The 115,343-nt window shown below is 31.9% G+C and carries 92 protein-coding genes and 1 tRNA gene (1 of these 93 running past the window's edge); 54 read left to right on the top strand and 39 right to left on the bottom strand.

Annotated elements, in window-relative coordinates; all coding sequences use genetic code 11:
- A protein-coding gene (locus C8N27_RS04015) for a TonB-dependent receptor domain-containing protein (protein ID WP_121146376.1) crosses the window boundary here: on the bottom strand, positions 1 to 2,181 show its 5' portion. It extends 168 nt beyond the left edge of the window; the window shows 2,181 of its 2,349 coding nt (coding positions 1-2,181); it begins with the start codon at positions 2,179 to 2,181; the stop codon falls past the left edge of the window.
- A gap of 368 nt (positions 2,182 to 2,549) precedes the next feature.
- Here C8N27_RS04015 and C8N27_RS04010 point away from each other — a divergent pair, with 368 nt between their 5' ends.
- From C8N27_RS04010 to C8N27_RS03965, 10 genes are all read left to right on the top strand, one after another.
- Positions 2,550 to 3,707 (top strand): homogentisate 1,2-dioxygenase, encoded by a 1,158-nt coding sequence (locus C8N27_RS04010; protein WP_121146375.1) that lies wholly within the window; start codon positions 2,550 to 2,552, stop codon positions 3,705 to 3,707.
- Between the two features lie 86 nt (positions 3,708 to 3,793).
- Positions 3,794 to 4,954 carry a 4-hydroxyphenylpyruvate dioxygenase gene (gene hppD / locus C8N27_RS04005; protein ID WP_121146374.1) on the top strand — a complete coding sequence of 387 codons (1,161 nt, stop codon included), beginning with the start codon at positions 3,794 to 3,796 and terminating at the stop codon, positions 4,952 to 4,954.
- Positions 4,955 to 5,144: 190 nt separating this feature from the next.
- Positions 5,145 to 6,062, top strand: a complete 918-nt coding sequence (locus tag C8N27_RS04000) for a tryptophan 2,3-dioxygenase family protein (protein WP_099214810.1) — start codon at positions 5,145 to 5,147, stop codon at positions 6,060 to 6,062.
- Between the two features lie 103 nt (positions 6,063 to 6,165).
- On the top strand, positions 6,166 to 6,942 hold the full coding sequence (locus C8N27_RS03995) for a DUF3108 domain-containing protein (RefSeq protein ID WP_121146373.1): 777 nt from the start codon (positions 6,166 to 6,168) through the stop codon (positions 6,940 to 6,942).
- Positions 6,943 to 7,039: 97 nt separating this feature from the next.
- Positions 7,040 to 8,320, top strand: a complete 1,281-nt coding sequence (locus C8N27_RS03990) for a peptidoglycan DD-metalloendopeptidase family protein (RefSeq protein WP_121146372.1) — start codon at positions 7,040 to 7,042, stop codon at positions 8,318 to 8,320.
- 2 nt (positions 8,321 to 8,322) lie between these two features.
- Positions 8,323 to 9,894: a glucose-6-phosphate isomerase gene (gene pgi, locus C8N27_RS03985; RefSeq protein ID WP_121146371.1), complete on the top strand. Its 1,572-nt coding sequence runs from the start codon at positions 8,323 to 8,325 to the stop codon at positions 9,892 to 9,894.
- Between the two features lie 217 nt (positions 9,895 to 10,111).
- Positions 10,112 to 12,886 carry a TonB-dependent receptor gene (locus C8N27_RS03980; RefSeq protein WP_121146370.1) on the top strand — a complete coding sequence of 925 codons (2,775 nt, stop codon included), beginning with the start codon at positions 10,112 to 10,114 and terminating at the stop codon, positions 12,884 to 12,886.
- 100 nt (positions 12,887 to 12,986) lie between these two features.
- Positions 12,987 to 13,409, top strand: coding sequence for a hypothetical protein (locus C8N27_RS03975; RefSeq protein ID WP_121146369.1), 423 nt, complete (start codon positions 12,987 to 12,989; stop codon positions 13,407 to 13,409).
- Between the two features lie 127 nt (positions 13,410 to 13,536).
- The gene (locus tag C8N27_RS03970) at positions 13,537 to 14,265 is read left to right on the top strand and encodes a lysophospholipid acyltransferase family protein (RefSeq protein ID WP_121146368.1); all 729 of its coding nucleotides are present in this window, start codon (positions 13,537 to 13,539) and stop codon (positions 14,263 to 14,265) included.
- 38 nt (positions 14,266 to 14,303) lie between these two features.
- Positions 14,304 to 15,284 carry an acyl-ACP desaturase gene (locus tag C8N27_RS03965; RefSeq protein WP_121146367.1) on the top strand — a complete coding sequence of 327 codons (981 nt, stop codon included), beginning with the start codon at positions 14,304 to 14,306 and terminating at the stop codon, positions 15,282 to 15,284.
- Between the two features lie 30 nt (positions 15,285 to 15,314).
- Here the strand turns inward: C8N27_RS03965 and C8N27_RS03960 are convergent, their stop codons facing one another.
- Entirely contained in the window at positions 15,315 to 16,100 is a 786-nt protein-coding gene (locus tag C8N27_RS03960; protein WP_121146366.1) for an amidohydrolase, read from the bottom strand.
- Positions 16,101 to 16,177: 77 nt separating this feature from the next.
- Between C8N27_RS03960 and C8N27_RS03955 the strand changes: the two genes are divergently transcribed.
- The gene (locus tag C8N27_RS03955) at positions 16,178 to 18,934 is read left to right on the top strand and encodes a PD-(D/E)XK nuclease family protein (RefSeq protein ID WP_121146365.1); all 2,757 of its coding nucleotides are present in this window, start codon (positions 16,178 to 16,180) and stop codon (positions 18,932 to 18,934) included.
- Here C8N27_RS03955 and C8N27_RS03950 read toward each other — a convergent pair.
- The 3 genes from C8N27_RS03950 to C8N27_RS03940 all read right to left on the bottom strand — a co-directional run bounded on the left by C8N27_RS03950 (position 18,931) and on the right by C8N27_RS03940 (position 20,038).
- Positions 18,931 to 19,464, bottom strand: a complete 534-nt coding sequence (locus C8N27_RS03950; protein ID WP_121146364.1) for a GNAT family N-acetyltransferase — start codon at positions 19,462 to 19,464, stop codon at positions 18,931 to 18,933. The two genes, C8N27_RS03955 and C8N27_RS03950, sit on opposite strands and share 4 nt — an antisense overlap.
- A 14-nt stretch (positions 19,465 to 19,478) precedes the next feature.
- Positions 19,479 to 19,552, bottom strand: a tRNA-Ala gene (locus C8N27_RS03945).
- Positions 19,553 to 19,615: 63 nt separating this feature from the next.
- Complete coding sequence (locus tag C8N27_RS03940; RefSeq protein WP_121146363.1) at positions 19,616 to 20,038, bottom strand: molybdenum cofactor biosynthesis protein MoaE; 423 nt, start codon at positions 20,036 to 20,038, stop codon at positions 19,616 to 19,618.
- Positions 20,039 to 20,114: 76 nt separating this feature from the next.
- Between C8N27_RS03940 and C8N27_RS03935 the strand changes: the two genes are divergently transcribed.
- The 4 genes from C8N27_RS03935 to C8N27_RS03920 all read left to right on the top strand — a co-directional run bounded on the left by C8N27_RS03935 (position 20,115) and on the right by C8N27_RS03920 (position 24,636).
- Positions 20,115 to 21,659 (top strand): hypothetical protein, encoded by a 1,545-nt coding sequence (locus tag C8N27_RS03935; RefSeq protein WP_121146362.1) that lies wholly within the window; start codon positions 20,115 to 20,117, stop codon positions 21,657 to 21,659.
- A gap of 9 nt (positions 21,660 to 21,668) precedes the next feature.
- On the top strand, positions 21,669 to 22,856 hold the full coding sequence (locus C8N27_RS03930; protein ID WP_121146361.1) for a phosphoglycerate kinase: 1,188 nt from the start codon (positions 21,669 to 21,671) through the stop codon (positions 22,854 to 22,856).
- 29 nt (positions 22,857 to 22,885) lie between these two features.
- Positions 22,886 to 23,476, top strand: a complete 591-nt coding sequence (locus C8N27_RS03925) for a hypothetical protein (RefSeq protein ID WP_121146360.1) — start codon at positions 22,886 to 22,888, stop codon at positions 23,474 to 23,476.
- Between the two features lie 119 nt (positions 23,477 to 23,595).
- On the top strand, positions 23,596 to 24,636 hold the full coding sequence (locus C8N27_RS03920; protein ID WP_121146359.1) for an NADP(H)-dependent aldo-keto reductase: 1,041 nt from the start codon (positions 23,596 to 23,598) through the stop codon (positions 24,634 to 24,636).
- A 72-nt stretch (positions 24,637 to 24,708) separates the two neighbouring features.
- Here the strand turns inward: C8N27_RS03920 and C8N27_RS03915 are convergent, their stop codons facing one another.
- From C8N27_RS03915 to trpS, 4 genes are all read right to left on the bottom strand, one after another.
- Positions 24,709 to 24,891, bottom strand: coding sequence for a hypothetical protein (locus C8N27_RS03915; RefSeq protein ID WP_099214795.1), 183 nt, complete (start codon positions 24,889 to 24,891; stop codon positions 24,709 to 24,711).
- Between the two features lie 290 nt (positions 24,892 to 25,181).
- Positions 25,182 to 25,487, bottom strand: coding sequence for a DUF6370 family protein (locus tag C8N27_RS03910; protein WP_121146358.1), 306 nt, complete (start codon positions 25,485 to 25,487; stop codon positions 25,182 to 25,184).
- An 80-nt stretch (positions 25,488 to 25,567) separates the two neighbouring features.
- Positions 25,568 to 25,822 carry a hypothetical protein gene (locus C8N27_RS03905; RefSeq protein WP_115899774.1) on the bottom strand — a complete coding sequence of 85 codons (255 nt, stop codon included), beginning with the start codon at positions 25,820 to 25,822 and terminating at the stop codon, positions 25,568 to 25,570.
- A 142-nt stretch (positions 25,823 to 25,964) separates the two neighbouring features.
- Entirely contained in the window at positions 25,965 to 26,933 is a 969-nt protein-coding gene (gene trpS, locus C8N27_RS03900) for a tryptophan--tRNA ligase (RefSeq protein WP_099214792.1), read from the bottom strand.
- A 249-nt stretch (positions 26,934 to 27,182) separates the two neighbouring features.
- Between trpS and C8N27_RS03895 the strand changes: the two genes are divergently transcribed.
- The 3 genes from C8N27_RS03895 (at position 27,183) to C8N27_RS03885 (ending at position 31,799) form a co-directional block, all read left to right on the top strand.
- Positions 27,183 to 27,896, top strand: a complete 714-nt coding sequence (locus C8N27_RS03895; RefSeq protein ID WP_121146357.1) for a lysophospholipid acyltransferase family protein — start codon at positions 27,183 to 27,185, stop codon at positions 27,894 to 27,896.
- On the top strand, positions 27,868 to 28,509 hold the full coding sequence (trhA, locus tag C8N27_RS03890; protein ID WP_121146356.1) for a PAQR family membrane homeostasis protein TrhA: 642 nt from the start codon (positions 27,868 to 27,870) through the stop codon (positions 28,507 to 28,509). The genes C8N27_RS03895 and trhA overlap by 29 nt, the downstream gene beginning before the upstream one ends.
- 155 nt (positions 28,510 to 28,664) lie before the next feature.
- The gene (locus C8N27_RS03885; protein ID WP_121146355.1) at positions 28,665 to 31,799 is read left to right on the top strand and encodes a M43 family zinc metalloprotease; all 3,135 of its coding nucleotides are present in this window, start codon (positions 28,665 to 28,667) and stop codon (positions 31,797 to 31,799) included.
- A 56-nt stretch (positions 31,800 to 31,855) separates the two neighbouring features.
- Here the strand turns inward: C8N27_RS03885 and C8N27_RS03880 are convergent, their stop codons facing one another.
- Entirely contained in the window at positions 31,856 to 32,326 is a 471-nt protein-coding gene (locus C8N27_RS03880) for a CYTH domain-containing protein (protein ID WP_099214788.1), read from the bottom strand.
- A gap of 92 nt (positions 32,327 to 32,418) precedes the next feature.
- Between C8N27_RS03880 and recO the strand changes: the two genes are divergently transcribed.
- From recO to C8N27_RS03865, 3 genes are read left to right on the top strand one after another with little or no spacing between them, the layout of a single operon-like run.
- Complete coding sequence (gene recO, locus C8N27_RS03875) at positions 32,419 to 33,141, top strand: DNA repair protein RecO (protein WP_121146354.1); 723 nt, start codon at positions 32,419 to 32,421, stop codon at positions 33,139 to 33,141.
- 1 nt (position 33,142) lies between these two features.
- Positions 33,143 to 35,608: a TonB-dependent receptor gene (locus C8N27_RS03870; RefSeq protein ID WP_121146353.1), complete on the top strand. Its 2,466-nt coding sequence runs from the start codon at positions 33,143 to 33,145 to the stop codon at positions 35,606 to 35,608.
- Between the two features lie 11 nt (positions 35,609 to 35,619).
- Positions 35,620 to 35,901, top strand: coding sequence for a DUF3817 domain-containing protein (locus C8N27_RS03865; protein ID WP_121146352.1), 282 nt, complete (start codon positions 35,620 to 35,622; stop codon positions 35,899 to 35,901).
- Between the two features lie 20 nt (positions 35,902 to 35,921).
- On the opposite strand, the gene moaD is transcribed toward C8N27_RS03865, so the two are convergent.
- From moaD to C8N27_RS03850, 3 genes are all read right to left on the bottom strand, one after another.
- Entirely contained in the window at positions 35,922 to 36,164 is a 243-nt protein-coding gene (gene moaD / locus C8N27_RS03860; protein WP_121146351.1) for a molybdopterin converting factor subunit 1, read from the bottom strand.
- Between the two features lie 9 nt (positions 36,165 to 36,173).
- Positions 36,174 to 38,639, bottom strand: a complete 2,466-nt coding sequence (locus tag C8N27_RS03855; protein ID WP_121146350.1) for a DUF5686 family protein — start codon at positions 38,637 to 38,639, stop codon at positions 36,174 to 36,176.
- Positions 38,640 to 38,768: 129 nt separating this feature from the next.
- Positions 38,769 to 41,369, bottom strand: coding sequence for an AsmA family protein (locus C8N27_RS03850; RefSeq protein WP_121146349.1), 2,601 nt, complete (start codon positions 41,367 to 41,369; stop codon positions 38,769 to 38,771).
- A gap of 119 nt (positions 41,370 to 41,488) precedes the next feature.
- Between C8N27_RS03850 and queG the strand changes: the two genes are divergently transcribed.
- Positions 41,489 to 42,415 carry a tRNA epoxyqueuosine(34) reductase QueG gene (gene queG, locus C8N27_RS03845; RefSeq protein ID WP_121146348.1) on the top strand — a complete coding sequence of 309 codons (927 nt, stop codon included), beginning with the start codon at positions 41,489 to 41,491 and terminating at the stop codon, positions 42,413 to 42,415.
- A 40-nt stretch (positions 42,416 to 42,455) separates the two neighbouring features.
- Here queG and C8N27_RS03840 read toward each other — a convergent pair whose 3' ends face one another.
- Together C8N27_RS03840 and C8N27_RS03835 are read right to left on the bottom strand one after the other, a co-directional pair.
- Positions 42,456 to 43,094, bottom strand: a complete 639-nt coding sequence (locus tag C8N27_RS03840) for a PAS domain-containing protein (protein ID WP_121146347.1) — start codon at positions 43,092 to 43,094, stop codon at positions 42,456 to 42,458.
- A 323-nt stretch (positions 43,095 to 43,417) separates the two neighbouring features.
- Positions 43,418 to 44,035 (bottom strand): PAS domain-containing protein, encoded by a 618-nt coding sequence (locus C8N27_RS03835; protein WP_099214779.1) that lies wholly within the window; start codon positions 44,033 to 44,035, stop codon positions 43,418 to 43,420.
- Between the two features lie 135 nt (positions 44,036 to 44,170).
- Between C8N27_RS03835 and C8N27_RS03830 the strand changes: the two genes are divergently transcribed.
- From C8N27_RS03830 to C8N27_RS03795, 8 genes are all read left to right on the top strand, one after another.
- On the top strand, positions 44,171 to 46,465 hold the full coding sequence (locus C8N27_RS03830; RefSeq protein ID WP_121146346.1) for an NADP-dependent malic enzyme: 2,295 nt from the start codon (positions 44,171 to 44,173) through the stop codon (positions 46,463 to 46,465).
- 63 nt (positions 46,466 to 46,528) lie between these two features.
- Positions 46,529 to 47,110: a Holliday junction branch migration protein RuvA gene (ruvA, locus tag C8N27_RS03825; protein WP_099214777.1), complete on the top strand. Its 582-nt coding sequence runs from the start codon at positions 46,529 to 46,531 to the stop codon at positions 47,108 to 47,110.
- A 21-nt stretch (positions 47,111 to 47,131) separates the two neighbouring features.
- The gene (gene sov / locus C8N27_RS03820) at positions 47,132 to 54,232 is read left to right on the top strand and encodes a T9SS outer membrane translocon Sov/SprA (RefSeq protein WP_121146345.1); all 7,101 of its coding nucleotides are present in this window, start codon (positions 47,132 to 47,134) and stop codon (positions 54,230 to 54,232) included.
- Between the two features lie 26 nt (positions 54,233 to 54,258).
- Positions 54,259 to 54,639, top strand: a complete 381-nt coding sequence (gcvH, locus tag C8N27_RS03815; RefSeq protein ID WP_047787900.1) for a glycine cleavage system protein GcvH — start codon at positions 54,259 to 54,261, stop codon at positions 54,637 to 54,639.
- The gene (locus tag C8N27_RS16135) at positions 54,605 to 54,982 is read left to right on the top strand and encodes a VanZ family protein (protein ID WP_262607241.1); all 378 of its coding nucleotides are present in this window, start codon (positions 54,605 to 54,607) and stop codon (positions 54,980 to 54,982) included. Before gcvH ends, C8N27_RS16135 begins: the two co-directional genes overlap by 35 nt.
- Before the next feature lie 63 nt (positions 54,983 to 55,045).
- Positions 55,046 to 55,768 carry an energy transducer TonB gene (locus C8N27_RS03805; RefSeq protein ID WP_121146344.1) on the top strand — a complete coding sequence of 241 codons (723 nt, stop codon included), beginning with the start codon at positions 55,046 to 55,048 and terminating at the stop codon, positions 55,766 to 55,768.
- A 104-nt stretch (positions 55,769 to 55,872) separates the two neighbouring features.
- On the top strand, positions 55,873 to 56,616 hold the full coding sequence (locus tag C8N27_RS03800; protein WP_121146343.1) for an energy transducer TonB: 744 nt from the start codon (positions 55,873 to 55,875) through the stop codon (positions 56,614 to 56,616).
- A gap of 48 nt (positions 56,617 to 56,664) precedes the next feature.
- The gene (locus C8N27_RS03795) at positions 56,665 to 57,246 is read left to right on the top strand and encodes an acyltransferase (protein WP_121146342.1); all 582 of its coding nucleotides are present in this window, start codon (positions 56,665 to 56,667) and stop codon (positions 57,244 to 57,246) included.
- Positions 57,247 to 57,360: 114 nt separating this feature from the next.
- Here the strand turns inward: C8N27_RS03795 and C8N27_RS03790 are convergent, their stop codons facing one another.
- From C8N27_RS03790 to C8N27_RS03765, 6 genes are read right to left on the bottom strand one after another with little or no spacing between them, the layout of a single operon-like run.
- Entirely contained in the window at positions 57,361 to 58,683 is a 1,323-nt protein-coding gene (locus tag C8N27_RS03790) for an MptA/MptB family glycosyltransferase (RefSeq protein ID WP_394342558.1), read from the bottom strand.
- Positions 58,684 to 58,713: 30 nt separating this feature from the next.
- A complete protein-coding gene (locus C8N27_RS03785) occupies positions 58,714 to 60,204 on the bottom strand; it encodes a cellulose synthase family protein (RefSeq protein WP_121146340.1) in 1,491 nt (496 codons plus the stop codon).
- Positions 60,204 to 60,911 carry a glycosyltransferase family 2 protein gene (locus C8N27_RS03780; protein WP_121146339.1) on the bottom strand — a complete coding sequence of 236 codons (708 nt, stop codon included), beginning with the start codon at positions 60,909 to 60,911 and terminating at the stop codon, positions 60,204 to 60,206. Before C8N27_RS03780 ends, C8N27_RS03785 begins: the two co-directional genes overlap by 1 nt.
- Positions 60,912 to 60,914: 3 nt before the next feature.
- The gene (locus tag C8N27_RS03775; protein WP_121146338.1) at positions 60,915 to 61,391 is read right to left on the bottom strand and encodes a toxin-antitoxin system YwqK family antitoxin; all 477 of its coding nucleotides are present in this window, start codon (positions 61,389 to 61,391) and stop codon (positions 60,915 to 60,917) included.
- On the bottom strand, positions 61,381 to 63,003 hold the full coding sequence (locus tag C8N27_RS03770) for a 4Fe-4S binding protein (RefSeq protein WP_121146337.1): 1,623 nt from the start codon (positions 63,001 to 63,003) through the stop codon (positions 61,381 to 61,383). Before C8N27_RS03770 ends, C8N27_RS03775 begins: the two co-directional genes overlap by 11 nt.
- 1 nt (position 63,004) lies before the next feature.
- Entirely contained in the window at positions 63,005 to 64,348 is a 1,344-nt protein-coding gene (locus C8N27_RS03765) for an NAD(P)/FAD-dependent oxidoreductase (RefSeq protein WP_121146336.1), read from the bottom strand.
- Between the two features lie 138 nt (positions 64,349 to 64,486).
- On the opposite strand from C8N27_RS03765, the gene C8N27_RS03760 reads away from it, so the two are divergent.
- From C8N27_RS03760 to C8N27_RS03750, 3 genes are read left to right on the top strand one after another with little or no spacing between them, the layout of a single operon-like run.
- Positions 64,487 to 65,356 (top strand): transporter, encoded by an 870-nt coding sequence (locus C8N27_RS03760; RefSeq protein ID WP_121146335.1) that lies wholly within the window; start codon positions 64,487 to 64,489, stop codon positions 65,354 to 65,356.
- A gap of 21 nt (positions 65,357 to 65,377) precedes the next feature.
- Positions 65,378 to 66,385 (top strand): glycoside hydrolase family 113, encoded by a 1,008-nt coding sequence (locus tag C8N27_RS03755; protein ID WP_121146334.1) that lies wholly within the window; start codon positions 65,378 to 65,380, stop codon positions 66,383 to 66,385.
- The gene (locus C8N27_RS03750; protein ID WP_121146333.1) at positions 66,369 to 67,667 is read left to right on the top strand and encodes a POTRA domain-containing protein; all 1,299 of its coding nucleotides are present in this window, start codon (positions 66,369 to 66,371) and stop codon (positions 67,665 to 67,667) included. The genes C8N27_RS03755 and C8N27_RS03750 overlap by 17 nt, the downstream gene beginning before the upstream one ends.
- A 112-nt stretch (positions 67,668 to 67,779) precedes the next feature.
- Here C8N27_RS03750 and C8N27_RS03745 read toward each other — a convergent pair whose 3' ends face one another.
- From C8N27_RS03745 to C8N27_RS03725, 5 genes are all read right to left on the bottom strand, one after another.
- The gene (locus tag C8N27_RS03745) at positions 67,780 to 69,873 is read right to left on the bottom strand and encodes a S46 family peptidase (protein ID WP_121146332.1); all 2,094 of its coding nucleotides are present in this window, start codon (positions 69,871 to 69,873) and stop codon (positions 67,780 to 67,782) included.
- Positions 69,874 to 69,963: 90 nt separating this feature from the next.
- The gene (locus tag C8N27_RS03740) at positions 69,964 to 70,848 is read right to left on the bottom strand and encodes a sterol desaturase family protein (RefSeq protein ID WP_121146331.1); all 885 of its coding nucleotides are present in this window, start codon (positions 70,846 to 70,848) and stop codon (positions 69,964 to 69,966) included.
- Positions 70,849 to 70,886: 38 nt separating this feature from the next.
- Positions 70,887 to 71,879, bottom strand: coding sequence for an inorganic phosphate transporter (locus C8N27_RS03735; protein ID WP_121146330.1), 993 nt, complete (start codon positions 71,877 to 71,879; stop codon positions 70,887 to 70,889).
- A gap of 117 nt (positions 71,880 to 71,996) precedes the next feature.
- Positions 71,997 to 72,743, bottom strand: coding sequence for a uroporphyrinogen-III synthase (locus tag C8N27_RS03730; protein WP_099214760.1), 747 nt, complete (start codon positions 72,741 to 72,743; stop codon positions 71,997 to 71,999).
- 14 nt (positions 72,744 to 72,757) lie between these two features.
- Positions 72,758 to 73,396, bottom strand: coding sequence for a DUF4271 domain-containing protein (locus C8N27_RS03725; protein WP_099214759.1), 639 nt, complete (start codon positions 73,394 to 73,396; stop codon positions 72,758 to 72,760).
- 78 nt (positions 73,397 to 73,474) lie between these two features.
- Here C8N27_RS03725 and C8N27_RS03720 point away from each other — a divergent pair, with 78 nt between their 5' ends.
- Genes C8N27_RS03720 through C8N27_RS03710 form a run of 3 tightly spaced genes read left to right on the top strand, consistent with a single transcriptional unit; the run spans position 73,475 to position 76,031 of the window.
- Positions 73,475 to 74,197, top strand: a complete 723-nt coding sequence (locus C8N27_RS03720; RefSeq protein WP_099214758.1) for a polyprenol monophosphomannose synthase — start codon at positions 73,475 to 73,477, stop codon at positions 74,195 to 74,197.
- Between the two features lie 4 nt (positions 74,198 to 74,201).
- Positions 74,202 to 75,539 carry a dihydroorotase gene (locus C8N27_RS03715; protein ID WP_121146329.1) on the top strand — a complete coding sequence of 446 codons (1,338 nt, stop codon included), beginning with the start codon at positions 74,202 to 74,204 and terminating at the stop codon, positions 75,537 to 75,539.
- Positions 75,540 to 76,031, top strand: a complete 492-nt coding sequence (locus C8N27_RS03710) for a DUF4296 domain-containing protein (protein ID WP_121146328.1) — start codon at positions 75,540 to 75,542, stop codon at positions 76,029 to 76,031.
- A gap of 1 nt (position 76,032) precedes the next feature.
- Here the strand turns inward: C8N27_RS03710 and C8N27_RS03705 are convergent, their stop codons facing one another.
- Positions 76,033 to 77,034 (bottom strand): SDR family oxidoreductase, encoded by a 1,002-nt coding sequence (locus C8N27_RS03705; protein ID WP_121146327.1) that lies wholly within the window; start codon positions 77,032 to 77,034, stop codon positions 76,033 to 76,035.
- A gap of 62 nt (positions 77,035 to 77,096) precedes the next feature.
- Between C8N27_RS03705 and tyrS the strand changes: the two genes are divergently transcribed.
- The 6 genes from tyrS to C8N27_RS03675 all read left to right on the top strand — a co-directional run bounded on the left by tyrS (position 77,097) and on the right by C8N27_RS03675 (position 82,899).
- Complete coding sequence (tyrS, locus tag C8N27_RS03700; protein WP_121146326.1) at positions 77,097 to 78,401, top strand: tyrosine--tRNA ligase; 1,305 nt, start codon at positions 77,097 to 77,099, stop codon at positions 78,399 to 78,401.
- 430 nt (positions 78,402 to 78,831) lie between these two features.
- Positions 78,832 to 79,197 (top strand): hypothetical protein, encoded by a 366-nt coding sequence (locus C8N27_RS03695; protein WP_147431701.1) that lies wholly within the window; start codon positions 78,832 to 78,834, stop codon positions 79,195 to 79,197.
- Positions 79,198 to 79,361: 164 nt separating this feature from the next.
- Positions 79,362 to 80,150 carry an MbnP family protein gene (locus tag C8N27_RS03690; protein ID WP_121146325.1) on the top strand — a complete coding sequence of 263 codons (789 nt, stop codon included), beginning with the start codon at positions 79,362 to 79,364 and terminating at the stop codon, positions 80,148 to 80,150.
- 100 nt (positions 80,151 to 80,250) lie between these two features.
- Entirely contained in the window at positions 80,251 to 81,282 is a 1,032-nt protein-coding gene (locus C8N27_RS03685; RefSeq protein ID WP_121146324.1) for a cytochrome-c peroxidase, read from the top strand.
- Entirely contained in the window at positions 81,245 to 82,234 is a 990-nt protein-coding gene (locus C8N27_RS03680; protein WP_121146323.1) for a transporter, read from the top strand. Before C8N27_RS03685 ends, C8N27_RS03680 begins: the two co-directional genes overlap by 38 nt.
- A 122-nt stretch (positions 82,235 to 82,356) precedes the next feature.
- Positions 82,357 to 82,899: a DUF2911 domain-containing protein gene (locus tag C8N27_RS03675; protein WP_121146667.1), complete on the top strand. Its 543-nt coding sequence runs from the start codon at positions 82,357 to 82,359 to the stop codon at positions 82,897 to 82,899.
- Positions 82,900 to 82,965: 66 nt separating this feature from the next.
- Here the strand turns inward: C8N27_RS03675 and C8N27_RS03670 are convergent, their stop codons facing one another.
- Positions 82,966 to 83,964, bottom strand: a complete 999-nt coding sequence (locus C8N27_RS03670) for an SAM-dependent methyltransferase (RefSeq protein WP_121146322.1) — start codon at positions 83,962 to 83,964, stop codon at positions 82,966 to 82,968.
- A gap of 226 nt (positions 83,965 to 84,190) precedes the next feature.
- Between C8N27_RS03670 and C8N27_RS03665 the strand changes: the two genes are divergently transcribed.
- The 6 genes from C8N27_RS03665 to C8N27_RS03640 all read left to right on the top strand — a co-directional run bounded on the left by C8N27_RS03665 (position 84,191) and on the right by C8N27_RS03640 (position 91,599).
- A complete protein-coding gene (locus tag C8N27_RS03665) occupies positions 84,191 to 84,841 on the top strand; it encodes a hypothetical protein (protein ID WP_147431700.1) in 651 nt (216 codons plus the stop codon).
- Positions 84,842 to 85,007: 166 nt separating this feature from the next.
- Positions 85,008 to 87,827 (top strand): leucine--tRNA ligase, encoded by a 2,820-nt coding sequence (gene leuS, locus C8N27_RS03660; protein WP_121146320.1) that lies wholly within the window; start codon positions 85,008 to 85,010, stop codon positions 87,825 to 87,827.
- A 105-nt stretch (positions 87,828 to 87,932) separates the two neighbouring features.
- Positions 87,933 to 88,385 (top strand): hypothetical protein, encoded by a 453-nt coding sequence (locus C8N27_RS03655; protein WP_099276567.1) that lies wholly within the window; start codon positions 87,933 to 87,935, stop codon positions 88,383 to 88,385.
- A gap of 106 nt (positions 88,386 to 88,491) precedes the next feature.
- Positions 88,492 to 89,448 carry a hypothetical protein gene (locus C8N27_RS03650; RefSeq protein WP_121146319.1) on the top strand — a complete coding sequence of 319 codons (957 nt, stop codon included), beginning with the start codon at positions 88,492 to 88,494 and terminating at the stop codon, positions 89,446 to 89,448.
- A 165-nt stretch (positions 89,449 to 89,613) separates the two neighbouring features.
- Positions 89,614 to 90,699, top strand: coding sequence for a GNAT family N-acetyltransferase (locus C8N27_RS03645; RefSeq protein WP_121146318.1), 1,086 nt, complete (start codon positions 89,614 to 89,616; stop codon positions 90,697 to 90,699).
- A 30-nt stretch (positions 90,700 to 90,729) separates the two neighbouring features.
- The gene (locus C8N27_RS03640; protein ID WP_121146317.1) at positions 90,730 to 91,599 is read left to right on the top strand and encodes an acyl-CoA thioesterase; all 870 of its coding nucleotides are present in this window, start codon (positions 90,730 to 90,732) and stop codon (positions 91,597 to 91,599) included.
- A 61-nt stretch (positions 91,600 to 91,660) separates the two neighbouring features.
- Here C8N27_RS03640 and C8N27_RS03635 read toward each other — a convergent pair whose 3' ends face one another.
- From C8N27_RS03635 to C8N27_RS03625, 3 genes are all read right to left on the bottom strand, one after another.
- The gene (locus tag C8N27_RS03635) at positions 91,661 to 93,922 is read right to left on the bottom strand and encodes an inorganic phosphate transporter (protein WP_121146316.1); all 2,262 of its coding nucleotides are present in this window, start codon (positions 93,920 to 93,922) and stop codon (positions 91,661 to 91,663) included.
- A gap of 72 nt (positions 93,923 to 93,994) precedes the next feature.
- On the bottom strand, positions 93,995 to 95,197 hold the full coding sequence (locus C8N27_RS03630) for a porin (RefSeq protein ID WP_121146315.1): 1,203 nt from the start codon (positions 95,195 to 95,197) through the stop codon (positions 93,995 to 93,997).
- Between the two features lie 265 nt (positions 95,198 to 95,462).
- Positions 95,463 to 96,347, bottom strand: coding sequence for a metallophosphoesterase (locus C8N27_RS03625; protein WP_121146314.1), 885 nt, complete (start codon positions 96,345 to 96,347; stop codon positions 95,463 to 95,465).
- A 195-nt stretch (positions 96,348 to 96,542) separates the two neighbouring features.
- Here C8N27_RS03625 and C8N27_RS03620 point away from each other — a divergent pair, with 195 nt between their 5' ends.
- Entirely contained in the window at positions 96,543 to 98,624 is a 2,082-nt protein-coding gene (locus C8N27_RS03620; protein ID WP_121146313.1) for a M20/M25/M40 family metallo-hydrolase, read from the top strand.
- Positions 98,625 to 98,705: 81 nt separating this feature from the next.
- Here the strand turns inward: C8N27_RS03620 and C8N27_RS03615 are convergent, their stop codons facing one another.
- Together C8N27_RS03615 and C8N27_RS03610 are read right to left on the bottom strand one after the other, a co-directional pair.
- Positions 98,706 to 100,118, bottom strand: a complete 1,413-nt coding sequence (locus tag C8N27_RS03615; protein WP_121146312.1) for a DUF5689 domain-containing protein — start codon at positions 100,116 to 100,118, stop codon at positions 98,706 to 98,708.
- A 19-nt stretch (positions 100,119 to 100,137) separates the two neighbouring features.
- Positions 100,138 to 102,954 (bottom strand): carboxypeptidase-like regulatory domain-containing protein, encoded by a 2,817-nt coding sequence (locus tag C8N27_RS03610; RefSeq protein ID WP_121146311.1) that lies wholly within the window; start codon positions 102,952 to 102,954, stop codon positions 100,138 to 100,140.
- A gap of 186 nt (positions 102,955 to 103,140) precedes the next feature.
- On the opposite strand from C8N27_RS03610, the gene C8N27_RS03605 reads away from it, so the two are divergent.
- Positions 103,141 to 104,193, top strand: coding sequence for an endonuclease/exonuclease/phosphatase family protein (locus C8N27_RS03605; protein ID WP_121146310.1), 1,053 nt, complete (start codon positions 103,141 to 103,143; stop codon positions 104,191 to 104,193).
- Between the two features lie 31 nt (positions 104,194 to 104,224).
- On the opposite strand, the gene C8N27_RS03600 is transcribed toward C8N27_RS03605, so the two are convergent.
- The 3 genes from C8N27_RS03600 to C8N27_RS03590 all read right to left on the bottom strand — a co-directional run bounded on the left by C8N27_RS03600 (position 104,225) and on the right by C8N27_RS03590 (position 106,778).
- The gene (locus C8N27_RS03600) at positions 104,225 to 104,569 is read right to left on the bottom strand and encodes a hypothetical protein (protein WP_099214735.1); all 345 of its coding nucleotides are present in this window, start codon (positions 104,567 to 104,569) and stop codon (positions 104,225 to 104,227) included.
- A gap of 76 nt (positions 104,570 to 104,645) precedes the next feature.
- Positions 104,646 to 106,331 carry a single-stranded-DNA-specific exonuclease RecJ gene (gene recJ / locus C8N27_RS03595; protein WP_121146309.1) on the bottom strand — a complete coding sequence of 562 codons (1,686 nt, stop codon included), beginning with the start codon at positions 106,329 to 106,331 and terminating at the stop codon, positions 104,646 to 104,648.
- Positions 106,332 to 106,352: 21 nt separating this feature from the next.
- Complete coding sequence (locus tag C8N27_RS03590; protein ID WP_028891787.1) at positions 106,353 to 106,778, bottom strand: OsmC family protein; 426 nt, start codon at positions 106,776 to 106,778, stop codon at positions 106,353 to 106,355.
- Positions 106,779 to 106,898: 120 nt separating this feature from the next.
- On the opposite strand from C8N27_RS03590, the gene C8N27_RS03585 reads away from it, so the two are divergent.
- Positions 106,899 to 107,489, top strand: a complete 591-nt coding sequence (locus C8N27_RS03585) for a carboxymuconolactone decarboxylase family protein (RefSeq protein ID WP_121146308.1) — start codon at positions 106,899 to 106,901, stop codon at positions 107,487 to 107,489.
- Between the two features lie 62 nt (positions 107,490 to 107,551).
- Here the strand turns inward: C8N27_RS03585 and mscL are convergent, their stop codons facing one another.
- Genes mscL through C8N27_RS03570 form a run of 3 tightly spaced genes read right to left on the bottom strand, consistent with a single transcriptional unit; the run spans position 107,552 to position 109,716 of the window.
- Positions 107,552 to 107,953 (bottom strand): large-conductance mechanosensitive channel protein MscL, encoded by a 402-nt coding sequence (gene mscL, locus C8N27_RS03580; RefSeq protein ID WP_201796520.1) that lies wholly within the window; start codon positions 107,951 to 107,953, stop codon positions 107,552 to 107,554.
- Between the two features lie 52 nt (positions 107,954 to 108,005).
- Entirely contained in the window at positions 108,006 to 109,109 is a 1,104-nt protein-coding gene (gene alr / locus C8N27_RS03575) for an alanine racemase (protein WP_121146307.1), read from the bottom strand.
- Positions 109,099 to 109,716, bottom strand: a complete 618-nt coding sequence (locus C8N27_RS03570; protein WP_099214731.1) for a thymidine kinase — start codon at positions 109,714 to 109,716, stop codon at positions 109,099 to 109,101. Before C8N27_RS03570 ends, alr begins: the two co-directional genes overlap by 11 nt.
- Before the next feature lie 101 nt (positions 109,717 to 109,817).
- Here C8N27_RS03570 and C8N27_RS03565 point away from each other — a divergent pair, with 101 nt between their 5' ends.
- The 3 genes from C8N27_RS03565 to C8N27_RS03555 all read left to right on the top strand — a co-directional run.
- Positions 109,818 to 110,750, top strand: a complete 933-nt coding sequence (locus tag C8N27_RS03565; protein ID WP_121146306.1) for a DUF8457 domain-containing protein — start codon at positions 109,818 to 109,820, stop codon at positions 110,748 to 110,750.
- A complete protein-coding gene (locus C8N27_RS03560) occupies positions 110,751 to 111,758 on the top strand; it encodes a glycosyltransferase family 4 protein (RefSeq protein ID WP_121146305.1) in 1,008 nt (335 codons plus the stop codon).
- Positions 111,759 to 112,247: 489 nt separating this feature from the next.
- Positions 112,248 to 115,343: hypothetical protein (locus C8N27_RS03555; protein WP_208639303.1), on the top strand; the 3,096-nt coding region annotated here is incomplete at its 3' end.

Raw genomic sequence — 115,343 nt, 5'->3', positions numbered from 1 at the left:
TCTAAAATAGTCAGGTAATTCAGTATTATTGTTTGCATTCCAAGTCCAAGAAGATCTATCTACTAAATATTGATATCCTAGAGAAAGACCAAAACCTTTAAGTGCAGAGTTCTTATTAAAGTTGTAGTTTAACCATCCGTTGGTAATATGCTTTGCATGTCCAGCAATTCTTGTTCCTACTGTATTTGGAATATCTGATTTGGCAATTTCAACATTTGTATTTGCGTAATTCAATAATAAGTCTAATTCACTTGTAATGTGCGCTTGCATATCAAACTCAAAACCTTTTGATTCTACTTCTCCAAGCAAAATGCTAAACTGACGAGTAGGATCGGTAGGATCACTAGTAGTCATATTATTTTTATTGATAATGTATGCACTTAAAGAAGCATTTATTTTCCCGTTTAACCAATTGGTTTTTAAACCAGCTTCGTAGATAGTTCCTTCAATAGGATCAAATCTTTTCCCTGTATTATCAATAGCATCATTTGCTAAGAATGATTGGTCATATAAACCATAAGCAGTAATCTGTGGAGTAATATCAGCACTTAAACCAATTCTAGGAGTGAATTTTTTAGTTGTAATGTCACCTTTAGGAGTTAATTGAGTATATCTACCTGCTAATGTCAAACGTATTTTGTTTTCTAAAAAACTTAATTCATCTTGAGCATACAAAGAGTTGATTTTTGTTCCGTAGGTATACAAACTAGCACGTTCTTTTAAAGGAGTACTTCTATCAAATACTGGAAAAACTCTATCTCCATAAGTCGGGTTATAAATATTGAATGGATTTGCAGGAGTATCTACTGCACCAGCCTGACTAAAATCAGCAAAATACTCTTTGTCAGTATAATCAAAACCTCCCATAATTTTATGGCTAACAGCACCTGTATTGAACTTTCCGTTAGCATATAATTGGAAGTATTCGCTTTCAGAAATAGCATCCCAAATGCTTACACTTCTAATAGCATCACCATTATTTTGTATACTACCTAACCATGCAGAAGCCCCTTCTTGTGTGTAAAGCATTGTTACATATTTTGCTTCTACAGACCAGTTTTCGTTAAAGTTATGAGTTATTTGGTTTAATAAACTAACTTCCTTGATGTCGGTATCAGGGAAATTACTATCAATCATAGTAAAATCCTTTGGTAGGCTACCAAATCCTTTATCTACAGGGCCAAATATATAAGCTGCACCAACAAGAGTGTTTAGTTTTTGAAAAGAGAATTCGGTTAATAAATTTGTTTTATCTGTTATTTTATAAGATAAAGATGGAGCAATACCAATTCGTTCGGTATCTTCAAATTTTCTATGACTTCCTGTGTTTTGATATAAAATATTTAAACGAGCTAGCAGACGTTTGTCGCTTGTTAAAGCACCTCCAAAGTCAGCCGCAGCTCTGTATGTGTCAAAACTTCCAGCCATTAAGTTTACAGATCCTATTCTTTCTTCTGTAGGTTTTTTAGTTACCACGTTGTAAAAACCACCAGGTTCACCAGCAGCCATCATAAAACCAGAAGGTCCTTTAACAAATTCAATACGATCTACCATAAAAGTATCTTCGGATAATGGCCCCCATGAATCTTGGATGTTTACTCCATTCCTAAAAGCAGGTAATCTGAATCCGCGCATGTTAACACGAGCAAAATGTCCCCAATGCTCTATATTGCTAACGCCACTAACATTTCTAAAAGCACCTTCTAACATATTTGTTACAAGTTGGTCTTGTAATATTTCAGAACCTACTACTTGAACATTTTGTGGTAACTGTTTTATAGGAGTTTTCAAACGTAATGAGTTTGATACTTTGTTTTTAGAATATTTGTTTTTTACTCCGTTAATTGTAATTTCATCTAATTGATCAATAGCCTCTTTAAGAACGATTTTGCCTAGATTTTTAGATTCGTTGTCTTTAAGTCTTATGGTAATTGATTTTTTTTCAAATCCAACCATTGATAGATTAACTACATATTTACCTTTTTTTAAGTTTTCAAACTTAAACTCTCCTTTTTCGTTGCTGGTAAGTCCTTTATTAGTTGGGCTAAGAGTTATGTTTACTGAAGTAAGGAAATCATTATTATCAGTTACGATGATCCCTTTAATAGAATTGTTTTGGGCAACTAATGTTGTCGTAATAAATAAAAACAATACCAACGATACAGGTATAATTTTCTTCATTTTGTTTGTTTATTTAGATTTAATAAAAATTATTTAATATCGCAAATGTATCTCAGGGAAGTTGAGTATCAAAATTTATTTAGATTAATTTTAAATAAAAAAATCTAAAATTTTGAAATTTAATGAGATATCAACATCTTTTTAAATTTGGTATATTTGTAAAACGCAACTAAAAACCTATTAAAATGCATTGGAAAGATCTTTTAGCGCATTTAAAATTCATGATAAAACGGAATCCAGAGTAGCTATTATTGATTGATTTTTGGAGTTAGTCACTACTAATAACAATGAGTAGAATAAACTGACTAATAAAGAAAGAGAGTTAATTGAAAGATTAACACATTGTTGAATTATCAAATTAAGAAAAGATGCCTTTTTATCATAAATTAGGAAAAATTCCACACAAGCGACATATTCAGTTTCGTAAAGAAGACGGAAGTTTATATTACGAACAATTATTTGGTACGATTGGTTTTGACGGAATGTCTACCAATAGTTACCATGAATATAGACCAACAATGGTCAAAGAAATCCGTAAGCAATATTCGATAGCGCCTAAGGTAGCAAAAGAAAACAATATTCAATCGTATCGTTTTAGAGGGTTTCAAGTAGCACCAGAAAATGATTATTTACAAAGTAGAAAAGTAGTACTTACCAATTCTGATTGTAATATCATTTTAGCGGCTCCAAAAGAGTCTACCAAAGAATACTTTTATAAAAACACCGATGCAGATGAGGTAATTTTCATCCATAAAGGGACTGGTAAATTACGCACTATGTTAGGTAACTTAGATTTTAAATACGGTGATTACTTAGTAATTCCTCGTGGAGTAATTTATAAATTGGATTTTGATACAGAAGATAACAGGTTATTTATCGTTGAATCTTATCGTCCAGTATACACTCCAAAAAGATATCGTAACTGGTTTGGTCAATTATTAGAACACTCTCCATTTTGTGAGCGTGATATTCGTAGACCAAAAGAGTTAGAAACACATAACGAAAAAGGAGATTTCGTTATTAATGTGAAAAAACAAAATGAAATTATTGAAATGGTATACGCAACACACCCTTTTGATGTTGTTGGGTATGATGGATATAACTATCCATATGCTTTTTCAATTCACGATTTTGAACCAATAACAGGACGTATACATCAACCGCCTCCAGTACACCAAACATTTGAGACAGATGCATTCGTAATCTGTAGTTTTGTGCCTCGTTTGTATGATTATCACCCAGAAGCAATACCAGCTCCATACAATCATAGTAATATTGATTCTGACGAAGTATTGTATTATGTAGATGGAGACTTTATGAGTAGAAATGATATTGATGCAGGACATATTTCTTTACATCCAGCGGGAATTCCTCACGGACCACACCCAGGAGCAGCAGAAAGAAGTATTGGAGAAACAGTAACCGAAGAATTGGCGGTAATGGTAGATACTTTTAAACCATTAAAAGTAACTGAAGAAGCTATGAAAATAGCAGATGAAGATTATTACAAATCTTGGTTAGAGTAATTTATTATATGAATGTGATAATTTGAAAAGGTATTAAATCAATTTTCAAATTAGTTTAATTATCAAATTTTTCAAAACAGAAAGAAATGTCAAAAGAAATAAAATCAGTAAACTACGGTTTAGAAAAAATATTTGAAGGAGCACAAGACTTCTTACCACTTTTAGGAACAGATTATGTAGAGTTTTATGTAGGAAATGCAAAGCAAGCAGCACACTTTTATAAAACTGCATTCGGTTTCCAATCATATGCATACAAAGGATTAGAAACAGGATCTAAAGAAGAAGTAAGTTATGTGTTAAAACAAGATAAAATCAAATTAGTTTTAACAACTCCATTAAACAGTAAATCTCCAATTAATGATCATATTGTAAAACATGGAGATGGAGTTAAAGTAGTAGCACTTTGGGTTGAAGATGCAAGAAAAGCATATGAAGAAACAACTTCACGTGGAGCAAAATCATACATGGAGCCAACAGTTGAAACAGACGAACACGGAGAAGTTGTAAGAGCAGGGATTTATACTTATGGGGAAACTGTTCATATGTTTGTAGAGCGTAAAAATTATAACGGAACGTTTTTACCAGGTTTCAAAAAATGGGAATCAGATTATAACCCACCAGTAGCAGGTTTAAAATATATCGATCATATGGTAGGTAATGTTGGTTGGAACCAAATGGACGTTTGGGTGAAGTGGTATGAAGATGTGATGGGATTTGAAAACTTCTTATCATTTGATGATAAACAAATTCATACAGAATACTCGGCTTTAATGAGTAAGGTAATGTCTAATGGAAACGGAAGGATTAAATTCCCAATTAATGAACCAGCAGAGGGGAAAAAACGTTCTCAAATTGAAGAATATTTAGATTTTTATGAAGGTGCAGGAGTACAACATATAGCTGTGGCTACTGATGATATTATAAAAACAGTAAGTCAATTAAAATCTCAAGGAGTAGAGTTTTTGTCAACTCCACCAGAAGCATATTATCAAGCAGTTCCAGGAAGATTAGAAGAGTTTAGTCACGAGTTAAGAGAAGATATTGAAAGGCTAAAATCATTAGGAATCATGATTGATGCAGATGAAGAAGGGTACTTATTACAAATCTTTACAAAACCTGTAGAAGACCGACCAACCTTATTCTTTGAAATTATTCAACGTATGGGAGCTCGTGGATTTGGAGCAGGAAACTTTAAGGCCTTGTTTGAGTCAATTGAAAGAGAGCAAGAATTAAGAGGAACTCTGTAAAAAAAATATTTTATAAGATAAAGCAAATTAAAAATCAAGATTCAAGACAGTAAAAATTGCCTTGTTTCTTGGTTTTTATAATTTATATAATGAATCAAAATAGGTATTTAAATATAAAATCTCCTTTCTCATAAAACTTACTTAACCTAAAAAGAGTAAGAATGTAGAACAATTATAAAAGAACAAACAAATGAGTAAAGAAGAAATATTAAAAGCAATAGAAGAAAAATACGATAAATTAGGTGTTCCTGTTGAAGCAATGTTAGAAGGGTTGCTTTGGAGTGAACCTATAACCTATTGGGATTATATACAAACAGATGCGCTACTAGGACTACAAATTCCTAGAACTACGTTGCCAGATGAAATGGTTTTTATCATGTATCATCAAGTAAATGAATTGTTGTTTAAAATGATTTTGTGGGAAATTGACCAAGTAGCAAAAGCAGAAGAAATTACAGCAGATAAGTTCTCAAAACACTTAATGCGTATCAGTCGTTATTTTGATATGTTATGTAGTTCTTTTACAGTTATGGGTGATGGTATGGATGTAGAACAATACTTAAAATTTCGTAATACATTAACACCAGCGAGTGGATTTCAAAGTGCACAATACCGTAAAATTGAATTTGCCTCTACAGACCTTATTAATTTGATAGATGCACGTTATAGAGATACAATTGATAGAAATTCATCATTTAAAAATGCCTATGATCACTTATACTGGCAAGCAGCAGGGAAAAATTATACCACAGGTCAAAAAACAACTTTATTAAATTTGTTTGAGAAAAAGTATATGGGTGAATTCATAGATTTTATGGAAGATTATAATGACTGTAACCTTTCAAAAAAATTCAAGCAATTACCTGAAGAAGTTCAAGAAAATGAAGAACTAATAAAGGCAATGCGTCATTACGATTATACTGTAAATGTTAAATGGGTAATGGCACATTACAATGCAGCTGGGAAATATTTAGGAGGAAGCGATGGAGATTTAGAAGCCACTGGAGGTAGTAATTGGCGTAAATATTTGCACCCAAAATATCAAAGAAGAATTTTCTTTCCATACCTATGGAGCCAAGAAGAATTAGAAAACTGGGGAACGTTTTAAATTCTAGTAACTATAAGATAAAAGCTGTTTAATATTCTGTTAAACAGCTTTTTTTAATTTTTGGAACGGTAATTGTCTATCAATTTTCATAAGTTTGAACATTATGAGAAAAAGAATATTGTTTTTTACACTTTTAGTAGTTGCACAAAGTTTTTTTGCACAAAGTAAACCAACAGCTTATAAGAGCGGAGAATGGCTTCGTTTTGATATGAGCTATAGCGGGTTTTTAAAAGCAGGAACAGCAGTTTTACAGTTAAAAGAAAAGAATTTAAATAACCAAAAAGTACTACATGCTATAGGAACTGGTAAAACAACGGGTGTTATTAGTTGGTTTTTTAAGGTTGAAGACAGGTATGAAAGTTACTTTGGAATTGATAAAGTACAGCCTTATTTATTCAAAAGAAAAATAGATGAAGGAGGTCATAAAAAGAATCGTCATATAACCTTTAACCATAAAAAAAATACAGCGTACGTTCAAGATTTCCGTAAGCAAAAAGATACATTAATTTCTGTTAGGTCACCTCAAGACATGATTTCTACCTTCTATTTTTTAAGAAGTCAGAATACCAAAAATTTAAGAAAAGGAGATGAAATCAAGCTTGATATGTTTTTCGATAATAAAAGTTACCCGTTTAAATTACGATTTTTGGGGCACGAAACATTAAAAACAAAGTTTGGTAAGGTTAAAACGCAAAAATTTAGACCATTGGTTCAAGCCGGTAGAGTTTTTAAAGCAAAAGAAAGTGTTACTATTTGGATTTCAGCAGATGACAATAAAATACCAATAAAAATGAAAGCTTCTTTAGCCGTTGGATCATTACGTGCAGAATTAGATGCTTATAAAGGATTAGCAAATCCTTTTGAAATAGTTGTTGATTAAAAAAACTATATAAGCTGTTTAAGAATTGTTAAAGTGGGAGGAAAAATAGTATTTATTTGTACTTTTGCGCATAAACTCAAATTTAAAGCAGCTTTTTTTGAAAAAATTCATTCTTACATTCATTATTTTATGTCTTTTCTTTTCATGTAAAAAAGAAAAGAAAATAGTCGTACAAGAACCTGTCAAAATAGAAAAACCAAAGCCTGTTATAGCTTACGGTTTTAATTTAGATAATTTTAAGGTTATTAACGATACTATAAAGAATGGAGAAAGTTTTGGGGTTATTATGGATAGACATCATGTAATGTATCCTAAAATTAATGAAATAGCAACTAGAATTAAAGACACTTTTGATGTAAGAAGGATACGATCAGGAAAAGCGTACACAATTTTAGCTTCAAAAGACAGTTTAGATCAAGCACAGGTTTTTATTTATAAACACAACAAAGTAGAAGCTACTATTATCGATTTTAAAGATTCAATTATATCTGCATACAAACATAGAAAAAAGATAAAGACTGTTGAAAAAGAAATAGCAGGTAAGATTTACTCTAATTTATCTATGACGATGGATAGTTTACAGTTAAAACCAACACTTACCAATACGGTAGCAGATATTTATGCTTGGACGCTAGATTTTTATCGTTTACAAAAAGGAGACACATTTAAATTGATTTTTGAAGAAAAGTTTATAAACGATACAACCTTTGTCGGGTACGGTAAAGTAAAAGCAGCTATTTTTAAACATAATGGAGAAGATTTGTATGCATACAGATACGTAGCCGATTCAATTAAAAAAATTCCTGAATATTATGATCAAGAAGGAAACATGCTACGAAGAGCATTTTTAAAATCACCAATTAAATTTCAATACAGAATATCATCACGTTATAATTTAAGAAGGCGAATAAAACTTTACGGTAACAGGGTGAGAGCTCATAAAGGTACTGATTTTGCTGCTAGGTATGGAACTCCTATTATGACCACAGCTAGTGGTACTGTTGTAGAATCTGCGAGAAGAGGAGGTAATGGAAACTATGTAAAAGTAAAGCACAATAGTACTTATACAACTCAGTATTTACATATGAAAAGGAGGAAAGTAAGAGTTGGTGAATATGTAAAACAAGGAGATATTATTGGTTGGGTAGGTATGACAGGAAACACTAGTGGACCACATGTTTGCTATCGTTTCTGGAAAAATGGACGACAAGTAGATCCGTTCCGTGAAAAATTACCATCAGCAGAGCCTTTAGACCCTAAAATAAAACCCACATATTTAGAATATATAAAACCATTAAAAAGACAATTAGACAGTATAAAATTACCACAACTAGAACCACTTTCATTTAAAGAAAAAGAAATTTTAGCTACATATTAATTATGCCATTACAGAATATAAACCCTACAGAAACTAATGCTTGGGAGAGGTTAACAAAACATTTTAATGAGGCGAAAGGTTATGAGTTAAAGGAACTGTTTCGTAAGAATAAAAGTAGAAAAGATGAATTTTCTATTTGTTTAGACGAGTTGTTTGTAGATTATTCTAAAAACAGAATAACCCAAGAAACAATTGATTTATTAGTTTCTTTAGCTGAAGAAGTTGAGTTAAAAGATGCTATTGAAAAATATTTTTCAGGAGATAAAATTAATGTTACAGAAAATAGAGCAGTATTACATACAGCTTTAAGAAGCAGTACAGACGCACCCATTTTTGTAGATGGTAAAGATGTAAAGCCTAAGATTAAAACAGCTTTACGAAAGATGAAAGCTTTTAGTAATAAAGTTATTTCAGGGAAGTGGAAAGGGTACACAGGAAAATCAATCACAGATGTCGTTAACATCGGTGTAGGTGGATCGGATTTAGGACCTAAAATGGTGGTAGAAGCATTACAATTCTACAAAAATAAACTCAACACACATTTTGTGTCAAATATTGACGGAGACCATGTTTTTGAAGTTTTAAAAAAGATAAATCTAGAGACGACACTTTTTATTATAGTTTCTAAAAGTTTTACAACCCAAGAAACAATTAATAATGCTAATACAATAAGAGATTGGTTCTTAAAATCAGCTACTGTTTTTGATGTTTCTAAACACTTTGTTGCGGTATCATGTAATACTAAAGCAGTTGATAATTTTGGAGTTGATAAAAAAAACATATTCCCCATGTGGGACTGGGTTGGTGGTCGATTTTCTCTATGGTCAACTGTAGGTTTGTCAATTTCTTTATCATTAGGGTTTGATAATTTCGAAAAGTTGTTAAGAGGAGCTGAAAAAATTGATGAACATTTTAAGACTACAAGCTTTGATAAAAACATACCAGTTATACTAGCGCTTTTGAGTATTTGGTATAATAATTTCTTTGGTTCAGAAACAGAAATGGTGTTACCTTACAGTGAGTATTTAGAGAAGTTGCCAGTATACTTACAACAAGCTGTAATGGAAAGCAATGGTAAAGATGTTGATAGAAATGGAAATAGAGTTGATTACCAAACAGGAACTATTGTTTGGGGAGGAACGGGAGTGAATTCACAACATGCTTTTATGCAGCTATTGCATCATGGAACAAAATTAATACCGGTTGATTTTATTGGTTTTAAAGAGTCTTTATATAGTTTAGAAGAACATCACGAAAAGTTACTTGCAAATTGTTTTGCTCAACAAGAGGCTTTAGCTTTTGGAAGAACTAAAGAAGAAGCCCATTTAGAATTAAAGGTTAATAATCAACTAAACCAAATAAATACACTTTTACCTTATAAAGTGTTTAAGGGTAATCACCCTAGTAATTCAATAACTTTTAAAAAATTAACACCTTATTCTTTAGGAATGCTCTTAGCTATATATGAACATAAAATTTTTACTCAAGGAGTTTTATGGAATATATTTTCATACGATCAATTTGGTGTTGAATTAGGAAAAGAACTAGCTCAAAAAAAACTTATAAGCGATTAAATTATATCCAATCGTATCTCTTTTACATTTTTTAACTTAAATATAGATTTTGTTAACGATTAAATTAGAGTGTAAATCATTGTATCATAGTGTTAAAAACTTTTTTTTAGATGTTGTAAGGTCTTAATTTATTGTTAAAACTTAACATTAAGTTAATATTAGCACTAATGAAAAGCAGGATATTTGCACCTGCATTTAATAACAATTAGATTAAAAAATGAAAACATTTAAAAATGTATTACTTGTAGCTTTGTTCTTTGTAACGGCTACGGTTTTAGGTCAAACAAAAATTACTGGTACAGTAGTTGACGAAATGGGGGAACCATTACCAGGAGCTAACGTTGTAGTAAAAGGAACTACAAACGGTTCAGCAACTGACTTTGATGGAAAATTTATACTAAACGCTAGCTCAAATACAGGAGTAGTAGTAGTATCATTTGTTGGGTATACTAACAAAGAAGTATCTTTTACTGGAGTTTCTGATTTAGGAACTATCGCTTTACAGCCATCTAATACTTTAGATGAAATTGTAATTGTTGGTAAAGGAGTTATTGATTTAGTTCAAGAAAGAAAAACGCCTGTAGCTGCATCCACTATTAGAGCTTCAGAAATTCAAGCAAAATTAGGAAATCAAGAATTTCCAGAAATTTTAAATACTACACCTTCTGTTTATGCGACAAAAACTGGAGGAGGTTATGGAGATGGAACATTAAGAGTACGAGGTTTTGGTCAAGTAAATACAGCAGTAATAATTAATGGTCAGCCAGTAAACGATATGGAAAATGGTAGTGTTTATTGGTCAAATTGGCAAGGTTTATCAGATGTAGCTTCAGGGATTCAAATTCAAAGAGGTTTAGGAGCTTCTAAATTAGCTGTTCCTTCTGTTGGAGGTACTATGACAATTGTAACAAAATCAACAGATAATAAAGAAGGAGGAGCTTTAGCTTCTAGCTTTGGAAATGACGGATATTATAAAACAACTTTATCATACAACACAGGTGTTAATGAAAAAGGTTGGGCTGCTAGCGTTTTAATAGGAAGATGGCAAGGAGACGGATATGTTGATGGAACAGAAGGAGAAGGATATACATATTTATTTTCTTTAGGTTACAAGCCATCTGAACAACATGCTTTTAATTTTACTTTTACAGGGGCTGCTCAATGGCATAATCAAAGATCAACAAGATTATCCATAAGAGACTTCATGAATTATGGAGGAAAAGACTTTAGAAGATTTAATGCAGATTGGGGAACTTTGAATGGTGATGAGTATTCTTTTAGAAGGAATTTTTATAACAAACCAATAGCTACTTTAAACTGGGATTGGAACATTAATGATAACTTATCGTTATCAACTTCTGTTTACGGTTCTTGGGGTCGAGGAGGAGGAACTGGATCAAGAGGTTCAAACTTTGGAATTAACCCATTTAGAAAAGATTTAACAGAAGCAATTGCTGATGGTAACTTACCATATAGAAAAACTGACGGAACTATTGATTTTGATGCTGTTGTTGCTAATAACAGAGCAGGCACTCCATTTACAGGTGATACAGGAAGAGGAGCGTACCAAGGATTAATTATAGGTTCAAATGGTTATAGTGAGGATGGAGTAAATAGTAATGTTGCTGTTAGAAGAGCTTCGATGAATTCTCACAACTGGTACGGAGCAATATCTAATTTAAAATACGAATTGAATGACTGGACTTTTGGTCTAGGTGTTGATGTTAGATCGTATGAAGGATTCCATTATAGAGTGTTGAATGACTTATTAGGATTAGACGGTTACTATAGTACAGGAAATAAAAATTTAGATACTGGGGTTATTCAAACAGAAACTATTAAAGCTTCACCATTTAATGACACTGGTTTAGGAGGTGCTAAAATTGATTATTATAACGTAGGAGAAGTGGATTGGTATGGAGCTAATGGTTTAGTAGAATATGATAATGATGATAATTTATCTGCGGTAGTACAATTTGGTTTATCAAAACAAACTTACACACGAATTGATTATTTTGATCAAATTAACAACGTAGTGAGTGATACAGAATCTAAAACGGGAGGATATGTAAAAGGAGGTTTAAACTATAACATTAATGATGCTCATAACGTATTTTTTAATGCAGGTTTAATTAAAAGACAACCTTTCTTTGATGCTGTTTTTCCTAATTTTTCTAATAATATTAATGAAGATGCAGAGAACGAGACCATTACTTCTTTCGAGTTAGGTTATGGTTTTAAATCTGAGTTTATTGATGTTAATTTAAACCTATATAACACTACCTGGGCAGATCGTTTTATCTCAAGAACAATCAGAGGAACAGACGCAGTAGATGATGGAACAGCAACTTTTAGTGGACTTAAACAAGTTCACTCTGGTATAGAGTTAGAATATACTATTAGACCTTTTGATAGAATGAGGTTAAAAGGTATGGTTAGTGTTGGTAACTGGGAGTATAAAGATAATGTAACAGCTAGTGTATTTGATAGTAGCCAAACATTAGTAGACTCAGCTACTTTATATATTGATGGGACAAAAGTCGGAGATGCAGCACAAACAACAGCTACATTAGGTTTAAATTATGATATTACGAGTAATTTTGATTTTAGTGCAGATTGGAGATACGCAGCACAATTGTACTCTGACTTCTCTTTTCAATTAGATACAAGAAATTGGGCTAACGATGCAGCATTTTTATCACCAAATAATAGAGGCGCTTTAGAATTACCTAGTTATAACTTATTTGATATAGGTGCAGGTTATAAACTAAACTTTGATAATGATAGTAGTTTAAGTTTTAGAGTTAATGTTAATAATTTATTTGATACAGAGTATATAGCGGAAGCTAGTTCAAGTATTTATACAGATGATACAGATCCACAAGTAAATCCAGTAACAACTGTGAGTACTTATAAAGGGATTGATACTAGAAACCAAGTTTGGTTTGGTTTTGGTAGAACTTGGAACTTATCATTAAAGTATCAGTTCTAATTACAAATTAGAAATAAACTTAAAACCACCTCACCTGAGGTGGTTTTTTTATGCAGAAAATTCAGTATTTTTACACTAACTAAAAATGTATAAAATCATGATGAAAACTTTGCACTCTTATTGGGCATATATTGTATTAGCAGTTTTAATTTTTACTGTTGTAAATGCTATTATAGGATTAGTACAAAAAAAAGAATTTACCCATAAAGAGTTTCGTTTAGGACTATTTACTTTAATTACAACTCATATTCAACTATTAATCGGTTTAGGATGGTATTTTATGTCTCCTTGGTATAAAGCTTTAAAAGCTAATGGAGGAGAAGTAATGAAAGAACCAATAGCAAGACTATTGGCTATTGAGCACCCATTAACCATGATTATTGCCATCGTATTAATCACGATAGGTTGGTCAAAACATAAAAAACAAGTAAAAAGCGAAGCTAAGTTTAAAACCTTTACAATCTTTTATGGCTTAGCTTTGGTACTAATTCTCGCAAGAATTCCTTGGAGCAATTGGTTTTAAGATAAAATTATAGTCCCGCTTCCGCGGGATTTTCTATTTTTGCGCACTAGTAATGTTTTAGTAATGAAATCGGTATGATTAACTTATTAAATAAAAGACTAAGCAAATAACAAAAACAACTAATAGAATGAAGGTTTTAAGTTATATACTCTCATCAATCTTTGCATTGGTGTTTTTTTCTTTATTATTAATTTTTCACCCATTACAATGGTTAGGTCTTAAACTCTTTGGGCAAGAAGGACACCAGAACGTAGTAAATATTATGAATTGGTTCCTCATAAAATCATTATTGATATTAGGAATTAGAGTACAATTTGAAAATAAACAGGATTTACCAGAAAATACAACCTTAATTTTTGTGGCAAATCATCAAAGTACATTTGATATTCCGCCAATTATTTGGTATCTTAGGAAACACTACCCAAAATTTGTGTCAAAAAAAGAGCTAGGAAAAGGAATTCCTAGCATTTCCTTCAACTTAAAATACGGAGGAGCAGCTTTAATTGATAGAAAAGATGCGAAACAAGCATTGTCAGAATTAGGAAAATTTGCGAAACGAATAAAAGAAAATAAATGGTCTGCGGCTATTTTTCCTGAAGGAACAAGAAGTAGAACTGGAAAACCTAAGTCATTCTCCGTTAATGGGCTTAAAATGATAGCAAAATACAATCCAGAAGCTTATGTTGTTCCTCTATCGATTAATAACTCGTGGAAAGTATTTAAATACGGAAAATTTCCATTAGGAATTGGAAGCCCGATAAAAATAAAAACTCATGAACCAATAAAGGTAAACAGTGTATCGTTTGATGAGTTAATGTCTAAAACAGAAACAGCTGTAAAATCTGGGATATACTAGATGAAAACAACAATAAATATAAACCCTTAAAATAAATTATGTCAATACAAAACATTAGAAAGGAAGTAATGCAAACGCTGGAAAAAAACATTGACAGTTTTGTAGACAAATTCTTAATGCCAATTGAAAAAATTTGGCAACCAACTGATTTTTTACCTAATTCACAACAAGATTCTTTTATAGAAGAAGTAAAAGAGATTCGAGAACTATCAAAAGAGCTTGATGATGATTTTTGGGTAGTTTTAGTAGGAGATACTATTACTGAAGAAGCATTACCAACTTATGAGTCTTGGTTATTAGACTTAGATGGAGTAACACAACAACCAGATAATGGTTGGGCAAAATGGATTCGTGCTTGGACTGCAGAAGAAAACCGTCATGGAGATGTGTTAAATAAGTATTTATACCTTTCAGGAAGAGTAAACATGCGTGAGGTAGAAGTATCTACACAACACTTAATTGCTGACGGATTTGATATTGGTACAGCTACCGATCCTTATAAAAACTTTATATACACAAGTTTTCAAGAATTAGCAACGTATGTTTCACACAATAACGTCGCTAAGATTGCCAAAAAGCAAGGACACAAAGCCTTGGCTAAAATGTCTAAGATTATTGCAGGAGACGAAATGCGTCATCACTTAGCGTATACTGAATTTGTAAAAGAAATTTTTAAGATAGACCCAAGTGAAATGATGTTGGCTTTTCAACACATGATGAAACACAAAATAGTAATGCCTGCAATGCATTTAAGAGAATCTTTTGGTGAAAAAGGAAGTTTGTTTGATGATTTTTCAACAGTAGCACAAAGAGTAGGAGTATATACTGGTTTTGATTATGTAGATATTTTGAAAAAATTAAATACGACATGGGAAATTGATAAGATTACCAATTTAACTCCAGAAGCAGAAAAAGCAAGAGATTTCTTAATGAAATTACCAGACAGAATGTACCGAATTACTGAACGTATCGTAGTACCAGATACAAAATTCAATTTTAAATGGATGATTCCTGCATAAAAGTAAAAAAGCAACCGAAAGGTTGCTTTTTTATTGAAGTATAAACTCATCTCTGTCATCCAAAAATCGAAATCGATTACGAGCTTTTATTTGTGTTTCTTTATCTAATTCAATAATCAATGTTTCCTCAGTTCCTTTGTTATTTTTAACCAAACAGTTTCCTAAGGTATCATAGCAAACCGTATTCCCAGTATATTCATAGTTGTTAGCATCTATACCTACTCTATTCACACCAATAGTATAACTCATATTTTCAATAGCTCGTGCTTTTAACAAACCATCCCAAGCTTCAATACGAGGTTTAGGCCAACTTGCTACATATAGCAATAAGTCGTAATTTTCTGTATTTCTCGCCCACACAGGAAAACGTAAATCATAACAAATTAGTGGGCAAATTTTCCAGCCTTTATATTCAATTACAATTCTTTCAGTTCCTGCAGAAAACACTTCATGTTCACCTGCTAACGTAAACGTATGTTTTTTATCATAAAAATCAATTTTCCCTGAAGAGTGCACAAATAATAAACGATTATAAAAATTATAATTTTCACAGATAACGATACTTCCAGTAATAGCAATACTCTTTTCTTGTGCTAAATTTTGCAACCATTGTACTGTTTCACCTTTCATAGTTTCAGCAACATCTGAAGCATTCATAGTGAAGCCAGTAGTAAACATTTCAGGTAAGATAATTAAGTCAATATCCTCATCTAAAATGTTTATTTTTTCCTCAAATTGTTTTCTGTTTGCTGTTGGATTTTCCCAAATTAAATCCGATTGAATCAAAGCTACTCTTAAGTGATTCGTTGTGTTCATGAATATAGGCTATTTGTACTCTCAAAAATAGGATAAAAATTGTACTTTCGATTCAAGCTAAAACCATTTTATAAAAAATGCAGTCTTTTATTTCAGAAACGTTAGATACTATTTTACAAAACACCAAATCGTTTGAGAACGTTGTGTTTGTACTGCCTTCACAAAGGGCGGGAGTTTTTGTAAAAGAAACGTTTAAAAATAAAATTTCTGCAGGCTTCTTACCAGAAATTATAAATATTGGAGATTTCGTTGAAGAAATTTCAGAAATGAAAAAGGTAGATTCCGTTCAGTTACTTTTCCATTTTTATACAATCTATAAAAAACAAGAAGAAAAGCCAGATTCATTTGATGTGTTTTCATCTTGGGCATTTACCGTATTGCAAGACTTTAATGAAATTGATCAGCATTTAATTAACACACGAGAAATCTTTGTGTATTTACGTGATATACACCGCTTACGAAAATGGTCGGTAAAAGGAGAGTTTAAAGAAACTGAATTGATGAAAGATCATTTTGCTTTCATGGAAAAGTTGAACAAATATTACGATGCTTTTTACCAGTTTTTACTTGAAAATAATATCGGATATCAAGGAGTTTTGTATAGAGAAGCAACCAAAAAAGCAGCAAACTTTATTAGTGAAAACCAGAAAAAAAAGTACTTTTTTATAGGATTTAATGCTTTAAATGCTGCGGAAGAATTCTTGTTTGAACAATTCTTATTAAACGGAAATGCAGAAGCCTATTGGGATATTGATAGAACGTTTTATGAGAGTCAACACCAAGCAGGAAGCTTTTTAAGAAAGTACAAAACTCGCTGGAAATACTATCAACAACATCCAATTCAAACCATTAAAGAGTACTTTTCAGAAGAGAAACATATTGAAGTGATTGGAGCCTCTAAAAACATTACACAGATAAAATATGCAGGTGAAATTTTAGCCAAACTTCCTAATTATAACAATACAGCATTAGTGTTGGCAGATGAAACGCTGTTACCAATTACCTTAAATTCATTACCAGCGACCGTAAATGCGGTAAATATTACAATGGGATATCCGCTAAAAGATATTCCTACAACAAGTTTAGTTTTTGCAATCTTTCATCTGTTTACTAATCAAGAAAAGTTAGAAAAGAAGGAAGAAAATCTTTTTTATCACAAAGATGTGGTTAGATTAGTAAAAGACGCAACAATTTATACGCTGCTACAAATAAATGAAGAAAAGAATATTGCAGACGTAATTTCAGAAGCTGTAGCCAAAGAAAATAACACATTTGTAAGCCAAGAAGAAATAATTACATTTTTATCCCCTGTAAGTGAAGAAATAAAGAAAACTATAAAGAGTATTTTCAATCCGTTTTCATCGATTAGCGAGTTTTTAAACAGAATAATTGAGTTGATTAATTTACTAAAAGAGAATACGAATGAACTGGAAAAAGAATATTTATTCCGTTTCTATACCGCATTTACTCAGTTACAAAATTTACATAATGAATTTGGTTACGTACAAGACTTAAAAACCTTGCATCAATTTTTTAGACAATTAATCCAGTCAGAAAGTTTATCATTTCAAGGAGAACCGTTACAGGGATTGCAGTTAATGGGAGTGTTAGAAACACGTGTGTTAGATTTTGAAAATGTAATCATAACTTCAGTAAATGAAGGAATTTTACCAGCCAACCAACAGCAAAACACTTTTATTCCTTTTGATGTAAAAATAGAGTTTGGATTGCCAACCTATAGAGAAAAAGATGCACTTTTCTCGTACCACTTTTTTAGATTACTACAACGTGCAAAAAACATTTACATTTTGTATAATACAGAGCATGATGTGTTTGGAAGTGGAGAGAAAAGCCGTTTTGTAACGCAGTTAGAAATGATGCGAGATGATATTACAGAAAAAATTATAAGTCCGAAAGTAGTAACATCACCTGTGCAGTTAAAAGAAATTCAAAAAGATGAAAAAGTACTAGAACGCTTACAAGAATTAGCTCAAAAAGGAATTTCTCCATCAGCACTAACCAATTACTTGTACAATCCGATTGCTTTTTATAAGCAGAAAATTTTAAAAATTAATGAACTAGATGACGTTGAAGAAACGGTTGCTGCAAATACTATGGGAACTGTTGTGCATGATACCTTGGAAGAATTATATAAACCCTTTGAAGGTAAATTTCTGCAAGTAGGAGATGTTGAGAATATGCAGAAAAAAACAAAAGAACTCGTAAGCTTTTATTTCTCAAAACATTTTAAAAATGGAGATTTAACCACAGGAAAGAATCGATTAATTTTTGAAGTTGCGAATCGTTTTGTAGAGAACTTTTTAGCTAAAGAAAAACAACTCTTAAAAGACGAAAATAACCAACTGAAGGTAGTAGCTACTGAGCAAGAATTATCTTCAGAAATTATGGTTGAAGGAATTAATTTTCCGATAAAAATAAAAGGAATTGTCGATCGAATTGATGAGCTTAATGGTGTTACTAGAATTATCGACTATAAAACAGGAATGGTGGATAGTACAAACTTAAAAGTACTCGATTTTGAAACCATACGCGATTTAAAGTATCATAAAGCGATTCAGGTAATGTTGTATGCGTTTTTATACACTCAATACACACAATTTAATTTTGAAAAGCCACTAGAAGCAGGAATAATCTCGTTTAAAAATTTAAAAAGTGGTTTTTTACAAATGAACTTTTCATCTAATTACCGAAAGCCTGATAATGCTATTACAGAAGAAAAATTAGAGGAGTTTATGACAGAAGTAAAGAATCTATTAACAGAATTGTACGATCCAGCAGTCAATTTTGTTGAACCTACCGATTTACCGTATTAAATATTTAAATAAATAATTTCCCAGTTATGATTATTACTTCTGTAGGTTTTTAAAGTTTTAAAACCAATGGCTTTGTGCGCATTCATTGAACGAGTGTTTTCTTCATCTACTTCAGTAATAATAGAATGGTATATTCCAGTGAATTCCTCTTTCATTTTAGTATATAACCCTCTAAAAATACCTTTTCCACGAAAGTTTTTGTCTATACATACTTGCCCCATTAAAATATACGGTTTGGCACCTTTTGAAGTTGTATCTATTTCGTCAAACATAGAAATTAAAATTGGAATGTCATTTCTAAAGTTTTTAGACATTGATAAAGCATAACCAATTATTTTATTATCATTCTTAGCAATGATATGCGGATGCACATCATTCATTTTTTGTAGTATTTCTAAATCATGACGAACGGTAACAAAACCTTGTTCTTTTTTATCTGTTTCTGATAACTTTTCAGGTAAGTTTTGCTGTTGCAAATCCAATATTTGAAGCAAATCTGTTTGATCAGTAGCCGTAGTAAATTCAATCATGATTTTAAAAATAGTGGAGCATATCGGAGTCGAACCGATGACCTTTTGACTGCCAGTCAAACGCTCTAGCCAACTGAGCTAATGCCCCAATGTAAAACTCCTCATATTCATTTTACGTTGTTAGAAATGACTTCATTTCAAATATAGTATTTTAAGGATGCGCATTTACCCAAACCTCACCATCTTTAAAAAATTCTTTTTTCCAAATAGGAACTGTTTCTTTTAAGGTGTCAATAGCATACTGGCAAGCTTCAAAAGCAGCTTTTCTGTGTGGAGAAGAAACCGTAATAATTACAGGGATATCACCAATAGTTAACAAACCTTCAGCGTGATGAATGGCAATCTTTGTGACTCCAAATTTTTCTAAGGCAGCATCTGCAATTTTTTGCATTTCTTTAATTGCCATAGGCTTGTAAGTAGAAAAATCAAGTTGGGTAACCTCTTTGTTTTGAGTAGCATTTCTTACAGTACCCACAAAAACAGCAATTCCACCACAAGAAGGATCAGCTACAAAATCGTAACATTCTTGTAAGTTGAGTTTTTCAGAGGTTATTTTTATGGAAGCAAGGTTCATTATTTAACTGTAAAGAGATTAAAAATAAAGCTAAAATATAGTATTTTCGGCAGCTCAAAATAATAAATTAAATAATATGAAGAAAAGTATATTGCTATGTTTTTTTACCATTTTTACTTTAAGATTAAGCTCTCAAGAAGATTTAATGAGTGTTTCTCTTGATAAGAGTGGAGTTTTTAAAGAAAGAAAAACAAGTATTCTAAACACTATTTATAAAGATGAGTTAAATAACTTATATACCATAAGAACTTTAGAGTCTGAAAGAAGTTTGTTGATAGATGTTTTTGATAGTAAGTTTAATAAGATTAACTCTTTTGAGCACAAAATTGAAAGAAAGCATAGAATACCTGGAGGTTTTTTTAAACAGGAGAGATTAGGGTTTGTAGAGTATTATAAAAATAATAGAGAAAATAAAATAGAGGCTTTTCTATATACTTCACTTAAAGATAAGCTTGAGTTTTCCAAAAAGAAAATTTTTGAGGTCACTCTTGATAGATATCCCTCATTCTTGGAGTCTGTTTTTTCAGCTTCAAAAATAGATAGGAATTTTAGAGGAAATATGTCATTCTCGAAATCAGGAAATTATAACGTTTTTAATATTGATTCTTCCGATAAAAAAAATGAACATCACAGCATTAAGGTTTTTGATGAAAGCTTTAATAAGTTGTGGGAGAAAGAGTTTGAGTTACCATATAAAGACAAAAGATTTAAACTTCAAGAAGTGAAGGTTTCAGATAATGGAGAAGTATTTATTTTAGGAAAGGTGTATCCAAAAAAGAAGAAGGAAAAAGGGAGGAATTATCATTACGAATTATTTAAAGTTGTAGAAAATAACGTATCATCGACAAAAATTTCTGTTGAAGACCATTTTGTAGCGAGTTTAGAGTTAGACTTAACACAGGAAAATAAATTGAGCTGTATTGGTTTTTATTCTGATATAAATGAAAATAGATTTAAAGGAGTGTGCTCATTTATTTTAAACACAAAGAATATTGATGTTGAAAACTCAACTTTTTCGCCTTTTACAGAGCAGTTTTTGAAGGATAAATATGGTGAGTCTAAGGATAGAGAATTAAGAAATGTTAAGTTTAAAGATATTTCTCATTCAGAAGATGGAGGAATGATTATTACTGCTGAAGAGTTTTTTTTAAGAGCAACATATGTACACAACCAATTTGGAGGGTATAGAAGTATTTCATATAATTTTGATGATATAATTGTTATAAAGCTAGATAGAGGAGGAAAACTAGTTTGGGCTAGAAATATTAACAAGGCTCAAACATCAAGTTATTTTTCAGATCCATTAATGTCGTTTGGAACAGCACAGTATAATAATGATAAGTATTTAATTTTAAATGCTCATAAAAAGATGGGAGAATTATCTGGAGGGAGAATTAAATTTAGAGAAAGTTTTTTATGGAACGCAACTAAAAATAACACGAATTTATATATTGTTAAGTTGAATCCCAATGGAGATTTTATATACAAATCCTTATTATCAAATAAAGATGAAGAAACATCATTTAATTGTAGATTTATTGAACAAGTTTCAGATAATGAGTTAATTTTATACGGTCAAAGAAAAAACAAGAAACAATTTTTAAAAATAACAATCAACTAGATTTAAGTGATGAAAACATTGAACGATTTCAATTTTGAAAATAAAAAAGCATTAATCCGAGTAGATTTTAATGTGCCTTTAAACGATACTTTTGAAGTAACTGACGATACAAGAATTCAAGCAGCAAAACCAACTATTATAAAAATATTAGAAGATGGTGGTAGCTGTGTTTTAATGTCTCACTTAGGGCGTCCAAAAGGAAAAGAAGATCAATTTTCGTTACGTCATATTGTTAGTAAAGTAACAGAAGTTTTAGGTGTACAAGTTAAGTTTGTAGATGACTGTATTGGTTCAACTGTTGAAGATATGGTTACAAACTTAAAAAGCGGTGAGGTTTTATTATTAGAAAACTTACGTTTTTACCCAGAAGAAAAAGCAGGTGATGTTGCTTTCGCTGAACAATTGTCTAAATGGGGCGATGTTTATGTAAATGATGCTTTTGGTACAGCACACAGAGCCCATGCTTCTACTGCTATTATTGCGCAATTTTTTCCAGAAAATAAATGCTTCGGAAACTTATTAGCAACAGAGATTGAAAGCATTGATAAAGTATTAAACAACTCAGAAAAACCAGTAACTGCGATTTTAGGAGGAGCAAAAGTGTCGTCTAAAATTGGAGTGATTGAAAATATTATTGAAAAAGTAGATCATATCATCGTTGGTGGAGGAATGACGTTTACGTTTATCAAAGCTCTAGGAGGAAAAATTGGAAATTCACTAGTTGAAGAAGATAAATTAGAGTTAGCATTAGAAATATTAGCTAAAGCGAAAGAAAACAATACAGAAATTCACTTACCAGTAGATGCAGTTATTGCAGATGCTTTTTCAAACGATGCAAATACACAAGTAGTAGATACTAATGAAATTCCAGATGGATGGATGGGATTAGACTGCGGACCTAAAACCGTTGAAAAATTTGCTGAAGTTATTGCAAAGTCAAAGACTATTTTATGGAATGGTCCTTTAGGTGTTTTTGAAATGGAAAAGTTTGCAGAAGGAACCATTGGTTTAGGAAATGCAATCGCAGAAGCTACTAAAAATGGAGCATTCTCGTTAGTAGGAGGAGGTGACTCAGTTGCTGCTGTAAAGCAATTTGGATTTGCTGATAAAGTAAGCTATGTATCTACAGGTGGAGGAGCGATGTTAGAAATGTTGGAAGGGCAAACCTTACCAGGAATTGAAGCAATTTTAAAATAAGAAAATTACTAGTAGAAAAAGAAGATAGAATGAAATATTGGTTTTATAACGATAATGATTTTATTGTTGCTACAGAAGAGTCTCTTTATGTAGGAAAAATCAAAAAACATATAAAGTCTGAACTAATTTCAGGTTTTGAAAAAGGAGACATTCCAGAAGATGTTTTTAGTATTCCTTTCTCATATATTAAAAGTATAGAAAATCCAGAAAAATCAAGTACAATAACTGTTTTTTATGGAGGTAATTCTGAAGAGGAAATCATTATAAATAATAAAGAGGTTAAGAGTCAGGTTTTTCTTTATTTAAGAGAAAAGTTATCTAAGTTTAGTTATTCTAAAGAGAAACCAAAAGTAATTAAATATGTAAAGCCTCAAATTTTTGCTATATTATTTTCCACAGGAATATTTTTATGGATATTCTATTTAGCTAGAGAAATTGAGAAAGGTTATCAGTACGAGATTGTAGGAGGTAGACAAGGCTTAAGCGGTTTGGTTTTAGGGCTAGCTCAATTTGGAACTATTAAGGTTTTATTGGGTTACTTTTTAGTTCTGTCAATAGCAATAATAGCATTAACAAGAAAATTAAAGAAAAGAACCTTGACTGAGTTTTTAATAAGATAAAAACCTGTTAAATGATTATTTAATCCCGCTTACTGCGGGATTTCTTTTATGTAAACTTTAAGAAGTAGAAATTCTAAAAACCTTGTATTTTTACAAGAGTAACAAATGATGATTAATTTATGAAATATACAACCTTACCAACTACAGATATAAAAGTTTCAAAAATTTGTTTAGGAACCATGACATGGGGTCGACAGAATACGGAAGCAGAAGGTCATGAACAAATGGATTATGCCTTAGAACAAGGGGTAAACTTTTTTGATACTGCAGAATTATATTCTGTACCTGCGACTCCAGAAACATATGGAGCCACGGAAAAAATTATAGGTTCTTGGTTTAAAAAAACAGGAAACAGAGAAAAAGTAGTGTTGGCTTCTAAAATCGCAGGAGGAGGTGATTACACAGCTCATATTAGAACAGGTGGTTTCAACAGAAAGAATATAAGTGAAGCAATTGAAGGTAGCTTAAAACGCTTACAAACCGATTATATCGACTTATACCAACTACATTGGCCAGATCGTGGGGTTAACTGTTTTGGAGTACGTGATTATCCGTATAAAACCTCTGCAGAAGAAGCTGAAAAGCATTTAGAAATTTTAGAAACGCTGAATGATTTTGTGAAACAAGGAAAGATTAAACACGTTGGTTTGTCTAACGAAACACCTTGGGGAACGATGAAGTATTTACAAACTGCAGAACAACATAGTTTACCAAGAATGGTGACAATTCAAAACTCATACTCATTAATTCATAGAGGGTATGAAGTAGGAATGTCTGAGGTTTCTATGAGAGAAAATATTGGTTTGTTAGCTTATTCTCCATTAGCACAAGGAGTATTAACAGGAAAATATATTGATGGAAAAACTCCAGAAGGAGCAAGAGGAACTTTATTTCCACGTTTTATCGCGCGATATAAAAATGAAGGATCAGAAAAAGCGGTTTTAGAGTATCAAAAAATAGCAAATAAGCACGGATTAACATTAACTGAACTATCATTGGCATATATCAATCAATTACCTTTTGTAACGAGCAATATTATTGGAGCTACGAAAATGAGTCAGTTAAAAGAGAATATTAATTCTATTAATATTGAATTGTCTGATGCTATTTTAGAAGAGATAGAAGCGGTGCACAAAGTTATCCCGAATCCAGCGCCATAGTTGGAGTGTAGATAAAAATGTAAACGCCTGAAAAATATTTTCAGGCGTTTTTTATATTAATATATTTCGATACTAACAAACACAGTGAGACCAATCTAAACCATACTTTTCCATTTGATCTTGAATGTAATAATTTCTATCTCTCCAACTAGAACTACAAAAGTCATCACAATCCATAAATGGTCTTCCTCCTTTAATTTCTTGTTGATCTTTTCTGTTTAATCTTTTTCCTAGATTTAAAATTTGTTTTTTCATAATAATAACGATTTAATTAATTTGATTAAATCCCTGAACATTTTATAGACACTCAAGGTTTATGTCTATTTTTCTCGCGAAAGAATTTTAATGAGTTTAAAAATACTGTTTTTATTGTAAATGTTCATGAAATCAGTGATTTAATTCTGTTGGAGTGCTGTTTTGATAAGATAGAAAGGGTAGGTTATTATAAAAATGAAAATATTTTTGAAGTAATAAAAAACCGAAGTTAACTTACTTCGGTTTTTTTTAATTTTTATCTAGAAACTTTGTTTATGAAAGTCTAAATATTATTCTTCAATTATTTTAAAAGAGGTAGCTTTAAATCTTCCGTTTTCAACTTTTCCAGTAACTTCTGCCTTTCTAACAACATTGCAAAAACCGATATTTTTATCATGGGCATCACCATAATCATCAATGTGTGCACCATCAATAAAATAGGCTTGCCCATCTACTTTTACAGCTAAATCACACCCATGTTGGCTATCTAAGCCAAACTTACATTGACCGCATGAAGCTTCTACTATTTGTGTTTTTTCTTTTGGAGTACTACAGGCAACGATTCCTAAGAATACTAAAATTAATAATTTTTTCATGTTGTGAATTTATGAAAATAAGCATAAAAAACCCAGAATATATTTATTCTGGGTTTAGTTAATTATGATATTTGAACCTCCTAGCTCTCCTCCTCACCAACAAGTTCTCCTTGCGTGGTTACAGAGCCAGTAGTTGCGTTTCCATATACTGGAGTTTCATTTCTTAGAATATCAATTACTCTAGCAAAATTATCTGCTGTCATATATGGAGTTTCTTGTCTTTTCCCCTGAAATGTTGTAAAGTAAAACTTACCCAAATCAATTTTAGGATCCCATAAAGCTTGATAGCCTTTCAATTTTGTCCATCCTGTCGTTCCTTGTGCATAATGTGGCATAATATGTTAGTTTGATGTTAATAGTAGTGTAAAACTATCAAAAAACACAACTAACAAAGGTTACCTATTCCCTGTTTTTCATAGGGATATACTCCTGATTTTTTAAGGATAAAATGACTTATTTATTAGGTGGTATAAATTATTAGTATCCTATTTTTTCTCTAACTCTTTGTAGCACATCTTTGGCAATTGAACGAGCTTTTTCTGCACCTACAGCTAAAGCTTCATCAATTTCATGGCGGTTTTCCATATAGTGATTATACTTAGCGCGTACATCAGAAAATTTATCAATAATCAATTCATATAAAGCTTGTTTTGCATGTCCGTAGCCATAACCTCCATTTTCATAATTAGTACGCATTTCAGCTATTTGCTCTTCAGAAGCTAATAATTTATACAAAGCGAAAACATTATCAGTATCTGGATCTTTTGGATCTTCTAGAGCTTTACTGTCTGTTTGAATTCCCATAACTTGCTTACGTAACTTCTTGTCTGGTAGGAAAATATTGATGAAATTATTTCGTGATTTACTCATTTTTTCACCATCAGTTCCAGGAACTAATTTCGTGTCTTCATTTATCTTTGCTTGAGGTGGAACCAAGGTTTCACCAACAATATTGTTAAACCTGTTAGCAACGTCGCGTGTCATTTCTAAATGCTGTAACTGATCTTTTCCTACGGGAACAACTTCAGCATCGTACAATAAAATGTCAGCTGCCATTAACATAGGATAGGTAAATAATCCAGCATTTACATCAGCTAAACGATCAGCTTTGTCCTTAAAACCATGTGCTAATGTTAAACGTTGGTATGGAAAGAAACAGCTTAAATACCAAGTTAATTCAGTAACTTCAGGAATATCACTTTGGCGGTAAAATACTGTTTTGTTAATGTCAATACCACAGGCAAGCCAAGTAGCCGCAACACTATAGGTGTTTTCTCGCAATTCGTTTCCGTCTTTAATCTGTGTTAAAGAATGCATGTCGGCAATAAAAATAAACGATTCGTTTTTAGAATCATTTGCCATTTCAATTGCAGGTAAAATTGCTCCTAATAAATTCCCTAAATGTGGGGTTCCTGTACTTTGTACTCCTGTTAAAATTCTTGACATAAGTCTGTTTTGAAATGTTTTTAAATAAGTGCTTGCTTAAGTGAGCAAAAATAAGCTTAAAATTTATCAAACAAAAGAAATTACTACATTCGCATATTAGGGGAACCTTAATACTAAACTTTTTTGATAAAAGAAGTATAAGGTTAGTTAGTTGATTATAATTTAAAAGAATTGAAGTATATATTTTTTCCTATTCGTTTTATTTGGCGTGTTTGGTTTTACACACTAATTGTAGTTTCAATACTAATAATGGCACCTTTTATGCTGGTTTTAACTTCAGATGAAAAATATTACCCAGTTTTTTGGAAGGTGGTAAGAGCATGGGCTTATTTTTTAATCTATGGAATGGGATTCCGATTAAAAGTTGAAAAAGAGCAAGAAATTGATCGAAATAAAAGTTATATGTTTTGTGCAAACCATGCGTCATTTATAGATCCATGGATTCTAATAGCTATGAGTAAAAACCCAATAGTTTTCGTTGGGAAGAAAGAGTTAGCAAAATTTCCAATTTTTGGTTTCTTTTACAAAAAAGTAGTTATTGTAGTTGATAGAAGTGATTTAGAAAGCCGAAAAAGAGTATATGAAGAAGCTCATAGTAGGTTAAAGAATGGAACAAGTGTTGCTATTTTTCCTGAAGGATTAGTACCTGCTGAAAACATTGTTTTAGCACCGTTTAAAAACGGAGCATTTAGCTTAGCTATCGAGCACCAAATACCGATTGTTCCTCAAGTGTATTATGATGGAAAACGTCTGTTTTCTTGGGATTTTTTAAAAGGATCTCCAGGAACACTTAGAGTAAAACAGTGTGCATTTATTGAAACAGATAACTTAGAAGCTAAGGATAAGAAAAAACTTAAAGAAGAAACATACAATGTGATATACAATGAATTGATAAATGATGAGTTGTATATGAAAGATACCAATCGACCTAACAATGAGCGAGAATTTAAATCACCATTATAACGAAAAAGAAGAAAGATTAAACATCCTTACTCACGGGTTTGGTTTGCTACTTAGTATAGTGGCTCTTCCCTTTCTTGTACATAAATCACTAAGTTATCATAACTTTTGGAAAGCTGCTAGTTTCTGTATTTACGGACTGAGTTTAGTAATTTTATATGCAGCATCTACTTTTTATCATGCTGCAAAAAGACCTAAGCTTAGGAGGAGACTTAATATTTTTGATCACGCAGCTATTTATGTATTAATTGCTGGAACATATACTCCATTTTGTTTAGTTGTATTACCATCAAAATTAGGTTGGTATATGTTTATTTTTGTTTGGTTATTTGCCATTACCGGAGTTGTATTAAAGTTGTTTTTTACAGGACGATTTGATAAACTATCAACTGTGTTGTATTTATTAATGGGATGGCAAGTTGTTTTTGTAATAAAACCTTTAATGGAAAATTTATCAGATAAAGGACTGTTGTATCTTTTTCTTGGAGGAGTTTTTTATACCGTTGGAGCTATTTTCTATTCCCTTAAAAAATTAAAATATAGTCATGCAACCTTCCATGTTTTTGTATTGTTGGGTAGTTTAAGCCATTTTTTAGCTATTTTCTCAATTAGCTAACACTTCTTATATGGTAAAAAAATAAAATAGCCGTAAAATTAAAGTTAAAAAAAAGCCAATAGATAATTTTTTACTGGCATTGGTTAGTATTGTATCAAATTGATTTGATTTATAACTGTAGGTTTGTTTTTAGTAATTTAAAAAATCAATCAATTATGAAACAAAAGAACATTTTGTTACCCTTCTTCTTTTTGTTGTTTTTCTGTGTTGAGACTGCGTTAGCTCAAGACTGTAAGGTTACAAGTGAAAATCAAAAGGTATTTTTAAAATACCCCGAATCAAAAAAAGAGTTTGATAAATTCAACAGCTACACAAAAAATGTAGTTAGAAAAAAACAAACTTCACTTTTTAATAAAGTTGGAGAAACTTATACCATTCCTGTAGTTGTACATGTTTATGGAGATGTTCAACATGGGAAAACTGTAACGTATGATAAAATAAAAGTTGCGTTAGACAAATTAAATGAAGATTTTAACGGACTTAACGATGACTTTAATACAGTAGATCCTGTTTTTTCAGGAAGAAGAGGTACTCTTAGTATTAGATTTGCTTTGGCAAAAATAGATCCTAACGGGGGGAGTACTAACGGTGTGGTATTTCACCCAGAAAAATCAGGATATGGAAATGGAGGTGGTTATGACGATCAAATAGCTGCAGACGCTTGGGATAACTATAAGTATATGAATGTATACATTATGGGAGATTTATATGCAGATGGAAGTGGAACAAATTCTGGTGTTGCTTGGTACCCTAATACAGCGATGTCTGATAATAACACAGCAAGAGTAGTTTATAACGGACGATATATTCATGGTAATACAGATAAAGAATTTGCTTCGGTATTAACGCATGAGTTTGGTCATTGGTTAAACTTGATTCATACGTTTGAAGGTGGGTGTAATGACCCAAATGGAGATTATGTGGATGATACTCCAAAAGAAGATTCTAATTCAGGAGATGATGGGTGTACGGTTGGAGCAAGTGATTGTGGAAATTTAATTAACTATGAAAACTACATGGGGTACGATGCTGCCGCTGGTTGTGGAAAAATGTTTACACAAGGACAAATTGATAGAATGCTTATAGCATTACAGCATCCAGCCCGTAAACCTTTGTGGCAACCTGCAAACCTAACGGCTACAGGAGTAAATTTAAATGGAGCATCTCTAATAGTAGACTCTACTACGGTAGAAGAAGCATTATCAAATGATGGTTCAATAGTTGATGAGACCAAAAACATATCTATTGAAGGAGCTACTTTCTCAGTTTCTTCAGGAAGTTTAACTTCTGGAACTCATTTTGATGCTAATCTTCCTCAAGGGTTGTCAGCTCAAGTAACTGTACTTAATAATAAAACATTAAGTGTAAAATTTATAGGACAAGTAACAAATCATTCTAAATCAAATAATACGACTGGTTCTATTACGTTTAAAGATGCTGCAATTTCTGGAGGAACATCCTCTTTGAACTCTAGTAAAGTAACGTTTGATTTTTCTTTTTATGATCCTTATAAAGTGGTGTATTTTGATAACCAAGATTACATAGCTAATTCAGGAAACACATGGACGTTTTTTGCAATAGATGGCGCTAGTAGTAGTTGGTTTGGAACTTTTTATGAGAATAATTCATTGATGTTAGAAACGTATAAAAAAGCACTGGTATGTCAATCAGGAACTAGAAATGTAAAAGCTGTTGAGTTAAATACAGTAATTGATGAGCAAAGTTCATGGGTTGACGGAGATGAATATCCTAATTTACATGTAATTAGGAATGGTAGTTACATGTCTTGGGATGGAAAAACTGCATATATAGGTTTTCAATTAGAATTATACCCAGGAAAAACTAATTACGGTTGGTTCAGAGTTAGTGTTAACAATGATGGAACATCATACACGTTACTAGATTATGCATATAGTACAGAACCTTTTGGAGGAATCAAAGCTGGAAGTAAGGTATGGGATGGGAATACTGGAGCTACTTGTAGTGATGGAATTCAAAATGGAGATGAAACTGGTGTAGATTGTGGTGGTTCTTGTGAGCCTTGTGCAGTAATATATTGTGATTCTAACGGAAAGAATGTAAACGATGAATTCATTAGTAAAGTTGAATTAAATAGCATTAGTAATAGTTCGTCAGGATCAAGTGGCGGATATGAAGATTATACACCTACAGTATCAACTAACTTATCAAAAGGAGGAGATTATACAATAACCATAACACCAAGCTGGAGTAGTACTGTTTATTCTGAAGGATATAGTGTTTGGATTGATTATAATCAAGACGGAGATTTTATAGATGCAGGTGAGCAAGTTTGGAGTAAAGCAGCGTCAAAAGATACTTCAGTTACAGGGCAATTTACTGTGCCTAGTTCAGCAATTTTAGGAGATACTAGAATGAGAGTGTCTATGAAATATAACGGTATACCTACGTCTTGTGAATCGTTTAGTTATGGAGAAGTAGAGGATTATAAGGTTGTTATTGGTGATGGGAACTGTAATGATGGAATTCAGAATGGAGATGAAACAGGGGTTGACTGTGGAGGTTCTTGTGAGCCGTGTAGTACAAATGATGATATTGTATATGTTGATATAGATGACCTAACGGTAACCTCAAGTGACCCTTGGAAGTTTTTTAGAATTGAAGTAGGAGACGATGCAGATTATGGAGCTTGGTATACTAATAATTCTGTACGATTAGAAACCTACAATAAAAATATTGTTTGTGAAGGAACAACTAGTAATGTGTCTTATTTAGCGGAAGGTGCTTCTGTTGGAGCGCCAAGTAATTTTGTAGCAAATTCTTATCCTTATACAGTTAGTTCATCCGATTATACACCTTGGAATGGAAAAACAGGTTTTATAGGGTTTACTTTTAATATAGATGGAAATACACATTATGGATGGTTCCATGTTTCAGTAGCAAACGATGGACAATCTTATACACTGACAGATTATGCTTATAATAAAACGGCGAATTCATCAATTACAACAGTGACAAGAAGTGGAGTTGTAGGACCTAATGATGAAAAGTCAAATAATAGTGGAGTCATCTCTGCAATACCTAATCCTTTTGTGACACAAACAAAAATTGATATTTCTAGTGTTTCAAAAGATGAAGCCATACGATTAAAAGTGTATGATTTACAGGGAAGACTTATACATAGTAAAGAGATTCAATCCCCTTCCACATTTATACTAATTGATGATAGTATACTAAAGAAACAAGGAATGTATTTATTAAAGGTGCAATCAGGAAAACAAGTAAAAACTCTTAGTGTTATAAAAAAATAAGAAAAGAGTTTTATTAAGAAAGTAAAAGCTGTTTGGAAAATTTTTCAAACAGCTTTTTACCATTTATTATAGGGTAACTTACTTAAGTTGGAGTTGTAGTATTTGGTAATTCCAGTAACCTCTTTACCTAACCATTCAGGTTTTGTAAAACTTTCATTTTCGTTCTCTAATTCAACTTCAGCAATAAGCAATCCACTATTGTCTCCTAAAAACTCATCTACTTCAAAAGTATGATTGTCAATTTTTACTAAATATCTATACTTTTCAATACTACCTTTTTCACATAAGTCAAAAAGACTTTCAGCTTCTTTTTTGTCAATTTCTTTTTCCCATTCAAATCGAGTAGTTCCATTAGCATTTGATGGCCCTTTGATGGTTAAAAAACCAGTATCGTCTTTTAAACGAACTCGTACAACTCTTTCTTTATCTGAATTTAAAAAACCTTGTTTTATATGGTTTCTTTGAAAAGCTTCTTGTTTAAATTCAGTAGATTTTACCAAGAATTTTCGTTCTATCTCTGTTGCCATGCTAAAGGAATCAATTTTGCACGAATGTACTATTTTTGTTGATATTATTGGTATATCTTTGATTAATGATTTTAATAGTTAAACTTGGTTAAATGGCAGTAATTACTACAAAAGCCATTGTTTTAAGCTCTCTTAAATATGGAGATACTAGTTTGGTTGTAAAATGTTTTACTTTACAAGAAGGAGTAAAATCGTACATGATAAAAGGAGTGCTAAAATCAAAAAAAGGAAAGTTAAAGCCTGCACACTTTCAACCATTAACACAATTAAATCTTACTGCAAATCACAGCAATAAAAGCTCATTGCATTCTATTAAAGAAGTGCAAGTGATTAATCCGTATGAAACCATTTATACTTCTATAGTAAAACAATCAATTGTACTGTTTTTATCAGAAGTGTTATCATACATTTTACAAGAAGAGGAAGAAAATAGTTCTTTATACAGTTATATTGAAACATCTTTAATTTGGTTAGATACGCACGATGAAGTTGCAAACTTTCACTTACTGTTTTTATTAAATTTATCTAGATATTTAGGCTTCTATCCAGATACTAACAATATTGATAGAACAGCATTTAACTTATTAGAAGGAAGTTTTACTGATACCGAATATGAAAAATTAACGATTTCAGGAAAAGAAATAATGCTATTTAAAAGCTTGTTAGGCATAAATTTTGATGCGATTAATTCAATTTCTTATTCAAAAAAAGAAAGACAAATTATTCTCCGAATTATAGTTCAGTATTATGAATTACATTTGGAGGGATTTAGAAAGCCTAAATCATTAGATGTTTTAGAAACCGTATTTAATTAATATGAAACACAGAATTACTGTATTTTTTTTACTATTTGTTACCACAATTTTTTCTCAAACCATTACTGTTATTGATGCTGAAACAGGTAAACCTGTAGAGGCTGTTGCTGTTTTTAATAAAAGTAAATCAACGTCGGCGGTAAGTGATGAATTAGGAAAAATTGATATTTCTGACTTTAAGAAAAATGAGTTGCTTACGTTTACCCATGTATCATATGCACAGTATCAAGAAAAAAAATCAGTAATAAAAAGAAATAACTATCATGTTTATTTATCTAAAAATTCAGAGCAGTTAGATGAAGTAGTTGTTTCGGTTTTTAAAAACAGAGAAAAAACTAACCGGATAGCAGAACAAATAGCGGTGGTATCTTCAAAGGAAATAGAGAAATTATCACCACAAACATCAGCAGATTTATTAGCGAGTGTTCCAGGAATAAAAGTTCAGAAATCACAGTTTGGAGGAGGAAGTCCTGTTTTACGAGGAATGGAAAGTAACCGAGTTCTTTTGGTAGTTGATGGTGTTCGTATGAACAATGCAATTTATCGAAAAGGACACTTACAAAACTCAATAACAGTAGCTCCAAATTTATTAGACAGAACAGAAGTTGTTTTTGGTCCGTCGTCAGTAATTTATGGTTCTGATGCATTAGGTGGGGTTATTCACTATTATACCAAAACCCCTAAGTTATCAGAAAAAGGAAGTGAAATTAAAGGAAATACATTTTTACGATATAGTTCAGCAAATAATGAAGTAACCAATGTGGTTTCTGCCGAATTAAGATTTAAAAAATGGGCATCTTTTACAAGTATAGCTCATAGTAATTTTGGAGACTTAAAGATGGGAGAAAAGCGTTCTCATGGATTTGATGATTGGGGAAAAGTTCCTTTTTATTCTAATAATACGAATACTTTTTATAGTGATAGACCAGTTGCTAACTCTGACCAAAACTTACAAAGAAACACAGGTTACAGTCAAACAGATGTATTGCAAAAATTTTATGTGCCTTTTTCAAAAAATACAGATTTTAAATTAAATATTCAATATTCAACGTCATCCGATATACCTCGTTTTGATAAGTTAAATGAATTGAAAAATGGAAGTTTAAAATTTGCTGAATGGTATTACGGACCTCAAGAACGTTTGTTGATTTCTCCGCAGTTAATTATCAATCCAAAGAAAAAGTGGATGGATAATGGAACCATTACTTTAGCTTATCAAAATATAAAAGAAAGTCGTATTCAACGAAAGTTTGGAAGTCTAGATAGGTCTTACAGAAAAGAAAGTGTGGATGCTTTTAGTTTGAATGGAGATTTTACAATACCATTAGCAGAAAATAGAAATTTAGGATATGGAATTGAAGTTACTTACAATGATGTGGAATCTAATTCTTACGGAAAAACGTTACGAGTTAATGATAATAACATAATTGGTTTTGATGGAGATTTTACAGTACAGTCGCGTTATCCTGATGGAGGAAGTAGTTATTTGAGCTCTGCTTTTTATGTAGATTACCGTCAAGATATCAATAGTAAATCAACATTAAACACAGGAATTAGAGGAACAAATACAGTATTGAAAGCAAAGTGGTTGGACGAAACTTTTATCGATATTCCTCAAAATGATATTCAGTTAGATAATCAATCGTTAACAGCAACTATAGGGTATGTATACAAGCCTAATAAAACATGGCAGTTAAATACAGTATTATCTTCTGGTTTTAGATCACCAAATATTGATGATGTAGGAAAGATAAGAGAGAAAAACGGAAAAGTAACAATACCAAATACTAGTTTAAAACCAGAACATGCATATAATGCTGAAATAGGTGCTCAAAAATATTTTAATAATAGAAAATTTAGAGTTGGGGCAAATGTGTATTATACTTTGTTGAATAACTACATTTACAGAGAGAGTTTTGAGCTGAATGGAAGCTCAACTATCGAATATGATGGAGAAGACGGAGCCATTGTTGCTAATGTAAATAAAGGAACAGCCTATGTTACTGGTGCTACAGTAAGTTATCAAGGTAAACTACATAGAAACTGGAATACTTCTGGGTTTGTTACTTATACCTATGGTAAAACTTATGATACCAACGAACCAATGTCGTCTATTCCACCGTTATTTGGTCGTTTTGATTTAAGTTATGTAAACAACAAGTTTGAAGGAGGTGCTAATTTAGTTTTTAATTCGAAAAAAGATATTTCAGATTATAATATAACTGAAGGTATTGATAATCATGAACAAACACCAATTGTTAACGCGAATGCTACCGAAGATATTGATAAATACTACGGAAGTCCTAGTTGGATGACTGTTGGATTATATGGTAAATTCCAGTTCACAAAAAACATAGCTTTACAAGCACAATTGTCTAACTTATTTGATGAACATTATAAGGAATTTGCTTCTGGAGTTTCAGCTGCAGGACGTAATATTTCAGTATCTTTGCTAACCAATTTTTAAGTAAAAATTCAATGATTAATTTTTTTAAGTTAGTAAGTTTATTAGAAGGAATATCCTATATTTTATTACTTTTTATAGCGGTTCCAATTAAATATTTACAAGGAAATCCTGAGTATGTAAAAATGTTGGGTATGCCTCACGGATTGTTATTTGTAGGATACATAGTGTTAGCAATCATGTTAAAGTATGAGCTAAACTGGAACGGTAAAGCTTTCGGAATTGTTTGTTTACTTTCTATATTACCTTTCGGAACATTTTTCGTTGGAAAATACTTAAAAAAGGCTGAAGCTTAGTTTTTTCAAAAGGCAATAAATTATCCTCCGCTAACTGGAGGAATAATTGCGATTATATCATTTTCTTTTATGAGTATATCGTCTGTAGCGTAACTTTCGTTAATAGCTACAGCATACGAACTCATTTTTTGTAGCTCAGGGAATTCTGCTAAAAGAAATTCTTTAAAGTTAGCAACAGTGCTTTTGCTAGGAAGTTCAATTTCTAATGAAGAACTATCAACTAAATCTGTTGCCATGCCGAAAAATAGAATGCTTATTTTCATATAACAAATCTACAATTTTATACCGAAAACAACTCTGTTTTCATGTTTTCCGTTAAAGTAAGAGCGAGCAAAATCTACACGTAAAAAACGCCATTTTCCAATACCAACATTATCTAAACCAATAGCAAATTCAGAATAAGGTTTGTTACCCGTAGTAAATAACCCTTTTGCTCCAGTAACTAGATGAAAGTTGAGTTTGTTTAACAAAGGAACCTTGCTTAATAATGCTCCTTTAAAGTTATATTCTCCATGGAGCTCAGCGTATTTATCATTAGAACTTAACTTATAATACGGTAGCATGTAAAAGTTGTCCAAATAGTTGTCTTTTGGAGCTATTAACAAGCGATTTCCGTTAAAATGAGCATAATCTATAAAAGGAATGTCTTTTTTCTCTAAAAACATACCTCCTTTCGCTTTGTATGCAAATTCACCCCAGTTGCCTAAATTTATTTGTTGATACAATTGAGAAAAAAACACATCAGAATTCCACTCAGAATTTCCTGATCCGAAGTTTTTTTGATAGCCAATGTATAGTGATGGGTACTTACGACTAGGGATGTTGTATTTTCCATCAGGGTATGATAAATATTTTTGTCCAAAATTAATATTTGCTCCTAAAGAAAAAGTCCACATTTGATGAGGTATAAAACCTGTTGAAAAATCGGCAGGATTTTGCGGATTGTTAGAAGTGTAATCTATATCATCTTGAGGAAATATTATATAATCAGTTGTATTAAATAAAGGTTTTCTATCTGCAAACTCCAAAGAAGAAAACATACGTATTCCGTTAGTTACTTCTTGAGAAAAGGATGCTTTGGCAAATGCCTTTTCATAAATTTTCAAATAGTTTCTTTCAAATCCAATAGAACTTATTGTGTTCCAAAACTTAGAAATAGGCTGTTTTGGGTTAAATTGTGGTGTGGCAATTCCTCCAGAAATTGTTAAAACAGGTCGTGTAGTATTGTTCCAACGATAGTTAAAGTTGGCTGTAGGACGCACTTTTTTCTCTGAAAAACCATAATTAATATAAGCCCCAATACTAAAACGTTTTCCTTTTTTGTTAAGTGATTTTCGGTAATTAACACCTAAAGAAGAGTTCCATCCTTGTACCGTATTAAAGTTAAGATTTTCAATAGGAGAAGAAGTGCTTATCGACCACTTGTTATAAGAGTCTTGATAAGTGTAACCAGAAAGAATATCCAACGGTTTAAACTTATTGTTTTTTATATCAATCGAATCTAAATATTTCTTCGATTTTCGAATAGTTTTTATGCTGTCTTTTAATTTGTAATCCGATATTTCTTCAGAAGTTAAAGTTACAGGGCGAATTTCATTCCAATATACTGAATCCTTTTCAGTAGCATTTTCAGCAAATGAAAGAACCTCGTTACCAAAAGAGTTTTTAGTAAAACTAGGATTAAAATTATAGTTAGAATAAGCAGCAGAAAAGCGTCCGTTAAAATGAAACCCAAATAACCCAGCTTTAAAATCTATGGTTTGTGTAACGGGCACCCAAGCTTTGTTTTTAGCAGAGAAATTATAGTTTTGTTTGATATGTAGAGAATCTACAATAGGCAAGCTTATTTGTGCGCCAGTAACAATAACATCCGCACCATAAATAGCCCAATCATCTTCAACTATATAGATGAATCCACTAAAAACCCGATCGTTTTTACGTTTTGGTAAAAGTTGAATTTTGTTAATTAGTGTTCCATTTTTATCATAAAAAACACCTGTTAGTTTATAGTTGTAATAACCAAAAGCGCCATTTGCAATAGGAGAAATAACTTTAACATCAGCCAAATCAAAAGAATTTTCATAAAAGTTAAAGTTTACTTCTTCTGCTTGATTAAAACTAATACCGTTGTCTTGTCCGCTAACTTTTGAAGCTATAATATGTTCTTTAAAGTTTTTAGGTCTTTTTTGGAAAGCGATTTTTGAAACCGTTTCAGAAAGGTATACCACACCACTTCGGGTAGAGTCCAATCCACCGCCCATATCACCAATGTCCTGTCCTAAAAACTTCTTCGGTAAATCTTTTACCTTAAACAAACCACGAGAGTAAAAATCGGCAGTATACTCAGCAAACTTATCTGTGTTTTTAGCTTTATTAGCAATAGCGTTTCTAATAATTTTGTTAGCAGGGTTTTCTTCAGAAGAAACAACCACTTCATCTAAGGTGACCTCTTCTTCAGCCAAAACAACATTTAGTATAAAAGGAAAAGAGTTGATTTCAACCGTTTTTTTAATGGTTTTATAACCTAACATTTGAAATATTACAGTGTGCTGTCCTATTGAGTTAAAGGCTAACTCATAGTCGCCATTTGTATTGGTTGTGGTACCTGTAATAGTGTTTTCTAAATATACACTTACAAAAGAAATAGGTTGGTTTTTAGTATTGGTAACCTTTCCTGTAATTTGAGAAAAAGTAAGTGAAGAGCATATTAAAAATAAAAATGTAGTTATAATTTTCATAGTCAGTTAGTTGTTGGTAACAAACATAAAAGAAGAACTTTGTAAAGTGTATTTAAGAAGTGTTAAATAACTTACAAAGTTCTCTTAATATAATGTAAGACTACGAAAAATAAAAAATGTTACAAAAGACTATTTAACAGTGTCTTTTTGTTGTTTTTTCTTCTTTTTTCCAAATAAACCACCTAAAACATCCGTTACTTTTTTAACGGTTTCTTCCTTTTTGTTGGTTGTGCTAGTACTATCTTTCTTCTTATTTCCTAATAATCCACCTATAGCATTGTTAACCAGCTTGTCTTTTTGTTGCTGAACTAATTGCTGACTCAACTTAGTAACTGATGATGACAAATCTGTTTTTACAGAAGGATTAGTCATGTTTCCAGCAATACTTGCGGTAACAGGAACAGTAATGTTTTGTTGTTCTTTAGCACTTAATTTTGAAAGTAGTCCTTGTGCTTCATTACCTAAATATTTAGCAGGAACATTCAACGTAACATTATAGTTCATTGTTTTATCAAATCCATGGCTTCCACCAACAGTAATACCAATGTCATTATATTTTAAATCAAATGGTTTTACCACCACTTTACCTTCTTTAAAAGACAGGTGTGTTTTAATATCAGATAAATCTAGTTTTGATAAATCCATAAAAGATAACTTATTATTTAATAAACTTAAAGCTTTCGTTTTTTGTGGGTTAATACTAGTTGTTAATAATTCAGCTAGTGCTTTACCAGAAACTGAAGCTAAGTTAGGAGTAAAATCATCATTTAAACTCCCTGCTAAGTCAATGTCAGAATTTAATTTACCATTCATAGCACCAGCAATTGGACTTATTGACTGTAGTAAATCTAAATTGGTAAATGATTGTGCTATATCGAAAGATTTAATACCTAATTTCATATCGAAAGTAGGTTTCTTTTGTTGTGTGTTAACCTCTCCGTTTAAAGCAATTTGACCATTAAAAATACCAGCAGTCATATTTTGTAATATAGCTTTTTCGTCTTTTAAAAGAAGAGTACCTCTTACATTTTGTAGGGTTAAGTTATCATAATGTACTGTTTTAGCATTAGCAGAAACGGTACAGTCTAAAAATGCAGGAATTTTTAAAGATTCTGATGGTGTGTCTTTTGTAGAGTCACTTTCTTTATTTTCAACAGCTTCAGGGTTTTCTTGCATAAAATCACTAACATAAAAAGTGTTAGAATTTAGCTTGAAGTTCCCTCGTAACTTTTTATCGGAAAGTAAAAATCCTAGTAAGTTTTTAAGTGTTCCAGTAGCATTTAAATCACTTTTTCCAGTAGTAGCATCAAACTTAGTTAAGCTAACGGTACCAGGTGTAAAGTTGACAATTGTGTTTTTAATATGAAGTGGATTTACAACATCTTTCGAAGAAAAAACAAAGTCACTCACCTCCATTTTTCCGTTATTTTTAATACGACTTAAAGTATTGTTTTCAATAGCTTTCATGTCGAATTCTGTACGTAAATCAGCCTTTAAAACTCCACTTAACTCATTTTCTAAATCAATAGGATACGCTTTGTTAATATTGGCAAGGTTTAAAACACCTTTTAAGCTAGCATTTACCTTTGGGTTGGTAGTTAAGTTGTATATGTTTCCTTTTCCAGAAAAAGTATCCTGATCAATCTTAAAAGAAAGTCCATTAATAGTAACAAAAGTATTTTCGGTTTTACCAGTAGTGTTTTTTATTTGTGCGTCAATATTAATGTTTTGAACACTTTTAGGTAAATCAGGATATTTAAATGAAGCGTTATTTGACTTCATAGAAATATCTAACTTCGGAATGTGTTTATCGTCGATAATTCCGTTTACTTTTCCGTCTACACTAAAATTACCAGTAGTACTTACTCCAGCAATACTTTTAGTGTAGGCTTCAGGAATTAATCCTAAGAAGTTTTTAAAGTCAGACGAAGGTGTTTTAAAGTTGATATCAACCTCCTGATTTTTTTCGTTTATTTGAACAAAACCATCAAATACCAATGGAAGGTTATTTAATTTAGCTTCATTTTTTAAGAAAGAAAACTTCATATTAGTTAAGTCCATTCCTAAAATAGCATCTAACTCTATTTTTTGATTTTTGGCATAAGAGTTACCGTCCATTCCAAAAGAAACTAAAGTAGATGTTTGAGTATCTAATTCTGTATTTGATTGAGAAAAATCACCACTTCCACTATGATTTAACTCAGTTAGCTCAAGGTTTAGTTTACCCTGCTTATCATTGTACTTTATCGTAGCATTGTTAATAGCGTATGAATTAATAGATAGCCCGAAAGTAGATGGCTCTTCATCTTTTGTGTCTTCTGTTTCAGAAGATTTAGCAATATCATAGTTGGCATTTCCTTTTTTATCAACTAATACATTTACCAAAGCATCATCAATAGTAAATGATTTAATATTCAGCTGCTCAGAAGAAGCTTTAAAAAGCTCTGTAAGTTTTAATGCTAAATTTACCTCTTTGGCATATACTAAAGTATCACCTTCAAAAGGAGCGTTATTAATTACCGTAAGGTTAGATAATTGAACTGATGCATTTGGGAAATTTCTAAGTAAGCTTAAGCTAGAATCACTAAAATCAACTTTCGCATTTACGTTGTTGTTAATGGTAGTTTTTACCAAGTTCATCACTTTATCTTGAAATAGTAGGGGAATACTAACCAAAAGGATGAAGAAAAAAACTACAATACCTAATAATATTTTATATATCTTTTTCATTATGAATAAAGTTTGTCATGTAATACTAACGAACAAATTTCAACATTTATTTGTAAATAGAAAGTGAATAAAATTATAATTTTTCTTTTGGTAATTTTGCGCTGTTAAAAACACATATTTTGAATAAGAAACAGCAATACTCAAATTTTATAAAAACACAAGCAAAACGTTTGGGTTTTTTGGGTTGTGGTATTGCAAAAGCTGACTTTTTAGAAGAAGAAGCCCCTCGTTTAGAAAAATGGTTACAAAATGGGTACCATGGTGAAATGCACTATATGGAAAACCATTTTGATAAACGTTTAGATCCACGTTTATTGGTTGATGGAGCAAAATCGGTAATTTCTTTGTCGTATAACTATTTTCCTTCGGAAGTTCAGGAAGAAGGAAGTTATAAGATTTCAAAATATGCTTACGGTCAAGATTATCATCATATTATTAAAGGTAAATTGCGTGAATTGTTACAGTTAATAAATGATGAAATAGGAGAAGTATCTGGTCGTTGTTTTGTAGACTCAGCACCTGTTTTGGAACGAGCATGGGCGCAAAAGTCAGGTTTGGGTTGGAATGGAAAACATTCGTTATTAATTCAAAAACAACAAGGCTCGTTTTTCTTTTTGGCTGAATTAATTATCGATTTAGAACTCGAATACGATGAACCTTTTAAGACAGATCATTGTGGTAGCTGTACTCGTTGTATTGACGCGTGTCCAACACAAGCTATTTTACCTAACAATACGGTTGATGGTAGTAAATGTATTTCGTACTTAACAATTGAGTTAAAGGATGCAATTCCGTCAGAATTTAAAGGAGAAATGCAAGATTGGATGTTTGGTTGTGATGTGTGTCAAGATGTTTGTCCGTGGAATCGTTTTTCACAGCCACATGAAGAAAGTTTATTTGCACCTCAAGAAAACTTGTTACAAATGAATAAACGTGACTGGCAAGAGTTAACACAAGAAACCTTTAGTAAAGTGTTTAAAAAATCGGCAGTTAAACGTACTAAGTTTTCAGGATTATTAAGAAATATTGATTTTATAAAACAATAAAACCGCTTTTAAAAGCGGTTTTATTTATGTTTTTTGAAAATTATTTAGGGTTTGTTTCTCCGAAGAAGAACCAATTAAGTCCTTTTTTAATCATTCCACTTTCTTTTGCTGGAGCCTTTTTATCTGCCTCTTTTAAGTTAGCAGCATCTTCTTCAAAAAGCTTTACAACAAAATCGTCATATGATGCATTAACCTCTTCTTGTAAGAAAGAATTGAAATATAATTCACTTGCCTTCTCACCTTTAACTTTTTCAATTTCTAATAGAGTTTTATATAAAGGCTCTATTTTTTTTACAACACTTTCAGGTAAAGATTTTCTTCTACCAGTATATCCAGTGATTTTTCCATTATCATCTTTTTCTACATCAAAATCAGTGATAACCCAGTAGTATCTACCTGTTCTTGTTAAGTTTTTAACAATAGCATGAAAGTTGTTTCCTTGCTTTAGGTTGTCCCATAATACTTTAAAGACTACCTTAGGCATGTCTGGGTGTCTAATAACATTGTGAGGTTCTCCAATAAGCTCTATTTTATTATACTCCGAAGCTTCTTCAAAAGTATCGTTCATGTATAAAATAGTTCCAACAGGGTCAGTTTTACTAATAATTGTTTTAGACTTGTCCCATTTTACTTCCTCATCTATAATTTTGGAAGGTCTAAGAGCGTTGTTTGTGTGCATTTTTTTTGTTTTAATAGTTATTCGGGGTGGTTTACTTAAAAATAATCAGCAAATATAAGGTTTTTGATGCAGGAGCGTATTTTGATTTGGTTTTTAGTTGGGTTAAAAAATGTTAAAAAGAAGTAATTTTTATTTAATCTAAAATACTGGTTTTTAGGTAATTGTATTGTGTTAGTTTTTTGCTTAAAAATAATAGGATAGTGTTATTTTTAAATGAGAGGATTTTTTTAAGAATTTTATTTTAAAATAAAATAGGGCTGAAACATTTGTTTCAGCCCTACCTAAAAGTTTTTTAAGAGGATTGTTTAGGGGAATAATAAATTTTATGTTGGGTTTGTTTCTCCGAAAAAGAACCAATTTAATCCTTTCTTTAAAGGGTTTGTTTCGTTTTTAACTTTTTCAGCTTCTTCTTTAGAAAGTTCTTCGTTAAAAAGATCAACCACAAACTCATTGTAAGTTTTACCAACCTCTTCTTTTAAGTAAGCATCAAAATACATTTCACTTGCTTTCTCACCTTTTAGTTTTTCAATATCTAAAAGTGTTTTGTATATAGGCTCAATCTTTTTTACAACTCCATCTGGAACAGCTTTTCTTCTGGCCGTATATCCAACAGTTTTACCATCTTCATCTTTATCAATAGTAAAATCGGTAATAACCCAGTAATATCTACCCGTTCTTGTTAGGTTTTTAACAATAGCGTGAAAGTTTTCGCCTTTTTTAAGAGCATCCCATAGTACTTTAAAAGCTACCTTAGGCATGTCTGGATGACGAATAATATTATGAGGTTCACCAACTAATTCAATAGTGCTATATTCACAGGTGTTAGAAAAAACATCGTTAGCATATAAAATAGTTCCGTAAATATCGGTTTTACTCACAATAGTTTTTGTTTTGTCCCATTGTACTTCTTCGTCAATAATGTGTCTTTGTGTAGTTTCCATTTTTTATTTGGTTTAAGGTTATGGCAAAATTCAGGAAATTTTTAAAGACGAAATATGACTTTTATCAGGTTACAAATTCTTTTTACTTCATAACAAAATGTATATTTGTAAGTTCAAACAAACAAGAACGAACCTATGAGAGATTCTAGAAAAAGGCATGAAGCACTACTTTATCATGCCAAGCCGAAGCCGGGAAAAATAGCAGTAGTACCTACCAAAAAATATGCAACTCAACACGATTTATCGTTAGCATATTCACCAGGAGTAGCAGAGCCTTGTTTAGAAATAGCTAAAGACAAAAATAACGTTTATAAATACACATCAAAAGGCAACTTAGTAGCTGTTATTTCAAATGGAACAGCGGTTTTAGGACTAGGAGATATTGGTCCTGAAGCATCCAAACCAGTAATGGAAGGAAAAGGGCTGCTATTTAAAATTTTCGCAGATATTGATGTTTTTGATATTGAAGTAGATACTACAGATGTAGATAAATTTGTTGAAACTGTTAAGGCCATTGCTCCAACTTTTGGAGGAATTAACTTAGAAGATATTAAAGCTCCTGAAGCTTTTGAAATAGAAAGACGATTAAAAGAGGAGTTAGATATCCCTGTAATGCACGATGATCAGCACGGTACAGCAATTATTTCTGCCGCAGCCTTAAAAAATGCATTAGAAATTAATGAAAAGGACATTAAGGAGGTAAAAATTGTTGTTAACGGAGCGGGAGCCGCAGCAATATCATGTACACGTTTATATTTAGCCTTAGGTGCGAGTCGCGAAAATGTAATTATGTGTGATAGTAAAGGTGTTATCAGAAAAGATAGAGGTAATCTAACATCACAAAAAGCGGAATTTGCTACAGACAAAGATGTAAATACATTAGAAGAAGCAATGTTAAATGCAGATGTGTTTATTGGTTTGTCAAAAGGAAATGTGGTATCACCTGAAATGTTATTGTCAATGGCGAAAAACCCTATTGTTTTTGCAATGGCAAACCCTGAACCAGAAATTGAATATGATTTAGCAATTGCTACAAGAGACGATATTATCATGGCAACTGGAAGGTCAGATCATCCTAATCAGGTGAATAATGTATTAGGTTTTCCTTTTATTTTCCGTGGAGCATTAGATGTACGAGCAAGAAAGATTAACGAAGACATGAAAATGGCAGCGGTACATGCATTAGCAGATTTAGCAAAGCAATCAGTACCAGAACAGGTAAATATTGTATATGATGAGGTAAGCCTTTCTTTTGGAAAAGAATATATTATCCCTAAGCCATTTGATCCAAGATTAATTTATGAAATTCCACCAGCAATTGCAAAAGCTGCGATGGATTCAGGTGTAGCTCAAGAACCTATTGAAGATTGGGATAAGTACCGTGAAGAGTTAATGGATCGTTCAGGAACAGGAAGCAAAGAAGTACGATTACTACACAATAGAGCTAAAAAGAACCCTAAGAGATTAGTGTTTGCTGAAGCAGATCATTTAGATGTGTTAAAGGCGGCACAGAGAGTGTATGAAGAAAAAATTGGAAAACCAATTTTATTAGGAAGAAGAGAAATTATTTTAGAGTTGAAAAAGGAGTTAGGATTTGATGCTGATGTACCGATTATTGATCCTAAAACTGATGAGGAAGAAGAAAGAAGAAATCGTTATGCAGAAGCTTTCTGGAAAACGAGACAACGTAAAGGAATAACTTTTTTAGAAGCTCAAAAATGGATGCGTGAACGTAACTATTTTGCAGCAATGATGGTTAATTCTGGAGAAGCAGACGCGTTGATTACAGGATATTCAAGACCTTATCCGTCTGTAGTAAAACCAATGTTAGAGTTGATTGAAAAAGATCAAGGTGTAACAAGGGTCGCTGCAACAAATATGATGTTAACAAAGCAAGGACCTATGTTCTTAGCAGATACCACAATTAACATCAATCCAACGGCAAAAGATTTAGCAAAAATTACACAGTTAACATCAGTGTTAGCTAAGATGTTTGGAATGAAACCAAATGTTGCAATGTTAGGCTTTTCAAACTTTGGGTCATCAAAATCAGAAAGTTCAACAAAGATTAGAGAAGCAGTTTCTTACATTCATCGTCATTACCCAAATGTTGTGGTAGATGGTGAGCTACAAGCAGATTTTGCTTTAAATCCTGAATTATTAGCAAAAGAATTTCCATTCTCTAAATTAAATGGTAAAAGAGCAAATGTGTTAATTTTCCCTAATTTAGAGTCAGCAAACATAACTTATAAGTTAATGAAAGCTGTTGATGAAGTAGAAACTATAGGGCCAATTTTACTAGGAATGAGTAAGCCAGTACACATCTTGCAATTGGGGGCAAGTGTTGATGAAATGGTAAATATGGCAGCAGTTGCTGTAGTAGATGCTCAAAACAAGGAGATGAAAGCTAAAAACAAAGTTTCTCAATAGATTAAGAGAAATTTTTTTAAAAGAGAATTTTGTCTATTTTAGACAAATAGAAAAAATAGCTGGATGATAACACAAATAAGGGGAAAACTTGTGGAAAAAAATCCTACATACGCTGTTGTAGATTGCAATGGAGTAGGATACTTAATGCATATTTCTTTAAACACATATTCATCATTACCAAACGATGAATATGTGTTGTTGTATACACACTTATCTATTAGAGAAGATGCTCATACTTTATATGGGTTTTCAACAAAAATTGAACGAGAAGTTTTTAGATTATTAACCTCCGTTTCAGGTGTAGGACCAAGTACTGCACGAACGATGTTGTCTTCTATGACTTCAGAAGAGGTTTCGCAAGCTATAGCTTCTGAAAATGTAAAACTGATTCAAACAGTTAAAGGTATTGGAGCTAAAACAGCACAAAGAGTTATTGTTGATTTAAAAGATAAGGTATTAAAAACTTTTGATATTGACGAAGTTTCTGTGGTACAGAACAATACAAATAAAGAAGAAGCGTTATCTGCTTTAGAGGTTCTTGGGTTTGCACGGAAGCAAGCTGACAAGGTAATAGGGAATATATTAAAAGAAACACCTGATGCAAGTGTTGAAAAGCTCATAAAACAGGCGTTAAAAAATTTATAAAAAAGGTTGGAAAAAACAGTTATGAATAGATTACTTACGGTACTTACTGTTTTAGTAAGTGTTGTTTCGTTTTCGCAAAATACTCAAAAAGATAGCGTTAATGCTGTTAAAAAAGACACTGTAATTCCCCTTAAATACAAATTTAAATATAATCAAAACGGAACACTTTACTTAAATAACCCTACTCAAAAAGTAGTTACTTATGACAAGGCGTTAAATAAGTTTATGATCGTAGAAAAAATAGGAGACTACTATGTAGGAACGCCTATTTTTATGACTCCCAAAGAATATGATGAATACCGTTTAAAAAATGATTTAAAAGATTACTTTAAAGAAAAAGTAGATGCTACTAACCCTAAAAAGAAAGGGAATGAAGCAGCTCGTAAAAACTTATTACCTAAATACTACGTAAATTCTAAGTTTTTTGAATCCGTTTTTGGAGGAAATACAGTTGAGGTAAATCCAACAGGGCAGATTAATATTAAACTTGGAGGAGTATATCAAAATAATGAAAACCCTCAAATTTCTGTTGAGAATCAAAGCAGTTTTACATTTGATTTTGATCAACAGATTAGTGCAAGCTTACAAGCTAAAGTGGGTAAACGATTAACGGTAACAGCAAATTATGATACCCAATCAACTTTCGATTTTCAAAATATCATAAAGCTAGAATATACTCCAACAGAAGATGATATTATTAGAAATATAGAGGCGGGTAATATTAGTATGCCAATTAAAAACTCGCTTATTAATGGAGCACAATCGTTATTTGGGGTAAAAACAGAATTGCAATTTGGTAAAACATACATAACTGCTGCTTTTTCGCAACAAAATTCACAATCAAAAACAGTGGTAGCAGAAGGCGGAGCAACTATTGAGCCTTTTGAATTACGAGCTTCAGATTATGACAATGACCGACACTTCTTCTTATCACAGTATTTTAGAAAAAATTATAAAAAAGCTTTAGAAAACTATCCATTAATTAATAGTCCTATAAATATTACAAGAGTTGAAGTTTGGGTAACTAATAGAAACCAAAACGTAAGTGATTACCGTAGTATTGTAGCTCTTGCCGATTTAGGAGAGTCAGAAGATGCAAATGAGGTAAATCCAGCTGAAATAACAACAACACCAGGAGCAATATCAGTTAACTCAGAAATTATACCATATAATGGAGTGAATAACCTAAGTTCATTACTAGCAGCAAACTCAGGAGGAATTAGAGATGTTGCAACAATTGATGCCGCTATTAATGGTATTGGAGTACCAGCACAACAAGGGTTTAACTATACATATTTGCAAAATGCTCGTAGATTACAACCTAACGAATTTAAACTACACTCACAATTAGGTTTTATTTCATTAAATAGAAGATTAAACGATGGAGAGGTTTTAGCGGTAGCTTTTGAGTATACTGTGGTTGGAGCTTCTAATGGAGAAACAGTATTTAAAGTAGGAGAGTTTTCAAACGATGGAGTTGTAGCACCAGCAAACATTGCAGTTAAGTTATTACGAAGTGAAATTTTAAACACTGTTCGCCCAAATACATCTACATCTACCAGTCTTGGGGAGCCATTTCCAACATGGCGTTTAATGATGAAAAACGTATATGCTTTAGGAGCTTTTCCGTTACAGCGCGATGGATTTCGTTTTGAGTTATTGTATCGTGATGATGAAACAGGAACGTTACAAAATACTCTGCAAAAAGCACAAACACCCGGGATAACAGATAAACCATTATTACGTATTTTAAACTTAGATAAATTAGATCAAAGTGAATACGCTGTTCCTAATGGAGATGGTTTCTTTGATTACGTTGAAGGAATTACAGTAAATTCTGAAAGAGGATATGTTCTATTTCCCGAACCAGAACCATTTGGTAATGATTTAAAGGATGAACTTACCAATCCAACAGATCAAGATAAGTATGTGTTTGAAGAATTATACTTAACCACAAAAATCCAAGCAAAAAACGAGTATCAGAATTTAGATAAATTCTTTTTAAAAGGATATTTTAAGTCAGAAACTAGTAGAGGAATTTCTCTTGGAGCTTTTAATGTACCTAGAGGTTCGGTGAGAGTTACTGCAGGAGGAAGACAACTGGTTGAAGGAATAGATTATGTGGTAGATTATCAGTTAGGTCGTGTACAAATTTTAGATCCAGGTTTAGAAGCTTCAGGAATTCCAATCAATGCATCTGTAGAAAATAATACATTTTTTAACCAGCAGCGAAAAACATTTATAGGAATAGATGTTGAACACCGTTTTTCTGAAGATTTTATTTTAGGTGGAACTTTTTTAAATGTTAGTGAAAAACCAATTACGCCAAAAGTTAATTTAGGAGGAGAACCTATAGATAATATCATGTTAGGTTTGAACTTAGATTACTCTTCGGAAGTACCATATTTAACAAAGCTAGCAAATAAACTACCTTTTGTTGAAACTGAAGCTCCGTCTAATGTTTCGGTTAGAGCGGATATGGCTTATTTATTACCAGGATCTCCTAGTGGAATTAATGTAGATGGTACTGCAACTTCGTATTTAGATGATTTTGAAGCTTCACAAATACCTATTAATTTAAGCTCACCACAACAATGGTTTTTGGCAAGTACACCAGAATCACAAGGGTTTGATGGAGGAACATTTGGTTTAGAATACAATTACAAAAGAGGAAAATTAGCTTGGTATAATATTGATCAACTATTTTATGGTAGTGGAAATAGGCCAGATAATATTGATGAAAATGAACTATCTAGAGACGAGGTACGTCAAATTCGCTATAATGAATTATTTCCGAATACAGACTTAGATATTACACAACAAAATTTAGTTAGAACTTTAGATTTAGCTTATTATCCAGCAGAAAGAGGTCCTTATAACTATAATGAGAATGCAAATACCGTTACCGCTGAGGAGCGTTGGGGAGGTATTATGCGATCGTTAACTACAAACAATTTTGAACAAGCAAATGTTGAGTATATCCAGTTTTGGTTAATGGACCCGTATGAAAATTACTCAATAACAACTGAAGAAGGCCTACCAGCTGGAATTAATCCAAATGATCCAACAAACCAAGTAGGAAAGTTATTTATAAACTTAGGTAATGTTTCTGAAGATATCTTAAAAGATGGTAGAAAGCAGTATGAAAATGGACTTCCTGCTGATGGACAAAAGGCAGACGGAGGTAACATTCAAACATCTATTTGGGGAGATACACCTATAAACCCTTCTATTTTGTATGCTTTTGACTCTAGTAATGATGCAAGAACCAACCAAGATATTGGTTTAGATGGATTAAACGATGAGGAGGAAAGAGTAAAGTATCCTGCATTTGCAGGATTAGATGATCCTGCTGGAGATAACTTCCAGTTCTTTAGAGGTGGAGCTATTGAAAGTACTAACCCATCAGTTTTATCTAGATATAAAAACTTTAACGGAACTGAAGGTAACTCACCTACAGCAAGTCAATCAGGAGAATCTTACCCGACATCATCTACCACTTACCCAGATACAGAAGATATTAATAAGGATCAAACAATGAATCCTGTAAATAGTTATTTTGAGTATGAGGTTTCTTTAAATAAAACAGATTTAGTATTAGGACAAAATCATATTATTGATGTTAAAACACAAAATGTAACACTTCTAAACGGAGCAACAAGAAGCACTAAATGGTATCAATTTAGAATACCAGTTAGAAATGTTACTGATGCTCAGAAAATTAATGGAATTACCGATTTTAATAGTATCCGTTTTATACGAATGTTTTTAACACAATTCAAAATGCCAGTAGTATTACGTTTTGGAGAATTAGAATTGGTAAGAGGAGACTGGAGACGTTACACAAAAACATTACCAGACACAAGTATTCCTTCTGAGGATTTAGATGCAGATGAATTAAACAAGTTTGAGGTAGGTGTAGTAAGTATTGAGCAAAATCAAGATCGTTATAAGTTACCACCAGGAATTCAAAGAGAACGTTTACAAGGAACAAATAGAATTCAACGTCAAAATGAGCAATCTGTAACTTTAAAGGTAACTGACTTAGAAGCAGACGAAGTTAGGACGATTTATAAAAATATTAGTATTGATATGCGTAGGTATAAAAAACTACGTATGTTTTTACATGCTGAAAACCAAAACAGTGCAACAGGAGCTAATGATGATGAAATGGTTGCTATTATACGTTTAGGTACAGATTTAAACGATAACTACTACCAAGTAGAAAAACCATTAAAAATATCTACATCGAATGCATCATCTCTAGATGTTTGGCCTAAAGAAAATAATTTAGATATTCCGTTAGAAGAATTAGCTAACTTAAAAATTGAAAGACCTACAGGTAGTAACCTTACTGATGTGTATTCATCAACAAGTTCTAACGGATTAAAAATTTCTGTAAGAGGTAATCCAACATTAGCACAAGTAAGAACTGTAATGTTAGGGGTGAAAAATACTGTTGCCGATGAGAAAACTGTAGAAGTTTGGTTTAATGAATTACGTGCTGTTGGTTTTGATAATAAAGGAGGATGGGCAGCTGTGGTAAATGCAGATGCTAATATGGCGGATGTGATGGATGTGTCTTTAGCAGGAAGAATGTCAACCATAGGTTTTGGTAATGTAGAAGACCGTGTACAACAAAGAAGCATTGAAGAAATAAAACAATATAGCGTAGCTACAAATATTCAGTTAGGTAAAATGATGCCTAAAAAATGGAACATGCAAGTGCCGATGAATTACAGCTATGGAGAAGAATTTAGAGATCCAAAATACGATCCACAATTCCAAGACGTAGAATTAGAAGATGCAATTGATAAAAACCCAAATAGTAAAAATGCTCAAGATTATACAAGAAGAAAAAGCATTAGTTTTATCAATGTAAAAAAGAATAGAAATCCAGAGAGTAAGAAGAAACCTAAATTTTATGATGTAGAGAATTTCTCTGCTTCGTATGCACATAGTGAAGAGTTTCATAAAGATTACAATATTGAAAGCTATGTAAACAAAAATGTAATGGCAGGAGCTAGTTATAATTTCACTTTTGTTCCTTTTAATATAGAACCATTTAAAAAATCAGAAGGATTTAAAAATAGATACTTACAATTTATAAGAGATCTAAACTTTAATCCAGTACCAAAAACAATAGCATTAAACTCAAGAATTAACAGAAACTATAATAGTCAACAATCTAGAAATCTAATTATTGACCCTGTTAATCCTTTACCTGCACAGCCAGAGTTAATTCAACGAAGATTTTTATTTAATTGGGATTATACAATTGGTTTTGATTTAACTAAGTCGCTACAATTAAACTTCAATGCAGCGAACAACTACATATATGATAGTTTTGGTGAAGATGAACAATTAGAAGTTTACGATCAATTTTTCAGTATAGGAAGACCCGATAATTATCACCAGAAGTTAAATGCAACTTATAAACTACCATTAGATAAATTCCCGTTCTTGAATTTTATCAATGCAGATTATGGTTATACAGCTGATTTTGATTGGAAAGCAGGATCGCAAAGTTATATTGAGCAAGTTGGAAACATGATTCAAAATGCCAACACACATAACTTAAATACAAATATAGATTTCGGTCGTTTTTATAAAATTGTTGGTGTAGATAAACTACTATTAAAGGGAACTAAAAAACAACCTACTCAAAAAGGAACAGCTACATTAGGGGGAAATCAAGTAGCACAAAAAGCAAAACTTAAAAAGAAAGCTACTTTTGGACAGAAATTAGGAAAGGGAGTATATGATGTGTTAACTTCTGTAAAAAGAGCAAAAATTAGTTATTCTCAAAACAACGGAACATTATTACAAGGGTACAAACCTTCAGTTGGGTTCTTAGGAAGAAATGGTTTTGATGGAGGATTAGCTCCAACATTAGGATTTGTGTTTGGTAGTCAAACAGATATTTTAAATACGGCTATAGAGAATGGATGGTTAATTACTAGAAATTCAGGAGATGAGTATTACAGTAAGAACTATTCTAAAACAAGGTATAAAAAGCTAGATTATAACGTGTCTGTAAAACCATTTAGAGATTTAACTATTGATTTACGTGGAAACAGAATTCAAACTAGTAATTTAACGCAACAGTTAGACGTAATTTCAAATGGTAACGGAGGTTTTGAACAAGACCCGAATATTAAACCTTTTGAAACTGGTAATTATAGTATTAGTCATTTTATGTTAGGAACTATTTTTACTGACAATGAAAGGTTATATCAAAATTTCTTAGACTATAGAAGTACTATTTCAGATAGAATAGCTACCGAAAGAGGAATAGCAGCAAACGATCCTGATCGAAACAATAATAACCCTGGGTTTAAGGAAAATGGACAACAAGCAATGTTACCAGCATTTATTGCAGCATACTCAGGAAATAGCCCAAATTCAGTAAGTACAGGAATCTTTAAAAATATACCAATTCCAAACTGGACATTACGCTATAATGGTTTTATGAAGTATAAGTGGTTTAAGAAAAACTTTACTTCTTTCACCTTATCACATGGCTATAAATCTTCGTATACAATAGGTAATTACACCAATAATTTACAGTACGATTCAAATATACCAACAAATACAAATACTTCTGGTAATTATCAATCAGAACTCTTAATTTCGTCGGCAACTTTAATTGATGAGTTTTCACCATTAATAAAAGTTGATTTTAGAATGAAAAATTCAGTTTCATTCAAAGGAGAGATAAGAAGAGACAGATCTTTAACATTAAATTTTAACAACAATACTTTAACAGACATTAAAGGAACAGAATATGTTTTAGGATTTGGATATAAGATAAGAGATGTTAAATTTGTCACCAGATTTACAGGGAAGAAAGAAACTCTAAAAGGAGATATAAATTTAAGAGCTGATATTTCGTTAAGAGATAACTTAACGTTGATAAGAAGTGTAGATGAAGAGAATAGTCAGATTACAGGAGGCGAGAAATTATTTGGATTAAAATTTATTGCCGACTATAATTTAAGTAGCAATTTAACAGCATCTTTTTATTATAATCACCAAACGTTTGAATACGCAGTTTCTACAACTTTTCCAAGACAATCTATTAATGCAGGAATTAATTTAGTATACAACTTAGGAAATTAAAACAAACACAATAAAAAATCATTACAATGAACATTCCATCAGAATTAAAGTACACCAAAGACCACGAGTGGGTTAAAGTAGAAAATGGTGTAGCAACTATTGGTATTACTGATTTTGCACAAGGAGAGTTAGGAGATATCGTATACGTTGACGTAGATACATTAGATGAGGAATTAGATGCCGAAGAAGTTTTCGGTTCTGTAGAAGCAGTAAAAACAGTTTCAGACCTTTTCATGCCTTTATCAGGAGAAGTAGTAGAGTTTAACGAAGCGTTAGAAGATGAACCAGAATTAGTAAATTCAGATCCTTATGGAAATGGGTGGATGATAAAGGTAAAATTATCTGACGATTCACAAGTAGCAGATTTATTGAGTGCTGAAGCATACCAAGAACTTATTAAAGGATAAACTAATCATAATAGCAATACTAATAACTTTAAGTATTGCTATTATTAGTTTAATAAAACTAGAAAAAGCTCCTATACAAGTTAATCATATAGATAAGTTAGAACATGCTTTTGCTTATTTCGTGTTAAGTTTAGTATGGTTGCTAGCTTTAAAAACAACAAAAATTAATAAATATATTATCGTTTTTTGTTGTTTTTTTTACGGCATAATTATTGAGGTTCTACAAGTTACAACCACGTCATATAGATCAGGAGAGATTTTAGATATAATGGCAAATACGACGGGTATTTTAATAGCTTTCATAGTTTACAACTCTTTTTTTAAGAAAAATAAAGCTATTTAAAGATTAAGCTTGTAAAAGTTGAAATAAATTAATTAAATTAGCGAACTATTAAAAACATTTAGGATGGAAATCAAGAAAAATCCAAAATCAAACTTAGAAAACTATAGTAAACTATTTATGCAAATAGGTTTGGTTTTAGCTTTATTTGTAACGTATGTTGCTATTGAAAATAAGACATATGATAAAGAATATGGAGAGTTAGGTATGGCTAACATGGCTTCTGATATTGAAGAGGAAACTATTGAACTTCAAATTGAGCCACCAAAGCCTAAACCAAATACGCCTCCACCACCAGCTCCTGAAAAAATTGAAGTAGTAGAAGACGAGGAAGAAATAGAAGAAACAGTAATTGAATCTACTGAAACTGATGAATCTGAAGCTGTAGAGGTAGAAGATATTCAAGAAGTAGAAGAGGTAGAAGAGGTAGTAGAAGATGTACCATTCGCTATTATTGAAGAAGTTCCTGTATTTCCAGGGTGTAGCGGAACTAAGGCTCAAAAGAAAGAATGTTTAAATAAAAAGTTACAAAAGCATATTCAACGTAACTTTAATGCAGAACTTGCTAATGAGTTAGGTTTATCTCCAGGGAAGAAAAGAATCTATGTTCAGTTTAAAATTGACAAAGATGGATCTATTACAAATGTAGTAGCTAGAGCACCGCATCCAAGATTAAAGAAGGAAGCAGAAAGAGTTGCTAGAAAGATACCTAAAATGAAACCTGGTAGACAAAGAGGTAGACCAGTAAGAGTAGGTTATACTTTACCAATTACATTTAATGTAGAGTAGTAATAGCTTAAATAAAAGATAAAAAAGGCAATCCAAAATGGATTGCCTTTTTTATTGGCACGTTTCTTGTTTTTAACAAAGTATTAACATAAAAATATAGTACTATGAAAACACCTAAGAAACATGCTAAGAAGCAATTAGAAAAATTCTCAACTATTTTTACACAGTTAGGCTTGGTGCTAACTTTATTTGTAGTTTTTCTTGTTTTAGAACACGAAACAGCTAAAGATGTAGCAATAGTTAAACCTACCAATGCACAAGTTTATGAGAAAGTTTACACTTTTGATAAACCTGTTATTATAAAAAGAAAAGTAAAAGAAATTGAAAAGCCAAAGCAAGAGCGTGTAATTAAAGAAGTATTTAAACCAGAAGTAGTAGATAATAATACAGAAACCAATACTGTAATAGATTTACCTGCAGATGAAGCACCTATTGATTTAAATCAAATTCCAGAGTTAAAAGAAACTGAAATTATAAAAGATATTGACGATCCAGTTTCAATAAACAATGTGCAAAATACTCCAGTTTTTAAAGGTTGTGAAGGACTTTCAGAAGAAGAAAATATAAAATGTTTTGAAAGAAAAATACAACAACATATACAACGTAATTTCAACTCTGAATTGGCTCAAGATGTAGGATTAAGTTCTGGAAAATATAAAATATTAACACAGTTTGTCATTGATAAATTAGGTAATGTTACGGATATTCAAATTAGAGCACCGCATGCTAAATTAGAAAAGGAAACGGATAGAGTGGTAAATAAAATTCCAAAATTTACTCCAGGTAAACAGAATAATAAAGAAGTAAAAGTAAAATATATGCTGCCTATTACTTTTAGAGTGGAATAAAAAGTAAAAACTCAGCCAACTGGTTGAGTTTTTTTATTTTTGTTATATATGAATACAAACAAAACATTTTTTGCACACGAAACAGCAGTTATTGATGACGGTTGTAAAATTGGAGATGGTACCAAAATATGGCACTTTAGTCATATTATGCCTAATTGCATTATTGGGAACAACTGTAATATTGGACAAAATGTTGTGGTGTCACCAAAAGTTGTTTTAGGAAATAATGTTAAGGTTCAAAATAATGTTTCTATATATACAGGAGTAACATGCGAAGACGATGTTTTTTTAGGACCCTCTATGGTTTTTACAAATGTAATTAATCCACGTAGTGCAATAAAAAGACAAGATCAGTATTTAGAAACAATTGTTAAAAAAGGCGCGAGTATAGGAGCAAATGCAACAATTGTGTGCGGTAATAATATTGGAGAGTATGCTTTTATAGGGGCAGGAGCAGTGGTAACTAAAGAAGTGCAACCTTACGCTTTGGTTGTAGGAAATCCATCAAAACAAATAGGATGGATTAGCGAATACGGACATCGTTTAACTTTTGATAAAGATGGTTTTGCTATTTGCCCAGAAAGTGGAGAGAAATATACCTTGAAAAACAATAAGTTAAGAAAACTTTAAGTTAAAGTTTAAAAAAAGTAAAAAAAATATTTGTGAAAAGAAAAAATCTTATTTATATTTGAACAGTGGTTTTAAAACCACTTTCTTTTTCTTTTTCATAGCAATTTTTCCCACTCAATTTTGAGTGGGTTTTCTTTTTATAAAAACTTCCCAAATAAGGTAAGTATACAGAATTAGATACTCCAAAGTAATTAACCAAAGATTTTCTTTCCATGGAGAGTTAGCATATGCTTGATAACTCAATATAATTACTAAACTCCATAAAACAGTATAGCGATATTGGGTAAACACTGATAAAATTAAAAGAGTTGCTATATACCAAGGGTGCATTGTTGTTGTTAAAAAATAATAGAATGATAAAGTAAATAACATACTTACGATTAACTGTTTTATAGACCTGTTTTTTTTGAAAAAAGTAAGAATCAATAAAAAGAAAATAGTAACAATAGGTATAATCTTACCAATAATAGCTATTTCATTATAGCCTCTAAATAAATAACCAATTTCTCTGGCTAAGTAGTAAAAACTAGCATTAAATTCAAAATTTCTGAACCATAATCCAACAGAGTTCATGTAGTTTGAAACTAATTCAGAGGAATAAAATGGAAGAAAAAGTAAAATGACTGTAAAAATTACAGTAACATAGAAGGATACTAATTTTTTGAAACCCCTAAGAAATGAAAAATCATTCTTTACAAACCATTGAAAAAATAAGGGTAAAAAGAGTAAAGGAATTAATTTAACTGAAACTGAACAAGCTAGTAATATAGCTGCTGAAAACCATTTTTGTTGCTGTAACTTATAAATGCTCCAAACCAAAAAAAATAACATTACAGGTTCAAAATGCAAGTTTCCAGTAAGTTCAATTATCACAAAAGGATTTAAAATGTATAGAAAAATGTTTTTAACAGGTAACTGTAGCCTTTCTAAAAGCTTTTTTCCGAAGTATAAAATACCTATATCAGCTAAAATAATTAACACTCTCATTATGATAACACTCCCGATAATGCTATTTTTAGCCAAAAGAGCAGCTATTAAAAAACAAAGTTGATTAATTGGAGGATAGTTGGTATAATGACTACCATTCAAAGCCCCCATTCCTTTATATAACTCGTTAGCTTGGTTTATGGGATAGTTGTTTTGCTCAATAAATGTTTGAGGCAAGGATAAATAAGGATTTAATCCTCCTAAAATCATACGACCATCCCAGATAAATCGATAGAAATCTTGTGATAAATTAGGAATAGCAGAAAAGAAAACCAATCGAAATAAAACAGCAATACTAGCTAAATGTACAAAGGATAACTGCTTATTTTGTAAAAGACCAAAATAACAAGTAAATAAGGTAACCCATAGAAAAAGTAACTTATTAAACTCAGTACGTTCAATTGTATAAGCAAATAAAAAATACAGCACTACACTAACAAATGTTAGCATAATTGAGCTATATTTTTTAAAAAAAGACATCTAAGCTTTTGAGAAAATGGATTTAAAAAAGACGTATCCAAAGCCAACAAATAACATTAGGTGAAAAGGGAACAAACCAAAATCTCCACCTTGATCACCAACTGTAAAAGCACTATACATACCAAAAGCAAAGTATAAAGCTAACAAACCTTCTATAACCACATGTAAAGAAGGCCTTTTACGAATGTATTTATTGTTTTTCCAACTATCTTTTAAAGACTTAATATTGAATTTAGGTGTTCTTACAAATTCACTTTTTTTACCTAAATGACCTTCCAATACAGCAATAGTATTGTGTAAAGAAAAGCCCATAGCAATAGAGAAAAAAGCAAAAAAGGCACCAATATATTTGATAAAATTCCAAAAGCCTCCACCATAAGTTCTTTTATACATAAACCAGTAACAGATAAAGAAAATAAAGGTACTTACAATGAAAAAACTCATTACTAAAAAGTAAATTTTTAAATGAGCATATTCATTTTTAATATATAGCATAGGTATACTTAAAACAGCAACTAAAAATATGCAAGTAAACATAGAGCTATTTAGTAAGTGCAGCGTTCCATGAAGTTTTGTTTTAAAAGGAATATTAGAACTTGTAATAATCCTTTTTAACATTTTCTGAAAATTCTCTGCCCCACCTTTATTCCATCTAAACTGTTGAGAACGAGCAGCACTAATAACTACAGGTAATTCAGCAGGAGTAACTACATTCTCTAAGTATTTAAACTTCCAGTTTTTTAATTGAGCTCGATAGCTTAAATCTAAATCTTCAGTTAATGTATCACCTTCCCAATTTCCAGCGTCGTAAATACATTCTTTACGCCAAATACCCGCAGTACCATTAAAATTGATAAAATGTCCTTGACTATTTCTACCTACTTGCTCCAGTGTAAAATGTGCATCTAAAGCAAAGGCTTGAATTTTTGTTAAGGTTGAATAGTTTCTATTAATGTGTCCCCAACGAGTTTGTACTACCCCTATTTCAGGATCTTTAAAATATGGAACGGTTTCCAGTAACCAATTTTCTTTAGGTAAAAAGTCAGCATCAAAAATAGCAATGAACTCACCTTTAGCTGTTTTAAGTCCTTCTTTTAGAGCACCAGCTTTGAATCCTTGACGATTTTCACGTCGAATATGTTGAATGTCTAAACCTGTTTTTTGAAGCTCTTTAATTTGTACAGCTGTACTCTCAACAGATTCATCGGTAGAGTCATCTAATACTTGAATTTCTAACCTTTCGTGTGGATAATCTAACTTGGCAATATTGCTTAATAAACGCTCCATTACATAAAGTTCATTATAAACAGGTAACTGTATTGTTACATACGGAACTTTGTTAATATCAGATAAATCTAATGTAGGTATGTTTTCCTTTCTTTTCTGAGCTTTTAAATAATTGATAAGCAGATTTAACTGTGCTATAGCGTATAGCAGTATAAGTACTAATGATATAGTGTATACTGTAATTATTATGTATTCTAAGACCATTATTTAAAGCTATATTTAAAGATCCAACCTAAAATTTTTATGCCGGCTAATATACTACCTTTTACAGTTCCTGAAACCTTTGAAACGCCAATTCTATTTCTATATTTCATTGGAATTTCTGCATAAGATAATTTTTGTTTTAAAGCCTTTAACTGCATCTCTACTGTCCAACCATACGTTTTATCTTCCATGTTTAAAGCAAGTAATTTATTATACTTAATAGCTCTAAAAGGACCTAAATCTGTAAAAGTTGCACCAAAAAATAATTTCATTAAAAAGGTTGCTAGCCAATTACCAAAAACTTGTTGAGGAGTCATAGAACCCTTTTCTCGTAGTCGTTGTACACGAGCACCAATTACAAAATCAATATCATCATTTATTATTGGAGCTATAAGTTCGGTAAGTTGTTCAGGGTAATCAGAATAATCACCATCTAAAAAAACAATAATATCAGGTTTGTTGTTTGGGTTTTTTATAGAAGATGAAGCTATGTATTCCATTCCTTTCAAGCAAGCGTAACCGTAGCCTTTTCTATCTTCGGTGAGTACAGTAGCTCCTGCATTTTTAGCATTAATTTCAGTGTTATCTGTTGAATTGTTACTAATAACAATTACCTCGTTTACCAAAGAGGGAATATCATTAATTACATGTACAATTGAATCTTGTTCGTTATACGCGGGGATGATAACTTTTATAAGTGGATTCATTTATTATTTTAAGTCGTTGAGATTGTTTTCTTCTGCAAAAGAAGACAAATTATTCCATTCTTTTAACTTTACTCCTTCTTTAAACTTTACAGCTTTTGTTAATTTGTGTTTTTTGTATAATAAACAGTATCCGTTTTTTTTATTGTTTTTGATTTGACACTTTTGATAAGTGTTACCTTTTTTACTATAAAAAATCCACCATTTGCTTTGAATACCATTAACAAAGTGTCCTTCCTTTTCTTTAGAGGAGTTTTCACGATAAAAGAACCAGTATTTTACAGGAAGATTACTTTTAAATCTACCTTCTTTTTTTATGTTTCCATTTTTATAATAGAAGATCCAATAATCGGTTTTCTGATTGTTTTCAAGCCAACCTTCTTTCTTTAATGTTCCGTTTTCATAGAATGATTTATGATATATTTTTTGTCCAACTAAAGAGAAAGTAATAAAAAAGCATACTATGAAAACATTATTTTTCATTCACTAATTTCATTAAATCTACATCGTTACCTAATAAAATTTCTGTTGGATTAATACGCCCTTTTTCTGGACCATTTTCTAGCTTTAAAACTCCACGAGGACATACTGCTGAACAAACTCCGCATCCAACACAACTTGCACGAACAATATTTTCTCCTTTTTGGGCGTATGAACGCACATCAATACCTTGCTCACAATACGTAGAACAATTTCCGCAAGAAATACATTGTCCACCGTTAGTAGTAATTCTGAAACGAGATTTAAAACGTTGAACAATTCCTAAATAAGCGGCTAATGGACAACCAAAACGACACCAAACACGATTTCCAAAAATTGGATAAAATCCAGTACCAATAACTCCTGCAAACCAAGCACCTATTAAAAAGCTATACGTGTCTTTAATCCATTGAGAATTAATTCCAAGGAAAGATTGCGCTCCAGTAAAGTAACAGTATAACGTTACAACGGTCATTACCAACGAAAATACTAAGACACTATGTATTAACCAACGTTCTAATTTCCATGCATTCATACTTTTGTTAGAATGTTGACGGTATGGATCACCTAAAGTTTCTGCTAAACCACCACAACCGCAAACCCAAGAACAATACCATCTTTTTCCGAAGAAATATACCATTACAGGAACAATGATAAGTGTAAGTACAATACCCCAAACTAAAATAAATAAACCAATAGCTCCGCTGTTTCTTAAACTATCTAAATTCCATTCAAAAAAGAAGTCATAATCTAATGGAAAGGCATTTTTAAAATCATACCCTGGCATATTTAAACTTGTCATTATTTCTGGAATAAGGAAGGCAAATACAATTTGAAAGAATAATACAGAAGTTGTTCTAATAACTTGATATTTATTGTGTCTGTATTTTATATACATTCTTACTCCCATTGTAAGCATAATTACACAGTATAAAAAACCATATACGAACCACTGACTTGCTTCGCCACCGTTTAAAAACTTGCTAATAGGATCTAATATAAAAGTCCAGTTAACAACATAGTCAGGAAAAAAATAAAGTAATAAGTAAAATACTACCAGATAAATTAAAACTAACCAAGCTATCCAACCACGGTTTGTGCTAGCTTCTAAATAAATACCGTTGTTTTTTATTCCTTTATGCCCTAATAAAATAAAATTAGGAAGTATAAATAACAGCGCCCCTAAAATACCTAAACCAAAAGTGAGTAACCATAGTAAGCCAGAGTTGTTTTTAACAAAACCATTACCTGATCTTTTAGCTAATTCATAACTTAACGTATGAGGTTTACCATAAATTAAATATTGGTATTGTTCACCTTTTTTATCCCAGTTCTTTTCAGCATCGTATTTAGCAATTAGAGTATTGTAATGATTGTTAGATGCTTCATAAGCATTTCTAACTCGGCTAGAAAACTCAAAAATATTTAAGCTTTCATCGGTAACAATAGTTTTGTTAAGTTCATCTTTTATAATTTCACTTTTATATCCTTTTTCAGTAATGAATGAGTCTAATTTTGATTGACTTAAATTAAAAGAGCCTGTAAAAATTACTCCTGAAAAAATGATTAACCCTATTAAGAATAGCAGTAAACCTGTTTGTTTTATTATTTTCATCTTAAACTCTACTGAAAATTCTTTTCCAGCTTTTCTTTTTTAATTGAATATTGGTGTTGTTTTCTTTGTTGAATTTTGCCACAATTTCTGACTCATGAAGTTTGTAAAATTCAGGGTCGAAGTTGGCATCTGCTAAATGCTCTAAAACATAGTTTACAGATTGCTTTTCATTCAAAGCCTTGTCAAAAAATTCATGACGCATACGTATACCTAATGTATTTATACCAAGAAATTTTTGCGTGTTTTTATCATAGTTAATTCGAATACATTTTTTACCACTCTCATGTTCCCAGAAAAAATGCGCTTCATTTTCTTTAGGTTGTGGCCATACCCAACCATAGGTTTGGTATTCAATATCAATAAATTTTGCTGAGTTAAACCAGTGTCCTGGTTTATATTGAATTCGGTTACCACAAATAGTTTGCGCAACAGTTTCACCCATCATTCTACCAGTGTACCAAACAGCTTCAATAGGACGACGTAAACCAATCGCTTCATGTTGTTCAGCACAATCACCTATAGCATACACATCTTTGATGTTGGTTTCTAAAAAGCGATTGACTTTAACACCTCTGCCAAGTTCAATTTCAGAATCTTTTAAAAAGTTAATATTAGGAGAAACACCAGCAGTCAAACCAACAACATTACAAGGTATTTCTTCACCGGTTTCTTCAATAATTACAGATGTAACTTGTCCGTTTTTATCTGATTTTATCTCCTTCAAGTTTACGCCTAATCGTAAATCGATATGATTTTCTGTAATTTCACGATTTATCATGGCAGATTCTTCCAAAGGCAATACTTTATCCCAGAAACTATCTTCACGAACTAGAAAGGTAACAGGAATATTTCTGCTATGAAGCATTTCGGCAAGTTCAATACCAATTAAACCTCCACCAACAATTACAGCTCTTTTACACACATCATTATTTGGGGCGTATTTTTCAAGAGCCTCTAAATCTTGTTTATGATACATTCCCATAACACCTTTTAAATCTTGACCAGGCCAGCCAAATTTGTTAGGTTTTGAACCGGTGGCAATAATTAATTTATCGTAAGACAATTTCTCCCCAGTACTAAACTCTACTTCTTCTTTTGATGAATGTATTTTTGAAATAAAACCTTTTTTGAGATCAATATTGTTTTTTTTCCAAAACCAAGATTCATAAGGTTGTGTATGTTCAAATTTCATGTGTCCCATGTACACATACATTAAAGCGGTTCTTGAAAAGAACTCATCAGTTTCAGAAGAAATAATGGTGATTTTTTTATCTGATAATTTTCTGATATGCCTTGCGGCTGTAACCCCAGAAATTCCATTACCAATAATAACAACGTGCTCCATAAATGTTGATTTGCAGTTTAGGTCGTTGCTAAAGTTAAGAACTTAATAAAGGAATTAAATTTAGAATGATTTTAAATAAATAGGTTTTGTAAGTGGAGTTTTTTTAAGGCGACCTATGATTTATATAAAATTTATCATATGAAACGACAATTAATAAGCTTTTCAATTTTATTCTTTTTGGTAGTACAAATTTCAAATGCTCAAGAAGATAAAGTAGAAAAATCAAACATTCAAACGTATACACCATCTAAACTTTTAAACAATGGACAATGGGATATTAAGTGGTTTAATAACTTGTATACAGAAACAAAATTTGCTGATGCCGATGGTAAAAGTAAATCAAAGCTAAGAGAAAACTACTTTACTTCAACATTAGAAGCTTTTACAGGAATTTCAGAAAACAACCGTATTAATATAGGAGCAATCATTGAGTTTCGTTCTAATACAATTGGCGATCGCCAAGCATTATCAGTATTTAGTCTAAAAGATAATCCAAATACAGAGAGAAAAGGAATTACATCATTTGCACCAGCTATTAAGTTCCAACCATTAAAAAATGTAGGAAATTTTTCAGTTCAATCAGCAGTACATATTCCTTTAGTTAGCAATGAAACAGAAAATGGTGTGTTTTTGGATCAAACAGCTTGGACTTTTCAAAATCGATTCTTTTATGATTATACTTTTTCTAATGGAAAATGGCAGTTGTTTACAGAGTTAAATACAGAGTATAATTTTGGGGATGAGGATAGTTTTGCCAACAATACTTTTTTATTAGCTCCAGGAATCTTCTTTAGTTATTTTCCAAATGAAAAGTCTACAGTTTTGGCTTTTACACAGCATTCACAAAGGTTTGGAGATTTTACACAAGATTATACAGCTTTAGGTTTAGGTGGAAAATATCAAATTACCAAGACTTTAAACTTAGAAGTATTGTATAGTAATTTTGTTAGAGGAACAAACAATGGCTTAGGACAAAGTTTTAATTTAGGAATCCGAGCATTATTTTAAAAACAGTAAATTAGAGGGGTAATGAACACTCTAAAACTCTTTTTATTAAGTTTAATCCTTTTTTGTAGCTCTTGCACGAGTCAGTCAAAAAAGATAAACGGAATTAGTTTTGTTGCTTCTTCAAAAGAAATAACAAACCAACATATTGATGATGTAAAAAAGGTGTCAGCAAATTATGTTACACTAATGCCTTTTGGTTTTGTTAAAAATTTATCATCTCCTAAAGTAATTTACAATTCCAAAAATCAATGGTTTGGAGAAACAAAAGAAGGCGTAAAACAATATGCTAGAGAGTTTCAACGAAGTAAGATAAAGATTATGTTGAAACCACAAATTTGGGTTTGGAATGGTGTTTATACAGGAGCTATAAAAATGAATTCTGAAGCTAAATGGAAGGAGTTAGAGGAGTCTTATGAGAATTTTATTCTTGTTTTTGCAGAAGTGGCTGAAGAAATAAATGCAGAAATTTTTTGTATTGGTACAGAATTGGAGCAGTTTGTGAAAAACCGACCTCAGTATTGGCAAAAACTCATAAAAAAAATCAGAAAAGTATATTCAGGGAAATTGACTTATGCGGCAAACTGGGATGAGTTTAAGCGAGTAAGTTTTTGGAAAGATTTAGATTTTGTAGGGATTGATGCTTACTTTCCATTAAGTGATCAGAAATCTCCATGTATAGATGATTTAGAAAGAGGATGGCAACCGCACAAGAATGAAGTTATTCAGGTTCAAAGTAAGTTTAATAAACCTGTTTTATTTACTGAGTACGGGTATAGAAGTGTAAATTTTACAGGGAAAGAACCATGGAACTCAGGAAGAATTGAAGGAGATGTAAATTTAGAAAATCAACAAAAAGCATTACAAGCTCTGTATAATCAGTTTTGGAAAGAAGATTGGTTTGCAGGTGGTTTTGTTTGGAAATGGTTTCATAATCATAAAGAAGTAGGAGGTCAAGATAACAATCGGTTTACACCACAAAACAAACCAGCGGAATTGACTATAAAAAAGATGTATGAAAGTAGTAGGTAAGAAGTATGATAAACAACACTTATTTCTTCTAAAAACAATAATTTTTGCAGTGTTTTGGTTGTCTGTAAACAGCTATTCACAAGAAAGAAGAATAGAAAAAATCACTTTTTTAGGAACCAAAAAAACTAAAAAACATGTTTTAAGGAGGATATTGAGTTCAAAAGAAAATAATGTACTTGATTCAATTGTACTGAAGAATGATATGACTCGCTTAAAGCGCTTACCAGCAATTTCTAACGCATATTTTAAAGCATCATGTTCTGATAGTAAATGTAATGTTGTTGTAACGGTAGAAGAGAACTTTACAATAATTCCTGAAATCAACTTTCACAAGACAATTAACCAAAAGCTGGCTTACAGAATTGGAGTTGGTGAGTATAATTTTTTAGGAAGGAATATTGTTTTAGGTGGATTTTATCAATATAACGGATTTGATTCTTACGGAGTTAATTTTAGAGCTCCTACGTTGTTTTCAGTAAAATGGGGGCTAGCATTAAATCATCAAAACTGGACAAGTGAAGAGCCATTGTATTTTGAGAATGAATCAGCTAATTATAAGTATCAGAATATCTCTTACGAGGCTTTAGCTTTATATCAACACGATTTTAAAAATCAGTTACAGTTTGGAGTTAACTTTTTTAAAGAAAAGTATAACTATTTAAACGGAAGCATTTCATCAGAGGTTCCGACTGAGCTTAATGTTGATAAAAAGTTATTAAAGCTAATTTACACTTTTGATAATTTAGATTATAATTATCAATACATCAACGGGGTTAAAAATGAGTTTCATGGACAATATGTAACATCGGAGAATAAATATCAAAATGACTTTTTAATTTTTTGGAATGACTTATTTTACTTTAAAAGACTAGGTAATAAAGGAAATTGGGCAAATAGATTACGAGTTGGTTTGTCATCTAATGATGATACTCCATTTGCTCCATTCGCTTTAGATAATAATTTGAATTTAAGAGGCGTTGGTATTTTAGTTGATAGAGGTACAGGAAGCATTGTTTTAAATACAGAGTATCGCTATACTTTGTATGAAAAAAAATGGTTTGTTTTGCAAGGGAATGTCTTTACTGATGTTGGAACTTGGCGAAAGCCTGGAGGAGCGTTAAGCGATTTTGTAAATAGTGATAATATTAGAATGTATTCTGGTATTGGTTTGCGTTTTATTAATAAAAAAATATTCAATGCAGTTTTTAGAATTGATTATGGACATGGACTTACAAAGAATGCATCAAAAGGATTTGTATTTGGGATAGGTCAATATTTCTAATCGCAGGGCGATAGCCAAGAGTCCAATCTCCAAGGTTTGTTTATTTGTATAAAAAACGAGGTTGTAAAATACAAACCTCGCTTTTTAAATTATTCTTATGTAGAAAAATGTTTTATTTTTTCTTTGGGTGCACTAACTTCATTTCTTCAATTAAATGCTTTGCTCCTGCGTATTTATCAACAATAAATAATACATAACGAACATCTACCATAATATTTCTACAAATTTCTGGATCGTAATTCATGTCACTCATCGTTCCTTCCCAAACACGGTCAAAGTTTAAACCAATCAAGTTTCCGTGAGCATCAATTGCAGGACTTCCTGAGTTACCACCTGTGGTATGGTTAGTTCCTAAGAAGCAAACAGGCACTTTCCCGTTTTTATCAGTGTATTGTCCAAAGTCTTTAGCGTAGTATAAATCACGCAACTTTTGAGGAACATCGAATTCATAATCACCAGGAACATACTTTTCAATAACACCGTCTAAATAACTTACTGGATTATAGTATACGGCATCTCTTGGTGAATAACCACGAACTTGACCATAAGTAACACGTAATGTACTGTTAGCATCTGGAAAATAGCGCGCATTTGGTAACGCTTCCATTAATGCTTTCATGTATGTTTTTTGTAACGCTGTAATTGGCTGATTTTTTTGCTGAAACTCTGGATTGATTTTAGTATAAAACTCTTCAATCATAGGTTTTGCATATTGGTAAGCAGCATCCTTGTTTAAGTTTTTAACCACCTTTTTAGCATCACCTTCTAATAATTGTAAAGCTTTGTCTAAATCAATAAAACTTGTTTTGTCGTAAATAGAAGCATCTACATTAGTAGGGTTGTATAAAGGCATCACATTTTTAAACACACCTTTATCTACATTTACATCAAAGTTTTTATGAATTCCTTTAATTCTATTGATTAATGAAGTTTTTGCATCTTCAAACTTTTCAGGTTTATTTAAGGCTATTTGTTCTAATTGATACGCTCTAAAAGTCATTTGCATTAACTCATTAGTAACCAAGAAAACTTCAATAAAATTTCTTCTTTTAATATTGATATCAGCAAAATCGGCATACAATTTTTCAAACTCAGGAAGAATATTTCCGTAGGTATTTTCTAGTTTTTTTTCTTTTAGTGCTTTTTTGAATGTAGCTTCAAAAGCTTGACGCTCTGCAATAGCATTACTCTTTTTAATTCCTAAATTTTCACCAATCCATTTTTTCCAAGCATTTGCAATACGTGCTTGTTTTGAAGCATATTTAATACGAACAGCGTCACTTACTTTCATTTGTGCATCAATTTCTTTTAATGCAGCTTCTCTAATAGCAATGTTACTTGGGTTAAACTCTTGTGTAATATGCTTAATAGCAACGGCTGGTAAATACTCATTAGTACGACCTGGGAAACCAAAAACCATAGTAAAATCACCTTCTTCAATTCCGTCTAAAGAAACAGGTAAAAAGTGTTTTGGCTTGTAAGGAACGTTGTTTTTACTGTATTTAGCAGGACGATTGTTTTTATCAGCATAAATTCTAAATAATGAAAAATCTCCTGTATGACGTGGAAAAACCCAGTTATCGGTATCACTACCAAACTTACCTATACTGCTTGGTGGTGCCCCAACTAAACGAACATCTTCAAATTTTTCAGTAACAAATAAGAAATATTGGTTTCCTTTATAAAAAGGCTTCACCTTAATATTTTGCCAAGTCTCTTTTTTTGCTGATTTAGTAATTTCATTGATGTTTTTATCAATGGTTGATTGTTTTTCACGTTCAGTCATTGCGTTGTTAACTCCATTTAAAGCTTTGGTAGTCACATCATCAATACGAACAATAAACTCAACATATAAACCTTTGTTAGGCAATTCTTCTTTTTTACTCATAGCCCAAAAACCATCTTTTAAATAATCGTTCTCTAAAGATGAGTGTGATTGAATTTGTCCGAAACCACAGTGGTGATTGGTTAAAATTAATCCTTCAGGAGAAATTACTTCACTAGTACAACCTCCATTAAAATGCCCAATAGCATCTTTTAAACTAGAATTGTTTACATCATAAATGTCTTTTGCGGTAAGTTTACTTCCTAAAGAGGTCATTTCTTGTTCGTTCATTCCTTCTAAGAGCGAAGGAATCCACATGCCACCTTGTTGTGCAGTAACTTGAACGACAATAAATAAGAATAGAATTTTTATGTACTTCATTTGTTTGTTTTTAAAAAGCTAAAGATACAAATTGGTAGTAAAATAGCTTGTTGAAAGTATGAAGTAATAGGTTAAAAAAGACTTAAAACATTATTTCTTTCCTATAGGATAGAGTTCTTGATGGATGAAGTCTTTTGGGAATTTTTCATCTCCGTCAAAACCTAACTCAATATCACGTCCATTGTAAGGAATGTAGTTGGTTTTAAAAATGTAGTCCCATATACTTAGTGTAATACCAAAGTTAACACCCATTCTTCTTTCTGGTGGAAGCTCTTTAGCATGATGCCAAATATGCATTCTAGGATTATTTAAAATATACTTTAACCAACCATAATCCCAATTAATATTGGCATGATTTAAGTGTCCAATAGTAATATTGAAAAAGTGCACAATAGCTACATCTTGTGCTGTGAATCCGCCCATAATAGCTAGCGGAATGTATTTCATTGAGTTGTATACCACAGGTTCCATCCAGTGATAACGAAGGTGTGCTGCAAACCCCATTTGTTTTACGGAATGATGTACTTTGTGAAAGTTCCATAAAAATTCATATCTGTGGAGTAAAGTATGTGTGAACCACTGTACAAAATCAATAATGATAAAAAATACTGTAATTCTTGCCCAATAGGGAAATGTATTAATATCAAACAATTGAAAACTAGCAACTGATAAACCAACTAGACCAAGGATGTCATTAAATAACTGCTCTGCTGTGTTTGATAAAGCAATAAGGACTATAAGATTTAATAAAAAGAAATTGAAAAACATGTAAAAAGTATCCAGCCAAAAATCTTTACGAAATAAAGGTTGGTTTTTACGCCAAGGAAATATAATTTCTAATGCCCAAACAACAAGAGAAATTATGATTAAACCATAAAAGTAATTCTCCCAGTTTAACTCCATAAGTACTGACTGCTTAATGTAATTCCAGTAACCAGTATATGAGTTTTTTATAATGTCTATGTACTTATCCATAAAGAATCTAAAAGTAGCAATTACAAAATATAAATTAGTTAAATTATTTCTAAGATTTTAAAAATTCCTGCGCTTATAATAGCGGCTATAGGTAAAGTAAGTATCCACGATAGTAAAATGTTAGTAATCACTTTATAATTAGCTTTTTTGGTAACTGTTCCAATACCAAATAGAGAGCCAACTGATACATGTGTAGTGGAAACAGGTAAGCCATGTACGCTGGCAGTAGTTACAAGTAGTCCAGTAACAATATTAGCAGTAAACCCTTGACCAGAATTCATTTTAGTAATTTTTTTACTCATAGTTTCACCTACATTTTTTGCGTTTAACAATCCACCCAAAGCCATAGTTACTGCAATTAATATCATACTCCACTTTAAGTCAATGCTATTGGCAATAATTAACAAACCTACAATCTTCGGAGTATCATTTAATCCTCTAGCAAAACTAACAACACCCGAACTTAAATAATGTAAACTATTTAAGATTCTTACAGAAGAAAAGCTAAATAAAGTTGGGTTATTTTTGTTTAAGCTTGGAATTTGTTTTCGTATAAACTTAAAAATAAGATAAACGATTAAGCTTAAAATGGTAGCTATTAAAGGACTAACAATTAAAGGAAAAAGAAAAGTGCTAGTCAGTAATTTAAAATTAAAAGTATTCCCTACAGCTATAATTCCTGTGCCAAATAAAGCTCCAACTAAACTATGTGTAGTAGAAATAGGCATTCCTATTTTTGTCGCTAAAAATACTGTGATAGCTGCTCCCATAGCGATGGCTATGGCAAATATTGGTGTTTGAATCAAATCATTTGGAACTAAACCCTTTCCTGAGAAGTTTTTTACCAATTCATCTGCCAAAAAAATTGCTGCTACAGAACCAGAAAAGGTAGTTAAGGTAGCCCAATTGATAGCTTTTTTATAATTGGTTGTTCCAGACCCAAATAGGGTGGCAACACCTTTAAAATTATCATTAGCTCCATTACTGTAGGCAAGAAAGCAGGCAGCTAAAAAAAGTAGTAAAAAAATCATAAGTTTAATTTAAGTATGACTCCTTTGACGGTAGAATTAAATTAAACTTACATGTATAAAATTAAACAGCCATCAAAGTATCTTTGATGGCTGTTTAAGGTGTTAAAAACAAGCGAACTACTTCTTGTTAGCTTCTTTAATATATTTTTCTAAAGCCATTGTCATTGAAGGTGTTTCAGGTGTTGGTGCAGCAATATCTACACGTAAACCTCTATCTTCAACAGCTTTGATGGTGGTATTACCAAACACGGCTATTCGAGTATTGTTTTGTTTGAAATCAGGGAAGTTTTTAAATAAACTATCAATTCCTGATGGACTAAAGAATACTAAAATATCATAAAAAACATCTTCTAAATCAGATAAATCACTTACAACAGTACGATATAAATCTGCTCGCTTCCAATCTACACCCAACTTATCTAGTTCAGCAGGGATTAAAGGTTTTAACTTATCCGAAGAAGGAAGTAAAAACTTTTCATCTTTATGTTTCTTAATTAATTTAGTTAACTCTGGAAATGTTCTACTACCAACATAAATTTTACGTTTACGATATACAACGTATTTTTGTAAATAGTATGCTACAGCTTCAGACTGACAGAAGTATTTCATATCATCAGGAACTGTAAAGCGCATTTCTTCAGCAATTCTAAAAAAATGATCAACAGCATTTCTACTAGTAAGTATTATTGCTGTGTAATTGTTTAAATCAACTTTTTGAGCTCTTACCTCTTTAACAGGAATTCCCTCGACATGAATAAACGATCGAAAGTCAACCTTCACCTTTTGCTTTTCTGCCAAATCAAAATATGGCGATGTTTCTGTTTTCGGTTTAGGTTGAGAGACTAAAATAGTTTTAACTTTCATAAACTTTCTCTTTATTACGTAGTTGTTGTTTTATAAAGAATTAATAGCGGTGCTATTTCAAGGGTGCAAAAGTACAAAATAAAATAAAATAACTTGCTAATTACAAGCTTTTTATTATTTGTTAAAATTAAAAAGGCCCTAAAAATAAGCAAGATACCGAAAGAATAGATTAAAAAAAGTTTGTTGGTAAATGTGTATTGGTATAGTATGATAAAAGGGAGTAACCATATACTAAGAACATACAAATATCCTGATTTCGTGTGTAAAAAGTAATTTACAATTGATGATAAACCTAAAGTGTTTGCTAATGCGTAATCTATTAAGAAACGTAGTGAGAAATACAGAATGACAAATAGAAGTAATCCTATAAAAGCTAAAAAGCTATGAAAGTATATCTCCGATACTAAAGTCAAGAATAAAAACAGAGAAATAACAATTGATGAAAAAGAAAATAAGAGTAATTTAAAAGGGGTAAAAAAAGAGGCTCCTTCTTCTGTTCTTTTATGAAAAAAACCTGGAGTTATAAAAGCAATAGTATATCCGTATAATTTGGTCGGCTTTAAAGATTTCATCATAGCCAATAGTACAATAGCCAATACGATAACTAAAGTAATCCAACTATCATGGTTTGTAATTCGTTCTACTGCTTGCAATTGCTTTTATACTTTTTTAATTAACACAAAATTAGTAATAAATAAGTGTATCTTTGCCCAGATTTATATGAAAATTACATGAAGTCAGACGCTTTAGTCATAATTCCTACCTATAACGAGAAAGAAAACATCGAAGCTATTATTCGAGCAACTTTTAGTCAAGAAAAGGTATTTCATGTATTGGTCGTTGATGATAATTCTCCTGACGGAACAGCAGCAATCGTAGAAAACTTACAAGAAGAATTTCCAAGTCAGCTTTTTATTGAAAAAAGAGAAGGAAAAAGCGGTTTAGGTACTGCATACATTCATGGATTTAAATGGGCAATTTTTAATAAATATGATTATATCATAGAAATGGATGCCGATTTTTCACATAACCCTAACGATTTAATTCGACTGTATAATGAATGTGCTAATGAAGGAGCAGATGTAGCTATTGGGTCAAGGTATTCGGTGGGGGTTAATGTAGTTAACTGGCCAATGAGCAGAGTCCTTTTATCATATTTTGCATCAAAGTATGTACGACTAATTACCAGAATGCCTATTCATGATACTACTGCAGGGTTTGTATGCTATAAAAGAAAAGTGCTAGAAACAATCAAGTTAGATAAAGTTAAGTTTGTAGGCTATGCATTTCAAATAGAAATGAAATACAAGGCATGGAAGCATAAATTTAACATTAAAGAGGTTTCAGTTATCTTTACTGATAGAGTCTTAGGGAAGTCAAAGCTAAGCAAAGGAATCATTAAAGAAGCTGTCTTCGGTGTGATAAAAATGAGAATTAACGGATTACCCAAATAACAACATGCAATCATATTTAATTAAAAACGCACAAATCGTTAACGAAAACAAGGTTTTTAAAGGCGATGTTTTAATAGAAGGAGAATTTATTAAGGAGATAGGAGAAAACATAATTCCTACCGATGATGTATTAATGGTTGATGCGGAAGGAAAGTTCTTAATTCCTGGTATGATTGATGACCAAGTACATTTTCGCGAACCAGGTTTAACACATAAAGCTAATATTGCTACAGAAAGTAAGGCAGCAATTGCTGGAGGAATTACGTCGTTTATAGAAATGCCGAATACGGTACCTCAAGCCACAACTCAAGAATTATTAGCAGATAAGTTTGATATTGCAAGTAAAACATCATACGCAAACTATTCGTTTATGTTTGGTGGAACGAATGATAATTTAGAAGAATTGTTAAAAACAAACCCTAAAGATGTTGCGGGTATCAAGTTGTTTTTAGGTTCTTCAACAGGAAACATGTTGGTAGATAATGAAGAGGTTCTAGAGAAAATATTTTCTTCAACTAAAATGTTAATCTCTGTACATTGTGAAGACGAAGCAACTATTAGAAAAAACACAGAAGAGTATAAAGCAAAATATGGAGATGATATCCCTGTAAAATATCACCCGTTAATTCGTAGTGAAGAAGCTTGTTATTTATCTTCTTCAAGAGCAATTGAATTAGCAAAGAAAACAGGTGCACGTTTACATATTTTCCACTTATCTACAGAAAAAGAAACGCATTTATTTAGAAATGATATTCCATTAGAAGAAAAGCAAATTACTGCTGAGGTTTGTGTACATCACTTATGGTTTACAGATGCTGATTATGACAAAAAAGGAACACACATTAAGTGGAATCCTGCTGTGAAAACACAAAAAGATAAAGATGGTTTATGGAAAGCCTTGTTAGATGATAGAATTGATGTCATTGCAACTGACCATGCACCACATACTTTAGAAGAAAAGGATAACGTATATACAAAAGCACCTAGTGGAGGACCATTAGTACAACATGCAGTTACAGCTGTTTTAGAAAAGGTGAAAGAAGGAGTGTTGCCAATTGAAAAAGCGGTAGAGAAGATGAGTCATAACCCAGCAAAAATCTTCAAAATTGAAAAAAGAGGTTTCATAAAAGAAGGTTTTTATGCTGATTTAGTTTTAGTTGACGCTGATAAAAAATGGACAGTAGATAAAGAAAATTTACTGTATAAATGTGGATGGTCACCGTTTGAAGGAGTTGAGTTTTCAAATCAAATAACACATACATTTGTAAACGGAAACTTAATGTATAACGAGGGAGTTTTTAACGAAGAAATTAAAGGAAAACGATTATTATTTAACAGATAAATGAAGTCTTTTTTTTACATATGTATTGGTTTGCTTTTGGTGTCGTGTACTAGTAATACGATATACAAAAAGCCTGAAAACTTAATTCCGAAAGATTCTATGGTTTCGTTATTAACTGATATGTATATAGCCTCTTCTGCTAAAAATCAAAAAAACAAATTTTTAAAACGAGAAAAGAACTATATGTTTTTGGTATACGAAAAGTATAGAATTGATAGTACTCGTTTTGATGCTAGTAACACATATTACACTTCTAAGGTTGATGAGTATGCAGAAATCTTAAAAAGAGTAAAAAGAAATATTGATTTATTAGATAGTTTATATAGAAAAAAACAGGAAGTTCAAGACTCTATAAAAGGAATTAAAAAGGGAGGTAAATTAAAAAGAGATACAGTTTTAGATAAGGAACTATTGTTGGATGATGCTCCTAAAGAGTTAATAAAAAGAGAAGATAGAGAGTTTGAAAAAAAAGACTTAAAGAAGATTAAGTAATTTACTTTTTAAACTCTTTAGAAACTCTTGCAATTACATTATTAACAGGCTCAAATTTAAAATCAAGTTGTTCTGTAATTTTTTCAGAAGTATAGAACGATTTGTTGTGTGCAGATTTAGCAGAGTTTTTAGTTAACAAAGGTTCTTTACCTGTAAGTTTTGTTAAAAGCCAATCCACTCTCCAAAATATTGAAGTAATCAGCTTTCCAACTTTCTTTGAAGGTCTTTTTTTATTCAGATTATCAGCAATACTAAATAGAACATCTTTAAACGATTTGTTTTCCGAAACAAGAATAAAACGTTCATTTTTTATATCAGAACCCATTAGGTTTATCATTGCTTTTACGACATCATATACTCCAACAAAACCAGTAACACCTTCTGTGTAAAATGTTAAGCTATTATTTATTTGGGTAAACATTTTCCCAGAACCTTCATTCCAAAAGCCACCACCCAGAATTACTCCAGGATTCACAATTACTACATTTAAATCTTCTTGGCTACCCCTCCAAACTTCCATTTCAGCACCATACTTGGTAATTGCATACCCATGATTTTCATCACTATCAACCCACTCATTTTCTTCGTTAATTGGTTTACCATTAATAGCATTACCAACAGAAGCGATAGAGCTTACAAAACAAAATTTATCAACATTTGCATCAATGGCAAAATTGATAAGGTTAGCAGTTCCTTCAATATTCACTTGGCGCATTTTTCTATAATCCTTTGGATTAAAAGAAACTAATGCAGCACAATGGTAAACTTGTGTAACGTTATCAAATACAGGCTCTAGTGAAGGGGTGTCGGTAATGTCAGCTTGTACCCATTCAATTTTTGAAAAAGACTGTTGCACATTATCGGTATAAAAAGAAAAGATTTTTTTAACATGTTCACGCTTTTTTCCAGTTCTAAAAATAGCTCGAATCTTGTCGTTTTTTTGGCTTAAATGATATAATAAATGTGAGCCTACTAAACCTGTTCCTCCTGTAACTAAAATCATAAAGCGAATTTAGTTTATTTTGGTTGATAAACTTATCTTTGCTTCTTTAAAAATAGAATAAAATGACCAAGAATTTAGTAGAAGAATTACAATGGCGTGGAATGATTCACGACATAATGCCAGGAACCGAAGAACAACTTCAAAAAGAAATGACATCGGTTTATATTGGTTTTGATCCAACTGCAGATTCGTTACACATTGGTAGTTTAGTTCCAATTATTTTACTAGTTCATATTGAAAAAGCAGGGCATCAACCAATCGCTTTAGTAGGAGGGGCAACTGGTATGATCGGTGATCCAACAGGAAAATCAGATGAACGTAATTTATTAAATGAAGAAGCTTTAGCAAAAAATGTTGCAGGTTTAAAAAGAACGTTAGGTCGCTTTTTAGATTTTGATAACGGAGCTAAAAACTCTCCTTTATTAGTAAACAATTACGATTGGATGAAAGATTTTTCATTTATCGAATTTGTACGAGATGTTGGTAAGAGAATCACTGTAAACTACATGATGGCAAAAGATTCTGTGAAAAAACGTATTACAGGAGAAGCAGGTAACGGAATGAGCTTTACAGAGTTTACGTATCAATTAATTCAAGGCTATGACTTCTATCACTTATATAAGACCTTAAACTGTAAATTACAAATGGGAGGTTCTGACCAATGGGGTAATATTACCACAGGTACAGAACTAGTTCGTAGAATGACACCAGGTGAAGATGCAAAAGCATTTGCAGCTACTTGTCCATTAATTACAAAAGCTGATGGTTCTAAATTTGGAAAATCAGAAGGAGGAAATGTTTGGTTAGATGCAGATAAAACATCAGTTTACAAATTTTACCAGTTTTGGTTAAATACTTCGGATGAAGACGCAGAAAAGTATATTAAAATATTTACATTTTTAGATAAAGATACTATAGATGCTTTAATTGCTGAGCATAAAGAAGCTCCGCATCAAAGAGTTTTACAAAAGAAATTAGCTGAGGAAGTAACAATTTTCGTACACTCTAAAGAAGAGTTAGATAAAGCAATAGCTGCCTCAAATATTTTATTTGGAAAGTCAACAGCTGAGGATTTAAAAAACTTAGATGAACAAACCTTTTTAGATGTATTTGATGGGGTACCACAAGCTGAGGTTACTTCAGAAGACATTGATAACGGATTAGACATGATTGCTGCTTTAGCTGCTAAGACAGGCTTCTTAAAATCAAATGGAGATGCAAGAAGGGCATTAAAAGAGAACTCAATATCAGTAAATAAGGAAAAAGTGGGTGAAGACTTTGTTATCACTTCAAAAGATTTAATTGCAGATAAATATGTGTTGTTACAAAGAGGTAAGAAAAATTACTTTTTGTTAAAAGTAGCATAAAGAATATAGTATATAAAATTAAAAGCCCTTAAAAGAAATTTCTTTTAAGGGCTTTTTGTTTGTGATATATAAACAAACGGGGGAAATCGTTATAATTATGAGACTGCTTTTAAATCAAACGTTAAAGGACATCTTTTACAATTAATTCCTTTCTTTTGATACTTATTGCAGCATTTACTTTTAGGTTTAATACAATTACTTGCACATGAAGAACTACAAGTAGTAGTTTTCTGTAATGTCTTAACAGAAGTTTTAGAGCTAACGTTCTTGGTTTCAGTATAAAAAACAATCATTATCTTTTCGTAAAATCCGTGCAAATATAAGTTTTTTATTTAGAATAAATTAAAATAAAACAAAAAACGTGAAATTTTATTGTTGGTTATCAGTAGGGATAGTAGTATCTTTGCGCTAGTAAAAGCCCTCTTTGTTGTTGAAGAAACTAAGCATATATTTTTTTGTTGCATTATACATGATAGCCATGTTGCGCCCAATAGCTCCTTTTGTTGAGTATGCAATAAATTATGATTATATATCAAAGGTTTTATGTATTAATAAAGATAAACCAGAATTAAACTGTAACGGTAAGTGTCAGTTAATGATGGAACTTGAAAAACAACAAGACGACGATTTTAAATCACTACGAATTTCAATGGAAGAATACCCTATTGGGTTTGTTTCTATCTTAAACATAGACTTAGAAGAAAAGCAGTTTATAAAAGAGAAAGGAACATTTTCTTATAAGAAAAATTATTACTACTTATTTAATCAAGAAGTATTTCATCCTCCTATTATTTAATCTTCATAATTAGCTATAATTACTACTAATTGGTTACAAATAACGTAATCAAAATGGTAGACTATTGTAAAATAAAAACAAGATTAAAAACACAATTTACAAGTAAAAGCTTTAATGATGCTCAGCATTGTTAAAGAAGTACTGTAGTACATAAAATTTAAAAGATGAAAAAAATATTAGCTTTCATAGCTTTGGCTATAGCGTTCACTTCTTGTAGTGATAATGAAATAATTAATGATAAATTAGAAGGGAAAAATGAAGTAGTAATAGAGTTTGATAATGGTTTTGCTGAAGATAAACTTTTGTTAGGAACTTCAACTTACACCAATGGAAACGACGAAACATTAACAATAAATTCTTTCGATTATATCGTAAGTAACTTTGTACTTGTAACAGAAGAAGGTGAGGAATTTGTATATCCTAAAGAAGAAAGTTACTTTATAATTAGTGAAGGAGGAGGAGATAAACCTAAGAAAATTCAAATATCACTTAAAGATGTGCCTGCTGGAAAGTATACAAAAATTAAATTCGGAATTGGTGTAGATCAAGAACGATTTATAGAAGGACAAGCAGTACAACAAGACTTTTGGACTTTAGCAGAAAGCTACAATTTAACTTGGAGCTGGCAAGCAGGGTATAAGTTCGTAGTTTTAGAAGGAAATTATAAAGAAAATGCAACGGATAATCCTTTTATGCTTCATATTGCAAGTAGAGGAACGACAGTTGACTTATACAAAGAGGTAACATTACCTATGGATGTTGCTATTGTAAGCAATGAGCAATCACCACAATTACATATTAAAGTAGATGCTAATACAATGTTAGATGGTAAATCTAAAATTAAACTTTCAGAAGGAGCAACTATTATGGGAGGAGATAAAGCTTCTTTAATTGCGGAGAATTATACTGAGATGTTTATGGTTCACCATGTACACCACACAAATCATCATTAATAATATTTAAATCTAAAGGATAGAGTGAGAGCTCTATTCTTTAGAGTTTTTTAAGTGTAATAGGCTAATTGTTTTCAATTAGCTACTAATACCCTATGTAATGAAAAAATTAATGATTGTATTGTTAGTATGCTCTTTCTTTAGTTGTAAAAAAGAAGAGGTATATACTAATGTAGAATTAGCTTTTGAAAAACCAAGCAATTTTCCTGAGCCACATTATAATTTAAGTTCAAACCCAATAACTGAAAAAGGTTTTGAATTAGGAAAGAAACTTTTTTATGAAGGAAAACTTTCTTCAGACGGAGTGGTTTCTTGTGCTTTTTGTCATCAGCAAAAGTTTGCGTTTACACACCATGGACATCAATTAAGTCATGGAGTAGAAGATAGAGAAGGAACTAGAAATGCACCACCAGTCCAAAATATGGCATTCCAAAAACAGTTTTCATGGGATGGAGCAGCTTTTCATTTAGATGTATTTCCAATAATACCTATTACAAATCCTGTTGAAATGGATGAAACCGTAACCAATATTTTGGAAAAACTACGACAAGACGCAGCTTATCGAAAATTATTTAGTCAAGCTTTTGAGGATGGACAGGTTAACGCTGATAATACATTTAAGGCGATGTCTCAATTTATGTTAATGATGGTCTCAGCAAACTCAAAGTATGATAAATATGTTCGGGTTGAAAAAGGAGGAGAGTTTTCTGAACAAGAGAAAAAAGGCTTAGAGCTTTTTAAGGCAAAATGTGCTTCTTGCCATACTTCAGATTTATTTACAGATGATGCTTTTAGAAACAATGGTTTACCAGTTAATCCAGAAATAAACGATTTGGGTAGAATGACTGTAACCTTATTAGAAGATGATAAATACAAGTTTAAAGTACCAAGCCTTAGAAATATTGAACTTACCGCTCCATATATGCATGATGGTCGATTTGGGTCACTAAAATCAGTATTAAATTTTTATGCAACAGGAGTTCAAGAAACTCAAAACTTAGATCCAATTCTTAAAAAAGAGGATGGAACAACAGGAATATCATTAAACGAACAAGAGAAGGAAGATATTATAGCCTTTTTAAAAACATTAACAGATGAAGAGTTTATCACAGATAAAAGATTTGCTGAGTAGAGTAATACCAATATTAATAGTATTAATTTCAGTACAAATACAAGCAAGCAACCCATTTCCTGAGCGTTACGAACTGTTTTTAGATTGTGATGCTTGTGGTTGTAGTAACAGTGGAGGTAGTTTAGGAATGGGAGGAGTTATAGATAATAATTTTATTGGAGTACGTTACTTACATCAAAAATACCAGTCTAAAGACGGAATTTTTAACAACTCTCCAATTATAAATGAGTATTTTAATACAGTACAAGTGTGGTCTAGAATTCCAATTATTAAAGAGTATTTAGAAGCCCAAGTTTTTGTTCCTTTCCATTTTCATTCAAGAGAATATGTGGAGAAAACAACAGCTATTGAAGGTTTGGGAGATATTTCTTTTTTAATTAACTATACTGTTTTAAATAAAAATACAGGAAATTATAAAGAAGAAAAAGACAAGGTTATTTCTTCTAGTCATATATTGAAAATAGGAGGAGGATTAAAGTTGCCTACAGGAACTTATAACGAAGCAATTAATAATTCAATAAACCCTAGTTTTCAATTAGGAACAGGGAGTACTGATGTAATTACCAACCTTCAGTATGTATATAAGAGAAATAATTTTGGAATTACAAATTATCTTAATTATTATATAAAAACAACAAATAAGGAAGAATATCGATTTGGAAATCAATTTAACTTTAATAGTACCTTTTTTTATATGTTTAAAGATAATAAGCAAAATAGCTTTGTACCTTCGGTAGGGGTTTCAGGAGAATTCTTTGCAAGTAATAGAACGCTCGGATTAAAAGTGAAAAATACAGAAGGATATGCGTTGTTTTCTAGTTTAGGAGCTGAGTATAATGCAAAAAAAATAACAGTAGGAGCCTTGGCGATGTATCCCATACAGCAAAATTTAGCACAAGGAACTATAGATGTAAAATACAGATCTGCTATTTACTTGAATTACAATTTTTAAGAAGATATGCTCCCGCTTTGTTAAGGATTAAAAGTAGTATTGTTTTTAAAAAAAGAGCAAATTTTACGTAAGGATTCTTAAATTTGGTGACAAATCCTCAGTTAATAATTAAAAATAAGAACATGAAAAAATCAATTTTATCAATTATCGTATTTGCTGTAACGTTAGTTTTTTCAAACGAAGTAGTAGCTCAAAAATTCGAAGGCTTAGATAAAAGTCCAATGGATGCAGCTACTTACCCAAGTAGTTATAGAATTTCAGATAAGAAAGTAAAAGTTATTTATAGCCGCCCACAATTAAAAGGAAGGTCTTTAGCAAAACTAGCTCCTATGGGAAAAGTATGGAGAACAGGAGCAAATGAAGCAGCTGAAATCACATTTTATAAAGATGTAACCTTTGGTGGTAAAAAAGTAAAAGCAGGAACGTATACACTATTTACAATTCCTGGAGAAAAAGAATGGACTCTTATTTTAAATACAGCCAAGAATGTTTGGGGATCTTACTTTTATAGTGAAAGTGAAGATGTAGTTAGAGTTACTGCTCCTACTTCTAAATCAGATGAAACAATTCAAGCTTTTTCTATTGCTTTTGATGGAGAAGATGATGAATTCTACATGTATATCGGATGGGATAACGTTATCGTTACTGTTCCTATAAAAGGATAAACAAAAGAAAATTTCAGAAATAAATAAAAGCATAACCAAATTGGTTATGCTTTTTTATTCTAAAGATTATTCATCCAACTTATATTTTAATTCAATATTGGTATCCATGAGGTAAGTAAATACAATAGAACCAAAATTAATAGGATGCTCTATATGCATTTCAAGAGGTAAAGTTAACGAGGACTCATTTCTTGTTAACCAGATATCGTTGTAAAGATGTACCAGTGTATCCAATATTAAGTAATTATACTGCTCAATATTAATTGAATTTACAGCTACTTTTTTATCAGGTAATTGAGTAGGGATAATTTCAGTTTTGTTTGATAAAATAGCCTCTCTAACATTTAAAATGGTATCAACTTCAATAGATGTATGCTTTGTGTCAGCAATAAGATCAGTAGCTAAACTCATTTTTATCAATACATTTTCTGGAATTACAGTAGTATCTTTTGGTAGTTGAGGAAGCAAGTTGAATAAAATAGGAACATAGCACTCCCTATATAACAAAGCATCCAACGTTTCACTAAACAGTATATGATACTTTTCAGGTTCAGGTATTTTAAAAGTAACAGCATCAGCAGTATAGTGATTTGTTACATAATTAGTAAGCTCCAGTTTTTTAATAAGACTTTTAGCATATTCTAAAGATTTATCATTAATCTCTAGTAAAGAAAATTGAATTTTTTTAGGAGAAAAAAGAGGGGCAATTAAAGTAACAAATGGAGCATATGGCCCACAACCCGCGTAAAAAATATTAATAGTTTTATCAGGGTGTTTTTGTTGTTTTTCTTTAATAGCCATTACCATAGCTTTTAAAAACTTCACGGTTCGTTTATAATCTAACAAACATTGAGCAGCATGATTTAACCCTAAAGCTTTTCCTTTAGCTGTATTAACAGCAGCAAGATGCTCCATATTCTGATCAAATCCAGTAAGTTGAATTAGTTCTCGGAAATAAGAATGTATTTCGTTAATTATACTTTCAACCTCAGGCTGTTTAAGAGAATCTTTAAGTAAAGCAGATACTTTTTCTTTAATATTTAAAGCAGTTATATTTTCGTTCATAAGTAGGTTAGTTGTTGAGTTCCCTAAATTAGAAAAATAGAACTAGTTAAAAAAGGTAAATATTTGGTTAGGTTAATCTTTTTCCTAATACAAAAAGATTCGCTTATCACCTAAAAATGGTCACTAATGACTTTTTTTTGTATTGGAAGTTATTAGGTTGATACTTTGCAAAAAAGCTATTAAGAGCTTTAAAAAATTAACCTTAAAAAACCAAAAACATTTTATTATGTCTACAAACTACACTACGTTATCTGTTACCAATCGAACGCCAAAACCAGTAGAAGTTTATGTAACTTTTGCCGCTTCCAATAGCGCCAATAAATGTTGTTCATCACCTGTTGGAGTATCAAATTTTGGTTTTTTAACCAGCGTAAATAAATTAATGGGAAAGTTTGAGTTAGGAGCAGGAGAAACACAAGAGTTTGATCCGAAAGGAGAATGTTTTAGTGGAAATATTTGTTTTTATATAGAACCACAATGTCCAGTTGAAGGAGCAGACTTTAACCACGGAAAAGAAGGGACTAGTATCGCGGAATTTACATTAAACCCTAATACACCTTGTGCTGAAGCATTTGACATAAGTTGTGTTAATGGCGTAAATAGTTTTATTGCTATGGAAGTAGATAAGGATGGTGGTTGGAATTATGGCCCTAATAAAACACCTATTGCTAGAATTTTTAATAAAGAATTACAGCAAAATTCAGGTAACCCGGGAGTATTTCCTGTAAACTGTACCGATTGCATTCAATTAGTAGGTAGCAAACCATGTCCGGTATTACCAACAGGACCTGCTCAAACAGAAAGAATTTGTAATATTCAAAGATCAGGAAGAGGAGGAACTTTAAAGGTAATTTTAACAGATCCAACATTAGGATAATATAAAAAATCTCTCTTATTTCAATTTTTAAACCTTGCAAACCTTTTTTAAGACTTGTGAGGTTTTTTTGAAAGTATTTAGTTTTTTATAGAGTATTAAAAGAGCTAAACTTTTTACTTATCAACAATAACTGTAAATTTGCATCCTTTAAAACAAGCGATTACAAATGCAATACAATCACCAAGAGATAGAAAAAAAGTGGCAAAAGTACTGGGCAGATCAAGGTACGTTTAAAGCTGAAAATAATTCTGATAAACCAAAATATTATGTGTTAGATATGTTTCCTTACCCATCTGGAGCAGGATTACACGTAGGGCATCCGTTAGGGTATATCGCATCTGATATTTATGCACGTTACAAGCGTCATAAAGGATTTAATGTATTGCATCCACAAGGGTATGATTCTTTTGGGTTACCTGCTGAACAATATGCGATTCAAACAGGACAACATCCAGCAATTACGACAGAAACGAATATTAAAACTTACCGTCGTCAGTTAGATAATATTGGGTTTTCGTTCGATTGGTCTCGAGAAGTTCGTACTTCAAATCCAGAATATTATAAATGGACACAGTGGATTTTCATTCAATTGTTCAACTCTTGGTACAATAAAGACACAGATAAAGCAGAAGATATTGCAACCTTAGTAGCAAAGTTTGAAGCAGAAGGAAATACGAATGTGAATGCAGTTGCTGATGAAGATATAACTATTTTTTCTGCGGAAGAATGGAAAAACTTCTCTGACAAAGAACAACAAGAAATACTATTACAATACCGTTTAACATTTTTATCTGATACTGAAGTAAACTGGTGTCCAGCACTAGGAACGGTATTAGCAAATGACGAAATTGTAAACGGTGTCTCAGAACGTGGGGGTCATCCAGTAGTTCGTAAAAAAATGACCCAATGGTCTATGCGAATTTCTGCATACGCACAACGTTTATTAGACGGATTACAAAATATTGATTGGCCGCAACCATTAAAGGATAGTCAAACTAACTGGATCGGTCGTTCTCAAGGTGCCATGGTTTCTTTTGATGTTGACGGACACGATGCTAAAATAGACGTATTCACAACACGTCCTGATACTATTTTTGGAGTGTCTTTTATGACCTTAGCTCCAGAGCATGATTTAGTGGCGAAAATTACTACAGCTGAGCAAAAAGAAGCGGTAGAAGCCTATGTTGAAGCTACAGCAAAACGTTCTGAGCGCGATCGTATGGCAGATGTAAAAACAATCTCGGGAGTATTTACAGGTGCGTATGCATTGCATCCGTTTACAGGAAAACAAGTACCTATTTGGATTGGTGATTATGTATTAGCAAGCTACGGTACAGGAGCGGTTATGGCGGTACCATGTGGTGACCAACGTGATTATGATTTTGCAAAACACTTCGGATTAGAGATTCCAAATATTTTTGCAGATATAGATATTTCTGAAAAAGCAAATGATGCTAAAGACGGAATTAAATTAGCTAACTCTGATTTCTTAGATGGTTTAAATTATAAGAAAGGGATGAAAACTGTAATCTACGAATTAGAAAAACGTGGATTTGGTTACGGAAAAATAAACTATCGTTTACGTGATGCAGTATTCAGTCGTCAACGTTATTGGGGAGAACCTTTCCCAGTATACTACAAAGATGGTATGCCACAAATGATTGATGCAAAACATTTGCCAATTGTATTGCCAGAAGTTGAGAAATACTTACCAACTGAAGATGGAAAACCACCGTTAGGAAATGCTGAGGTTTGGGCATGGGACGTTGAAAAAAATCAAGTAGTTTCTAATGAATTAATTAATAACGAAACTGTTTTTCCTCTTGAACTGAATACGATGCCAGGGTGGGCAGGAAGTTCTTGGTATTTTAACCGTTATATGGACTCGAATAACGAAGGAGAGTTTGTAAGTAAAGAAGCGGTTGACTATTGGAAGCAAATAGATTTATATATTGGAGGTTCTGAACATGCTACAGGGCATTTATTATATGCACGTTTTTGGCAAAAATTCTTGTTTGATAGAGGATTGTTACCAGTAGATGAGTTTGCAAAAAAACTAATCAACCAAGGTATGATTTTAGGAACTTCTGCTTTTGTATATAGAGTAGAAGGAACAAATACATTTGTTTCTAAAGGGTTAATAGGAGATAAAAAAGTACAACCTATTCATGCTGATGTTTCATTGGTAAATTCTTCTGATGAATTAGATGTTGAAGCTTTTAAAGAGCATCCATTAAATGTTGATTTCAAAGATGCTGAATTCATTTTAGAAGATGGTAAGTACATTGTTGGTCGAGAGGTTGAAAAAATGTCAAAATCAAAATACAATGTGGTGAATCCAGATTTAATTTGTGAAGAATATGGTGCGGATAGTTTACGTTTATTTGAAATGTTCTTAGGGCCGTTAGAGCAAACAAAACCATGGAAAACTTCAGGGATTTCAGGAGTGTATTCTTTCCTAAAGAAATTATGGAAATTATTCACAGATGAAAACGGAATCAATGTTTCTGATGCTGAACCAACCAAAGACGAATTAAAAACCTTACACAAAACAATTAAAAAAGTAGAAGAAGATATTGAGAACTTCTCGTTCAACACATCCGTTTCTACTTTCATGATTGCGGTAAATGAGTTAACAGCGTTAAAATGTAACAAACGAGCTATTTTAGAACCATTGTTAGTATTAATTTCTCCGTATGCACCACATATTGCAGAAGAATTATGGAGTCAGTTAGGACACAATGAGTCTATTTCAACCGTAGCTTTTCCAAAATTTGAAGAGAAGCATTTAGTTGAGAGCTCGAAGAATTATCCAGTTTCTTTCAATGGAAAAATGCGTTTTACCTTAGAGTTACCGTTAGATATGAACAAAGACGAAATTGAAAAAACGGTCATGGCACATGTAAAAACGCAACAACAATTACAAGGAAGAGAGCCTAAAAAAGTAATTATTGTCCCAGGAAAAATCATAAATATTGTAGGGTAAGCTAACCTTATAAATATAAAAAGCCCACAAGCAATTAATTTGTTTGTGGGTTTTTATTTTTAAACTAAATTCGCGCCTTGTAAAAACAAATTAAAATTTCAACGAATGAAAAAGATTTTTAAAATTAGTTATGCGGTTTTGATGTGCCTAACTTTAGTAATGAGTAGCTGTTCTGATAGTGATAATGATCCAGCTGGAATTGCAAACACAAAATTATCAGGAAACGTATTTGGAACAAGTTTTACGGCAGAAGGAGGTAAAGCATTTATGTCTGGAAATAATGAACTTTCAGTACATATTACTAATATACAAGCAGACTGTAGTTCTGATATTTTTGATTATGAGTTAGAAATTTCAACTTATGTGAAAGCTGAGTTAGGAACTTATGATAATGTGAATGTAGTTTTTAGTAAGAAAGGATCTAATCCTTTAAACTTTTTTCAAGGAGTTGCTGAGGTTGTAAGATTTACAAATAATGAGCTTACTATAAAAATAAAAGCAAATTCAAGTGCTGATAATTCAATAGAAGGATTCTTTACAGTTCCTTTTTGTGAGTAATAATAAAATATTGTTTTTAGAAAAAGCTTTTGCATTAATGTAAAAGCTTTTTTTATACAAAAAAACCAAAAACTTTTCTCAAATTTGCTCTTCAAAAAAATAAAATATGGAAAAAATATCTCTTAACAATTCTTGGTTCTTTGCAATAATCCCAATAGGGATTTTTATTTTCGTAGCATTTCCACAATTTCAAAATATGTACGAATCGTTTCATAAAAGAGAAATTGAAGTACAACAAAGTGTACGAAAACTAGACTCATTACAACAGCTTACAAATCCCACAAGAAAAGATTTAAATGATATAAAACGCCTTGAAATAACTGCCCCACTTCATAAGTTAAGTATAAGTAAACAGCGATATACTTACTATAAAACTGGTGGGATGTTAGCGGTATTAGCTTTTATGTTTATAGGTATGTTTGGCTCTAGTTATTGGGCTAAAAGAAAGAAAAACTCACCAACGAATAAACAAATAGAGTTTTCTTTTGGTGACTTTACAACTGATGCTATTGGGCAAAATATTTCTTGGAGTGCTGTTAAAGGTTCAGGAAGTAATTTTTTAAGTGAACGATTGCGAAAAACAGCTTTTGGCTATAAAATAACCTCTAGCTCTTATTTGAAATTTGTAGCCTGGAGTTTCCTTTTAATGGGGTTAAACTATGTGGTTTGGTCTTATATAGAGTTTTTTGAGTTTTCAAAAGAACCGTTAACATTTATGCATGGAGGTAAGTTGTTTTTCATTTCAGGTGGTCCTTTTGTATTGATAGGTGTTTTCTTGCTATTTTCTTTTGGAGCTAAAGCGTTTTTAAACTCACACAAGAGAAAAGTATTAGTTGATGGTGAAATAATACCTTTTCAACAAGTGTATGCGTTACAAGTATTATCAAAATTTATCCAAGGAAATAAATCAGGAGGTTATTACTGTTACGAGGTGAATTTAGTTACTCAAAATGGAGAACGCTATAATTTACTTAACCACGGTGATAAAGAATATTTGTTAAGTGATATGGTAAAAATAAGTAGGTTTTTAAAAGTACCTGTTTGGAATAACGGTGTAGCTTAAAATAATTTATAGTATTTGATAAACTTTTACTAATTTACACAAATACAAATCGTAAAAGCAGTTATTATTATATCCTGTAAAAAAAAATCATCCAATATATGTTACTTTTCTTCAGTAAATAAAATACCAGAAAAGGTTTGGAAAGAGCTTGAATGTACAGACAATATGTACCTTCAACCAGCATATTTAGAAGCTTTAGAAAAAAACAATCAACAAATACAGTTTTCTTATATTTTATTATTTGATGAAAAAGATGAAGCTATAGCTTTTGCTACCATCAAGTTAGTAGATTTTTACTTAGATAGTGTTCAAAACGATTTGCAATCGGTTGTGGAATGGATGCGATGTATGGGGAGAAAACTACATTTATTGTCTTCTCAAAAAACATTTAAAATACTTACATGTGGTAATACATTTGTAAGTGGAGAACACGGAATATTCATAAAATCAAATCAAGATAAAAAACAAATTGTAAAAGAACTAGCTAAAGCTATTGTAGCCTTTGAAAAAGATATTTCAAAAGAAACAATAGATGCTTTTATGCTGAAAGATTTTGTTAACGAATCTCTTTTTATTACTGATGCACTGCATAATGTAGGTTATAATTCTTTTAATGTGGATCCTAATATGGTATTAACATTAGATAGTAATTGGAATACTTTTGATGATTATTTATCGGCATTAAAAACAAAGTATAGAGTAAAAGCTAAAAAGGCTTTAAAAATGAGTACAGGTTTACAAACGGAAGAGATAACAATTGAATCTTTAAAACAATTATTGCCTGAAATGGCGTTACTATATAAGAATGTATCAAATAAGGCGAGTTTTAATTTAGGGTACTTTAATATTGAAACGTACATGTGTTTAAAAGAAAACTTAAAAGATGATTATGTTATTAAGGTATATTGGTTAGGAGATAAGTTAGTTGGATTTTTGTCAGGAATGGTAAATCAAAACTCGTTAGATGCACATTTTGTGGGGATTGATTATACAGTTAATAGAACCTATGCAATTTATCAAAGAATGTTATATGATTATATCTCATTAGCAATTGATAATAATATAAAAACAATCAATTTTGGAAGAACAGCTAGTGAAATAAAAAGTTCTGTAGGGGCAGTACCTCAAGACTTAACAATTTATTTACGACATAGAAAAAGTATTCCAAACCGTATTTTAAGTTTATTTTTGAATAGAATTCAGCCAACAGAATTTAGGTTAATAAAACCTTTTAAAATAAAAAAAGTATAAAGAATTAAATCCTCTTTATTGTATTAACAAATGAAAAACACACAAGAATTATTAAATATACTTACCCTTGACGATTTAGGTGAAGGGAACTTTAACGGAGTAAGTAGAGATATAGGAAGCCCAAATGTTTTTGGAGGTCAAGTGTTAGCGCAAGCTTTAAATGCTGCTTATAGAACAACACCAAAGGAACGTATTTTACATTCGTTACATTCATATTTTTTAGAAGCAGGGAATTTAGAGTTACCTATAACTTATAACGTACAAACTATCCGTGATGGAGGTAGTTTTTCTACGCGTAGAGTAACAGCACATCAAAATGATAAAACAATTTTTATTTTGTCTTGCTCATTTCATAAAAAAGAAGATGGTTATGAGCATCAAATGCCAATAAAAGAGGACTTAAAACAACCAGAAGAGTTATTAAGTTGGACAGATATGTTGGATCAGTTTGGAGCTTTTTTACCAAAGAAAATGAAAGACTTTTTAAGTATTGAGCGTCCTATCGATTTTAAACCTGTACAAATTGTAAATCCGTTAGACCGAAAGGATTTACCACCAGTAGTTGATGTTTGGTTTAAATTAAAGGGAGAAACATCTGATTTAACACTAGGAATCAAACAGCAAATATTAACATATATATCGGACTATAATATTTTAACAGCTTGTTTAAATCCAAATGCAAGTGTAGCTAACTTTGGAAATACACAAATGGCAAGTTTAGACCATTCTATGTGGTTTTACCGCGATTTTGATTTTAATGATTGGATGTTGTTCTCTGTTGAAAGCCCTAATACTAATGGAGCAAGAGGCTTTGCTTGTGGGAATATTTATACTAGAGATGGTAAATTAATAGCTTCGGTAGCGCAAGAAGGTTTAATGCGTCCCATGAAAAAGAAGTAATAGCTATTATAAATTAAAGAAATAAAAAGCCGAGTTAATTAACTCGGCTTTTTTTGTTTGATTAAGCTTCTATTTCAGCTGTTTTCGTACTGATGTGAAACTCTTCGTATGTTTCTAGTAAACTCATTAATCCAGATACTAAATCTTGTGTCTCAATTAAAATACTAAAGTATAATGTAGTATTCTTTGGACTTGTTTCATCTGTTCTAATACGTTCTACTTGTTTTTCTATAGATTTAGATACATCTTTTAATAACTCTTTCTTTTCGTTAATAATATGTCCTAAATTATCAAAACTTCTATTTTCAAATGTATCAGCAATATCAGCTAATAGCTTAGAAAGCGTATTGTCAATACTTTTAAGATCTTTAATTTGTCCTTTTTTAAGGTTTTTATGGTTGTTGTTAACGTGCTTGTATGTAGCTCTAGAGATGTAGCTAATAGACTGTGCAACGTCTTGTAAATACCCTAAAATTAAGATATAGAACCTACTTGCTTGTACCGAAGTATCGTCTAAAGACTTAATAAAGTAGAATACACCGTCTTTTAAGTTATCAATTTCATCATTTAGTTTTGTAACGTGCTTGTCCGTTTTACGTAATTTAACTAAATCGTGCGTAGCAAGGTCTTTTACAACGCTTGAGTATAATTTATTAATGCGGTTAGCAACACCAGCAATATGATCTGAGCTTTCTTCAATCACACCGTTAATAGTGATTAATTCTGCTCGTTCCATATGTACTTGCTTCTTTTCTTCTTTAGATTTTTTTCTGTGTTGTAAAGTGTTTCTTGCAATTAAAAGAGCAACCACTAATAACAATACAGGAATCATTACCATATCCCAGCTAATTAAGTAAGCTACTAAAGCTGCAGTTAAGAAAGCTGTAATGGCTGTTAAGAACCATCCACCAATAACATTAATTACACCAGCAACTCTATAAACAGCACTTTCACGTCCCCAAGCTCTATCAGCTAAAGAGGTACCCATTGCTACCATAAATGTTACATAAGTGGTAGATAATGGTAATTTCATTGAAGTTGCAATAGAAATTAAAATACCAGCAACAATTAAGTTTACAGATGCTCTTACTAAATCGAAAGCAGGCATTTCGTAAGTTTTGTCTTTAGGTAATTCAATTACAGGTTTTTGAAACTTTGAATCGATAAAGTTTAAAGTCTTTTTAGGTATAATAGCACTAATACCTAGGTTTACTCCCATAGCTGCTCTAACTACAACTCTAGATAATGGGTTCGGTTGAAATTTTTCATGTCCGTCTCCTTGGCGAGATAAATCAATACCAGTTTTAATTACATTTCTAGCTTTGCTAGAAGTCCATAAAGTGACAACCATTACTGCTCCTGCCAATAATAATAACCATACATTAGAAGGTACTTTCTTAGCTAAAATACCCATAGAGAATGCATCAGGTGCAACACCAGATACTTCCCAAGCTTGGTATGAGTTCCAAGCAGCGATTGGTACACCAATAAAGTTTACTAAATCGTTACCAGAAAAGGCCATTGCTAAAGAGAAGGTACCTACACCAATAATCAATTTTAAGATATTGATTTTAAAAAAATGGATTAATACTTGAGATATAGCACTCCAAAAAATAAAGCCTCCAGCAATTATAACAAGTGTATTTCCTTCAATTAAATGTTTTATATCTTTATAAAAAGGAGTTCCTTTCATTCCTTTAACAAAGATAAAATATGTAATAGCTGTGATTGCAAAACCACCAAATAAAGCATTGATGTAACTAGCTCTTTTTTCAAAATTAAATGAATAAATTAAACGAGAAAAGAACTGTACGATTGCTCCAACAGAAAAGGCAACTACTACGGAGAGTAGAATACCATTTATAATCTGAATAGCTTTTTTATGGTTAATGTAGTTCCAAATGTCTGAAATTGATTGAGCGTCGTTGGCTGCAATTTTAATTAATGATACACAAACAGCTGCTCCTAATAATTCAAATACAATAGAAACCGTTGTTGATGTAGGCATTCCTAATGAGTTAAAGATATCTAATAGTAAGATATCAGTAATCATAACTGCCATAAAAATAAACATGATGTCTTGGAACATAAACATGCTAGGGTTAAAAATACCCTTACGTGCTACTTCCATCATACCACTTGAGGTAATTGCTCCAAAAAACACCCCAACACTCGCAATTATCATAATATTTCTTACTTTAATTGCTTTAGAACCGATTGCTGAATTTAAAAAGTTAACAGCGTCGTTACTAACTCCCACAACTAAGTCTACAATAGCTAAAACAGCTAAAGCGACTAGCATCAAAATATATGGATCTCCCATTTTTTAGTTTTTAATTAAGTTTTGCAAATTTAGTTACACAAGAACGCTCTCATGTTATGTTTATGTTATCATTTAAAAGTGTACGTCTACCTGTAATCTATACATTAATTGATTTGTAGCTGTTGCTATATCTAAGTAACTAATATCGGTTTGTACTTTTAATTTATGACCAACAATGTACTTTGATAATCCTATTGTGTATTGATTTTCAGTTCCTTTTCCTGTAATGTTTTCGTCCAAAGAAATGTTAGTAAAGCGACCAGATACTTCCCAGTCTTTAGCAAATAAATACCCTGATTGAAGGTTTAAACCGCTTCCTACTTGTACAATTTCTCCGGTAAGAGTTCCGTCTGAGTTTTTTGCGAAAGGATCTTCGGCGTCTCTGTATGAATATTCTCCCATAAAAGAGAATCCTTTATATTTAAACATAGCATCCATAAAAAAGGTTGATATGTTTGTTTGATAGTATCCTTCATCATTAACCATATAAGTACCTTGGTTACTTCTGGTTTTTACGGCATTGTTATTAAAGTCATAACTCATACCAATGGCAAGCTTAGGAGTTTTTTCTCTTTTTAAATCACTACCTATATAATCTCCTTTGCCTTCAAACTTTCCAAAAGGTAAAAATTCTAGATGAGCAGTATATTGATGTCCGCCTAGGTTTCCTACGGTAACATTTCTTCCTTCACCTTGCGAAAAAGCTAAAGCTTCTCTAACAATAAACTTATCAGATAAATTAAAATGATGTCTTAACTGTATTCCCATATCTCTATCAATATTAAAACGTTTGTTTAATAAAGAACGATCTACTAATTGCATATTAGCAGAAGAAATAACACGTTCACGGTTTCCAGGTAGTTTGGTTTGTCCAAACCATAATTCAAAATTTTGATGGAAGTTCCACTTTAGAACTGCATCTAAAATGTATCTTGGGGCGTTTCCTGTATGTTCTGAAGCGCCACTAATATCTCTATTAGACAATCCAAGTTCCATTTTATATTTTAATTTGGGAGAAAAAGCAAATCCTTTAAATTTTAAACGAGCTCTTCTTACTAACATTGAAGATGTTGGGTTATATAAACCATCTTTGTTAGAATCCCATTCTGCAGTTGCTAAAAATTGCATTCTAGCACCCATATTCATAGACCAAGTACTGTCTTTTCCAACTAGATTAAATATACCCTTTCCAAATTTTGGTGCGTTTGTTTGTTGTGCATGTGTGTAGAGTAACACAAACATACTTACAGACGTAAGTACTGTTTTATAGTTCATTAGATGTTGTTTATTAGTTTTTGTCGCGGCAAATAACCAACCCTTATGTTAACTTAGTGTTAATCTAATATTAAAAAACTGCCTTGTTTTCAAGGCAGTATATAGTGAGTCAAATAAATAGTCGACAAAAACTAATAAATTTATAATGACTACTCCTCTTTTAGAGGTGAATCAAAAGTATTCTCTTTTTTTAATATAAATATTAAGTACAATTTAATAAACTGTTATGTGATGTGAGGGTTTAAGTTAATAAAAAGTTACGAAGTTAAATGTAGTCGGTTATTTTTTTAGGCCCCTCAAGAACAGATCTTGTAATTTGCATAGTACCATCTTCTTTAGTTACTACATGCCACTTAATAAGAGTTATTTCATTATTCTCAATTTCTAAACCAGTTATGCATCTAGGATGTACACAGCTACCATCATTAAAATGTGGAAGTTTGTTTTTTGATGGAAATCTGGGGCGATGTGTATGTCCTGTAATAATCATTTGATTATTATTACTCTTAATCCATTCTTCTAAACGGCGTTCTACCTTTATTAATCCTTTAAAGTTTTGAGCAGGACTTGTTGGGTCTTTAATTCCATGTATTTGTAATGGTCTCCACAAAACACGAACCAAAAACCTACTGAATTTCCAAAAAGTATAATTAAACCAATCTGCCTGATGTCCGTGGAGTAAGAAGATAGATTTACCATCTTCTTGTACCAGTTTAATTGCTTCAGAAAAAGAAGCATTTGTCATTAATTCTTTTTTCTTTCCATCAATAGTATCGTAATAAGAATTAAAGTTTTTAGCAACATTTTTAGGTTTTCGATAATTCATATCATGGTTTCCCCAGATAAAATATAACCTGTTTTGTTGGTGGAATTTTTGAAGTAATAGGTAAATGTATTTATTGGCATTAAAAATATTTACAAATTTATTCTCCCAAAGCTCATCACCATCCCCTAATTCTATATAGGTGAATTCTTTTTGAAAATATTGAGATAAAGCATAGTGATATATTTTTCTATTACGTGCAAAGTCATCAGCAAAACTGTTATCACCTCTATGGCAATCAGAAAATAAAATATATTTAGAGCTCTCATTTAAAGGTAGCTCTTTTGCTCTTTTAAAAGCTCTGTTTATTCTATGCTTTGAAGACATTTGTAGAAAAAGTTTATGTGCACATAAAGGTGCGAAAAAATGAAGTATACAACAAAACTTATTGAGTGTTAAAAAAGATAAACTTTAAAGTTAAGTTTATGATTAAATAAGAAGATGAAAAATATTTTAGTTCTATAATGTTAATTTTTAATAACTTACAAGGGAATTTATAATTAACATTAATACCCTTCAAAAATGAAAAAAAAGTATTTACTACTTTCGTTACTATTGCTGTGCCTTAGTTTTTCTAATGTTTACAGCCAAGAAAAAATGTTTTATGGTACTATTGAAACCAAAGACGCCTTAAAACTACAAAAAGTTGCTCCTGCAGATATTAAAATTCTTTCCTCCACAAATGGCTTTAGTGCAGTAAAATTAAGTCATCATGCAGCTGAAAAACTGCATCATATGATTTTAACTCATGGTCCAGGGTTTATTTATGAATCTTCTGAAAAAGAAGCTTTACAAACTATTCAGAAGCTTCAAAGTAAAAAAACGTATCAACAGAGAGCATCGTATACCATTAGTGAAGATCAACTTGTAAACCAAAGTTTAGGCTTGGTGAATAATACAAATATTGCTAATCATATAGTAGAACTTGAAAACTATGGAACTAGATATCACACAACCCAAAAAGCTACACAAGCTGTTCAAGATTTAAAACAAAAATGGGAAACAATGGCTAGCGGTAGGTCTGACGTTAGTGTTAGAATAGTTAACCATAGTAGTACTACAATGCCTTCTGTAGTTATGACAATTCAAGGAAGTGATCTTCCAAATGAATACGTAATAATAGGTGGTCATATCGATTCTGTTAGTCCAGAAAGAGAAACAAATGCACCTGGTGCTGATGACAATGCTTCTGGTATTGCTACAATTACAGAAATGGCTAGAGTACTCTTTCAAATGGACTTTCAGCCAAAACGAACTATTGAGTTTATGGCATTTGCTGCTGAAGAAGTTGGTTTAAGAGGCTCAAAAGAGATTGCACAGGATTATAAAAATAGAAATGTTAATGTGTTATCGTACGTGCAATTTGATATGACAAATTATAAAGGGTCACCTAAAGATGTCTACATTTCTGATGATAGTTATAATAGTAGTACTCTTAATGCTTTTTTAGCGAGTCTTATGGATCATTATAATACTTCAGGAAGTCATCAATTTACTTACGATTATACACGATGTAACTATGGTTGTTCTGATCATTATAGTTGGGCACAACAAGGATATGATGCAGCTTTCCCTTTTGAAGCATCATTTAACGGTTCAAGTCCTTATATTCATACAGTAAATGATACATCTGACCGATTTCCGACTGCTAATGCTACGCATGCGGCAAAATTTGCTAAACTTGGTTTAGAGTACTTAATTGAGGTAGCTAAAAGTAAAGGAAGTGTAAGTGTACCAACTTATTGCGATTCAAAAGGAAATAATGTGAATGATGAATATATTCAGAATGTAACACTTGGGTCAATTAATAATAATTCAGGAGCTACAAATGGATATGAAGATTTTACTAATATTTCAACTGATATAGAGCAAGGAAGTTCCAATACAATAACTGTTACACCTAAATGGACAGGAACGGTTTATAAAGAAGGATATGCTGTTTGGATAGATTATAATCAGGATTCTGATTTTGAAGATAATGGAGAGCAAGTGTGGATTAAAAGTGCATCTACTGATAATTCAGTGAGTGGTAGCTTTACTGTACCTAATACTGCAAAATTAGGAGTAACAAGAATGAGAGTGTCTATGCGATACAATAATACTCCTTCTTCTTGTGGTTCATTTGATTATGGAGAGGTTGAAGATTACACTCTAAATATTATTGAAGGAGATGGAGGTACTAGCACAGATATTTGTGATGGTGTACCTCAATATGATTCTTCTCAAAACTATCAGGTTGGTGATAGAGTTGTTTATTTTAATGTTTTGTATGAGAGAACTTCAAGTGGATGGAATAATATTGGAAACTGTGGTAGTGCTAAAACCGATAATTTAAGTGTAAGGCAAGTTTTAGTAAATGATAAAGATGTAATTGTTTTTTCTCCGAACCCTATAGAAGGAAGTGCTATAGTTTTACAAGTGAATAATGAGTTGTGGAAAAATAAAGAAGTTGCTATTTATAATGTAAATGGAAGGTTGTTGAAAAAAATAAAAATGAACTCTAGAAGTAATAATGTAGATGTTTCAAAGTTATCAGCAGGCATCTATTTTGTATCTTTAGATGATACGGGGAAAATGTATACTAAACAATTAGTTAAAAAGTAATTTTAAACATAGAATAAAAAAGCCCAAGTTTTTAAACCTTGGGCTTTTTTTATTTATTACTAACTTTAAAAAGCTAACACTTTATTTCACTTTTACAGTAATATCGTCTAACTCATAAGTTCCATCTTCTCCACTATTTCCGCTACCTGTATATTTAAAAGCAATATACGCAGTACCAGTATACCCAGATAAATCTATGTCACCAGAATTAACCCAGTTTTTATAGTATTCAGAATCATCAACAATAGTTGCGGGTAAAGTAATCCAGGTAGCAGATGCAATATTAGCTTCAGTTCCATCCCAGTCTGTAGAAATTAAAACCTCTAAATTACTTCCATCAGAAAAGCTATTTGATGTTTTGAAATTTAAAACTTCACTTTCTTGTGCATCAAGATCTAGTTGAGGAGTAATTAACCATGCAATTGTGCTAGCATCTCCCGAATTATAAGAACCTATTCTAGCTGAGTTTCCTAGAGAATAATTATCACTAAATACATTCCAATCTTGTGTTCCATCTTCTTGATAATTTGTCCATCCTTCAATCATAACACTACCATTAGGTTGATCCTCGAAGTTTTCTTCAAATAGAGGGTCGCATCGTTGATTTTCAAAGTTAATATCTGTAGGAGTATTTACAATTGCAACGAAATTTTCTGCTCTAAAGTCTTTTGTTAGTACAAAATTAATTGAACCTCTACCTTGTGGAACTAAGTTGGCTTTAAAACTAGCAAAAGTACTAGTTTGTAGGTTGATGCTGTTTCCTGATTCACACTCAGAAAAAGTTCTTAATCCGTCAAAATTATCATTTGGTTCACCAGAAAAAGTATTTCCTAATTGACTGCTGTCAAATTGAGCGCCTTCAACTGTAACAAATGTATTAATGTTGTCACCAGTGATTTCCTCAATTTTGATAATTGTTGGTACTAAATCCGCTTTAGTAGTTGAAGCAAAAACATGTTTTTCAACTCTAGGTTGAATTACTTCGTCTACTCTATCGTCAATTAATTGACCAACAGTGTATTTACCAGCTACTCCGTTTTCTGGATCAATGTTTCTTTCACCATCATCATAAGTAACCGTTAAACCATCTAAAACAACATACACTTTTCTTCCTGGCTCAAAAGATTGACTTAAAGAAGTATTGTCTAATAACAATTCAAAACCAGAAGTTGGGTTTTCAACTTTATCTTGAATAACTAACTTTTTATAAAAGTTACCAGTAGCATCAGAAGATACAACATATGCTTCAATAACAGCTAAAGGATTTGTATTTGGTGCTTCAGGGGTTGGAAATGTATATACTAATTTGTTGTTATTATTAAACTCTTGCTTCAATTGATCTTTAACCGTAGAAAAAGGAGAATTAGCAAATTGAGCAATACTAGGCTCTTTTTGGTCTGTGTTTGGAAGTGAATAATCTCCATCTTCAACACAAGATACTAACCCTAAGAAAAGAGTTAACAATGCAATGATATTTAATTTATTATTTTTCATGATTTTGTATTTCGTTTTGTTAGAATCTATAATTTACGTTTAAAAAGTAAGTAGTACCTCTACCATACCAATACTTGTTTCCAAAAACAGGAGTTTCTAAAGCCTTATCATCTCTTAATGCTCTATAGTTTGCATTTCTTGAAGCTTCATATCCTCCAGTTCGGTATACTGTGTCAAATAAATTGTTTACACTAGCAAAAACACTGATGAACTTATTATTAGCTATTTTCCATGATTTACCTCCTATTAAATTAACAGTATTATAATTATTAAATTTTTCTTGCTTTAACAACTCTCTAGCAATTGCAGGGTTGTAATCGTTAAAGGTGATCCCGTTTGAATCTTGAGTGAAACTACTAGTTCTTAACAGAGGAGACACATCTACATAAATATTGTCAAAAAAGTTCATGGTTGCACCAACCCACCAATAATCTGGGTCGCGATACTCAAAACCAATAGAGTATGTGGTTTGAGGACCAGCTGCTACTTTGTAATTTTTTAAGTTAGAAACTCCATAGTCTTTTAATCCTGTAACAGGGTCAAAACCTGAGCTTTGAAAGTCTGTGCTAGCGCTTACATCGGTATTTAACTTTACATTTGGATTGTTTGTATATGTATATTGACCATAGTTAGCAGCTCCCTTCAGTTTAATGGTAGGTGTTACTTGTGCTTCAATACCAAATTCAGCCCCAATATGTTGTTTGTTAACACCAGTCATGGTTTCTTGAAACAAGGCTTCTAGTTCTAGCCCTTGTGCAAAGAAAAAGCTTACTTCTGTAGCGTCTTTAATTTGTGTATAGTATCCAGTTAATTTTGATGTAATAAAAGGAGTTCTTAAAATATAACTAGCATCAGCTGTTAAGATTTTTTCAGTTTTTAAATTGTCAACAATGTTGTTAGTTTCTCGAGCATTGTAGAAAACATTTCTAATTAAAGGAGCCTTAGTAATATACCCTCCATTAAAATCTAATAAATGGCGCCCTGAAATTTTATAGGTAAAGCCTGCCTTACCACTAAAGCTAGTAAAATCAATTTTATCAGATTTTCCTAATGAAATAGTTGGAAAAGCCCCATTTTGATATAGTCCTTCTCTTTGGTGTGTCGTTTTATTAATATCTGCAGCAAGATAAAAATCAACTTTATTGTATTTAAATTGTGCTTGAACAAAACCATTTAATACTTCAGAGTTTAATTTGTAATTGTATTTAAAACGATCTCCAGTAGTAACAGTTCTATATGGGTTTTGAAGATCATTTTGTCTTTCGGAATCGATATCAGCAAAACCATCTACATCTAAAAATTGTTGTCCTCCCAAAAGGTCTAACATATAAGCAAAGTTTTCTGAGTTTAAACGAGAATATTGCACTTTAGCATTTAAAGTAATATTGTCGTTTAATTGAGAGTTTAAAATACTATTAATGTTTAATTGCTTGTCATCATTTCTGTCTTCATATAAAATGTAAGAAGAGTAACCGTTATTTGTTTCTTTTCTGTTAGCTTTATATAGGTTGTCCCAGTTTATTTGACCATTGTTAATAAAACCTTGTTGCACTTCGTAAACATATGGATTTCCTTGTCTGATAGCATAACTTGGAAGCTTTTGATAGTAGTCTGCTGAAGGGTTACTTCCGCCTAAGCTTACGATATATGGATTACCTGTGTTTGCATCAATTCCATCTAATTTATGACCACCATAATCTAAACGACTATTTCCTATTTCTCCAAATTGGTATCCAATATTGGTGTTTAAAGTAGTGTTATCAGATAAATTCCAATAATGGCTTAACATGATTATAGGTTCTTCAACTCTCTTGATACGAGAATTTCTCATATCTCCATTTTGATACCCCCAATAAGAGTTGTATTTTCTCCCTTTTAAATCGAAAACCTCTTCGGTATTTGATGAAGATTTTCCTCTTCTGTTCTGAGCATAAATAGAAGTGAAATTTAAACTATGTTTATCACTTAATTTTTTTTCTATAGAAAAGAAAATTGAGTGTGCATTATAATTTGTTCCATCGGTATAGCCTTCATCAGCATATCTTTTACTACCAGAAGCAGCGATAGCCCAACCGTTTTCTAATAAACCTGAAGCATAAGTTGCCATTAAACGGTGATTATAACTTCTATTAGAAGAAGCATAAGAAATACGCCCTCCTTCACTATACTCAGAAGCTCTAGTACTAATGTTAGTAGATCCTAAAACACCACCAAATGTGTAATTTGAAGGAGCTAAACCATTACTAAATTCTTGGTTACGTAATACATCGTTTAATCCACCCCAGTTACTCCATTGAGGTCTTCCGTTGTACAGCTTATTCATTTCAATTCCGTTAAGTAAAACTTTACCATTTTCAGAATCTAAACCACGAACTCTGTAAAAAGAACTACTCCATTCAAAAGCGGCTGTACGTAAGTATACATCTCTTGTAGCTTGTAATAGCCCAGAAATATTATCTGATGCACTTGTATCACCACTTAATTCATCGTCAGTGATAGTGATGGTGCTTAAATCTTGATCTTCAGATAAATCTTCATACATAAAGATTGTACCTAAATCTACTGTTTTTCCAGATAGTTCAACTGGAAAGTTTTGGGTTTCATACCCGTTTAATGATACCGTTACAATTTGTCTTCCGTTTGGTAAACCATTTAGTGTAAAAGCACCACTAGCGTCTGTAGTACTAGTGACGTTAGCTTCTTTTACACTTACAGAAACACCTTGCATAGGATTTTCAGAATCGCCGTTTATTACGATCCCCTTTACAATATTCTGCGCATTCAAGCCAAATAAACCTGAAAAAAGCAATAACATTGTTATCGTAAAATTTCTCATAAATGATTGTTTATAAAATATTTGAATATATTAATTCCCAGAGCCGAAATTATGGCAAAAGGGAGGCAAAATTACGAAAATTATGGTTATGTTAATATTAAGTTAAAGTTATGAAAGCTAGTTTTGTGTAAATTATAGGTTTTGGCTTGAAAATTGTTTTTACTTTTGTCGCGTAAAATTTATTAAATGAGAAATATAGCTTTACTTTTAGTCTTAACTCTTGTTGTTTTTTCTTCATATGCACAACAAGGAGCAAAAAAATATAAAATAAGAACTGTTGGTTTTTATAATTTAGAAAACCTTTTTGATACTAAGAATGATCCTGAAAAGAATGATGAAGCAAGTCCAATTATGGAGATGAAAGGAGATAAAGAAGAGGTTTATATAGATAAAATTGATAAACTGGGAGAGGTTATCCTACAATTAGGAGCAGAAAAGGCTAAGACTAGTCCTGCAATTTTAGGTGTAGCAGAAGTTGAGAATAAAAAAGTTTTAGAAGATTTAGTAGCGTCAGAAAGGTTAAAAAAGAAACGTTATAGTATTATTCATTTTGATTCTCCAGACAAAAGAGGAATCGATGTAGGGTTGCTGTATCAACCACGTTACTTCAAGCCGATTCATTTTGAGGCATTCAACCCTAATATTTATGATGAAAACAGAAAAGTTTATACACGTGATATTTTATTAGTTTCAGGTTATTTAGATGATGAATTAATACATATTATTGTAAATCACTGGCCATCTCGAAGAGGTGGGGAGGCAAAAAGTAGACCATTGCGTGAAAAAGCAGCTTATAAAGTGAAGCAAATTATAGAAAAAATTAAGCTGAACGATCCGAACCCGAAAGTGTTGATTATGGGTGACTTTAATGATGATCCTATCAACTCTAGCTTTAAAACTGTTTTGCAAACTAAAAGTAAGAAGAAGAATGTAAAAGAAGGTGATATTTATAATCCGTACGAAGATATGTTTCGTCGTGGGTTTAATACATTAGGTTATAGAGATAATATTAATCTATTTGATCAAATTATGTTCACTTCTCCTTTATTAGATAAAGGGAAAAAAGATTTTTCAACATACAAAATGTTTAAGTCAGGAATCTTTAATAAGCGTTTTTTAACCCAAAAGAGTGGACGTTATAAAGGGTATCCTTTCAGAAGTTTTTCTTATGGGAGGTATACAGGAGGGTATAGTGATCATTACCCAGTATATATGTACTTAATTAAAGAAGATAAATAATTAAAAAGGCTTGCAAAACTTGCAGGTCTTTTTAATTTTTACATATATCATTTAAATAATTATTCATTCTAAGTTGAAACAAAGTACCTTTTAAAAGATCGTCTATTTGCCACAGTTCAACTGATGATACAGCCATACTTACTTTATTTGAGGGAGTTTGAAGTAGAATGGATCTACAGTCTCTGCCTTTACTACATGTAGCGCAATTTTTTTGAAGCTTAGAATCAGTTACTTTGTCTAAAAATAACTCTATTTCTTGTTCAGTTAAATGAAAGCCTGTATCTCTAAATATTAATTGAACTAAGTTTGAATCGTTTTCTTTCCAATGAAAAGAAATACCTATGTTGTTGTCGTATATTTTAGTAATTCCGTCCATAACTATATTTATTTCGATAACAAATATATAAGTTTATTTGGAATTATTCTAAATAAAAAAAACAGAAAGGCTTTTACTACTTTAAATCTTTTAACATTAGTTGAATTGAAGTATAGCCATTCCATGTATTTTCATCTAATGTGTAAGCAATATCAAAATCATTTTGAATGGTAGATATTTTATTACCTAAACCAAATCCAATAGCATTGTATGTTTTTTGATCTGAACCATAGATAAGATTTAACTTTAAATGACTAGAATCAGCACCAACTTGTTTTCCGTAACCATTGTCTCTCACAGCTGTAGTGGTAAAAACAGGCTTCATATTTAGTGGGCCAAATGGAGCCATTTGTTGAATAATACGGAAGAATTTTGGGGTAATTTCTGACAGGTCTATCTCAGCATCAATAGTAATTTCAGGAGTTAATAAGCTTTTTTCGATAGTAGCGGAAACAACTTCTTCGAACTTATTTTTAAAATTTTCATATTGTTCGGGTAAGAGTGTTAAACCTGCAGCATATTTATGTCCTCCAAATTGTTCTATAAACTCAGAACATGCTTCTAAAGCATTATATACATCAAATCCTTTTACTGAACGAGCAGAAGCAGCTAATTTATCACCGCTTTTAGTAAAGACCAAAGTAGGTCTGTAGTAGGTTTCTGTTAAACGAGAGGCTACAATACCAATAACACCTTTGTGCCAGTTTTCATCAAAAACTACTGTAGTGTATTTCTCTTGTTCGTTATTGTTTTCAATTTGTAATAAAGCTTCTTGGGTAATAGCTCTATCCAATTCTTTTCTATCTGAATTAAATTTTTCTATTGCTGAAGCAAATTCAATTGCCGAGTCAAAATCCATTTCAGTTAACAATTCAACAGCATAATTTCCATGTTTCATACGTCCCGCAGCATTTATCCGCGGAGCGACTATGAAAACAACATCGGTAATAGTGAGTTCTTTTTTTTGTAACTGATGAATAATGGCTTTGATACCATTTCGAGGTTGAGAATTGATAACTTGTAATCCGTGATAAGCTAACACTCTATTTTCACCAGTCATAGGAACAATATCAGCTGCAATTGCAGTAGCTACTAAATCTAAATACGGAATTAAATCTTCAGTAGTTTGATTTCTTTTTGAAGCTAATGCTTGAATCAATTTGAAACCAACACCGCAACCACATAATTCATCATACGGATAGCTACAATCTACTTGCTTAGGATTTAAAACAGCAACCGCTTTCGGAACTTCGCTTCCTGGTTTGTGGTGATCACAAATAATAAAATCGATATTTTTTTCAGTAGCGTAGGCAACTTTATCAATAGCTTTAATTCCACAGTCTAAAGCTATGATGAGAGAAAACCCATTGTCTTCAGCAAAATCAATTCCTTGAAAAGAAACTCCATATCCTTCTTCATAACGATCAGGAATATAGGTTGCAATATTAGGATGAATTGTTTTTAAGTATGATGACATTAAAGAAACAGCTGTAGTTCCGTCAACATCGTAATCGCCAAAAACTAAAATGTTTTCGTTATTTGCAATAGCTGTTTCAATGCGTTGTACTGCGATTTCCATATCCTTCATTAAAAAAGGATTGTGTAAATCACTCAACGAAGGGCGAAAGAAATGTTTAGCTTCATCAAATGTTTCAATACCACGTTGTACTAAAATTTTAGCCAAGGTTGTATCGATAGATAATTCTTTGGCTAATTGTTTTACTTTAATGGTGTCTGGTTGTGGTTTTAATGTCCAGCGCATAGCAATTTTATCAAAAATAAATTAGTTGTTATGTAAATGAATAGCTGTAGTTACATCAGCAAATTTTCTAAACATTTCCATAACACCACAATATTTTTCTATTGATAAATCTACTGCTTTATTAATTTTTTTCTCATCTAAATCACTTCCGTAAAAATGATAATCTACTAATACTTTATGATAATATTTTGGGTGTTCTTCGGTTAATTCACCAGTAACAACAATTTTAAAATCATCAATTTTAACACGCATTTTTTCTAACATAGGAACAATGTCTAAACCTGAACAACCAGCTAAAGAAGAAAGCATCATAGCTTTAGGTCGTAAACCAGTATTATTTCCTCCATGCTCTTCAGAAGTATCAATAACTATTGGATGTCCACTAGGATTATCACTTTCAAATTGCATGTTTTCTTTCCAAACGGTTGTAACTGTGTTTGTTGCCATATCTTGATAATTTTTTGTTTATTGCGTAAGTAAGTCAATGTACATTTCGACTTAATACATTTAAATAGTAACACAAACTTACAGTAAAAAGTTAGTATTAAAAACTTAAAAAATAAATCTATGCCTTTAGTAACTCCTTTAGATCCAAACCACGATGTTGAAACCAAACAACTATCCGATTTTTATAATGAAACCTTAGGTTTTTGCCCTAATTCAGTGTTAACCATGCAACGACGTCCAGAAATTTCCAAAGCTTTTATCAATTTAAATAAGGCAGTTATGGAAAATCATGGTCGTGTAACTTCAGCATTAAAAAGAATGATTGCTTGGGTAAGTAGTAATGCTACGGGTTGTCGTTATTGTCAAGCTCATGCAATTCGTGCCGCAGAACGTTATGGCGCAGAACAAGAACAACTAGATAATATTTGGGAATATAAAACACATCCTGCCTTTTCTGATGCGGAACGTGCAGCATTAGATTTTTCATTAGCAGCTTCAATGGTTCCGAATATGGTGGATGAAAAAATTAAAGAAGAATTATATAAATACTGGGAAGAAGGTGAAATTGTTGAAATGTTAGGCGTAATTTCTCTCTTTGGGTATTTAAACCGTTGGAATGATTCTATGGGAACAAGTATAGAAGATGGTGCAGTGGAAAGTGGAGAACAATATTTAGGAAAACATGGTTGGAATAAAGGAAAGCATGTATAAATGAAATTATCAAAAATAAAAAAGCTCGCAATTGCGAGCTTTTTTATTAAGTATTTAATAGATTATTTTTTTAATAAATCTCTAATTTCTGCTAATAACTCTTCTTGGCTAGGTCCCTTTGGAGCTTCTGGTGCAGGTTCTTCTTTTTTCTTCATAGCATTTACAGCTTTTACAACCATAAACATTACAAAAGCTACAATAATAAAGTCGATAACATTGGTTAAAAACTCACCATACATTATAGCAACTTCTCCTGTTACTTTACCAGCCTCATCAGCTACACCTTCTTTAAGAACGTATTTTACGTCTTTAAAATCAGCCTTGAAAATAAGTCCAATTAAAGGAGAAACAATTCCACCAGTAAAAGAAGTTACTACTTGTTTAAAAGCGGCACCCATTACAAAACCTACTGCAATGTCTACTAAATTTCCTTTCATTGCAAAGTCTTTAAATTCTTTGAGCATTCCCATATTTTTGAATTTTAATTAGTTAATTGAATTGAAAAGTATAAAAAAATTAACTTTTCACCAATCTTTTTATACGTTGAGATAAGGCAGTAAGTATTTCGTATGAAATAGTTTCACATTTATGAGCCATATATTCTACATGTTGTTGATGATTGAAAATAATAACTTCGTCACCTTCTTTACAATCAATTTTAGTAACATCTACCATAATCATATCCATACACACATTTCCAATGATAGGTGCTGGTTGATTGTTAATGAAAACAAATCCATTTTTATTTCCTAGCTTTCTTGAAATGCCATCAGCATGTCCTATAGGAATTGTTGCACTTCGTGTAGGTTGACTAGCTACGAAAGCTCTATTGTACCCAACTGTTTCACCTGGTTGAACTATATTGATTTGAGAAATTATAGACTTAAGCGTATGAGTGTTTTTAAGTTGAGCGGTTTCTTGTTCATCATTTCCAAAACCATATAAACCTATTCCTAGGCGTACCATATCGAATTGAGCTTGTGGGTAATTGATAATTCCTGATGTATTCAAGATATGTATCATGGGTTGATATCCTAAGTGCTCATAAACTTGTTTTACTATATAAGCAAAGTTGTTAATTTGTCCAATAGTAAATTCTTGCTCACGAGGGTCTTCACTAGCAGCTAAATGAGAAAATATAGACTCAACTTTTACGTTATTTGATTTTTTTAGCTCTGCTACAATTGTAGGGACATCAGTATGCCAAAACCCTAATCGATTTAACCCAGTATTAAATTTTAAGTGTATAGGGTAGTTCATTAAAGGTTCTTCATCAGCAAGTTTTAAAAAAGCATCAAAGATTTTGAAACTATATAAACTAGGTTCAAGTCGGTATTTTACAATATCTTTTAAGTTTTGAATTTGAGGATTTAGAACTAAAATAGGAGTTGTAATTCCAGCTTCGCGCAAAGCTATTCCTTCACTTGAATAAGCAACAGCAAAATAATCAACGTGCTCTTGTGCGATTTTAGCAACCTCTGTAGACTCACTTCCGTAACCAAAAGCTTTAACAACAACTAATATTTTTGTTGTAGGCTGTAGCTTCTGTTTAAAATAGGCTAAGTTGTGTAGTACAGCTTTAGCGTCAATTTCTAATACGGTTACGTGATTACTGTTCATTATTGCTTTCTTTTTTATTATGTATTTCGTGTTCCTTCATAGCCTTATAATAAGCAGCTCTACTAAGTGGTTCGTATTCTTGAGTTTCGCCTAAAAGTACTAAGTCATCACTTTGAGCTTTTCTATAACTATAGTGGGCTAAATTCCCTGTACGTGTACATACAGCATGAACTTTAGTAACATATTCTGCGGTAGCCATTAATGCAGGCATAGGTCCAAACGGCTTTCCTTTAAAATCCATATCTAAACCAGCTACTATAACACGAATTCCTCTATTGGCTAAATCGTTACAAACAGCTACGATTTCGTCGTCAAAAAACTGTGCTTCGTCTATTCCAATAACATCAACATCATTAGCTAATAGCCTAATGTTTGAAGATGCAGGAACTGGTGTAGAACGAATTCTATTTTCATTATGAGATACTACTTCCTCATCATCGTATCTTGTGTCAACTGATGGTTTAAAAATTTCAACACGTTGTTTAGCAAACTGCGCACGTTTAAGTCTACGAATTAATTCTTCGGTTTTCCCCGAAAACATTGAGCCACAAATTACCTCAATCCAACCAAATTGTTCTGTATGATTTACTGTATTTTCAAGAAACATTTTGTAATTTTAAGCTCTAATTATTGATTTTTGTATTACTTTCGAATGAGGAACAAATTTATTAAAATTTAACAGCAAAAATTAAATTCAAACAACAACTTATGCACAAAAAACTAGCATCGGATTTAACCAGTTTAGCACACAGTATCTTACAGATGAAAAATAGAGAAGATGTGTTTGAGTTAAAACAAAAAGCATATGAGGTTTACGAAAAACTTTCGGTTTTAGCGTATGTAGAAGAATATATAAATAACACTCCAAATCCAACAAAAACTAAAGAAGAGCTGTTAAAAGATGTTTTACTTGCTGAAGAAAAAAAGCAGGCTGAAGCCGTGGAAGAAATTTTACCTAAAGTAGAAGAGGTAAGTGTAGAGGCAGAGAATGATGTTATAGGTGATTTGGATGCTGAAGTAGAAAAGACGGAACAACCAATTCAAGAAGAGATAAAAGTAGAAAAGTCTGTAGAAGAAAAGGTACAAAAGGAAGAGTCTTTAGAAGATAGGAAAGTACATTATTTAGAAGAAGACTTAAAAGAAAAGTTTGAGCAAGAAGCAGATGAAATAGCTGAAAAAGTAATAGAAGGAATTAATGAAGAAATAATTACTAATGAAATTATTGAGCAGCCTTTTGATGAGTTAGAAGAACTATTACATGGAGATGCTGATGATGTAAAAAATGATGTAAAAGATGTTGGGGAAAGAAAAACTCCAACTTTAGAAGATGAGTTACAAGATACCATTTCGGTTGATGTTATGACAGACTTATTCACTAAGGCAGCTCCTAAGAAATCATTAAATGACCATTTTCAAACTACAATTCAAATTGATTTGAATGATAGAATTGCTTTTGTTAAACATTTGTTTAATGGAGATCAAAACGATTTTAACAGAGTAGTATCTCAACTAAATACTATTAAAACAGAAAAAGAAGCGAAAAAGTTTATAAATAAAATGATAAAACCAGATTATGACTGGTCGGAAAAGGAAGAATACGAAAATAGGTTGTTGGAAATTATTGAAAGAAGATTTGCTTAAATGAATTCTGATCTTATAGTTATACATACTCACTTTCATAAACGAAGAACAGGTGTTACAAGAAGTATTGAAAATATACTTCCTGAATTAAAGAAGCTGTGTACGACTTATTTGTATGGTTATGGTATAGAAGGAGAAAAAATTAGAGTTTCTCAATTAAAAAAGTTATTATTTTCTAAAGAAAACATTGTTGTTCATTGTCACCGTAACAATGAAATTTTAAAAATGCTATGGTATCGAGTCTTAGGAGCGAAATTCAAATTAGTAGCTACAAGACATGCTGAAACAGATCCGTCTAGTTTTACCAAGTTTTTATTAAAGAAATCAGATGAGGTTGTTACGTTAACAAGCTCAATGCATAAAAATTTAGGGATTTCTAATGTAAAAGTATCACATGGTGTAAATACAAATCTTTTTGTTCCTAATCCAGAAAAAAGTTTAAAAAACATTTCGCAAAAGAATATTATCCTTTGTGCAGGAAGAGTAAGAAAAGCGAAAGGACAAATAGTATTATTAGAAGCCGTAGCACCCGAATTACTAAAAAATAAAGACTGGGCATTGGTTATTGTAGGTAAAGTAGATAAACCACCATTTTTAGAAGAATTAAAAACTATAGCAAAAAAAAATAAAGTAGAAAATCAGGTTTATTTTATTGATGAAACTCCAGATATTGTTTCTTATTATCAAGCAGCTAAAATTTCGGTAGTACCGTCTTTTACAGAAGGCTTTTCTTTAGTTTGTGCAGAGGCAATGGCATGTGCAAATACAGTAGTAGCAACAAAAAATGTTGGAGTACATTCTGAGCTAATAACAAATTTAAAGTCAGGGTATTTGTTTAATTCAGGAAATACAGCAGAACTTCAAGAAATAATTACAAACCTAATAAATGATAAGCTTCCCAGTTTAGGAGGTAGAGCTCGAAGGGAAATTGAAGAAAATTGGAGCGCAAAAAAAGAAGCTAAAGAACTGGTGAAGGTATATAAAGAGGTAAGCAAAAAAACTTTATAATAAAGTATTTTGCCTGAAAAAAACTCAAACTTTTTAAATTGATAAAGGTAGCTTGGTAGTTATTAAATAGCTTTGAACATCTAATTAAAATATAGGGGGAAAACCCCTTTTTAATTTTAGTATTAATAAGTAAACTTGTTAAGTAAATGTTAATTGATTAACTTTGCTCTCCTAACTCATATTTCTTACATGAGTTTTTCTAACCTCTCAACAAGATATCCCTTTAACCTCTTTGTTTTGTAACCTCTCTTACAACTAAAAATAAAACTTTAGTTATTTAACGACCTCTTTATAATAGATGTTTTACAACCAACTCGTTTTTTATGTTGGCTAGATGTGTAACCCCTTTAATAACAAAAAATTAAAGAATAATACCATGTAAAATATTACAATATGTTGCTTAATGATACAGAACCTGCCTGTAAAAGGAAAGGGTTAAAAACGTTAAAAAACTGCATTGATAAAGGTTTTAAAAGATGCCTATATAGTATGACAGGTCTTCTTGTCGTGCTTTTTTTCTTTGTAACAAATGCAGTGAATGCACAAATAGTAAATACAGAAACAACAGTTCAAGCAAACTTTGGTGTTGATTCAGATGTGTATTCAGGAATAGTATCCTTTCCAAATGGAGCAGTCTTCCCATTTGGAACAGATGATTGGTTTTTAGGAGACTCAGGGAAAGGGGTGATAGACGAAACGCCAACGGCAGTAACAGCAAATCTACTAGTAGATGATAATGCTTCTGCTGAAATAAGAATGAGTGTTCCTATTTATACAGTTGTAGATGGAAGATTATGGATTGATGCTGTATTTATCAGAGATCAGAATGCACAAGGTAATAATACAGATTCAAATGTATTTACAGGAGGGTCAGATAAAAACAATGATAATCCAAATACTTGGACAATTACTGATGCCTCAGTACCTCAAAAAAATGATATTATAGATGTTTTTGGGCACTTAAGAAGAGAAGGGGCTACTGTGGGAACAGATGAATGGGCTTTTTTAGGGGCTTCAACAAGAAATGATAGTGGAGATAGTTATTTAGACTTCGAATATTTTAGAGAAAAAGTAAACTTAGTAGGTGGAACTATTCAATCAGAGGTGGACTTATCAGCTACAGGAGGAAGAACCCCATATGTATTTAATCCAGATGGTTCAGTATTACAACATGGAGATATCATCCTTTCTGTTAATTATGCTAATGGAGGAGCTAATGCAATAATTAAACTATATGTTTGGGTTGAATTAGTAGGGGTTCCAGACTCTTATTTTGATACACATAACACGTTGCCCTTTAGACCATTTGAATTTAAACAAGATAATAATGGGTATATACAGTATGATGGTGGTAATGGAGCAGGAAATTATGGATATGCAGAAATACAATTAAGACAAGGGGTACCAGATGCAGTGTTCTCTCAAGTAAATGACGCTGGTCCAGTACCAGCAGGACCTTGGGGAACAATTAATAAAGGAGGAAACATAGTGTCTGACTACTCTCAAACTACTTTTGCAGAAATAGCAATTAACGCATCAGCATTAGGTTTTGATTCAAGTAGTACTCCTGGAATAGATTGTATAAGTCCGTTAGGAAGTGTAATTGTAAAAACAAGGTCTTCTGATTCATTTACCGCAGAGTTAAAAGATTTAGCGGGACCATTTAGTTTAGCAGATACACCTGAAGTAACAGTAGAAATTGAAGGTGAAGATTTAGGATGTACAGAAGATAGTATTACATTAACAGCAACTGCAACTCCAGAAGGAAATACATTTACGTATGTGTGGTATAAAAATGGAGAAGAGTTAGAGGGAGAAACAGGAAACACATTAGAAGTAACTGAAGCAGGGACGTATAGTGTAGCAGCAACTTTAGAGTTTGCTCCAGGAGTTTTTGGTTGTACGGCAGAAGATGATTTTGAGGTGAATGGAGAACCTTTAATTCCTTTAAATCAAGTTTGTCCAGAAAACCAAACAATACCAGAATGTACTTCACAAGAAGATATCAATAGTGCTTTTACTACTTGGTTATCTGGATTTTCAAATTCAGGAGGAAATGGAACTGTAGTAGAAAAATATTATATAGGAGAAAATGAAGTTGATGTAAATACTCTTGAAGCACCAGATGCTTGTGGAGGAAGTATTGTTTTAAGATATGAAGTCTCTGATGAATGTGAGCAAGTAGTTTCTTGTGAAAGAACATTTACAGTTACAGCAGATGATGAAGCTCCAGTCATTGCCGACCAAGACGACATCATGCTAGAAGAATGTAACCAAGCATGGCCAGAAGTGGTAAGCACTACTTGGACAGACAACTGTGGAATCGGAGGTGAGAAATCAGGAAGCCTAAACGGAGTAGCCGGAGAAGTAATGGCAGGCGAAGATGGTTGTACACAATACAGAGACTACACGTTCAATGCAACGGATGACTGTGGAAACCCAGCATCAGAAGTGGTAATCCGCGTAACCAGAATGTACGATGAGACCGCTCCAGTCATTGCCGACCAAGACGACATCATGCTAGAAGAATGTAACCAAGCATGGCCAGAAGTGGTAAGCACTACTTGGACAGACAACTGTGGAATCGGAGGTGAGAAATCAGGAAGCCTAAACGGAGTAGCCGGAGAAGTAATGGCAGGCGAAGACGGCTGTACACAATACCGAGACTACACGTTCAATGCAACGGATGACTGTGGAAACCCAGCATCAGAAGTGGTAATCCGCGTAACCAGAATGTACGATGAGACTGCCCCAGTCATTGCAGACCAAGACGACATCATGCTAGAAGAATGTAACCAAGCATGGCCAGAAGTGGTAAGCACTACTTGGACAGACAACTGTGGAATCGGAGGTGAGAAATCAGGAAGCCTAAACGGAGTAGCCGGAGAAGTAATGGCAGGCGAAGACGGCTGTACACAATACAGAGACTACACGTTCAATGCAACGGATGACTGTGGAAACCCAGCATCAGAAGTGGTAATCCGCGTAACCAGAATGTACGATGAGACTGCCCCAGTCATTGCCGACCAAGACGACATCATGCTAGAAGAATGTAACCAAGCATGGCCAGAAGTGGTAAGCACTACTTGGACAGACAACTGTGGAATCGGAGGTGAGAAATCAGGAAGCCTAAACGGAGTAGCCGGAGAAGTAATGGCAGGCGAAGACGGCTGTACACAATACAGAGACTACACGTTCAATGCAACGGATGACTGTGGAAACCCAGCGGCAGAAGTGGTAATCCGCGTAACCAGAATGTACGATGAAACTGCCCCAGTCATTGCAGACCAAGACGACATCATGCTAGAAGAATGTAACCAAGCATGGCCAGAAGTGGTAAGCACTACTTGGACAGACAACTGTGGAATCGGAGGTGAGAAATCAGGAAGCCTAAACGGAGTAGCCGGAGAAGTAATGGCAGGTGAAGACGGCTGTACACAATACAGAGACTACACGTTCAATGCAACGGATGACTGTGGAAACCCAGCATCAGAAGTGGTAATCCGCGTAACCAGAATGTACGATGAAACTGCCCCAGTCATTGCAGACCAAGACGACATCATGCTAGAAGAATGTAACCAAGCA

Origin of the sequence: Tenacibaculum discolor (assembly GCF_003664185.1) — a bacterium.
Classification (GTDB): domain Bacteria; phylum Bacteroidota; class Bacteroidia; order Flavobacteriales; family Flavobacteriaceae; genus Polaribacter; species Polaribacter discolor.
Note: the sequence above shows the minus strand (reverse complement) of the source record. Positions and strands in the feature narration are given on the sequence as shown.

Coding starts and splice junctions, on each gene's coding strand:
- C8N27_RS04010 (WP_121146375.1), top strand. CDS start 2,550: ATGCCTTTTTATCATAAATTAGGAAAAATTCCACACAAGCGACATATT.
- hppD (WP_121146374.1), top strand. CDS start 3,794: ATGTCAAAAGAAATAAAATCAGTAAACTACGGTTTAGAAAAAATATTT.
- C8N27_RS04000 (WP_099214810.1), top strand. CDS start 5,145: ATGAGTAAAGAAGAAATATTAAAAGCAATAGAAGAAAAATACGATAAA.
- C8N27_RS03995 (WP_121146373.1), top strand. CDS start 6,166: ATGAGAAAAAGAATATTGTTTTTTACACTTTTAGTAGTTGCACAAAGT.
- pgi (WP_121146371.1), top strand. CDS start 8,323: ATGCCATTACAGAATATAAACCCTACAGAAACTAATGCTTGGGAGAGG.
- C8N27_RS03980 (WP_121146370.1), top strand. CDS start 10,112: ATGAAAACATTTAAAAATGTATTACTTGTAGCTTTGTTCTTTGTAACG.
- C8N27_RS03975 (WP_121146369.1), top strand. CDS start 12,987: ATGAAAACTTTGCACTCTTATTGGGCATATATTGTATTAGCAGTTTTA.
- C8N27_RS03970 (WP_121146368.1), top strand. CDS start 13,537: ATGAAGGTTTTAAGTTATATACTCTCATCAATCTTTGCATTGGTGTTT.
- C8N27_RS03965 (WP_121146367.1), top strand. CDS start 14,304: ATGTCAATACAAAACATTAGAAAGGAAGTAATGCAAACGCTGGAAAAA.
- C8N27_RS03960 (WP_121146366.1), bottom strand. CDS start 16,100: ATGAACACAACGAATCACTTAAGAGTAGCTTTGATTCAATCGGATTTA.
- C8N27_RS03955 (WP_121146365.1), top strand. CDS start 16,178: ATGCAGTCTTTTATTTCAGAAACGTTAGATACTATTTTACAAAACACC.
- C8N27_RS03950 (WP_121146364.1), bottom strand. CDS start 19,464: ATGATTGAATTTACTACGGCTACTGATCAAACAGATTTGCTTCAAATA.
- C8N27_RS03940 (WP_121146363.1), bottom strand. CDS start 20,038: ATGAACCTTGCTTCCATAAAAATAACCTCTGAAAAACTCAACTTACAA.
- C8N27_RS03935 (WP_121146362.1), top strand. CDS start 20,115: ATGAAGAAAAGTATATTGCTATGTTTTTTTACCATTTTTACTTTAAGA.
- C8N27_RS03930 (WP_121146361.1), top strand. CDS start 21,669: ATGAAAACATTGAACGATTTCAATTTTGAAAATAAAAAAGCATTAATC.
- C8N27_RS03925 (WP_121146360.1), top strand. CDS start 22,886: ATGAAATATTGGTTTTATAACGATAATGATTTTATTGTTGCTACAGAA.
- C8N27_RS03920 (WP_121146359.1), top strand. CDS start 23,596: ATGAAATATACAACCTTACCAACTACAGATATAAAAGTTTCAAAAATT.
- C8N27_RS03915 (WP_099214795.1), bottom strand. CDS start 24,891: ATGAAAAAACAAATTTTAAATCTAGGAAAAAGATTAAACAGAAAAGAT.
- C8N27_RS03910 (WP_121146358.1), bottom strand. CDS start 25,487: ATGAAAAAATTATTAATTTTAGTATTCTTAGGAATCGTTGCCTGTAGT.
- C8N27_RS03905 (WP_115899774.1), bottom strand. CDS start 25,822: ATGCCACATTATGCACAAGGAACGACAGGATGGACAAAATTGAAAGGC.
- trpS (WP_099214792.1), bottom strand. CDS start 26,933: ATGTCAAGAATTTTAACAGGAGTACAAAGTACAGGAACCCCACATTTA.
- C8N27_RS03895 (WP_121146357.1), top strand. CDS start 27,183: ATGGCACCTTTTATGCTGGTTTTAACTTCAGATGAAAAATATTACCCA.
- trhA (WP_121146356.1), top strand. CDS start 27,868: ATGAGCGAGAATTTAAATCACCATTATAACGAAAAAGAAGAAAGATTA.
- C8N27_RS03885 (WP_121146355.1), top strand. CDS start 28,665: ATGAAACAAAAGAACATTTTGTTACCCTTCTTCTTTTTGTTGTTTTTC.
- C8N27_RS03880 (WP_099214788.1), bottom strand. CDS start 32,326: ATGGCAACAGAGATAGAACGAAAATTCTTGGTAAAATCTACTGAATTT.
- recO (WP_121146354.1), top strand. CDS start 32,419: ATGGCAGTAATTACTACAAAAGCCATTGTTTTAAGCTCTCTTAAATAT.
- C8N27_RS03870 (WP_121146353.1), top strand. CDS start 33,143: ATGAAACACAGAATTACTGTATTTTTTTTACTATTTGTTACCACAATT.
- C8N27_RS03865 (WP_121146352.1), top strand. CDS start 35,620: ATGATTAATTTTTTTAAGTTAGTAAGTTTATTAGAAGGAATATCCTAT.
- moaD (WP_121146351.1), bottom strand. CDS start 36,164: ATGAAAATAAGCATTCTATTTTTCGGCATGGCAACAGATTTAGTTGAT.
- C8N27_RS03855 (WP_121146350.1), bottom strand. CDS start 38,639: ATGAAAATTATAACTACATTTTTATTTTTAATATGCTCTTCACTTACT.
- C8N27_RS03850 (WP_121146349.1), bottom strand. CDS start 41,369: ATGAAAAAGATATATAAAATATTATTAGGTATTGTAGTTTTTTTCTTC.
- C8N27_RS03840 (WP_121146347.1), bottom strand. CDS start 43,094: ATGCACACAAACAACGCTCTTAGACCTTCCAAAATTATAGATGAGGAA.
- C8N27_RS03835 (WP_099214779.1), bottom strand. CDS start 44,035: ATGGAAACTACACAAAGACACATTATTGACGAAGAAGTACAATGGGAC.
- C8N27_RS03830 (WP_121146346.1), top strand. CDS start 44,171: ATGAGAGATTCTAGAAAAAGGCATGAAGCACTACTTTATCATGCCAAG.
- ruvA (WP_099214777.1), top strand. CDS start 46,529: ATGATAACACAAATAAGGGGAAAACTTGTGGAAAAAAATCCTACATAC.
- sov (WP_121146345.1), top strand. CDS start 47,132: ATGAATAGATTACTTACGGTACTTACTGTTTTAGTAAGTGTTGTTTCG.
- gcvH (WP_047787900.1), top strand. CDS start 54,259: ATGAACATTCCATCAGAATTAAAGTACACCAAAGACCACGAGTGGGTT.
- C8N27_RS03805 (WP_121146344.1), top strand. CDS start 55,046: ATGGAAATCAAGAAAAATCCAAAATCAAACTTAGAAAACTATAGTAAA.
- C8N27_RS03800 (WP_121146343.1), top strand. CDS start 55,873: ATGAAAACACCTAAGAAACATGCTAAGAAGCAATTAGAAAAATTCTCA.
- C8N27_RS03795 (WP_121146342.1), top strand. CDS start 56,665: ATGAATACAAACAAAACATTTTTTGCACACGAAACAGCAGTTATTGAT.
- C8N27_RS03790 (WP_394342558.1), bottom strand. CDS start 58,683: ATGCTAACATTTGTTAGTGTAGTGCTGTATTTTTTATTTGCTTATACA.
- C8N27_RS03785 (WP_121146340.1), bottom strand. CDS start 60,204: ATGGTCTTAGAATACATAATAATTACAGTATACACTATATCATTAGTA.
- C8N27_RS03780 (WP_121146339.1), bottom strand. CDS start 60,911: ATGAATCCACTTATAAAAGTTATCATCCCCGCGTATAACGAACAAGAT.
- C8N27_RS03775 (WP_121146338.1), bottom strand. CDS start 61,391: ATGAAAAATAATGTTTTCATAGTATGCTTTTTTATTACTTTCTCTTTA.
- C8N27_RS03770 (WP_121146337.1), bottom strand. CDS start 63,003: ATGAAAATAATAAAACAAACAGGTTTACTGCTATTCTTAATAGGGTTA.
- C8N27_RS03765 (WP_121146336.1), bottom strand. CDS start 64,348: ATGGAGCACGTTGTTATTATTGGTAATGGAATTTCTGGGGTTACAGCC.
- C8N27_RS03760 (WP_121146335.1), top strand. CDS start 64,487: ATGAAACGACAATTAATAAGCTTTTCAATTTTATTCTTTTTGGTAGTA.
- C8N27_RS03755 (WP_121146334.1), top strand. CDS start 65,378: ATGAACACTCTAAAACTCTTTTTATTAAGTTTAATCCTTTTTTGTAGC.
- C8N27_RS03750 (WP_121146333.1), top strand. CDS start 66,369: ATGAAAGTAGTAGGTAAGAAGTATGATAAACAACACTTATTTCTTCTA.
- C8N27_RS03745 (WP_121146332.1), bottom strand. CDS start 69,873: ATGAAGTACATAAAAATTCTATTCTTATTTATTGTCGTTCAAGTTACT.
- C8N27_RS03740 (WP_121146331.1), bottom strand. CDS start 70,848: ATGGATAAGTACATAGACATTATAAAAAACTCATATACTGGTTACTGG.
- C8N27_RS03735 (WP_121146330.1), bottom strand. CDS start 71,879: ATGATTTTTTTACTACTTTTTTTAGCTGCCTGCTTTCTTGCCTACAGT.
- C8N27_RS03730 (WP_099214760.1), bottom strand. CDS start 72,743: ATGAAAGTTAAAACTATTTTAGTCTCTCAACCTAAACCGAAAACAGAA.
- C8N27_RS03720 (WP_099214758.1), top strand. CDS start 73,475: ATGAAGTCAGACGCTTTAGTCATAATTCCTACCTATAACGAGAAAGAA.
- C8N27_RS03715 (WP_121146329.1), top strand. CDS start 74,202: ATGCAATCATATTTAATTAAAAACGCACAAATCGTTAACGAAAACAAG.
- C8N27_RS03710 (WP_121146328.1), top strand. CDS start 75,540: ATGAAGTCTTTTTTTTACATATGTATTGGTTTGCTTTTGGTGTCGTGT.
- C8N27_RS03705 (WP_121146327.1), bottom strand. CDS start 77,034: ATGATTTTAGTTACAGGAGGAACAGGTTTAGTAGGCTCACATTTATTA.
- tyrS (WP_121146326.1), top strand. CDS start 77,097: ATGACCAAGAATTTAGTAGAAGAATTACAATGGCGTGGAATGATTCAC.
- C8N27_RS03690 (WP_121146325.1), top strand. CDS start 79,362: ATGAAAAAAATATTAGCTTTCATAGCTTTGGCTATAGCGTTCACTTCT.
- C8N27_RS03685 (WP_121146324.1), top strand. CDS start 80,251: ATGAAAAAATTAATGATTGTATTGTTAGTATGCTCTTTCTTTAGTTGT.
- C8N27_RS03680 (WP_121146323.1), top strand. CDS start 81,245: ATGAAGAGTTTATCACAGATAAAAGATTTGCTGAGTAGAGTAATACCA.
- C8N27_RS03675 (WP_121146667.1), top strand. CDS start 82,357: ATGAAAAAATCAATTTTATCAATTATCGTATTTGCTGTAACGTTAGTT.
- C8N27_RS03670 (WP_121146322.1), bottom strand. CDS start 83,964: ATGAACGAAAATATAACTGCTTTAAATATTAAAGAAAAAGTATCTGCT.
- C8N27_RS03665 (WP_147431700.1), top strand. CDS start 84,191: ATGTCTACAAACTACACTACGTTATCTGTTACCAATCGAACGCCAAAA.
- leuS (WP_121146320.1), top strand. CDS start 85,008: ATGCAATACAATCACCAAGAGATAGAAAAAAAGTGGCAAAAGTACTGG.
- C8N27_RS03655 (WP_099276567.1), top strand. CDS start 87,933: ATGAAAAAGATTTTTAAAATTAGTTATGCGGTTTTGATGTGCCTAACT.
- C8N27_RS03650 (WP_121146319.1), top strand. CDS start 88,492: ATGGAAAAAATATCTCTTAACAATTCTTGGTTCTTTGCAATAATCCCA.
- C8N27_RS03645 (WP_121146318.1), top strand. CDS start 89,614: ATGTACCTTCAACCAGCATATTTAGAAGCTTTAGAAAAAAACAATCAA.
- C8N27_RS03640 (WP_121146317.1), top strand. CDS start 90,730: ATGAAAAACACACAAGAATTATTAAATATACTTACCCTTGACGATTTA.
- C8N27_RS03635 (WP_121146316.1), bottom strand. CDS start 93,922: ATGGGAGATCCATATATTTTGATGCTAGTCGCTTTAGCTGTTTTAGCT.
- C8N27_RS03630 (WP_121146315.1), bottom strand. CDS start 95,197: ATGAACTATAAAACAGTACTTACGTCTGTAAGTATGTTTGTGTTACTC.
- C8N27_RS03625 (WP_121146314.1), bottom strand. CDS start 96,347: ATGTCTTCAAAGCATAGAATAAACAGAGCTTTTAAAAGAGCAAAAGAG.
- C8N27_RS03620 (WP_121146313.1), top strand. CDS start 96,543: ATGAAAAAAAAGTATTTACTACTTTCGTTACTATTGCTGTGCCTTAGT.
- C8N27_RS03615 (WP_121146312.1), bottom strand. CDS start 100,118: ATGAAAAATAATAAATTAAATATCATTGCATTGTTAACTCTTTTCTTA.
- C8N27_RS03610 (WP_121146311.1), bottom strand. CDS start 102,954: ATGAGAAATTTTACGATAACAATGTTATTGCTTTTTTCAGGTTTATTT.
- C8N27_RS03605 (WP_121146310.1), top strand. CDS start 103,141: ATGAGAAATATAGCTTTACTTTTAGTCTTAACTCTTGTTGTTTTTTCT.
- C8N27_RS03600 (WP_099214735.1), bottom strand. CDS start 104,569: ATGGACGGAATTACTAAAATATACGACAACAACATAGGTATTTCTTTT.
- recJ (WP_121146309.1), bottom strand. CDS start 106,331: ATGCGCTGGACATTAAAACCACAACCAGACACCATTAAAGTAAAACAA.
- C8N27_RS03590 (WP_028891787.1), bottom strand. CDS start 106,778: ATGGCAACAAACACAGTTACAACCGTTTGGAAAGAAAACATGCAATTT.
- C8N27_RS03585 (WP_121146308.1), top strand. CDS start 106,899: ATGCCTTTAGTAACTCCTTTAGATCCAAACCACGATGTTGAAACCAAA.
- mscL (WP_201796520.1), bottom strand. CDS start 107,953: ATGCTCAAAGAATTTAAAGACTTTGCAATGAAAGGAAATTTAGTAGAC.
- alr (WP_121146307.1), bottom strand. CDS start 109,109: ATGAACAGTAATCACGTAACCGTATTAGAAATTGACGCTAAAGCTGTA.
- C8N27_RS03570 (WP_099214731.1), bottom strand. CDS start 109,716: ATGTTTCTTGAAAATACAGTAAATCATACAGAACAATTTGGTTGGATT.
- C8N27_RS03565 (WP_121146306.1), top strand. CDS start 109,818: ATGCACAAAAAACTAGCATCGGATTTAACCAGTTTAGCACACAGTATC.
- C8N27_RS03560 (WP_121146305.1), top strand. CDS start 110,751: ATGAATTCTGATCTTATAGTTATACATACTCACTTTCATAAACGAAGA.